General features: G+C 58.7%; 112 protein-coding genes and 1 tRNA gene (2 of these 113 running past the window's edge). 43 read left to right on the forward strand and 70 right to left on the reverse strand.

Annotation, left to right across the window (positions count from 1 at the left end; translation table 11 throughout):
- Positions 1–874, forward strand: partial view of a serine/threonine-protein kinase gene (locus tag VB780_RS17465; RefSeq protein WP_323352451.1) — the 3' end only. Its footprint begins 944 nt before the window's first position; 874 of the gene's 1,818 nt are visible here — the last part of the coding sequence; its start codon lies beyond the left edge, outside the window; the stop codon is at positions 872–874.
- A 94-nt stretch (positions 875–968) separates the two neighbouring features.
- On the opposite strand, the gene VB780_RS17470 is transcribed toward VB780_RS17465, so the two are convergent.
- Positions 969–1,832: a transglutaminase family protein gene (locus tag VB780_RS17470; RefSeq protein ID WP_323352452.1), complete on the reverse strand. Its 864-nt coding sequence runs from the start codon at positions 1,830–1,832 to the stop codon at positions 969–971.
- Positions 1,833–2,345: 513 nt separating this feature from the next.
- Between VB780_RS17470 and VB780_RS17475 the strand changes: the two genes are divergently transcribed.
- Complete coding sequence (locus VB780_RS17475; RefSeq protein WP_323352453.1) at positions 2,346–2,534, forward strand: replication restart DNA helicase PriA; 189 nt, start codon at positions 2,346–2,348, stop codon at positions 2,532–2,534.
- 196 nt (positions 2,535–2,730) lie between these two features.
- Complete coding sequence (gene codA / locus VB780_RS17480) at positions 2,731–3,963, forward strand: cytosine deaminase (RefSeq protein WP_323352454.1); 1,233 nt, start codon at positions 2,731–2,733, stop codon at positions 3,961–3,963.
- A 359-nt stretch (positions 3,964–4,322) separates the two neighbouring features.
- Here codA and VB780_RS17485 read toward each other — a convergent pair whose 3' ends face one another.
- A complete protein-coding gene (locus VB780_RS17485; RefSeq protein WP_323352455.1) occupies positions 4,323–5,087 on the reverse strand; it encodes an SDR family oxidoreductase in 765 nt (254 codons plus the stop codon).
- 182 nt (positions 5,088–5,269) lie between these two features.
- Here VB780_RS17485 and VB780_RS17490 point away from each other — a divergent pair, with 182 nt between their 5' ends.
- Together VB780_RS17490 and VB780_RS17495 are read left to right on the forward strand one after the other, a co-directional pair.
- Positions 5,270–5,482, forward strand: a complete 213-nt coding sequence (locus tag VB780_RS17490) for a chlorophyll a/b-binding protein (RefSeq protein WP_323352456.1) — start codon at positions 5,270–5,272, stop codon at positions 5,480–5,482.
- A 162-nt stretch (positions 5,483–5,644) separates the two neighbouring features.
- Positions 5,645–5,788: a chlorophyll a/b-binding protein gene (locus VB780_RS17495; RefSeq protein WP_323352457.1), complete on the forward strand. Its 144-nt coding sequence runs from the start codon at positions 5,645–5,647 to the stop codon at positions 5,786–5,788.
- Between the two features lie 132 nt (positions 5,789–5,920).
- Here VB780_RS17495 and VB780_RS17500 read toward each other — a convergent pair whose 3' ends face one another.
- Together VB780_RS17500 and VB780_RS17505 are read right to left on the reverse strand one after the other, a co-directional pair.
- Positions 5,921–6,250 carry a hypothetical protein gene (locus tag VB780_RS17500; protein ID WP_323352458.1) on the reverse strand — a complete coding sequence of 110 codons (330 nt, stop codon included), beginning with the start codon at positions 6,248–6,250 and terminating at the stop codon, positions 5,921–5,923.
- A 359-nt stretch (positions 6,251–6,609) separates the two neighbouring features.
- Complete coding sequence (locus VB780_RS17505) at positions 6,610–7,569, reverse strand: orange carotenoid-binding protein (RefSeq protein WP_323352459.1); 960 nt, start codon at positions 7,567–7,569, stop codon at positions 6,610–6,612.
- A gap of 269 nt (positions 7,570–7,838) precedes the next feature.
- Between VB780_RS17505 and VB780_RS17510 the strand changes: the two genes are divergently transcribed.
- A complete protein-coding gene (locus VB780_RS17510; protein ID WP_017299982.1) occupies positions 7,839–8,078 on the forward strand; it encodes a NifU family protein in 240 nt (79 codons plus the stop codon).
- A gap of 157 nt (positions 8,079–8,235) precedes the next feature.
- The gene (gene serS, locus VB780_RS17515; RefSeq protein WP_323352460.1) at positions 8,236–9,513 is read left to right on the forward strand and encodes a serine--tRNA ligase; all 1,278 of its coding nucleotides are present in this window, start codon (positions 8,236–8,238) and stop codon (positions 9,511–9,513) included.
- Positions 9,514–9,517: 4 nt separating this feature from the next.
- On the opposite strand, the gene VB780_RS17520 is transcribed toward serS, so the two are convergent.
- The 8 genes from VB780_RS17520 to VB780_RS17555 form a co-directional block, all read right to left on the reverse strand.
- Positions 9,518–9,937, reverse strand: coding sequence for a hypothetical protein (locus VB780_RS17520; RefSeq protein ID WP_323352461.1), 420 nt, complete (start codon positions 9,935–9,937; stop codon positions 9,518–9,520).
- A gap of 99 nt (positions 9,938–10,036) precedes the next feature.
- Positions 10,037–10,390: a hypothetical protein gene (locus VB780_RS17525; RefSeq protein WP_323352462.1), complete on the reverse strand. Its 354-nt coding sequence runs from the start codon at positions 10,388–10,390 to the stop codon at positions 10,037–10,039.
- 207 nt (positions 10,391–10,597) lie between these two features.
- Positions 10,598–10,978 (reverse strand): DUF2358 domain-containing protein, encoded by a 381-nt coding sequence (locus VB780_RS17530; RefSeq protein WP_323352463.1) that lies wholly within the window; start codon positions 10,976–10,978, stop codon positions 10,598–10,600.
- A complete protein-coding gene (locus VB780_RS17535; RefSeq protein ID WP_416349245.1) occupies positions 10,979–11,704 on the reverse strand; it encodes an amino acid ABC transporter ATP-binding protein in 726 nt (241 codons plus the stop codon).
- A 238-nt stretch (positions 11,705–11,942) separates the two neighbouring features.
- Complete coding sequence (locus VB780_RS17540; protein ID WP_323352465.1) at positions 11,943–13,160, reverse strand: amino acid ABC transporter permease; 1,218 nt, start codon at positions 13,158–13,160, stop codon at positions 11,943–11,945.
- Between the two features lie 3 nt (positions 13,161–13,163).
- The gene (locus tag VB780_RS17545) at positions 13,164–14,342 is read right to left on the reverse strand and encodes an ABC transporter permease subunit (protein WP_323352466.1); all 1,179 of its coding nucleotides are present in this window, start codon (positions 14,340–14,342) and stop codon (positions 13,164–13,166) included.
- Positions 14,343–14,547: 205 nt separating this feature from the next.
- Positions 14,548–15,603 (reverse strand): amino acid ABC transporter substrate-binding protein, encoded by a 1,056-nt coding sequence (locus tag VB780_RS17550; RefSeq protein ID WP_323352467.1) that lies wholly within the window; start codon positions 15,601–15,603, stop codon positions 14,548–14,550.
- 510 nt (positions 15,604–16,113) lie between these two features.
- Positions 16,114–16,893 (reverse strand): ComF family protein, encoded by a 780-nt coding sequence (locus VB780_RS17555; RefSeq protein WP_323352468.1) that lies wholly within the window; start codon positions 16,891–16,893, stop codon positions 16,114–16,116.
- 329 nt (positions 16,894–17,222) lie between these two features.
- Here VB780_RS17555 and VB780_RS17560 point away from each other — a divergent pair, with 329 nt between their 5' ends.
- Positions 17,223–19,628: a putative PEP-binding protein gene (locus VB780_RS17560; RefSeq protein WP_323352469.1), complete on the forward strand. Its 2,406-nt coding sequence runs from the start codon at positions 17,223–17,225 to the stop codon at positions 19,626–19,628.
- A 155-nt stretch (positions 19,629–19,783) separates the two neighbouring features.
- The gene (locus VB780_RS17565) at positions 19,784–20,248 is read left to right on the forward strand and encodes a glutathione peroxidase (RefSeq protein WP_323352470.1); all 465 of its coding nucleotides are present in this window, start codon (positions 19,784–19,786) and stop codon (positions 20,246–20,248) included.
- A gap of 3 nt (positions 20,249–20,251) precedes the next feature.
- Here the strand turns inward: VB780_RS17565 and csaB are convergent, their stop codons facing one another.
- Positions 20,252–21,310 carry a polysaccharide pyruvyl transferase CsaB gene (gene csaB, locus VB780_RS17570; protein WP_323352471.1) on the reverse strand — a complete coding sequence of 353 codons (1,059 nt, stop codon included), beginning with the start codon at positions 21,308–21,310 and terminating at the stop codon, positions 20,252–20,254.
- Positions 21,311–21,391: 81 nt separating this feature from the next.
- Here csaB and VB780_RS17575 point away from each other — a divergent pair, with 81 nt between their 5' ends.
- Entirely contained in the window at positions 21,392–21,706 is a 315-nt protein-coding gene (locus VB780_RS17575; protein WP_323352472.1) for a DUF2499 domain-containing protein, read from the forward strand.
- A 92-nt stretch (positions 21,707–21,798) separates the two neighbouring features.
- A complete protein-coding gene (locus VB780_RS17580; RefSeq protein ID WP_323352473.1) occupies positions 21,799–22,125 on the forward strand; it encodes a DUF3593 domain-containing protein in 327 nt (108 codons plus the stop codon).
- 66 nt (positions 22,126–22,191) lie between these two features.
- Here VB780_RS17580 and gorA read toward each other — a convergent pair whose 3' ends face one another.
- The 7 genes from gorA to VB780_RS17615 all read right to left on the reverse strand — a co-directional run bounded on the left by gorA (position 22,192) and on the right by VB780_RS17615 (position 30,012).
- The gene (gorA, locus tag VB780_RS17585; RefSeq protein ID WP_323352474.1) at positions 22,192–23,547 is read right to left on the reverse strand and encodes a glutathione-disulfide reductase; all 1,356 of its coding nucleotides are present in this window, start codon (positions 23,545–23,547) and stop codon (positions 22,192–22,194) included.
- Positions 23,548–23,675: 128 nt separating this feature from the next.
- Complete coding sequence (locus tag VB780_RS17590) at positions 23,676–24,311, reverse strand: TenA family transcriptional regulator (RefSeq protein ID WP_323352475.1); 636 nt, start codon at positions 24,309–24,311, stop codon at positions 23,676–23,678.
- 130 nt (positions 24,312–24,441) lie between these two features.
- Complete coding sequence (lptC, locus tag VB780_RS17595) at positions 24,442–25,593, reverse strand: LPS export ABC transporter periplasmic protein LptC (protein WP_323352476.1); 1,152 nt, start codon at positions 25,591–25,593, stop codon at positions 24,442–24,444.
- Positions 25,594–25,612: 19 nt separating this feature from the next.
- Positions 25,613–26,275, reverse strand: coding sequence for an NYN domain-containing protein (locus tag VB780_RS17600; protein ID WP_323352477.1), 663 nt, complete (start codon positions 26,273–26,275; stop codon positions 25,613–25,615).
- Positions 26,276–26,354: 79 nt separating this feature from the next.
- A complete protein-coding gene (gene metG, locus VB780_RS17605) occupies positions 26,355–27,971 on the reverse strand; it encodes a methionine--tRNA ligase (protein WP_323352478.1) in 1,617 nt (538 codons plus the stop codon).
- A gap of 257 nt (positions 27,972–28,228) precedes the next feature.
- Positions 28,229–28,810 (reverse strand): signal peptidase I, encoded by a 582-nt coding sequence (lepB, locus tag VB780_RS17610; protein WP_416349246.1) that lies wholly within the window; start codon positions 28,808–28,810, stop codon positions 28,229–28,231.
- A 206-nt stretch (positions 28,811–29,016) separates the two neighbouring features.
- Complete coding sequence (locus tag VB780_RS17615) at positions 29,017–30,012, reverse strand: cysteine synthase A (RefSeq protein WP_323352480.1); 996 nt, start codon at positions 30,010–30,012, stop codon at positions 29,017–29,019.
- A 289-nt stretch (positions 30,013–30,301) separates the two neighbouring features.
- On the opposite strand from VB780_RS17615, the gene VB780_RS17620 reads away from it, so the two are divergent.
- Both VB780_RS17620 and VB780_RS17625 read left to right on the forward strand, forming a co-directional pair.
- Positions 30,302–31,060, forward strand: coding sequence for an HAD family hydrolase (locus tag VB780_RS17620; RefSeq protein ID WP_323352481.1), 759 nt, complete (start codon positions 30,302–30,304; stop codon positions 31,058–31,060).
- 64 nt (positions 31,061–31,124) lie between these two features.
- Positions 31,125–31,766, forward strand: a complete 642-nt coding sequence (locus VB780_RS17625; RefSeq protein ID WP_323352482.1) for a TenA family protein — start codon at positions 31,125–31,127, stop codon at positions 31,764–31,766.
- Positions 31,767–31,771: 5 nt separating this feature from the next.
- On the opposite strand, the gene VB780_RS17630 is transcribed toward VB780_RS17625, so the two are convergent.
- Together VB780_RS17630 and VB780_RS17635 are read right to left on the reverse strand one after the other, a co-directional pair.
- Entirely contained in the window at positions 31,772–32,197 is a 426-nt protein-coding gene (locus VB780_RS17630) for a type II toxin-antitoxin system VapC family toxin (protein ID WP_323352483.1), read from the reverse strand.
- Entirely contained in the window at positions 32,190–32,444 is a 255-nt protein-coding gene (locus VB780_RS17635) for a YlcI/YnfO family protein (RefSeq protein WP_323352484.1), read from the reverse strand. Before VB780_RS17635 ends, VB780_RS17630 begins: the two co-directional genes overlap by 8 nt.
- A 118-nt stretch (positions 32,445–32,562) precedes the next feature.
- Between VB780_RS17635 and VB780_RS17640 the strand changes: the two genes are divergently transcribed.
- Positions 32,563–33,396 carry a Cof-type HAD-IIB family hydrolase gene (locus tag VB780_RS17640; RefSeq protein WP_323352485.1) on the forward strand — a complete coding sequence of 278 codons (834 nt, stop codon included), beginning with the start codon at positions 32,563–32,565 and terminating at the stop codon, positions 33,394–33,396.
- On the opposite strand, the gene VB780_RS17645 is transcribed toward VB780_RS17640, so the two are convergent.
- From VB780_RS17645 to VB780_RS17665, 5 genes are all read right to left on the reverse strand, one after another.
- Positions 33,317–34,135 carry a polysaccharide deacetylase family protein gene (locus tag VB780_RS17645; RefSeq protein WP_323352486.1) on the reverse strand — a complete coding sequence of 273 codons (819 nt, stop codon included), beginning with the start codon at positions 34,133–34,135 and terminating at the stop codon, positions 33,317–33,319. The genes VB780_RS17640 and VB780_RS17645 overlap by 80 nt on opposite strands.
- 4 nt (positions 34,136–34,139) lie before the next feature.
- Positions 34,140–35,051 (reverse strand): ABC transporter permease, encoded by a 912-nt coding sequence (locus tag VB780_RS17650; protein WP_323352487.1) that lies wholly within the window; start codon positions 35,049–35,051, stop codon positions 34,140–34,142.
- Positions 35,041–36,003, reverse strand: a complete 963-nt coding sequence (locus VB780_RS17655) for an ABC transporter permease (protein WP_323352488.1) — start codon at positions 36,001–36,003, stop codon at positions 35,041–35,043. The genes VB780_RS17650 and VB780_RS17655 overlap by 11 nt, the downstream gene beginning before the upstream one ends.
- A 119-nt stretch (positions 36,004–36,122) precedes the next feature.
- Positions 36,123–38,639 carry an HDIG domain-containing metalloprotein gene (locus tag VB780_RS17660; protein ID WP_323352489.1) on the reverse strand — a complete coding sequence of 839 codons (2,517 nt, stop codon included), beginning with the start codon at positions 38,637–38,639 and terminating at the stop codon, positions 36,123–36,125.
- A gap of 156 nt (positions 38,640–38,795) precedes the next feature.
- Positions 38,796–39,542, reverse strand: a complete 747-nt coding sequence (locus VB780_RS17665; protein ID WP_323352490.1) for a hypothetical protein — start codon at positions 39,540–39,542, stop codon at positions 38,796–38,798.
- Between the two features lie 222 nt (positions 39,543–39,764).
- Between VB780_RS17665 and VB780_RS17670 the strand changes: the two genes are divergently transcribed.
- Positions 39,765–40,436, forward strand: coding sequence for a peptidoglycan-binding protein (locus VB780_RS17670; RefSeq protein WP_323352491.1), 672 nt, complete (start codon positions 39,765–39,767; stop codon positions 40,434–40,436).
- Positions 40,437–40,764: 328 nt separating this feature from the next.
- Here VB780_RS17670 and VB780_RS17675 read toward each other — a convergent pair whose 3' ends face one another.
- Both VB780_RS17675 and hisF read right to left on the reverse strand, forming a co-directional pair.
- Complete coding sequence (locus VB780_RS17675; protein WP_323352492.1) at positions 40,765–41,064, reverse strand: hypothetical protein; 300 nt, start codon at positions 41,062–41,064, stop codon at positions 40,765–40,767.
- A gap of 146 nt (positions 41,065–41,210) precedes the next feature.
- The gene (hisF, locus tag VB780_RS17680) at positions 41,211–41,981 is read right to left on the reverse strand and encodes an imidazole glycerol phosphate synthase subunit HisF (protein WP_323352493.1); all 771 of its coding nucleotides are present in this window, start codon (positions 41,979–41,981) and stop codon (positions 41,211–41,213) included.
- Positions 41,982–42,268: 287 nt separating this feature from the next.
- Between hisF and VB780_RS17685 the strand changes: the two genes are divergently transcribed.
- The 5 genes from VB780_RS17685 to psb35 all read left to right on the forward strand — a co-directional run bounded on the left by VB780_RS17685 (position 42,269) and on the right by psb35 (position 47,895).
- On the forward strand, positions 42,269–42,469 hold the full coding sequence (locus tag VB780_RS17685) for a DUF2862 domain-containing protein (protein WP_323352494.1): 201 nt from the start codon (positions 42,269–42,271) through the stop codon (positions 42,467–42,469).
- A gap of 293 nt (positions 42,470–42,762) precedes the next feature.
- Complete coding sequence (locus VB780_RS17690; RefSeq protein ID WP_323352495.1) at positions 42,763–43,863, forward strand: ArsA family ATPase; 1,101 nt, start codon at positions 42,763–42,765, stop codon at positions 43,861–43,863.
- Positions 43,864–44,049: 186 nt separating this feature from the next.
- Positions 44,050–45,099, forward strand: coding sequence for a chlorophyll synthase ChlG (gene chlG / locus VB780_RS17695; RefSeq protein ID WP_323352496.1), 1,050 nt, complete (start codon positions 44,050–44,052; stop codon positions 45,097–45,099).
- 84 nt (positions 45,100–45,183) lie between these two features.
- A complete protein-coding gene (locus VB780_RS17700; RefSeq protein WP_323352497.1) occupies positions 45,184–47,568 on the forward strand; it encodes a PBP1A family penicillin-binding protein in 2,385 nt (794 codons plus the stop codon).
- Positions 47,569–47,697: 129 nt separating this feature from the next.
- Entirely contained in the window at positions 47,698–47,895 is a 198-nt protein-coding gene (psb35, locus tag VB780_RS17705) for a photosystem II assembly protein Psb35 (RefSeq protein WP_323352498.1), read from the forward strand.
- A 174-nt stretch (positions 47,896–48,069) separates the two neighbouring features.
- Here the strand turns inward: psb35 and VB780_RS17710 are convergent, their stop codons facing one another.
- The 5 genes from VB780_RS17710 to VB780_RS17730 form a co-directional block, all read right to left on the reverse strand.
- Positions 48,070–48,264: a hypothetical protein gene (locus VB780_RS17710; protein ID WP_323352499.1), complete on the reverse strand. Its 195-nt coding sequence runs from the start codon at positions 48,262–48,264 to the stop codon at positions 48,070–48,072.
- Positions 48,265–48,551: 287 nt separating this feature from the next.
- On the reverse strand, positions 48,552–49,346 hold the full coding sequence (locus tag VB780_RS17715) for an ABC transporter permease (protein WP_323352500.1): 795 nt from the start codon (positions 49,344–49,346) through the stop codon (positions 48,552–48,554).
- A 139-nt stretch (positions 49,347–49,485) separates the two neighbouring features.
- Complete coding sequence (locus tag VB780_RS17720; protein WP_323352501.1) at positions 49,486–50,388, reverse strand: ABC transporter permease; 903 nt, start codon at positions 50,386–50,388, stop codon at positions 49,486–49,488.
- Between the two features lie 73 nt (positions 50,389–50,461).
- Positions 50,462–51,592, reverse strand: a complete 1,131-nt coding sequence (locus tag VB780_RS17725; RefSeq protein WP_323352502.1) for a spermidine/putrescine ABC transporter substrate-binding protein — start codon at positions 51,590–51,592, stop codon at positions 50,462–50,464.
- A 153-nt stretch (positions 51,593–51,745) separates the two neighbouring features.
- On the reverse strand, positions 51,746–52,867 hold the full coding sequence (locus tag VB780_RS17730) for an ABC transporter ATP-binding protein (protein WP_323352503.1): 1,122 nt from the start codon (positions 52,865–52,867) through the stop codon (positions 51,746–51,748).
- 251 nt (positions 52,868–53,118) lie between these two features.
- Here VB780_RS17730 and VB780_RS17735 point away from each other — a divergent pair, with 251 nt between their 5' ends.
- Positions 53,119–53,673 (forward strand): hypothetical protein, encoded by a 555-nt coding sequence (locus tag VB780_RS17735; RefSeq protein WP_323352504.1) that lies wholly within the window; start codon positions 53,119–53,121, stop codon positions 53,671–53,673.
- A gap of 142 nt (positions 53,674–53,815) precedes the next feature.
- Here the strand turns inward: VB780_RS17735 and VB780_RS17740 are convergent, their stop codons facing one another.
- From VB780_RS17740 to pilM, 4 genes are all read right to left on the reverse strand, one after another.
- Positions 53,816–56,002: an AMIN domain-containing protein gene (locus VB780_RS17740; RefSeq protein ID WP_323352505.1), complete on the reverse strand. Its 2,187-nt coding sequence runs from the start codon at positions 56,000–56,002 to the stop codon at positions 53,816–53,818.
- A gap of 103 nt (positions 56,003–56,105) precedes the next feature.
- Complete coding sequence (locus VB780_RS17745; RefSeq protein WP_323352506.1) at positions 56,106–57,011, reverse strand: hypothetical protein; 906 nt, start codon at positions 57,009–57,011, stop codon at positions 56,106–56,108.
- Complete coding sequence (locus VB780_RS17750) at positions 57,008–57,784, reverse strand: PilN domain-containing protein (RefSeq protein ID WP_323352507.1); 777 nt, start codon at positions 57,782–57,784, stop codon at positions 57,008–57,010. The genes VB780_RS17745 and VB780_RS17750 overlap by 4 nt, the downstream gene beginning before the upstream one ends.
- A 2-nt stretch (positions 57,785–57,786) precedes the next feature.
- Positions 57,787–58,887 carry a type IV pilus assembly protein PilM gene (pilM, locus tag VB780_RS17755; protein WP_323352508.1) on the reverse strand — a complete coding sequence of 367 codons (1,101 nt, stop codon included), beginning with the start codon at positions 58,885–58,887 and terminating at the stop codon, positions 57,787–57,789.
- Between the two features lie 432 nt (positions 58,888–59,319).
- On the opposite strand from pilM, the gene purT reads away from it, so the two are divergent.
- Both purT and VB780_RS17765 read left to right on the forward strand, forming a co-directional pair.
- Positions 59,320–60,537 (forward strand): formate-dependent phosphoribosylglycinamide formyltransferase, encoded by a 1,218-nt coding sequence (gene purT / locus VB780_RS17760; RefSeq protein WP_323352509.1) that lies wholly within the window; start codon positions 59,320–59,322, stop codon positions 60,535–60,537.
- Between the two features lie 92 nt (positions 60,538–60,629).
- A complete protein-coding gene (locus VB780_RS17765; protein ID WP_323352510.1) occupies positions 60,630–61,913 on the forward strand; it encodes a sugar ABC transporter substrate-binding protein in 1,284 nt (427 codons plus the stop codon).
- A gap of 41 nt (positions 61,914–61,954) precedes the next feature.
- Here the strand turns inward: VB780_RS17765 and VB780_RS17770 are convergent, their stop codons facing one another.
- The 4 genes from VB780_RS17770 to VB780_RS17785 form a co-directional block, all read right to left on the reverse strand.
- Positions 61,955–62,923 carry an aminoglycoside phosphotransferase family protein gene (locus VB780_RS17770; RefSeq protein WP_323352511.1) on the reverse strand — a complete coding sequence of 323 codons (969 nt, stop codon included), beginning with the start codon at positions 62,921–62,923 and terminating at the stop codon, positions 61,955–61,957.
- A gap of 83 nt (positions 62,924–63,006) precedes the next feature.
- Positions 63,007–63,387 (reverse strand): hypothetical protein, encoded by a 381-nt coding sequence (locus VB780_RS17775; protein ID WP_323352512.1) that lies wholly within the window; start codon positions 63,385–63,387, stop codon positions 63,007–63,009.
- Between the two features lie 173 nt (positions 63,388–63,560).
- On the reverse strand, positions 63,561–65,246 hold the full coding sequence (hpsL, locus tag VB780_RS17780; protein ID WP_323352513.1) for a hormogonium polysaccharide biosynthesis protein HpsL: 1,686 nt from the start codon (positions 65,244–65,246) through the stop codon (positions 63,561–63,563).
- A 176-nt stretch (positions 65,247–65,422) separates the two neighbouring features.
- Positions 65,423–66,415: an MBL fold metallo-hydrolase gene (locus VB780_RS17785; RefSeq protein WP_323352514.1), complete on the reverse strand. Its 993-nt coding sequence runs from the start codon at positions 66,413–66,415 to the stop codon at positions 65,423–65,425.
- A 218-nt stretch (positions 66,416–66,633) separates the two neighbouring features.
- On the opposite strand from VB780_RS17785, the gene VB780_RS17790 reads away from it, so the two are divergent.
- The 4 genes from VB780_RS17790 (at position 66,634) to VB780_RS17805 (ending at position 72,167) form a co-directional block, all read left to right on the forward strand.
- Entirely contained in the window at positions 66,634–67,131 is a 498-nt protein-coding gene (locus VB780_RS17790; RefSeq protein WP_323352515.1) for a nucleotidyltransferase domain-containing protein, read from the forward strand.
- Complete coding sequence (locus VB780_RS17795; protein WP_323352658.1) at positions 67,061–68,398, forward strand: HAMP domain-containing sensor histidine kinase; 1,338 nt, start codon at positions 67,061–67,063, stop codon at positions 68,396–68,398. The genes VB780_RS17790 and VB780_RS17795 overlap by 71 nt, the downstream gene beginning before the upstream one ends.
- Before the next feature lie 418 nt (positions 68,399–68,816).
- Entirely contained in the window at positions 68,817–71,480 is a 2,664-nt protein-coding gene (locus tag VB780_RS17800; protein WP_323352516.1) for a DUF3536 domain-containing protein, read from the forward strand.
- 108 nt (positions 71,481–71,588) lie between these two features.
- Positions 71,589–72,167 carry a hypothetical protein gene (locus VB780_RS17805; RefSeq protein WP_323352517.1) on the forward strand — a complete coding sequence of 193 codons (579 nt, stop codon included), beginning with the start codon at positions 71,589–71,591 and terminating at the stop codon, positions 72,165–72,167.
- 5 nt (positions 72,168–72,172) lie between these two features.
- Here the strand turns inward: VB780_RS17805 and VB780_RS17810 are convergent, their stop codons facing one another.
- The 4 genes from VB780_RS17810 to ribBA all read right to left on the reverse strand — a co-directional run bounded on the left by VB780_RS17810 (position 72,173) and on the right by ribBA (position 75,499).
- A complete protein-coding gene (locus tag VB780_RS17810) occupies positions 72,173–72,472 on the reverse strand; it encodes a type II toxin-antitoxin system RelE/ParE family toxin (RefSeq protein ID WP_323352518.1) in 300 nt (99 codons plus the stop codon).
- A gap of 2 nt (positions 72,473–72,474) precedes the next feature.
- Positions 72,475–72,729 carry a ribbon-helix-helix domain-containing protein gene (locus tag VB780_RS17815; RefSeq protein WP_323352519.1) on the reverse strand — a complete coding sequence of 85 codons (255 nt, stop codon included), beginning with the start codon at positions 72,727–72,729 and terminating at the stop codon, positions 72,475–72,477.
- A gap of 248 nt (positions 72,730–72,977) precedes the next feature.
- On the reverse strand, positions 72,978–73,631 hold the full coding sequence (locus VB780_RS17820; RefSeq protein ID WP_323352520.1) for a hypothetical protein: 654 nt from the start codon (positions 73,629–73,631) through the stop codon (positions 72,978–72,980).
- Between the two features lie 122 nt (positions 73,632–73,753).
- Positions 73,754–75,499 carry a bifunctional 3,4-dihydroxy-2-butanone-4-phosphate synthase/GTP cyclohydrolase II gene (ribBA, locus tag VB780_RS17825; RefSeq protein ID WP_323352521.1) on the reverse strand — a complete coding sequence of 582 codons (1,746 nt, stop codon included), beginning with the start codon at positions 75,497–75,499 and terminating at the stop codon, positions 73,754–73,756.
- Between the two features lie 304 nt (positions 75,500–75,803).
- Between ribBA and argC the strand changes: the two genes are divergently transcribed.
- Positions 75,804–76,871 (forward strand): N-acetyl-gamma-glutamyl-phosphate reductase, encoded by a 1,068-nt coding sequence (gene argC / locus VB780_RS17830; protein WP_323352522.1) that lies wholly within the window; start codon positions 75,804–75,806, stop codon positions 76,869–76,871.
- 151 nt (positions 76,872–77,022) lie between these two features.
- Here the strand turns inward: argC and VB780_RS17835 are convergent, their stop codons facing one another.
- A complete protein-coding gene (locus VB780_RS17835) occupies positions 77,023–77,409 on the reverse strand; it encodes a hypothetical protein (protein WP_323352523.1) in 387 nt (128 codons plus the stop codon).
- Between the two features lie 218 nt (positions 77,410–77,627).
- Between VB780_RS17835 and VB780_RS17840 the strand changes: the two genes are divergently transcribed.
- The 3 genes from VB780_RS17840 to VB780_RS17850 are packed head-to-tail and all read left to right on the forward strand — an operon-like array spanning position 77,628 to position 79,048.
- Positions 77,628–78,389 carry a metallophosphoesterase family protein gene (locus tag VB780_RS17840; RefSeq protein WP_323352524.1) on the forward strand — a complete coding sequence of 254 codons (762 nt, stop codon included), beginning with the start codon at positions 77,628–77,630 and terminating at the stop codon, positions 78,387–78,389.
- A 42-nt stretch (positions 78,390–78,431) separates the two neighbouring features.
- Positions 78,432–78,662: a DUF433 domain-containing protein gene (locus tag VB780_RS17845; protein ID WP_323352525.1), complete on the forward strand. Its 231-nt coding sequence runs from the start codon at positions 78,432–78,434 to the stop codon at positions 78,660–78,662.
- Complete coding sequence (locus VB780_RS17850) at positions 78,659–79,048, forward strand: DUF5615 family PIN-like protein (RefSeq protein ID WP_323352526.1); 390 nt, start codon at positions 78,659–78,661, stop codon at positions 79,046–79,048. The genes VB780_RS17845 and VB780_RS17850 overlap by 4 nt, the downstream gene beginning before the upstream one ends.
- A gap of 13 nt (positions 79,049–79,061) precedes the next feature.
- On the opposite strand, the gene VB780_RS17855 is transcribed toward VB780_RS17850, so the two are convergent.
- From VB780_RS17855 to gap, 3 genes are all read right to left on the reverse strand, one after another.
- Positions 79,062–79,319, reverse strand: a complete 258-nt coding sequence (locus tag VB780_RS17855) for a type II toxin-antitoxin system HicB family antitoxin (RefSeq protein WP_323352527.1) — start codon at positions 79,317–79,319, stop codon at positions 79,062–79,064.
- A gap of 86 nt (positions 79,320–79,405) precedes the next feature.
- Positions 79,406–80,884, reverse strand: a complete 1,479-nt coding sequence (locus VB780_RS17860) for an SUMF1/EgtB/PvdO family nonheme iron enzyme (RefSeq protein WP_323352528.1) — start codon at positions 80,882–80,884, stop codon at positions 79,406–79,408.
- Between the two features lie 447 nt (positions 80,885–81,331).
- Positions 81,332–82,384 (reverse strand): type I glyceraldehyde-3-phosphate dehydrogenase, encoded by a 1,053-nt coding sequence (gap, locus tag VB780_RS17865; RefSeq protein ID WP_323352529.1) that lies wholly within the window; start codon positions 82,382–82,384, stop codon positions 81,332–81,334.
- A gap of 337 nt (positions 82,385–82,721) precedes the next feature.
- On the opposite strand from gap, the gene VB780_RS17870 reads away from it, so the two are divergent.
- A complete protein-coding gene (locus VB780_RS17870; RefSeq protein WP_323352530.1) occupies positions 82,722–82,880 on the forward strand; it encodes a hypothetical protein in 159 nt (52 codons plus the stop codon).
- 35 nt (positions 82,881–82,915) lie between these two features.
- Here VB780_RS17870 and VB780_RS17875 read toward each other — a convergent pair whose 3' ends face one another.
- Both VB780_RS17875 and VB780_RS17880 read right to left on the reverse strand, forming a co-directional pair.
- Positions 82,916–83,416 (reverse strand): alpha/beta hydrolase, encoded by a 501-nt coding sequence (locus VB780_RS17875; RefSeq protein WP_323352531.1) that lies wholly within the window; start codon positions 83,414–83,416, stop codon positions 82,916–82,918.
- Between the two features lie 166 nt (positions 83,417–83,582).
- Positions 83,583–84,305: a GntR family transcriptional regulator gene (locus VB780_RS17880; protein ID WP_323352532.1), complete on the reverse strand. Its 723-nt coding sequence runs from the start codon at positions 84,303–84,305 to the stop codon at positions 83,583–83,585.
- Positions 84,306–84,543: 238 nt separating this feature from the next.
- Between VB780_RS17880 and VB780_RS17885 the strand changes: the two genes are divergently transcribed.
- Together VB780_RS17885 and VB780_RS17890 are read left to right on the forward strand one after the other, a co-directional pair.
- Positions 84,544–85,479 (forward strand): fatty acid desaturase, encoded by a 936-nt coding sequence (locus tag VB780_RS17885; protein ID WP_323352533.1) that lies wholly within the window; start codon positions 84,544–84,546, stop codon positions 85,477–85,479.
- Entirely contained in the window at positions 85,479–86,489 is a 1,011-nt protein-coding gene (locus VB780_RS17890) for an alpha/beta fold hydrolase (protein WP_323352534.1), read from the forward strand. Before VB780_RS17885 ends, VB780_RS17890 begins: the two co-directional genes overlap by 1 nt.
- Positions 86,490–86,527: 38 nt before the next feature.
- Here VB780_RS17890 and VB780_RS17895 read toward each other — a convergent pair whose 3' ends face one another.
- The 8 genes from VB780_RS17895 to VB780_RS17930 all read right to left on the reverse strand — a co-directional run bounded on the left by VB780_RS17895 (position 86,528) and on the right by VB780_RS17930 (position 94,165).
- A complete protein-coding gene (locus tag VB780_RS17895; protein WP_323352535.1) occupies positions 86,528–87,007 on the reverse strand; it encodes an OsmC family protein in 480 nt (159 codons plus the stop codon).
- Complete coding sequence (locus tag VB780_RS17900) at positions 87,004–87,525, reverse strand: GrpB family protein (RefSeq protein WP_323352536.1); 522 nt, start codon at positions 87,523–87,525, stop codon at positions 87,004–87,006. Before VB780_RS17900 ends, VB780_RS17895 begins: the two co-directional genes overlap by 4 nt.
- Positions 87,526–87,541: 16 nt before the next feature.
- Complete coding sequence (locus VB780_RS17905; protein ID WP_323352537.1) at positions 87,542–87,991, reverse strand: GNAT family N-acetyltransferase; 450 nt, start codon at positions 87,989–87,991, stop codon at positions 87,542–87,544.
- A 156-nt stretch (positions 87,992–88,147) separates the two neighbouring features.
- The gene (gene petE / locus VB780_RS17910) at positions 88,148–88,564 is read right to left on the reverse strand and encodes a plastocyanin (RefSeq protein ID WP_323352538.1); all 417 of its coding nucleotides are present in this window, start codon (positions 88,562–88,564) and stop codon (positions 88,148–88,150) included.
- Positions 88,565–88,782: 218 nt separating this feature from the next.
- Positions 88,783–89,289 carry a photosystem II cytochrome c-550 gene (gene psbV, locus VB780_RS17915; RefSeq protein ID WP_323352539.1) on the reverse strand — a complete coding sequence of 169 codons (507 nt, stop codon included), beginning with the start codon at positions 89,287–89,289 and terminating at the stop codon, positions 88,783–88,785.
- A gap of 198 nt (positions 89,290–89,487) precedes the next feature.
- Positions 89,488–90,432 (reverse strand): acetyl-CoA carboxylase, carboxyltransferase subunit beta, encoded by a 945-nt coding sequence (accD, locus tag VB780_RS17920; RefSeq protein WP_323352540.1) that lies wholly within the window; start codon positions 90,430–90,432, stop codon positions 89,488–89,490.
- A 139-nt stretch (positions 90,433–90,571) separates the two neighbouring features.
- A complete protein-coding gene (locus VB780_RS17925; RefSeq protein ID WP_323352541.1) occupies positions 90,572–93,139 on the reverse strand; it encodes a GAF domain-containing protein in 2,568 nt (855 codons plus the stop codon).
- Positions 93,140–93,400: 261 nt separating this feature from the next.
- Positions 93,401–94,165 (reverse strand): dienelactone hydrolase family protein, encoded by a 765-nt coding sequence (locus VB780_RS17930; RefSeq protein WP_323352542.1) that lies wholly within the window; start codon positions 94,163–94,165, stop codon positions 93,401–93,403.
- A gap of 293 nt (positions 94,166–94,458) precedes the next feature.
- Between VB780_RS17930 and VB780_RS17935 the strand changes: the two genes are divergently transcribed.
- The 4 genes from VB780_RS17935 to VB780_RS17950 all read left to right on the forward strand — a co-directional run bounded on the left by VB780_RS17935 (position 94,459) and on the right by VB780_RS17950 (position 100,017).
- Positions 94,459–95,394: a serine hydrolase gene (locus tag VB780_RS17935; RefSeq protein WP_323352543.1), complete on the forward strand. Its 936-nt coding sequence runs from the start codon at positions 94,459–94,461 to the stop codon at positions 95,392–95,394.
- 293 nt (positions 95,395–95,687) lie between these two features.
- Positions 95,688–96,521, forward strand: coding sequence for a hypothetical protein (locus tag VB780_RS17940; protein WP_323352544.1), 834 nt, complete (start codon positions 95,688–95,690; stop codon positions 96,519–96,521).
- A gap of 166 nt (positions 96,522–96,687) precedes the next feature.
- Positions 96,688–98,157 carry an ATP-dependent DNA helicase RecQ gene (locus VB780_RS17945; protein ID WP_323352545.1) on the forward strand — a complete coding sequence of 490 codons (1,470 nt, stop codon included), beginning with the start codon at positions 96,688–96,690 and terminating at the stop codon, positions 98,155–98,157.
- A gap of 240 nt (positions 98,158–98,397) precedes the next feature.
- Complete coding sequence (locus VB780_RS17950; RefSeq protein WP_323352546.1) at positions 98,398–100,017, forward strand: B12-binding domain-containing radical SAM protein; 1,620 nt, start codon at positions 98,398–98,400, stop codon at positions 100,015–100,017.
- Between the two features lie 126 nt (positions 100,018–100,143).
- On the opposite strand, the gene VB780_RS17955 is transcribed toward VB780_RS17950, so the two are convergent.
- On the reverse strand, positions 100,144–100,293 hold the full coding sequence (locus tag VB780_RS17955) for a hypothetical protein (protein WP_323352547.1): 150 nt from the start codon (positions 100,291–100,293) through the stop codon (positions 100,144–100,146).
- Between the two features lie 336 nt (positions 100,294–100,629).
- Here VB780_RS17955 and nrdJ point away from each other — a divergent pair, with 336 nt between their 5' ends.
- Entirely contained in the window at positions 100,630–102,813 is a 2,184-nt protein-coding gene (gene nrdJ, locus VB780_RS17960; protein WP_323352548.1) for a ribonucleoside-triphosphate reductase, adenosylcobalamin-dependent, read from the forward strand.
- 222 nt (positions 102,814–103,035) lie between these two features.
- On the opposite strand, the gene VB780_RS17965 is transcribed toward nrdJ, so the two are convergent.
- The 5 genes from VB780_RS17965 to VB780_RS17985 are packed head-to-tail and all read right to left on the reverse strand — an operon-like array spanning position 103,036 to position 106,650.
- The gene (locus VB780_RS17965) at positions 103,036–103,833 is read right to left on the reverse strand and encodes an energy-coupling factor ABC transporter ATP-binding protein (protein WP_323352549.1); all 798 of its coding nucleotides are present in this window, start codon (positions 103,831–103,833) and stop codon (positions 103,036–103,038) included.
- Between the two features lie 11 nt (positions 103,834–103,844).
- Entirely contained in the window at positions 103,845–104,642 is a 798-nt protein-coding gene (cbiQ, locus tag VB780_RS17970) for a cobalt ECF transporter T component CbiQ (RefSeq protein WP_323352550.1), read from the reverse strand.
- Positions 104,643–104,648: 6 nt separating this feature from the next.
- Positions 104,649–105,293 carry a cobalt transporter CbiM gene (gene cbiM, locus VB780_RS17975; protein WP_323352551.1) on the reverse strand — a complete coding sequence of 215 codons (645 nt, stop codon included), beginning with the start codon at positions 105,291–105,293 and terminating at the stop codon, positions 104,649–104,651.
- Positions 105,293–105,781 carry a carboxypeptidase regulatory-like domain-containing protein gene (locus tag VB780_RS17980; protein WP_323352552.1) on the reverse strand — a complete coding sequence of 163 codons (489 nt, stop codon included), beginning with the start codon at positions 105,779–105,781 and terminating at the stop codon, positions 105,293–105,295. The genes cbiM and VB780_RS17980 overlap by 1 nt, the downstream gene beginning before the upstream one ends.
- Entirely contained in the window at positions 105,778–106,650 is an 873-nt protein-coding gene (locus VB780_RS17985) for a DUF4382 domain-containing protein (RefSeq protein WP_323352553.1), read from the reverse strand. Before VB780_RS17985 ends, VB780_RS17980 begins: the two co-directional genes overlap by 4 nt.
- Positions 106,651–106,867: 217 nt before the next feature.
- Here VB780_RS17985 and VB780_RS17990 point away from each other — a divergent pair, with 217 nt between their 5' ends.
- A complete protein-coding gene (locus VB780_RS17990; RefSeq protein WP_323352554.1) occupies positions 106,868–107,986 on the forward strand; it encodes a geranylgeranyl reductase family protein in 1,119 nt (372 codons plus the stop codon).
- Between the two features lie 53 nt (positions 107,987–108,039).
- Here VB780_RS17990 and VB780_RS17995 read toward each other — a convergent pair whose 3' ends face one another.
- Positions 108,040–108,900, reverse strand: coding sequence for a TIGR04283 family arsenosugar biosynthesis glycosyltransferase (locus VB780_RS17995; RefSeq protein ID WP_323352555.1), 861 nt, complete (start codon positions 108,898–108,900; stop codon positions 108,040–108,042).
- 98 nt (positions 108,901–108,998) lie between these two features.
- Positions 108,999–109,688, reverse strand: a complete 690-nt coding sequence (locus VB780_RS18000) for a glycerophosphodiester phosphodiesterase family protein (protein WP_323352556.1) — start codon at positions 109,686–109,688, stop codon at positions 108,999–109,001.
- A gap of 254 nt (positions 109,689–109,942) precedes the next feature.
- On the opposite strand from VB780_RS18000, the gene VB780_RS18005 reads away from it, so the two are divergent.
- From VB780_RS18005 to VB780_RS18015, 3 genes are all read left to right on the forward strand, one after another.
- Positions 109,943–110,653 (forward strand): TIGR02466 family protein, encoded by a 711-nt coding sequence (locus VB780_RS18005; RefSeq protein WP_323352557.1) that lies wholly within the window; start codon positions 109,943–109,945, stop codon positions 110,651–110,653.
- 187 nt (positions 110,654–110,840) lie between these two features.
- Entirely contained in the window at positions 110,841–111,302 is a 462-nt protein-coding gene (locus VB780_RS18010) for a GNAT family N-acetyltransferase (RefSeq protein ID WP_323352558.1), read from the forward strand.
- A 206-nt stretch (positions 111,303–111,508) separates the two neighbouring features.
- The gene (locus tag VB780_RS18015; protein ID WP_323352559.1) at positions 111,509–111,679 is read left to right on the forward strand and encodes a hypothetical protein; all 171 of its coding nucleotides are present in this window, start codon (positions 111,509–111,511) and stop codon (positions 111,677–111,679) included.
- 85 nt (positions 111,680–111,764) lie between these two features.
- Here VB780_RS18015 and VB780_RS18020 read toward each other — a convergent pair.
- Positions 111,765–111,837, reverse strand: a tRNA-Thr gene (locus tag VB780_RS18020).
- A 61-nt stretch (positions 111,838–111,898) separates the two neighbouring features.
- Positions 111,899–112,613, reverse strand: partial view of a cation:proton antiporter gene (locus VB780_RS18025; protein ID WP_323352560.1) — the 3' portion only. 737 nt of this gene lie beyond the right edge of the window; only the last 715 of its 1,452 coding nucleotides appear in the window; its start codon lies beyond the right edge, outside the window; it ends in the stop codon at positions 111,899–111,901.

The following is a 112,613-nucleotide window of genomic DNA, read 5'->3' on the forward strand; positions in this document are numbered from 1 at the left end:
GACCTCAGAGCCCACGGCTTTTGCCGACGATCAAGACTCTACATCTCTGTTTCCGGTCGATCTAGCCTACGGCAGCAATGGAGCGGTGCCGCTGGAATCCTCAGAGCCTGAGGGAGAGGAGTTCAAACCCGCCAGCCACCGTCGGTCGATGTTCGTAGGCGGTCTGTTGGGAGCGCTCAGCCTCTTAGTACTCTGGCGCAGCGGCATGACCATTGCCTTTGAGCCCAGTCCAGGGGCTGTCGTGCCGTTTCAGGCGGCGGCGATTCCGACCCTAACCACCGATTTTGGCCTGCTGCTGCCCCCTGAGGAAAAAGCCGCTTATATGACCCGCCAGGGCGATCGCCTGCGCCACCAGGGTCGCTACCCCGATGCCCTGGTCACCTACAACCAAGCCGTTGAGAGCCAGACGGATTACGCGCCTGCCTACCTGGGGCGCTGTCGCGCCCTGATTGCCCTCAAACGCCCCCTGGAGGCGATTGCGGCCTGCGACGACGCCCTCGCCTACAGCGCCTATTACCCCGAGGCCGTGCGCAGCAAGGGCAACGCCGAAGAACAGCAGGGAAAGCTGCTGGCCGCCCTGGCGCTATACGAGAGCACCAATCGCCTGATGCCAGCCATGTTTGAGGCCTGGCTAGACCGGGGCCGCGTGCTGCAAAAGCTGGGCCGCTCCGCCGAGGCGATCGCCGCCATTGACCAGGCGATCGCCCGCAACCGCGAATCAGCCGAAGCCTGGACCGTACGCGGCGAGGCCACCTGGGCTCTCCAGCGCTACGACCAGGCCATTATTGCCTGCGAAAAAGCCCTGCAAATTGACCCTGACTACGCCCCGGCGCAGGAACTGCGCCAGCGCGCCCGACAGAGTTTGGGGAGGTAAGGGTGATGAGGGTGATGAGGGTGATTAAGAGTTTTAGACTTTCGCCTTCCTCACTTTCCCCACCTACCTCACCCTCACCCACCTACCTCACCTCCTACTCCCCCAACACCTCCACGCGAAGCTCAGTCTCCAGCCTAGACCCCACCCGACTGCCCTCCTGGGTCGTGCCGCTCACCGGCAGGGTCTGCGCCGGGAATGGGCTGGCCACCAGAGCGATATGGCGATCGCTCACCGCTAGGCCGTGGGTGGGGTCAAAGGCGCGCCAGCCCCCGCCGGGCACATAGGCCTCAGCCCAGGCATGCAGGTCGCGTTCAAGGATCTTGGGATCGCCCTCTTCATAGCCGCTGACGAAGCGGGCCGCGATCCCCACCGACCGACAGGCTTCCACAAACAGCACTGCAAAATCGCGGCAGCTGCCCAGCTTTTTGCCCCAGGTAATGCCCCCGGGCCAGGGGTCACCCGTGGGGCGATTGACATACTCACAGGTTTCGTAAATGTGGCCGACTAGGGCAGTTAAGAATAGACCGACATTACCGTCTACCTGGTGGGCCAGCGTCTGGGCCAGATCCACCACCCCAGGCCCAATTGCGGAGGCATTGCCGGGAGCCAAATAGGGTGCCAGCACCGTCCTCAGGCTGGTGGGGTAATCGATGGGCAGCGTTGTAGCCCAGGGCTCCGCCAGATAGTCAAAGGGATTGGTGCGGTAGGTTTCGACCTCGGCGGTGGTGATAATCTCAAACTGTTCGACCGGGGTAGGGGCAAACCACAGACCCACGGTGCTGTTGCCATCGGTGTCGGCGATCGCGGTCTGCTGGGTCGGCGCTGGGGTGACCTCAAGGGCAAAATTCCGCAGCTGCTGGGCTCCGTCACTGCGGGGACGCAGCCGTAGGGTATGGGGCCGCAGGGTTATGGGCTGCTGATAGTGGTAGCGGGTTAAATGGCGAATTTGGTAGCGCATAGCCAATCGAGAATTGAACGGATTGAGAATTGAGCAGAAACCCTCACGGAGCACAGATGGACTATGGCGTCACATCAAGCATGGGAAACTTATTTTCTTTACTGCGAGCTTAACCACAATAGCCCTAGGAAAATCAGCGATCCCCAGAATTGGAGCAAAGAGGCGGGGATCCACACCTGTAGATTGTTAGATATCCACGCCAGACCACCACTATTCATCAACTTAGGGTTGTAAGCTTTGGCATCAATCTCAAGCCTGTCTGCTCTATCTAAAGACGGGGATCATTGCCCTGGGCTTGATCCCAAGATTAAGGATTTATAAAATAGAGTTGCGCCTCAAAAAAAACGAGGTGATAATAAGTATCAGGGAAGATGAGCTTTTAGCTTGTGGTTTTTGAGTATTGGCCAGGTAATTTTTGCAATGCATTTGCCCATTGTGAGAATTATTTTTAAAAAAACTAGCCTTCAAATAATATCCCTTACTTGTTCTGTAAAAAGCTGCCGGAGTCACAAAATGATTGGTCATTCTCAACAGGTACATTGCCCCAACTGCGGCCATTTAGCCGAAAGGCACCACATCACCCCCGACCAACTGGTGCGCACCCAGTGCGCCGCCTGCGACTATCTCATGATTACCTGTGCCCGCACCGGTAACGTAATTGAGGCCCACGCGCCGGGTTTATTTGCCGCTTCAGCTTGCTAGCTTAGGCTCAACCAATCGACCCGGCAACAGCCTGGGGTTCTTCCCCCCTAGGTCTCTAAAATCCACTATCCCCGACCTTGCCCCAGCGGCAGCGTCGGGGATTTTTGCTTGGGATCACTCATTGGGCCGTCTCTAGACAAGGCGGAGTTGGTATAGTCGCCATAGCAACAGGGCCAACGCAGCGAAGAGAGCAGCCATGGATATTATTTTGCGGGACGGCAAGCTGCCCAGTGGCGCACCGGTCGAGATTGGTCTCAAAGATGGACGCATTCAGGCCGTAGAGCCCCACCTGGCCCTTTCGGCTCCCCAGGAGGTTGCCCTCGGCGGCAAGCTGGTGAGCCCGCCCTTTGTGGAGTCACACATTCACCTCGATTCGGCTCTTACCGCCGGTCAGCCCCGCTGGAACCAGAGCGGCACCCTGTTTGAGGGCATTGAGATCTGGCGCGATCGCAAACAATCCCTCACCCTTGAAGATGTCAAAGCGCGGGCGATCGCCACCCTCAAGCTCCAGGCCCAGCAGGGGGTGCTCTACGTGCGCAGCCACGCCGACGTCAGCGAAACCAGCCTTACCGCCCTCAAAGCGCTACTTGAAGTCCGCGACGCTGTCAAAGACTGGATCACCGTGCAGGTCGTGGCCTTTCCCCAAGACGGCCTCTACGGCAGCCCCGGCAATCTTGAACTGATGGAAGAAGCCCTCAAACTGGGGGCCGACGGCGTCGGCGGCATTCCCCACTACGAGATGACCCGCGAAGACGGCGTGCAGTCTGTCCACCGCATTTTTGAGCTGGCCCAGCAGTACGATCGCCTGATCGACATCCACTGCGATGAAATTGACGACGACCAATCGCGCTTTCTGGAAGTCGTCGCCGCCTGTGCGGTGCGATCGGGCCTAGGGCCGCAAGTCACCGCCAGCCACACCACCGCCTTCGCTAGCTACAACAACGCCTACGCTTTCAAGCTCATGGGTCTACTGTCGCGATCCAACATCAACTTCATCGCCAACCCATTGATCAACATCACCCTCCAGGGCCGCACCGACACCTACCCCAAACGCCGCGGCGTCACCCGCGTCAAAGAACTCTGGCAGCAGGGCCTCAACGTCAGTCTCGGCCACGACTGCGTCCAAGACCCCTGGTATAACCTGGGCACCGGCAACATGCTCGACGTCGCCGCCATGGCCGTCCACATCTGCCAAATGACCGGTCAAGCCGAAATCGCCGCCTGCTACGCCATGATCACCATCAACGGTGCCAAAACCCTCGCCGTAGAAGACGCCTACGGCCTTGCAGTCGGCAAACCCGCCAACCTCATCGTCCTCGACGCCGACAGCCCCTACGACGCCATCTGCCGCCGCGCCACCGTGACCCATGTTTTCTCGCGTGGCAAGCTGCTGGTGCAGACGCAGCCCCCAGAGGTGAAGTGGGAGTAGGAAGTGGATGGATGGGTTAGTGGGTTGGCGAGGAAGGTGAGGAGATGAGAAAGGTGGGGGAGTAAGGGGTGAGGGGTGAATGTTGCCTCCAGGCCCATTTGCAAGATGGAGGTTTAAACCGATGATCGGTTAATCCTTTCCGTGAGGTCAAGGACGGCGGAACGTCCTTGTTGACGGGGTCTGGGGCCAGCAAAATGGCCCCAGCAGCAGATCTGGCTTTGCCCCCAAATTGTGCGCCGCAAGCTTAGATTTTTAGCTGAGAAAACCTAATCCTAGATGGTGGGCAGTGCCCACCCTACAACGGCCCTCTCCCCCAACCCCTCTCCCAGAGGGCGAGGGGAGCAACTCATTGCGTTTCTCTAATGAAAATAAGACGCCCCATTCACATCAAACGTCGCCCCCGTCGCATGGGGCGCTAACCCTGCCACCAAAAACGCCACCAAATTGGCGATATCCTGCGGCTCCGCCGGAGCCCCCATCGGGATATCCCGCGTCACATACTCCGCCCCCCGCTCCGCCATCACCTGCTCAATGCGATCGGTACGCACAAACCCAGGCGCGATCGCATAGGCCCGCACCCCATCCGCCGCAAACCCCTTCGCGATCGTGCGAGTCAGCCCAATCACCCCGCCCTTTGACGCCGCATAGGCCATAAATTCTGGCCCATCCCCCCGAAACGCCGCCCGACTCGCCAGATTCACCAACGTGCCGCCCCCCTGAACCTGAAAGTGGCGAATCGCCTCGCGACACAGATCGGCCATGGCCACGAGATTGACCTGAAGCGTATCTTGCCAGGCGATCGCCCACTGATCCCACTCAGCAGCGATGGCGGCGGCGGGCATCGTCGCAGCATTGTTGATCACCGCATTCACGCTGCCGCGCCAGGCTAAAGACTGCTCCCACAACGCTAAAGCCGCCCCCGGTACCGCCAAATCGGCCTGAACCAGGTGAGTGCGCCCGTGCCCCAGGTCAGCGGCAATCTGTTCAGCCTCGGCTTCCCCATGGCTGTAGTGAAGAATAACCGCCGCTCCAGCCCCGTGAAGCGTACGGGCGATCGCCGCCCCAATTCCCCGCGAGGCTCCCGTCACCAGCACCGAACTGCCCTGCAAATCAATTAAGGTCATAGCCATTGCCGTTAATAGTTCAGCGCCCAAAGTTTTGCCGCTGACTCACCCCCAAAACTGAGGAGCAGGGCAACCATAGCCAATGTACAGCGCAGCTCAACCACTCAAAAAAGTAAAGAAGCTTGCAATATTTATTTACATTGCGTTACAATAGCATTACAGATGCAACGGAGAATCCACCCATGACTACTAACGGTTACACCACCGAAGAGGGCGGTCGTCTGAACAACTTTGCCGTTGAACCCAAGGTTTACGTCGATGACAGCCAGCAGTTCGGCTTCAATGAGTATGCCGAAAAGCTCAACGGTCGCCTGGCGATGCTGGGGTTTGTGTCGGCGGTGCTGTTCGAAGCATCCACAGGCCACGGCATCGTGACCTGGTTGACCAGCCTATAGATCGAGTTTCTGCTGGGTTTGGGCGCAGACTGCGCCATTGAGCGATTAAATCGCCACCATCGAAAAAAGTCATCATTTCCACACCACGCTTCCAAAAATTCATGTTACGTTAAGTAACAGGATATTGATTTCGCACCTCTAATCATTTAGGAGATATCCACCATGGAAACCAACGAAACCAAGTTCGGCTTTGTAGACTTCGCAGAAACCTGGAACGGCCGTCTGGCTATGCTGGGCTTCGTCATTGGTGTTGCTACCGAGTATCTGACCGGGCAGGGCATCCTGTCTCAGATCGGCATCATGTAGGGTTCTTATAGCCCCACAGGTCAAAAAACTGAATACAAACCAAAAGGGGAGATGCTGGTTCTAGCACCTCCCCTTTTGGTTATGTCCGCCCATTGCAAAAACCGGTCAGCCGTTAAGGCTCTGAGCACCAAACTAAAACATGCGGGTGAGGGCAGTAATTTTGGATAGTTTGGCTGCATCTAGCCCTTCTAGCTCGTCTAGGCTCAGCCAGCCCTCTTTTACCAAACTCGAAAAGACAAACAGCAGCGCCGACTCGCGATCGTCATATTTGCCATCGAGTTCGTGGCGGCGGGCGCTGAGAAAGTCGTGGAGTTGCCAAAGGTCATCCATGCTGTTGAGACTGCTGGCGCGATCGCGCACAACCTGCACCAATCCGCTAATCTCGCGGCTGTAGGCCGTTGCGATCGCCTCCTGAGCAAGGGCTTGTTCTTCAGTTGACCACTGGAGTTCGCTGGTATGCATTACGACTTTAATAAAGAAGGAATCTCGGGAAAAGACCAGTGAAAACGCTGTAACCACCAATCGGCCCAGCCGTTACCCAGTCAATGATTTTGTTTAACGTTTCTCTATATTAGAGACATGTTGCAAAACTTTGCAATATCTCCTGGATTCTGAGCGAGCCTCGATCCCCTTCATACACTTACTCTAGCTAAGCCCAAAATAATTCCTGGCTGCTGGGTTCTTCCGTCTTGGGAAAGACCCAGCAGCCAGGAAAAGAGACATGGGTAGGCAGCGATGAATCCTAGCCTCAAAGGAAGCTAAGTCAAGTTGGATCCTCAGTCTAGCGATCGCTCAGCTATCCAACTCCTGCCATCGTTTGCCTAACGCACCAGGTTGAGCAGTTCCTTCGGTGAAGCCAGCAAATCAATAGCGACAAAGAAAATTTTGTCCTCGGGGTTGAGCAAAAATCGCCAGGCGATATTCATGCCGACCCCCGCACCAAACCAGGGAGTCTGCACTTTGCCCGTCACCTTAATTTGGGTAAAGCCATCTTCAGCCTGCTCGGTAACCCCGCGCTCAGGAATCAGCTTGAGGTTTTGGCAATCTTCCTGAAAAAACCGGAGAATGCCCTCTTTGCCGGTGATCGGACGCTGAAAGGGAGGCTGTAGCGCCCCGTCGGGAGTAAACAGCTCGATCAACGCCGTGAAGTCGTTGGCATTGAGGTTGTCCATGTAGGCCAGCACTGTGGGGTTAGTAACTCCCTCGATAGTGACCTGGCTGCGCTTGGCCATATCTTGGGGCGGCGCAACCGGCTCAGAGACGCGGGTGTAGCTGCCCATTTGCTTGGCATCAAACCCCATATCGACCACCGCATTGCGGAGCACCGTAATCTGCTGCCCAGACTCTAGGGTGCGAATCGACTGCAACACTGCGGCGGCATTGGCCGATAGCTTATAGCCTTCAGGGATAGGCGCAACCGAGCCTTCTTCCATCCACTGGCCCAGGCGATACCAAAAGCCGAGCTTAATGTTGGGCGACCAAGTCGAGTAGGTGCGACAAATGGGCGTATCGGCCCGGTTCGCCAGGTCGCACATCGTCTGAGACTGCTCCTGAAAGGACATCTTGCGAATTTGTTCCATGGTGGCTTCAGCAAACTGCATGCTGGCCGCACCAGGGGCCGCGATGGTAATACTGCTTCCCATTTCTAGGTAGGCGAACCAGATCAGAGCCAGCTGGTCTTCAGCGCTAAGCTGGGTAAAGCGGGCAATGGTTGCGGGTACAGAATCCGCCGTTAAAGTATTAGGGAAAATATTACGAGCTGAATCGATCGTAAAAGGCATATTGAGTTTCCTGAGGAAAGGCGGGGCGTCTGCCAGTGATTTCGAGCATTTTCATCAAAGCTTGACCCCTCAAGGCTCAGTCTACGCAACTACGAGACATGGCCCCATAAAGAAATGAGAACCGATGTTGCTTCCTATAGAGGTTGATCTAGAGAAGAGATAGCGTTTATCGATGGGAAATCGTCGATAGATCAGGCTGATGGCTCTGGTTTGGGGCCAAAATCCTTAGAATGGAGATGGCCTCTCAATACTTTTGGTAGCTATAGCCCATGGAAACGCTTGCCCTTACCCCGCCTAATGTGGAACAGGTTTTAGATGAACTGCGCCCCTACCTGCTGGCCGACGGCGGCAACGTAGAGCTCGTTGAAATCGACGGCCCGGTAGTCAAACTTCGCCTACAAGGGGCCTGCGGCTCTTGCCCCAGCTCGGCCATGACCCTGCGCATGGGCATCGAGCGTCGCCTGCGCGAATTTATTCCTGAGATCGCCGAGATCGAGCAGGTATTTTAGGCAAAGTGAGGGGGTAGGTGATACCCATACAAGCCTTCACCTACCCACCCACAGTTCACCTGAGCCCCCGTGCCTAAGGCTTTTCCGTTTGCTGATATCCTATTCTCTTGGTGTGGGTTTAACCCGTTGCCTAAGGGCCAAGTTGTAGGGGACTGCTGTGCTAGATCTAAAGCAAATACGAGAGAACCCCGAGCAGGTGCAGTCTGCTCTGGAAAAGCGAGGCAAGTACGATTTGACCCCGCTGCTAGAGCTAGACCAGCAGCAGCGCCAGCTAGAGACGGCGCGATCGCAGCTCCAAGCCCGCAGCAACGAGATCGGCAAACAGGTCGGCCAAACCATTAAAGCCGGAGCCGCCCCCAACGGCCCCGAAGTCACCGCACTCAAAGACGAAGGCAACCAGGTTAAAACCGAGCTGCAAACCCTGGAACCCCAGGAGCGCGAGATCAAGGCCCAGATCGAGGCTATTCTGCTCGGCCTGCCCAACCTGCCCAGCGACACCACCCCCATCGGCAAAGACGAAACCGAGAACGTCGAAGTGCGTCGCTGGGGCGACGAGTATTTGCCCAAAGCCTCCGCAAAACCCCACTGGGAAATTGGCGAAACCCTGGGCATTCTCGACTTTAAGCGCGCCGCCGAGAAAATTGCCCAGAGCCGCTTCGTCGTTCTAAAAGGCGCGGGTGCTGCCCTGGAGCGGGCGTTGATCTCCTTCATGCTCGATCGCCACACCAAAGCGGGCTATTACGAAGTCATTCCTCCCTACCTGGTCAACTCGGCGGCACTCACCGCTTCAGGCCAGCTGCCCAAGTTTGCCGAAGAAAGCTTTCAGTGTCGCAACGACGACCTCTGGCTGACCCCCACCGCCGAGGTGCCCCTCACTAACCTGCACCGCGACGACATTCTTGCGGCTGACCAGCTACCGATTCACTACTGCGCCTACACCCCCTGCTTTCGCCGTGAGGCTGGCAGCTACGGCAAAGACACGCGCGGGCTAATCCGCCTCCACCAGTTCAACAAGGTAGAGATGTACAAGTTTGTGCATCCCGAAACCTCCTTTGATGAGCTAGAGTCGCTGGTGGGCGATGCCGAAGACATTCTGCAACAGCTCAAGCTGCCCTACCGCGTGCTGGCGCTGTGCACTGGCGACCTGGGCTTCTCAAGCTGTAAAACCTACGACCTTGAAGTGTGGATGCCCTCGTCTGAGAGCTATCGCGAGATTTCCAGCTGTTCCAACTGCCTAGATTTTCAGGCCCGCCGCGCCAACATTCGCTTTAAATCAGCGGGTCAAAAAGGCACCCAGTACGTCCACACCCTAAATGGCTCGGGGCTAGCCATTGGCCGCACCATGGCCGCCATTCTAGAAAATTATCAAGAAGCTAACGGCTCGGTGCGAGTGCCTGAGGTGCTGCAACCCTACCTCAACCGCGAGTATCTCTAGGCGTTTACAGGGGAAAGCGATAGACAATTGCCCCGGTGTCTTTGACATCGAAGGAGGCGTTGAGCACCTGGGCTTTTTGATCGAGAAACGCCTTGGCCTGCTCGATCGGCACCTGCGCTGCCGCCGCAAACTGAATAATGGTGAGATCGCCCGCCTGGTTTTGAAGCAGCTGTAAAAACATCTGCTCTTGCTGGAGTGACAGTGATTGGGATATTTGCCGATTGCTGTGGCGCAGATTCCACGCTAGCCAGCCGCCTAAGGCAGTAGGAGCTAGGCCAAAGACGACCAGAGCAACCCCAGCTTCAGCGGAGTCTTCAAGTTCAAAATCATCGCCAGACCCAATTGCGTAGACAGCCGCCAGCAGCGGAATGGATAGCCCAAATAGCAAACAAGCTCCAGCCAACGCCTTTTGTACTGTTCGCATATCCGTATCCTCCTTCCCAAATCGATCTCGGTTTGTGACAGCAATACTAGCCATCTTCTTGCCGATTTGCCTAGCTCAACCACAAGTATCTGTAGACGCCTATAGGGGAAAGCGGTAGACTACGGCCCCGTTGTCTGAAACGTCGAACGAGGCATTGAGCTGCTGCGCTTTTTCGTCGAGGTAAACTTTGGACTCTTCTAGCGACATTTGGGTTGCGGTGGCAAACTGAAGCACGGTTAGGTCGCCCTTTTGGTCTTGAAGGAGCTGTAGAAACCGCTGCTCTTGCTGATCGGCGAGGTCTTCTAGCGATCGCTCATGTTGCTGACGCAGATTCCAGATCAACCAGCCCCCTAAGGCCGCTGGCGGCAGTCCAAAGAATGCTAGAGCGGCCATTAACCCCGATCGATCTTCAGGGGTGGTATTGGGATTGAGGCTCTCAACCGTTGCCATCATTATGATGGGCAGCCCAATGAGCAAGCAAACCCCAGCTGACACCTTTTGTAGCAGCCGCATAGGTATCCTCTACAGATCTAGATCGATTGTGGCAGTAATTTTGCCCATTAACGTCTCTAGCTTACCCACAGAGGCTCAGCCCGTTGAGGCGCTATCCGAGTTATTGACTTATGGTTCAGCAGCTTGGGTGGAGTTTAAGACTTAGGCTCACAAAGCAAACAACTGCTTGAGCACCGACAGGCGAGAGCAATCCCAATAGTCAATATGAGATATCACCTTGCCGTCTTCCCCTAGCCCAAGCTCACTGCGACCGGGGATACTCATACGCGGTTGCCAAGGTACCGGAGCTATCCAACTCAGCGTCCAGCGTGTGTCAATTTGGCTGGGGCTAGAGTACTCAATCCCGTGCAGTTGCAGATTGACATCCTTAAACCAGTGACTGATGAAACCAATCATGCGCCTGTAGCGATCGACGCCGCGAAACTGGTTCAGCGGATCTTTAAAGTGCACATCTTCAGCGTAGAGATGGTAGCTCTGATCGTCAGGAAACCGCTGGTAGTCGAGGCGAATCTGTTCGAGAATATCCACCTAAAGAATCTGGGAGAGAAACTTCTGGGTACGGTCTTCGCGGGGGTTGCTGAAGAACTCCTGGGGCGTGTTTTCTTCGACCAGGTAGCCGCCATCCATCAGCACCACGCGATCGGCCACCTCGCGGGCAAAGCCCACCTCGTGGGTAACGCACACCATGGTCATGCCCGAGTCGGCCAGACCGCGCATGACATCGAGCACCTCGCGCACCATCTCGGGGTCAAGGGCGGAGGTGGGTTCGTCAAACAGCATCACCTTGGGCTGCATGGCGAGGGAACGGGCGATCGCCACCCGCTGCTGTTGCCCCCCCGACAGCTGGCCCGGAAACTTGTGGGCCTGCTCTAAAATACCGACCCGCTCCAGCAGCTGCATGGCCACTTCTTGGGCTTTCGACTTAGGCCAGCGGCGCACCCAGATCGGAGCCAGGGTGACATTTTGCAGCACCGTCAGGTGGGGAAACAAGTTGAACTGCTGAAACACCATGCCCACCTCGCGGCGGATGGCCTCAATGTTTTTCAGGTCGTGGGAAATGGTGATGCCGTCTACCTCAATGCTGCCCTTTTGATAGGGTTCGAGGGCATTAAAGGTGCGAATAAACGTGGACTTACCCGACCCAGACGGCCCCATGACCACCAGTACCTCACCCTTGTAGACCGTCATGTTGACGCCCTTGAGCACGTGGAAGCCATTGTCGTACCACTTCTCCACGTCGCGGGCCACGATCACGGGTTCGCTGCTGATTTGGCGGGCAGAGGGTTGCTCCGTCTGAAACTGTGTCATGAAAGGTTTCCTCTTAATCGCGCCTCTAGGGCTGCTAACAACTCATTGAATCGAAGAAAACAGATAGCTAGCCCGAAAGAGCAGGCCTGCTAGCATAAGATAATGCTATTTTGCCTTAACCCTAGGGGGTTTCGAGATTTCAGACTGTTAACTGTTACACGTAGAGACACACAGTAGGCCATCCCTAGTGGTCAGTGTTGAGCTTTTCCTCAATTTTGCGGCTAGCTAACGACATGGCGTAGCAAAAGAACCAGAAAATGACCGCTAAAAATAAATAGACTTCGGCGTAGCGGCCTAGATAGGTCGGGTTGGCCAAGATCGATTTACCAATCCCTAGCAGCTCGGCCAGCCCCACAATCGACAGCAGCGTGGTGTCTTGAAACAGGCTAATAAACTGCCCCACGATCGCCGGAATGGCAATCTTTAAAGCCTGGGGCAGCACGATAAAGCCGAGGGTCATGGGGGTACTTAGCCCCAGGGAAGCCGCCGCCTCATTTTGGCCTCGGGGAACTGCTTGCAGACCGGCCCGCACGTTTTCAGCCAGGTAAGCGGCGCTAAATAGAGCCAGGGCAATAATCGCCCGCAGGATGCGATCGGGGCGCGACCCCAGGGGCAAAAACAGCGGAATCATCACCTGGCCCATGAATAACAGGGCCACCAGGGGCACTCCCCGCACTAGCTCAATGTAGGCGGTAGACAGCCACCGCACGATCGGCAGTGCGCTACGCCGCCCCAAGGCCAGCAGCAGACCCAGCGGAAAGCACAGGGCAATACCGCTAATCGCTGTGAAGAGGGTTAGCAGTAGGCCGCCCCATTCGTTGGTAGATACCCGAGTTAGGCCCAGGCCGCCACCAATTAGCCATAGGGCCACAAAGTACGACAAAAACCAGGCCAACGAGAGCAGTTTGCCAACCCCTGGAAACTTGCGCGCTACCTGCCGACCTGCCGCTGCTGCCACAGCAACTAAAGCGACTATGGGCAGCAGTTTGAGGGAGCTAGGTCGCGTGGGCGGAAACAGCACAATAAACGCACACACTACAGCTAGGCCAATTAGCACGCTGCGGCTAAATAGCGTTGAGACATTGCGCCCCAGCACCCCCCACGACAAACCGGCCAGGCCGCAAACAATCGCCAGCAGCGCCCAAATGCGCGGGTAAAGTGCTGAGGGAAAGGTGCCGGTCATAAACAGGCCAAAGTTGTTGGGAATTACCCCCCACTGGGCGGTGGTCAAGGCCCACGATACTAGGCGAAAGAGACCCCAACCAAAGACCGCCACAATCACTACGGTGAGCAGACTGTTAAACCAGTCGCTAAACAGGTTCTTTTTGGCCCAGGCCCTCGGCCCGAGGGCCACTACGTCGGGCGGTGCAGAGGAGAAAGAGTCGGGGGTAACGGAGGTCATGGCTTAGCGCTCCTTAAACTGCACGGTCTGGTTGAGCTGGTTCATCACCAGGGTGATGAGCAGGCAGAGAATCAGGTAGGTGGCCATCAGCACCACAAACACCTCCACCGGGCGACCGGTTTGGTTGTAGGTGGTGGTGGCAACTGAATACATTTCGGGAAATGCGATCGCAAAGGCCAGACTGGTGTTCTTGGTCAGGTTCATGTACTCGCTGTTCATCGGCGGAATAATCACCCGCATCGCCTGGGGAAACACCACCAGCCGCATGACCATGCCCGCATTGAGCCCCAGGGTGCGGGCCGCTTCCCACTGCCCCTTAGATACCGACTGAATACCCGCCCGCACAATCTCGGCCACAAAGGCGGAAGTGTAAAACACCAGCGCCGTCAGGGCGGCCACATACTCTCGCGACAGCCGCAGTCCGCCGGTAACGCCGCCGCCCTCCAGCCCCTCGGGAATAGTCCAGTTCATGCCTATGGTAATAATGGCTAGCCACGCCAGCCCCAACACCGCCAACCCCAGCGATTGAGCCCGGCCCCCCACGCCGGTTTCAATGCGAACTTTGGTGCGCCACTGCCACAGCCAGAGGGCTGCGATCGCAGCCCCCACAGTCGCCGCAATGCCCAGCACCGCCAAGATCGCACTGCTGGCCCAGGGAATGTAGACCCCCCGGTTGTTCAAAAACGCCAGCCCCAGCACACCAATCTGGCTTTCGGGGCGAGGCAGCGCGCCATAGATAGCGAAATACCAAAAAAACAGCTGGAGCAGCAGCGGAATGTTGCGCACCAGGCCCACGTACAGCCGACTGAGCTTATGCACCAGCCAGTTTTTCGAGAAACTGGCCACCCCCGCCACCACCCCCAGCAGCGTCGTCAGAGCAATGCCACCGGCCACCAGCGTCAGCGTATTGCCCAAACCCACCATCAGCGCCCGCCAGTAGGGATCGTTCGGACGGTACTGAATCAGGCTCTCGCCAATGCTAAACCCCGCCTGGCTGCGCAAAAAGCCAAAGCTAAAGGGACGCCCCAGCTGAGTCAGGTTGCGGTTCAGGTTGCCCAGAAAAAAGCTCAGCAGAGCCAGAACAACAACCAGCGTAATCACCTGAAAGGCAATCTTCCAGAAGCGTTCGTCCCGCAGCATCGCCTTTAGATCAAAGGACTTGCTGCCGCTGTCGTGGGCCATCTGTAGATACCTGCGTTAGATCAGTGCAAAAGCTGTAAGCAAAATAATCCAAGAGGGATGTCAAGAAAAGTTCAATTTGTTACAAGGATTTATGAAAAAGGCGCAGCCTAGCTGCGCCTTTTTCAACCCACTAGGCTGTTACGCAGGCGACGTTAGCAGGGCTCAACTGCTGCCAACGTCGCCTGTGTACGGCTAGGGATGGTTTCTAACGGAAGGGGGGCGCATACATCAGGCCACCCTCAGTCCACAGCGCGTTTTGGCCCCGCTCTAGACCAAACTGCGAACCAGCACCCACGTTGCGCTCGTAGATTTCGCCGTAGTTACCCACTTGAGTAATCACCTGAGTCATAAAGTCATTGGACAGGCCCATGTCAGACCCCAACGTGCCCTCTTCGCCCAAGAATCGAGCAATATCAGGATTCTCGCCACCTTCAAACGTGGCAATATTCTCCGAGGAAATGCCAAATTCCTCAGCCTGAATCAGACCGTAGGTGACCCACTTGACCACGTCAAACCAGGCGGAGTCGTTGTTGGTAGTCACAGGGCCCAGCGGCTCCTTTGACATGGTGACTTCGAGCAGGGTGTGCTCGTCGGGGTTGGGCAGGGTGCTGCGGCGGGCCACCAGCTGAGACTTGTCGGAGGTCATACCCTCGCAACGGCCCTCATCGTAGGCGGCGTAGGCGGCGTCGGCATCCTGAAATACCACAGGCTCAAAGTCTACACCCAGCTGGCGCATCTGGTCAGTCAGGTTGAGTTCGGTGGTGGTTCCGGTTTCCACACAGACGGCCTGACCGGCAAAGTCTTCTAGATCGGTGATGCCGCTGTCTGCACGCACCAGCATACCCTGACCATCAAAAAAGGTGGTGGGCGCAAACTCAAGACCCACGCTGGTATCGCGGCTAATGGTCCAGGTGGTGTTGCGGGAGAGCATGTCAACTTCACCCCCCGAGAGGGCCGTAAAGCGCTCGGTCGAGTCTAGGCGACGGTACTCTACGGCTTCGGCATCGCCCAGTACGGCAGCCGCGACGGCCTTACAGACATCGACATCAAGGCCGGTGTAGGCGCCGCTTTCGTCAACAAAGCTAAAGCCCGGAATACCACCGTCGACACCACAGACTAGCTGTCCGCGCTCTTTGACGACGTCAAGACGGCTCCCACCAGCGGGAGCGGCTTCCCCATCGGCGGTGGTAGTAGTAGTTCCGCCACCACAGGCGGCCAGCGTTAGCCCGAGGGCAGCTGCGAGTAAACCCCACTTGCGCATGAATCAATCCTCACTCACAAAAAAACACCGTAAAATTTACACTCAACCCATTGGAGTGTTGCACTTGGTTAACAGTCCAATGGTTTGAGTTTTCATTTTGTATCAAGGATAACAATATGCCGGAGGGAAATATAAACCCATCCGGATCCAAAAAATCTTAACCATTTTGAAAGAGCACTTTTGCTATTCCCAGGCAGACCTCACCCTTGAGTCTGGCAGTATCTCTTGCTAGCGCTCCTGGGCTAAATCTCGAATGAGGGGAATCTTAGCGCGAATATAGTGATGCAGCTGATCGGTTTCCGCCGGATCAATAGGCTGCTGCCTGACAAACTGGTCTAACAGCCAGCAAACCAAGCCGTTGTCATCTAAGGCAAGAAGATGACTGCTCTGGGACCGTTCTACCAAAGACCACAGGTGTCTTAGAAGCTGGGGGTTCATAGCAGCTATTAATAATTTCTTTAGATTTATACTAATGCACCCGTCATCTGGCGCAACAGAGCTTGGGTTTTATTAATTTTTTCTAAGGATGCGATCGCTGACATCTATCCCAGGGTCGAGGTTGCTGGGGGAATAGCTGTCGGAGTCAGCCCAAGCCACTGCGCGGGCAACGGTGCAGATACCCCCGACGGCAATGCCGTTGCGCCGTAGGGTTTGGGCCGCCGCCTGGGCCGTGGCCCCGGTGGTAAAGATGTCGTCGAGCAGCCATACCGTAGATTGCTTCAGGATCTTGACCTGGGACGGGTTGACGGTGAAGGCTTGGGCCAGGTTTTGCTGCCGGCTGAGGCGGCTGAGACTGTGCTGGGCCTGGGTCGCCTGCACCCGCAACAGGCCATTGCTGTGGAGGGGTAGCCGGGTGAGCCGACAAAACCACTGGGCTAGCAGCTCGGCCTGGTTAAAGCCCCGCTGCTGCAACCGGCTGGGGTGGAGGGGAATGGGCACGATCGCCACTGGTCGAGCCAGATCCTTCGGGCAAGGGCCGCGATCGAGCCAGGTTTGCCCCAGCTCGGTGCCCAAAAACTCGGCCAGGCGGGGGTGGTTACTGTATTTGAGGCTGCCAATAGCCTGGCGCAGACTGCCTTCGTAGCGGCCCCAGCTCACCACCGCCAGACCAGGAATGCTGCGATCGCAGGGGGTTTGCGCCTGGCACTGATGCACCTGACGGCTACAGCTGGGACAGAGCACCGCAGGCGTCGATCGCTGGCACAGGGGGCAGGGCTCGGCCAAAAACAGGCTGAGCACCTGGTGTTTACCCTGGCTGAGCCAGGTTTGAACTGAGGAACGGGTATGCATAGGGTCTGCCCTGAATGCCTGAACAGCTGATATGGCCCGAATCTATTGTCGAGGCCGCAGCGGGCAGGGACGAGGGTAGAAATAGGGATCTGCACCGGAAAACAACATTCCCCCTAGCCGGGTAGAGGGCGAAGACGATGGCCATCGCGTAAACTTATAGACATAAGATATTGACTTCAATACAGCGCTTCGTTGCGATCGCCCCTGGCACCACCGCCCTGGGGTTGGGGCAGGCTAAGCAGCGGCAGCAAGCGGTTCTAGCGCTATAAAACCAAATACCTTGGCCACCCCCCTTAAGCTATAGCTGAGGGCTAGCCCTGTATCTCAGCATGACCTGGCTTCGACAACTGCATACCCTAGACAGCGCTGATTTGCGAGCCGTTGGTCAGAAGGCCTATTATCTGGGCTGGCTCAAGCAGCAGGGGCTGCCCGTGGCCCAGGGCTGTGTGATCACGGCGGCAGCCTGGCACCACACCCTCGGGCAAATGGCCTGGCCCGAAGGCGTGGGCGATCGGCTAGCTCCGGTGTGCCAAGGTGGGTTTAAGACTCTCCAGCAGAGCAGTCGGCAATGGCAGCAGAATCTGCTGGACAGGGGGGCGATCGCCCCCCTGTCCAGCCATGGGTTCGAAGATTTAGTGCCCAATGACTTTGTTCCCGTCGCCTGGATGCTGCGCGCGTCGCTTTGGGTAGAGGGGCTGGATTCAGCATCCCAAGGACAGGCTCTCGGCTCGCTGGGCGCGGGTCTGCTACCCGCCCAAATCGAAGGGGATCTGGCAACCCTGCCTGGGGCACTGTCACAGTTTTGGAGCCAGGCGCTGACGGCTCGCTGCCTACCGGTCTGGGAACAGCACTGTCAGCGGTTGGGCGACCTGAGCCTGGCCACGCTGATTATGCCGCTGTACCCGGCCCTGGTGTCAGGCACGCTAATGCTCAGTCAGGGGCAAACTACTGTGGCAGTGGTCATGGGGCTAGGAATAGCCCTCACCCAGGGAGAAGCCATCCCGGCCCGCTGCTCGATCGCTCAGGGTAAGGTTGCTGAGGCCACCTGGCAGTCAGGGGTTCAGGAGCGCGTTTATCAGCTGAGACCCGCCACCAAAAACCACACCCAGTCGGCGATCGCCCCGCCCATTCAGGTTCTAGAGCGCGATCGCCCCGAGCTGGTTGCGCCCTTAGGTCTTGACCAAATCACCCAGCTAGTGCGAATCGCCGAACGGGCTCAACTCATTCTGGGTCAGACCGGAGTGCGCCTAGAGTGGCTGCTACACCCCAGTGCCGACCCCAAGCAACCTACCTTAGTCATTACTGAAGCCGCCCCCTGGCACGACCCGACGGAGGCCGCCCCTGCCCCAGGGCGACGGCGCAGCCTCCCCGCAGGAGAATCGCCCCCGCCTAGACCTCAGCCGCCCCTGCTCCCCCTAGCCAGCACAGTCGTTCGCGGTATCGGGGCCGCAGCGGGGCGCATTCAAGGGGTCGCCGTTGTGGCCCAGCGCCCCCAAGACCTGCCGCAGTCGCTGCCTCCGGGCTGTATTGTGGTGCTGCCCGACCTTCAGCCCGACGTGTTTTTTCAGCTGCCATCGGTAGGCGGCATTGTCACCGAGCGGGGCGGCGCTACCTGCCATGCGGCCATTTTGGCGCGGGAAGTGGGGATTCCGGCGGTAGTGGGTGCTCCCCATGCCACCCAGCTGATCGACAACGGCATGGTGCTCTGGCTCGACGGCGATCGCGGCGTGGTCTATGGCCTCACAGACGAGGCCGCCGCTTCGTTTCGGCCTCCGGCGGCCCCAGTGCCAGAACCGCTGCCCACCGATCAGCCGGGCCGCTACCAGCGGCTGCAAACCAAGGTCATGGTTAACCTGAGCCAGCGCCAGGGTCTAGCTAACCTGACCCTCGACCATGTGGCGGGCATTGGCCTACTGCGATCGGAATGGCTGCTGCTAGAAGCGCTGGAGGGCCGCCACCCGTGGGACTGGGTCAACCGCAGCCAGGAGGCAGAGCTGCAAAGTCGTCTGGTGCAGCAGCTAGAGCCGATTTTGCAGGCCCTGGGGCCCAGGCCCCTGCGCTACCGCAGTCTTGATCTGCGATCGCACGAATGGCAGGCCCTCCAGGGCAGTCCCCCGGTAGAACCCAACCCGATGCTGGGGCTGCGGGGTACTCTCAGCTACGACATTGACGATCGCCTGTTCCAAGTCGAGCTGGGGGCGCTAGCCACTCTGCAACGCGCTGGCTACAGCAATCTCCAGCTCATTTTGCCCTTTGTACGCAGCGTCGAAGAAGCCATCGCCTGCCGCCAGCGGGTCGAGCGCGCCGGTCTCACCGACGCCACCGGCTTTGCCCTGTGGATTATGGCCGAGGTGCCCTCGGTACTGTTTTTGCTGCCCGCCTACGCCCAGGCCGGCATTCAGGGCATTGCCATTGGCTCTAACGACCTTACCCAGCTGCTGCTGGCCATCGATCGCGACCAGCCCACCATGGCCTCCGCCTACGACGAGCGCCACCCGGTGGTGCGCCTAGCCATGGCCCATCTGGTGCAGGAAGCCCGCCGCTGCGGCCTGCTGTGCTCGATCTGCGGCCAGGCTCCGGTGCGCCACCCCGAACTGATCGCCGATCTAGTCGGCTGGGGAATTAACTCCATTTCGGTAGAAGCGGCGGCCCTGCCGTTTACGCTAGAGGCAATTTGGCAGGCAGAGAATGGTGGAGGGAGCGAGGAGGAGGGAGGGAGTGGGTTAGGGAGGTGAGGGGATTAGGGGATGAGGGAGGTGAGAATGGGGCTAGCGTAGCCTTCCTGAAGATCATCAGGAATAGGGAGTCTTCAAAATAGGGTTGGGGCAATCGCCCGACAACCGAGCGGGGATGACCGATAATAACAACGTTGTGCAGACCGTTACCCCCTATGTCTCTTCCTTCAAACCTCGCCACCCTAGACGGTGCCCCTTTGGCCCCTGAGGTGATAGCTAACAAGGTCATTCTCTTTGTGAACGTGGCCAGCAAGTGCGGCCTCACGCCCCAGTACAGCGGCCTGGTAGAGCTGGATAAAGCCTACGGCGATCGCGGCCTCGTGATCGTAGGCGTGCCCTGCAACCAGTTTGGCAAGCAAGAGCCCGGCAGCCCTGAGGAAATCAAAGACTTCACCAAAACCAAGTACGACGTTGACTTTACCCTGCTCGAAAAGCAAGATGTCAACGGCCCCGATCGCAGCCCCCTCTATCAGTTTCTCGTTGGCGACGGCCCCGACATTGGCTGGAACTTTGGCAAGTTTTTGGTCGGACGCGACGGTCAGGTGATCGAGCGGTTTGAACCCCAAACCCCTCCTAATGACCCGGCTCTCAAGGCGGCGATCGAGCAGGCTTTGGGCTAGAAACTACCCAGCCAGCACGTCCCGCAGCAGGTCTTGGTGCATGAGGGCGCGATCGACCCGTGACCCAATCTGTTCCGGCGACAGCGGGTCGCCGTTGGCATAGACCTCCAGCCAGGTTTGAGTGATCTGCTCGGGGGTATCTGGCCAGCGGTGGCTCACCGCCTGGGGGTTTAGGTCAAACCCCGGCAGATCGAGGTCAGCCATCAGGTGGCTGACCTTGGGGTCGTAGCTCAGCCCGAAGCAGCGACAGCCCTCAGCCGCCGCCATAATCAGCGCGTGCAGTCGCATACCCAAGGTCATCTCGACGCCGCGAAACAGCCCCTTGAGCTGGTGTGGGTCATCCAAAGCATAGATGCGGCTAGGCCCAGGCAGCCGGGGCTGAATATACTCGGCAAGGGGCAGGTCTTTGATCGGCTGAAAGGGCACCAGCAGCAAGCAAGTTTGAGTCGCCGTTTGAAACGAGGCCAGGGCCTGGGTGAACTGGTCTAGGCGACCTTCGGTGAGCCAGGGGTGGGGGCGCAGGGCCACGGCAACTCGGGGGGCAGGCAGATTCCACAGTCCGTCGACTGGCGCGGCGTCTAACGCCCACACCGGGTCTGGGGCCTGCATTCCCGGCACCTGCCAACGGGCCAGCCAGGCCGCCGAGCCGTTGTCTCTCACGCTGACGGCATTGCAGTGGCCTAGGGCGTAGCGGCCCAGCCCCTGGCTAAGGGGATGGCTGAGGGGGCCAATGCCCTGCCCCCAGGCAATGGTTTTGAGCCCCAGCCACTGGGCCAGCACCATTAACCCGCCGTAGTAAATAGGGTTTTGCAGACTGGTGGCATCTTGCAGCAGACTGCCGCCCCCCCAGATCAGCACATCGGCCCCCCGCAGCGCGCGAATGACTGGCCCCAGGGCTTTGCGGGGCACAGTTTCGACGCCGTAGCGCTGGGCGGTTTCGACGGGGTTGCCCGACAGCACCACGGGCGTCACCCCCGCAGGCAGCATTTGTAGCAGGGTGGCTAGCAGGGCCTCGTCACCGCCGTTGCCCATGCCGTAGTAGCCACACAAAACCGCTCGCATTCTCACCTACCCAACAATAAACCGCTATACGCTATCCACCGACCTCTCTACAATAGAGGCTGTTGTTGCGCCCTGAACCCCATGAATGCCCTCTCGCTGCCCACCTGGATGATCCACATTTCAAGTGTGCTGGAATGGATGGCGGCGATGTGGTTTATTTGGCAGTTTGCCACCGTGACCCAGCGACCCGTTTGGCGCTGGCTGGCGATCGCCATGTTTCCCGCCCTGGTCAGCGCCATGGCCGCCTGCACCTGGCACCTGTTTGACAATGCCCCCGGTTTGGCCTGGCTAGTCACCCTACAAGCCGCCCTGACCGTAATCGGCAACGGCACCCTATGCCTAGCGGCCTGGTGGATCTGGCGGCAAAGCAGCATTTCGGTCGCCAGCCCCAAATGAGTTTTGGATTTTAGACAGCAAACTTTGGCCCGAAGATCGTCTTCCCCACCCCCTCACCTTCCTCATCTCCTCACCTACTTCCAACCCCCACCATGCTCGACAAAAACACTCTCTTCGCCATGTCCCTCTTCCCCTACCTGGGGTTTCTTTGGTTTATGACCCGTACCCAAGAGACACCGAAGCTGGCGCTGACTGGCTTCTACGCGCTGCTTGTATTTGTAGCGGTAACCATTCCCGCAGGCATTTATGCCAAGGTGGGGCTCGGTGAGGAACTGGCCAACGTGGACTGGCTCCACGGGAGCGCAGAAGCGTTTTTAACGCTGTCGAATATTCTTGTGGTGTTGGGGTTTCGCCAGGCAGTGGTGCACCACCGGGCCGAGGCGCAGGTGGAGAGCAATCAGATGGGGAAGGAATCGTAACAGCTTGGGTGAGTAGGTGATGGGGATGAGCTTTATTCTCCTATCACCTCACCTTCCCCACTCGTCTTATCCCAGGCCAATAAACTCCTCGGCGGTAGTGGGATGAATCGCCAGGGTGGCATCAAAATCGGCTTTGGTAGCGCCCATAGTGACGGCGATCGCAACGCCCTGCACAATCTCGGCGGCGTGGTCGCCAACCATGTGGGCCCCCAAAACGCGATCGGTGGTTTTTTGCACCACAAGCTTAATCAGGCTTTGGGTCTCTCGGTCAGAGAGGCTGTGGTACAGGGGTTGAAAGCGTGAGCAGTAGGTTTGAATATCGTCTTTGCCAAAGGTTTTAGCGGCCTTGGCCTCAGTCAGGCCCACGGTGCTCATTTCAGGTGTCGTAAACACAGCGGTGGGAATGGCGTCGTAGTCGAGAATGTTGGTTTTCTGGCCAAACTCGGTATCGGCAAACAGGCGGGCCTCCCGAATGGCCACTGGGGTGAGGCTGACGCGGTTGATCACGTCCCCGATCGCAAAGATGTGGGGGACGCTGGTGCGGTATTGGGCATCGACGGCGATCGCCCCTTCCTCCACCGCTACGCCGACTTTCTCTAGCCCCATGCCCTCTACGTTGGGGCTGCGCCCGGTGGCCGCCAAACTGACCACACCGCTGAAAATAGTCTCCTGCCCCTGCTGGGTGGTTACGGTCACAGTTAGCCCTGACTCGGCGGGGGCGATCGCAATGGTTTCGCTCTGGGCCACAATTTTGATGCCCCGCCGCTGCATCGCCTGGTGAATTTCGCTGCGCAGCTCGTCGTCAAAGCCGCTTAAAACTTTGTCATCCTGAATAATCTGAATGACCTCGGTGCCGAGCCCGTTGAAAATGCTGGCAAACTCGCTGCCGATGTAGCCGCCGCCAATAATCACCAGGCGCTGAGGCTGCTGGGGCAGATGAAAAATATCATCGGAGGTGATGGCGTGCTCAATACCAGGAATGTTGTCGGGCCGGATGGGTTTGCCCCCCGTGGCCAGCAAAATTTTTGCGGCGGTGACGGTGGCATCCCCCACAGTTACCCTATGCCCATCGACAAACCGGGCGTAGTGGGGCAAAATCTCCACCCCAGATTTGTCGAGCAGGTCTTGATAGACGCCGTTAAGGCGCTGCACCTCTAGGTCAATGGCCGAGATCAGGGTAGGCCAGTTGAACTGACGCTCCCCGAGCCGCCAGCCGTAGTTTGCCGCGATCGCCAACTGGTCTGAAAACTGAGCGGCATAGACCATCAGCTTTTTGGGCACGCAGCCGCGATTGGTGCAGGTGCCGCCCAGCCGCCCGGCCTCGGCTAGCCCGACCCTGGCACCGTGGCCAGCAGCCCGCCGTGCCGCCGCGATACCGCCCGACCCACCGCCAATTACCAATAAATCAAAATCGCAGGCCACGGCATTCTCCAGGGTAGTATTTCCCTAGAATTGCCCGAGTCCAACCCTACAAACATCCCCAGTTGGGCACACTTCTAATGGTAGAGACACCGTGGGGATAGTCTAAGCATCGGTCTGTAGATCGGCCATTAGGGAGCCGGCTCAGCAGCGACAAAGGCCATTTGCCAAAAGGCCGCTTCTAGGTCAGCCACCCGCAAAAAGACGGCCTCGGCCTCGGCCTGAACCTCTGGACTGACGGTAGCTAGGGCCGCATCGGCCTGGGCCGCCAGCAGGTGCACATAGTCGGTAAAGCCGGGGTTCCCCCAGCGATCGGCAAACTCGGTGTAGGGCTCGGGCATGGGGCCGGGCAGCTGCCAGCCCTGGTTGTAGGCGTACTCAATCGCCCACAGAGCGGTGGCCTGCACCGCGTAGGGCTGGGCCGCCAAGCTGGCCATAAACTCACAGTAGCGCTGGCAGGTGGGCTGGGGTGAGGTAGATAGGTGGAGCGATCGCTCGGCAGCCTTGGCCTCAAACCACAGCAGTTCGTCTTTGAGTGCCCCCAACCCCGCCAGCAGCCCATCGATATGGTCATCGGGGGCGGCCCCTAGCACCCGCCCCACCATGCGGGTAAAGTCTTTCACAAACAAAAAATCCTGCACCAGCCAGGTGTTGAACTGAGCGGGGTGCAGAGTACCCCGCTGGCAGCCCGTCAGAAAGGGATGGGTGGTGGCGCTATGCCAGGGGGTGGGGTGGGCTTGTAGCAGAGATTCACAGGTCAGAGGCATAGAAATTTTCTCAGGGACAAGATGGCTGGAGAATCGCGTTTTGGGTGTCGGATTTACGATCCACGGCGGGCGATTTGCAGTGGGCGGCTTGGCCTTGTACCGCACGCCTGACACCGCACATCTGCCCCCCTTAGTTAGGCACGATCTCGGTCACAACGCGGCCCCCATCAACCACCACGGTCTGATCATCAATGCGCCCCACGGCGCGCGCCCCGTTGAGGTTGACGTTGGGGTTGACCTGACTATAGTTGACGCCACCCTCGGCAACTAGGGTTTGGGTATCGACGTTCCAGTTGAGGCGATCGCTGGTCATGCGGGCCTGGTTGGCTTCGCCCACGGCTACCACCTCCTGGGAGAGGAAAATTTGCTGCTCTGCCAAATCCATGCGGCCCTGGCGAGCGGTAACTCTGATTTTATTCTCGGGGTGAATTAGAGTGAGGGGCTGGTTGACGGTCACCTGCTCCTCGGCCACCTGCCAATCGAGGGCTTCGCTGGCCATATTGAGCGGAATATCCAGCATTTGCATGGCTACTTGCCCGCGCAGGGTCACTAGCTGCGTAGCCAGGTTTACCGTGCCGCGCTGGCCGACCACCACATCGGTAATTGCATTTTGTTTGAACTGTTCTACCCGCAGGGGCTGGGCGCTATCGATGCGTTCTTCCTGCCAAAACCAGGTCAGCTCCTGGGCCTGGAGCTTCAGCCAAGGCTCGGCCTGGGGGTCGGCGACCACCGTGTTGGCCACCACGTTGCCTTCTAGCTCCATCCGGTTTTCGCGGTTAAACACCCGCGCTTCATCGGCGACGGCCCGCAGCTGCGGATGGGTGCCGGTAATTTGATCCCGCATGATCAGCACATCGTCCTGGGGACGCCACTCCATTTCGTTGCCCCTCAAAATGGAGCCGTTCTGAACTCCGGTGGCGACGATGTTACCCCGCAGTAAAATCACGCTGCCGTTTTCGCGCACCTCACCGGTGTCGGCCACGACTTCGTAAATAATTTCACCGTCCTGAAACAGGTCGCCGTCGGGCCGAGTAATAAATGCCACCTGCTGATCGGAGCTGTAGGTCACCTCGTCGCCCCTGACGCGCCAGAGCAGCTGGCCCTGTTCGTTGGGCTGCTCTAGGGTGACATCCCGCAGAGTTAGGCCGGGGGGTGGGTCTCCAGCAGCCGAGTCATCGGCACCCGGCTCCGAACCAGGCTGCGGCCCGAGCAGGCTATACAGCCCTACAGATAGGGCTGCGATCGCAGCCCCACCAATCATCAACCTCCGCCATCGTGCCATGGTGCTACGCCTGTAAACGTTACTCGCTGACCGCGAGGCCGCCGTCCACCGGCTCGTCGGCAGTCAGGTTGGGGAGGGGACGATAGGTGTAGTTTTGGCTAGCAGAATTGCGGGGCAGTTTTCGGATGTCATCTTTGACCCCTTCGAGGTCGATGTAGCGATCGGCCACGTTGATCAGGCTATCGCTGGTCATCGATCGCAGGCTCACCACCTCAACCCGCGCTCCCCGATAGCTGGCGGCATCGGCGGCGTAGGCCAGATCGCCATCGCCGCTGACCAGCACCGCCGTGTCGTAGTAGTCCACCAGGGCCACCAGATCCACGGCAATTTCAACATCGAGATTGGCTTTTTTTGAGCCGTCGGGCAGCTGCACCAGGTCTTTGGCAATTACTCGGTAGCCGTTGCGCCGCATCCACAGCAAAAAGCCCTGCTGCTTTTCGTTGGTGCGATCGACACCCGTGTAGAAAAACGACCGAAACAGCCGCGAGCCAGCGGTGAGCTTGCACAGCAGCTTGGTGTAGTCGATCTCAATGCCCAGCTGCAACGCCGCATAGAACAGATTAGAGCCATCGATGAAAATGGCCACCCGGCCCCGGTTGTCGAGCACCTGCTCAGGGGTAAATATGGCGTCTTCGCCCAGTAAAGAGTGGTTGTTTAAGGAGTGGCTGTGAGTATCAAACATGGGTTTTTATGAAGGTGTTAAATCGATCTGGCAACAAACGGGCTGGAAACAAACGCGAACGAGCTAGAGCGGTTTTGGGCTAGGAGCTGGCTACGGCTTCGGGCAGCTCCAGGCGCTGAAATACGGGGGAGGCTTCTCCTAATAGCTGGCCGGGGGGTAGATGGCCCCAGGCGGCATGGTCGGCATAACTAGTCTGCTGACCAATGGCTTTGTCGTCAAAATCTATGGCAAAGCCTAGCTGGGCATAAATTTGATTGCTAATGCCAGGAATTACCGGCGACAGCAGATAAGCCGCCTGCCGCACCGACTCCAAGACGGCGTACAAAACCGCCTCGGTTTCGGCCTGTTTGCCCTGCTTATAGAGACTCCAGGGGGCTTGCTCATCGAGAAATTTGTTGCTGGCCTGCACCAGCGTCAAAATCGCCGTGCAGGCTTGGCTAAAGGCCAGGTGAGTGTAGGCCTCAAAGACGGTTTTAGGCAGCCCTGTGCCGATCGCCCGCAGGGAGTGGTCAGCCGCAATGCTCTGAGGATCAACGTCAGGCACATGGCCGTCGCAGTAGCGCCCGGCCATTTTCAGGGTGCGGTTGAGCAGGTTGCCCAGATCGTTGGCCAGGTCAGCATTGAGCACGTTGATAAAGCGGGTTTGGTTGAAATCGCCGTCTTTGCCAAACTCAATTTCGCGCAGAAAATAGTAGCGCACTGCATCGGGGCCGTAGGTTTCTACCAGCGCCACCGGATCGAGGGTGTTGCCCTGGCTCTTGCCCATTTTTTGGCCGTCTTTAGTCAAAAAGCCGTGGCCATAGACCCGTTGGGGCATTGGCAACCCCGCCGACATCAGCATGGCAGGCCAGTACACGGCGTGAAACCGCAGAATGTCTTTGCCAATTAGGTGAGTGTTGATGGGCCACCAGTGGGCGATCGCCTGTTCCAGACTGGGTGGGTCGCTCGGGTCTTGGAGAGCGGTGATATAGCCCAGCAGCGCGTCAAACCAGACGTAGAGCGTCTGGTCGGGGTCGGTGGGCACCGGAAAGCCCCAGTCTAGGTTGATGCGCGAAATCGAAAAATCTTGCAGCCCCCGTTTCACAAAGCTCAGCACCTCGTTGCGACGGGCCGCAGGCTGAATAAAGTCGGGCTGCTCAGCGTAGAGTTGCTCTAGCTGATCTTGATATTTCGACAGTTTGAAGAAGTAGTTTGACTCATCGCGCCACTCCACCGGCTTGTTGGTGTGAATGGCGCAGTGCTGATTGGGCAGCAGATCGCGCTCTTCTTTAAATTCTTCACAGGAAACGCAGTACCAGCCCTGCTGCTGGCCCTTATAGATATCTCCCCGATCCCACACCCGCTGAAAAAATTCGTTGACAATAGCGTTGTGGCGGGGGGATGTAGTGCGAATAAAGCGATCGCAGCTAATATTCAGCAGATCCCACAGGCGCTCAAACCCAGCCACAAACTCGTCGCAGTGGGCCTGGGGCGAAACGCCACGCTCTTCGGCGGTGCGCTGAATTTTTTGGCCATGCTCATCGGTGCCGGTAATCATCAGCACCGGATAATCCATAAGGCGATAAAACCGAGCCACTACGTCGGCGGCAATGGTGGTGTAAGCGCTGCCGATGTGGGGTAAGCCATTGACGTAATACAGCGGCGTAGTAATAGCAAACGGCGACTTATCTAATTTATCTACAGGGGTAAAAGTCATACAAAAACTGAAACATCAGCCTACGAAGAGGCCTATTCGACAACAGCAACGATCGGCGCACTAGCCTCTAGATATCAGGATCTAGAATCAAACCCGACAGACACTAAGGATAGCAGCGCCAGGAAAAAGCTAAAACGAGGCCATTTGCAGACCTGAATGGTCAGGCAAGTATCCTAGCCTGCGATGTTAGAGTTCCCTGAGTAAGCCCCAGAAGTTTTAAGATCTGGTTTGGCAATTTCGGTCTATGGATAGCTAGATCAGTCGTTGAGCAGACCCAGGCGATCGGGGGGCCAGAACCGCACCACTGCTTTACCGATGATATTTTCTTGGGGCACAAACCCCCAGGCGTGGCTGTCGTAGCTGCTGTTGCGGTTGTCGCCCAGCACTAAATACGAAGCCTCGGGCACTTCCTCTGGCCCCCACTGGTAGTCGGGCGCAGCTTTGATGTAAGGCTCAGTCAGCACCTCGCCATTGCGAATCACCTCGCCATCGCGCACCTCAACCACATCGCCCGGCAAACCAATGATGCGCTTAATAAACGCGTCCCGGCGCTTCCCTGGAGCCGTGAGGCTATCGGGCGGCCAAAATACCACAACATCCCCATGCTCGGGAGGGTTGAGGTAGTAGCTAATCTTTTCGATCACGAGGCGATCGTTAATTTGCAGCGTGGGCTCCATCGAGCCCGAGGGAATGTAGCGCGCCTCTGCCACAAAATGCCGAATGCCCAACGCCAACACCACACTTAGCCCGATGGTTTGCAGCCCCTCTACCCAAGGATTCGGCTGGGGTGCCTGCTGCTTTTGAATCGGGCCTGAATTTAGGGAAGACTCGGGCGGCAGCGAAGATTTGTCAGACTGATCAGTCACAGGTGTCTCCCCGAAAATACAGAGAAAGATTGGCCTCGGTAGCTCCCAGGGCAAAGTCGCCCCAAACGTCCCCGCTAGGTCTGTCCTAGTGTAGTCGATCTACTTTGTACCCATCCGCCTCCGGTGGACGGTTGGTTACAGAGATAACAGACAGCGGGATAGGTCATTCTCGCACGCGCTCATGGAACGGCCGGGGCCAGATCCTCAGACCATAGCCCCTTTTCTTCAAGCCAGGGCCGGCTGTAGATGCGCGACTGGTAGCGGGAGCCGCCATCGCACAGCACAGTGACAATTTTATGGCCGGGACCGAGCTGCTGGGCCAACTTTACCGCCGCTGCCACGTTGATGCCCACTGAACCGCCCATAAACAGTCCATCGTTATAGAGCAGCTGATAGATGGTGCGCAGTGCCTCTGGGTCTTCAATTTGGATGGCGTCGTCGATGGGCACCCCCTCCATATTGGCGGTGATGCGGCTGTTGCCGATGCCCTCGGTGATCGAGTTGCCTTCAATATGAACTTCGCCGGTTTTGATATAGCTGTAGAGGCCGCTGCCCATGGGGTCGGCCACCACGCAGCGAACGCTGGGGTTTTTCTCTTTGAGAAACATGGCTACGCCAGCGTAGGTGCCACCGGTACCCGTAGCCGTCACCCAGGCGTCAATGGTGCCCTCGGTCTGCGCCCAGATTTCGGGACCGGTGGTCTCGTAGTGAGCAAGGCGGTTGGCCAGATTGTCGAACTGGTTAGCCCAGACGGCGTTGTCAAGTTCTGCCGCCAAACGCCCTGAGAGCTTCACATAGTTGTTGGGATCGCGGTAGGGAACGGCGGGTACAGTGCGCACCTCGGCACCAAGGGTGCGCAGCAGGTCAATTTTTTCCTGGGACTGGGTGTCGGGGATGACGATGAGGCAGCGGTAGCCTTTGGCGTTGCAGATGTGGGCCAGGCCAATGCCAGTGTTGCCAGCGGTACCCTCAACAACGGTGCCGCCGGGCTTGAGCAGACCCTTTCTCTCAGCGTCTTCAACAATGTAGAGCGCGGCCCGATCTTTGACCGAGCCACCGGGGTTGAGAAACTCTGCTTTGCCCAGAATGTCGCAGCCGGTAGCCTCGCTAACGCTGTTGAGGCGAATGAGGGGAGTGTTGCCGACCGTGGCGACAAGATCTTGTTTGATATCCATGCCTTTCGTAACCGTTGACAACAGCCTGTTCGGGGCCAAGCGATCGCCCACCCTAGAGCCTGCCCAAGGCTATAACCCCGGCGCAGGTGCCTCTTCATCCTACGGTGAAACGGCTGGATTCTCGGCGAGAATCGGGCAGTTTTCTGGAGTTCTATCTTTAGTTCAGTCTAGTAACTGGGGCGTTCTAACCCGCAACATTCCACTTCTGGACTTGGCCCTTATGAACGTGGATTTAGTTTATCGTTGCAATCACTTGCTCTCCATCCTGACTCTTCTAACCTGTGCCACGATGAAAACCCTTGAGGCGCTAATTTTTGATGTCGATGGCACCCTGGCCGAAACCGAGCGCGACGGCCACCGTGTTGCCTTTAACCAGGCGTTTCAGGAGTTTGGTCTGCGCTGGCACTGGCCCGTTGGTCTCTACGGGCAGCTGCTGCGGGTTGCGGGGGGTAAAGAGCGAATTCGCCACTACATTCACCGCTACCAGCCCAAGTTTGAAACTGAGGATATCGACGCACTGGTAGTGGCTCTACACCAGGCTAAGGCCAGGCACTTTCAGGCTCTAGTTGAAAGCAATGTGATACCCCTGCGGCCAGGGGTGCGGCGACTGATCGAGGCGGCGCAGCGGCAGGGGGTGCGGCTGGCGATCGCCACCACCAGCGCCAAAGCCAGCGTCATTCCCCTGCTCGAACGCCTGCTGGGACCAGACTCGCCCAGCTGGTTTGAGGTGATCGCTGCCGGAGACATGGTGCCCGCCAAAAAACCCGCCCCCGACATCTACAATCTGGTGGTCAACACTATGCATCTCAACCCCGCCACCTGCCTGGTGATTGAAGATAGCCCTCAAGGATTAGAAGCGGCGGTTGCCGCCGGGCTCCCCACCGTGGTTACGGTCAACGACTACACCCGCAACTATGCTCTGCCCGGCGCTCGCCTGGTTATCAGTCATCTGGGCGAACCCAGCCTGCCGTTTGAAGTTCTTTGGGGCGAAGCCAACAACGCCTACTATTTCTCTCTAGATTTGGCCCAGGCGCTCCTACCCGCCTAGATGCCAGCATTCCTGAGGGCGCACGGTGTGCGCCCCTACCGTCCTTATCCCTTCATGCTCACCCATGCCTCTCTCCTACACCCTTTGGCAAGCCAATCAAGACCTTGCGATCGCCTGCCTGCAACACCCTTTCGTCCAGGGCATTGGCGACGGCACTCTGCCCGTGGAGAAATTCGCCTACTACGTGGGGCAAGACGCCTTTTTTCTCGAAGCCTTTGCCCGCGCTTATAGCATCGCCGCTGCCAAAGCAATCACCTGGCAAGACTTTCAAGTGTTCCACCAGCTGGCCGATGGAGTGCTGGCCGAGCTAAACCTGCACAGCGGCTACGCTCAGGAATGGGGCGTCGATCTGGCTACGGTAGCGCCCGGTGCTGCCACCCGCCGCTACACCGATTTTTTGCTCAGCACGGCCTGGGGGCAAGCGCCTGGAGCGACGGCGGTGGCGATGGCTCCATGCATGCGGCTCTACGCCTTTTTGGGTCAGTCCCTAGCGCAGCTCAACCCACCGACCCACCGCTACAGTCCATGGATTGACACCTACAGCAGCGATCAGTTTGAACCCCTGGCGGCCCAGCTCGAAGCGCTGATCGATGATCAGGCAGCAGATAACCCTAGTAACCAGACCGCCTACCGCTACGCCATGGAGTGCGAACTCGCCTTTTTTGAAGCCGCCTGGCAGATGGGTAGCCCACAGCCACATGGATGACATTCTTAAGGATGAGTCAAGAGACAAACGTAGGCAGGACAAGGGCTTAGTGTATTGATCAGCGACTGATCAGCTGTCCAAAACTCCGCCGACTCTAGCTCGGCAACAGCTAGAAAAGCAGCATCGTAGAGGGTGGCTAGGTTGAATGTCTCGGCCAATTGCCAGGTTTTTGCGTGCAGGCGATCGCTATCCAGATAGTTGATGGGCAGCTGACAAAAATCGTCATAGAAGCCTGCGGCCTGAGCTGCTGTAATCAGCCCTAGACGCACTTTTTTGCGCAGTACCGAGCCCACCTCAGCCCACGCAAACCCCGGAGCAACTAAGTATTCGCCCGATAGCAGCAGGAGAGTAATCAAGCTTCTTGCTTCGCTTTGTAGCGGCTCAGGTACGAGGTAAGGAATCCAGAGGCTGGTATCGATACACTTAACCACGTCGCCCCTCGCCGTCCCGCAGTTGGCGAATCAAATCAACAGAACTGGGCTGAAGGCCGGTTTGCCCTTCAACCTCGGCACTGCGAGCCAGAATGCGCTGATGGGCCGCGAGGGTTTTACGCCGCTGTACTTCGCGGGCGATCGCCTCAACTACCAGCTCATTCAGCGATTCACGACTTGCCTGAAATTGCTTTGCCTGCTCCAACAGGTCAGCGGGCAGACGAACCGTTACCGCCTGGCGTTCCATACTTCTACCTATGACATCAGATCATGATGTCATTTAGTGTAACCATTGCCCTGTCCACTAGTGGTGAAATCGCCTTCGCCAGAGATAATAGACGCGGAACCCTCTACTGGCTGACCCCATGACTGCCGACATTCGTCTACTCGTGCTCGATATCGATGGCACCCTGGCTGGCGTGTCTAACCAGATCAGCGAGCCGGTGCTGGAGGCGGTGCGCGAGGTGCAGCAGCGGGGGATTGCGGTGGCGATCGCCACTGGCCGCATGTATCAGTCGGCGCTGCGGTTTTACGAGGTGGTGGGCTCCACCCTGCCGCTGATGGCCTACCAGGGGGCATTCATCAAAGACCCTGCCACGCAAAAACTGCACCGCCACACGCCGCTGCCCCGGCGGCTGGCCCTCGAAATTCTCGCCTATCTGGCCCCGATGGAGGCCAACAACGACCTGTCGATTCACCTCTACATCGACGACCAGCTCCACGTGCGGGCGATTATTGAAGACACTAAGGCTTACGCGGTGCGATCGGGCGTGCAGCCGATCGCAGCAGGCGATCTATCCGCGCTCCTGACGGGCAACGTCGCCATCGAAACCACCAAGCTGCTGACCCTGAGCGAAAACATAGACTTACTGAGCAACATTCTCAACGACCTGGGGCAGCGCTACCCCCTGGATGACCTGTATCTGACGCGATCGGTGGAATATTTTGTCGAGGCCACCCATCCCAAGGCCAACAAGGGTGAGGCGGTGCGATTTTTGGCCGAAGACCTGCTGGGCCTCAAGCCCGACCAGGTAATGACCGTGGGCGACAACTACAACGACCTCGAAATGCTGCGCTACGCGGGCATTGGCGTGGCCATGGGCGATGCCCCAGAGCCGGTTAAACAGGGGGCTGACTGGGTGGCACCGGGGGTTGAGGCGGATGGGGTGGCGGCGGCGCTGCGGGAGTTTCTGCTGTAGGTTTGGCCGAGCTGTCGATTAGCAGGCTGTCGTAGAGTTCCGAAAGAGTGACGACCCAGTAGCCCTGGCGATCGATTAGCGCCAGCAGCGCGGGCAGCGCGTGGGCGGTCTGTACGCAGCGCTCCATTGAGCCACCGTGCATGACAAAAATTGCCCCCGGAAAAATAAACTGCGCCAGGTACCAGGTGTTGAGGTTGGGGGTGCTTAGCCGCCGCATGGTGTCGAAAGGAACCATGGAGGCCAGGGCCACCAGCGACTCGTAGCCGGGGGTGAGGCGAATGTGCTCGACCATGGCCCGGTTGTAGAGGCCGCGACCCGGGCGGTACCAGCGCAAGGGCTGCTGGATCAGGTCGGTGATGCGATCGTGGGCTTCCTGAAAGTGGCTAGCAAACTGGGCCGGCTGCAAAATTGCGGGGGTGGTGTCGGTGGTGCCGTGGTTGGCGATTTCGTGGCCGCTGTCAAGAATATCTTGCAGAATGGTGCTGCCGGGGTTGAGGTGGTCGGTAATGACGAAGAATGTGGCGTGTACCGGCTGTTTGGCGGTGCGGTTGTAGGTATCCAACGCGTCGAGAATCATCCGGGTAGAGGCATCGTCGCGATCGCCTGGCGTCGGCACATCATCGATGGTCAGCGCCACCAGGGGAGCTTTGGTAGGCGCGTAGAACAGCGCATCCGGGAAGATGCGAGCAACCTGGGTCAGCAGCTGGTGGTGGGGAGGAGCCATAGCATTAGCGGCCATAGCCTTAACGACTGGTGGGATCTAGACTATCGCGGAGGCGATCGCCCAGCGTGTTAATGCAAAGAACTGTGAGAAAAATTGCCACACCGGGGGCTAGCACCAGGTACGGAGCGCTCTCGATGTAGTTTTGGGCATCGTAAAGCATGCGCCCCCAGGTAGGCACATCGGGCGGAAACCCCACCCCGAGAAAGCTCAGGGTAGACTCCGCCAACAGGGCATTGCCCACCCCAATCGTCGCCGCCACAATCACCGGGCCAAGGATATTGGGCAGCAGATGGGTTTTGACAATGCCCCAGGGCCGCGCCCCCAGGGCCACCGCCGCCTGCACAAAGGTGCGCTGCTTGAGGCTCAAGAACCCGGCCCGCACCAGCCGCGCCACCGACATCCAGCTCAAGCCGCCAATCAACAGCACAATCAGCAGAAAAATACCCCGTTCTGGCCCCAGGGCGCGGCGCACCGGGTCGCCCAGCAAATATACCACCAGCAGCACTAGCGGCAGCTGCGGCAGCGCTAAAAATAGGTCGGTGACGCGCATTAAAACGACATCTACCCAGCCGCCGCAGAACCCGGCCAGGGCACCGATTGCCACCCCTACACTAATGCCCACCAGGGTCGCCGCCAGCCCCACCGCCAGCGAAATGCGGCCCCCGATTAGCAGGCGGGCCAGCTGATCTTGGCCCAGGTCATTGGTGCCCAGGGGCTGCCCCACTCCGGGCGGCAAAAAAGCGCGGGCAAAGTCAATAGTGCTGGGAGAGCCGGGGTAAAGGAGCGGGCCGAGGGCGATCGCCAGCATCAGCATCCCCAGCACCACCAGGGCCAGTTGGGCGGTGCGATCGCCCCACAGCCGCTCCCAAGCCCGATTTTTGCTTCCCTCAGGAGCCAAGGCTCCCGGCACCAGGTCGGTGTTAATGGCCATAGCGCACCCGAGGGTCAATAATGCCGTAGAGAATATCGGCCACCAGGTTAAACACCACCACCAGCACCGCGTAGATAAAGGCAATCCCCATCACCACGGGCGTATCGCTGCGGTAGATCGACTCGATCAACAGCGCCCCAATCCCTGGCACCCGAAACACCTGCTCGGTCACCAGCGCCCCCGTAAAAATCGTCGGAATATCCAGCGCCACCAGCGTCACCACCGGAATCAGCGCGTTGCGCAGCATGTGCAGCGCGACGATGCGCCAGCGCCCCAGCCCCTTCGCCCGCGCCGTTTTCACATAGTTCTGCGGAATTTCTTCGAGCATAGCGGCCCGCACAAACCGCAGCAGCACCGCCGTTTGAAACAGCACCAGGGTGGCGATCGGCATAATTGACTGCTTCAGCCACCGCCCCATGCTATCCAAATCGCTCACCACCAGCTGGTTGTCGTAGATAAAGGGCAGCCAGCCCAGCCGCACACTCAGCACAATGATCAGCACCAGCCCCGAAAAAAACGGCGGCGTAGAAAATCCCATAAACGCCAGCGTCGTAATCGCCCGATCGATCCAGGTGTTGTGCCGCAGCGCCGCCACAATCCCCAGGGGCAGGGCCAGGGTCACGCTCAGCAGGTAGGCCACCCCGATCACCCACAGGGTGACCGGCAACCGCTGGGCAATCAGCTCTACCACCGGCAGCCGACTGGTAAACGAATAGCCCAAATTGCCGCTAAACAGCGCCACCGTCCACTTCACGTAGCGAATGTGAATGGGCTGGTCGAGACCGAGCGATCGCACAATGTTCTCCCGCACCTCCGGCGTCACCGCCGGATTCGTCGCCAGATCGCCCAGGGGATTGCTCGGTGCCAGCGCCAGAATAAAGAAGATCACCGCACTAATGGCCAGCAGCGTGGGGATGGCGATCAGCAGACGTTTGAGCAGGTAGCCGAGCATTGGCAGGCGGATTATTGGATGGATGAGGAAAAGAAGTGTTGAGTTTTGAATTGTTTTGGCCAGAATTTAACTCAAAACTCAACATTTAACATTCATACCTCATTCACTTCCTCACTCTCCTACCCCACCTTCGGTGCCAACGCCGCCTTCGGGTAAGCAATTCGCTTGTGGTTGTACTGCTGCCACACCTGCACAAAAATCTCGGCAATTAGAGTCATGTGGTCGCGGGTGAGGCCCGATTCTACCAGCTGGTTGTCTTTCCAGCGGGCGCGGAGGATGCGGTTGACCATCGCCAGGGCTTCATCGGGGGTGGCATTGGTGAGCGATCGCAGGGCCGCCTCGCAGGAGTCGGCCAGCATGACAATGCCGGTCTCGGGCGACTGGGGAATGGGGCCATCGTAGCGGAAGTCAGATTCTTTCACCGCCAAGGCCGGTTCATCCTTAGCCAGCTCCTGGGCCTGGTGGTAGAAGTAACTGATCAGCATCGTGCCCTGGTGCTCAGGAATGAAAGATCGCACCGCCTTGGGCAGCCGACACTTGCGGGCCATCACAATGCCCTCAGTGACGTGCTTTTTAATGATTGTGGCGCTGAGCCAGGGGTCGTTGAGTTCGTCGTGCTTGTTGGGGCCGCCCATCTGGTTTTCTATAAAACCTTGGGGGTCATGCATTTTGCCGATGTCGTGGTAGAGCGTACCGGCCCGCACCAGCTCGACGTTACAGCCCAGGGCGCGGGCAGCGGCCTCGGCCAGGCTCGAGACAAACACAGTGTGCTGAAAGGTGCCCGGCGCTTCCGAGGCCAGTCGCTTCAGCATGGGGCGGTTGGGGCTCGACAGCTCGGCCAGACGAATCGGCGTGACCAGGTCAAACAGGTGCTCTAGGTAGGGGCTCAAGCCCTGGGCGGCAATGCTAGAAATCACCCCGTAGACGCCCTGAAGAGCGGCCCCAGTGAGCATAACCGACCAGGCAGAAATTAACGAAACCGGGCTTACCACCAGGGTCAGCAGCAGGTAAACCACCCCCTGGGTGAGGCCGACACCGCCGCCCAGCAGGGCCAACTCTTCACGCGATCGCATGCGGCTGGCCAGCAGGCTGCACACCAGCGCCCCCGCCGCCCCCGCCATAAACGAAATGCCCCCCACCGCCGAACCCACCGGCAGCAGCACCGCCACCAGCACCACCAGCGTGCCGCCCAGCACCGGGCCGTAGAAGCTGCCCGCCAACAGTCCAATGGCCGGTAGCCCGTAGGCCGCTACCCCAAAAATTTGCATTACCCCAGTGCTGATCACCATCGCCGACAGCAGCAGATAGTCTTTTTGGCGCAGCCGGTGGGGCACCCAGTGCTCAACCAGCAAAAACAGACCCACCCCACCCGCCACCAGCCCGCCAAACATGGCCAGCCCCCAGTAGTTAAAGCGGCGCTGGCTGAGGTTAAAGGTGTCGAGCAGCACAAACTGTTCCTGGCTGATGGGTTCTCCAGCCGACACAATCAGCTCGCCCTGCTGCACCTCCACAATCACCGGCTTCACGGCCTCTGCGGCCATGTCGGCCTGTTGACGGGTGCGATCGCTATCTTCGACCAGGTTGGGCTCTAGGGTCGAGAGCAAGAGCTGACGGGCCAGGGGCTCGATAGGACGGGGCAGATTGTCTTTGAGCTGAAGGTAGGCCGCCCGATCCAACATCTCGGGCGGCAGCCCAGCATGAATGCCCTGGGCCAGCATGCGCTCGGCGGCTTGGCGAATCTCGGCCTGGGCACTGACCCAGTCTTGCACAGGCAGATCAAACAGAGGTGGAGCCTCGGCAACGCCCTCGGACTGAGCAGCTAGCAGCGTTAAATTGGCCATCGCCTCTTGATAGCTCTGGCGAGACTTTTCTACCGCCGTCAGCAGTTTTGCCAGCTCTTGGCTGCTAGAACGCTGGCCGTAGGCCCACAGCTCGCCCAGGGCCGTCTGCTGGTCAGGGGTAATAGTTTGGTTGCGCAGCAGTGTTTCCAAGGGCACCTGCTCACCCCTGGCGCTGTCATCGGCCAGGGGGTCGATCAGGCTGCGCAGCTTCAGCCAGGTGGCATCGTCGGAGCGGCGCAGGTAGACCTGCACCTGGGTCGACAACGTGCTGGTGGCGACGAAGGGCACTCCCCCGGCCTGACGGCGAACATCGCCCACCTGGGCCATCAACGCGTTGAGCGATCGCAGCACCGAGTCATCGACAGCGGGGTCAACCCGCAGCACCCGCAGGGCACCGCTGCGGGCATCGCGGCGGCGCTCTTCGGTGGTTTCTTTATCTTCGACCCGCACCGTGCCTGGAGCCAGCACAGTATTGGGGGCAATGCTGCCCACCTGCAACCCCGGCTGATTGTAGAAACGCTGTCCCAATATGGCCGTTAATCCTAGGGCGGTGACGGCAAAGGCCAGGCGGGGGTGGCGAATATTTTTTTGCCGCCGCAGAGGGCGACAGGGCTGGGGCCGTCCTGGGAGGCGGCGCTGGGCCGAGGTTGCGATCGCCTTGGTATCTATCAGATCTAAATCTAGGGATAGCGATCGCGGCAACAGGGTAGGTCGCGGGGTGAGCGGCTTCGTCGCCTGCTGCTCTAAGACCCACCAGCGCTCGACCGCAGCCACAATGTCTTGAATTGCCTTCATAGATTGAGACAGTTAATGTGGGTGGGCAGAGGCCGGGGAACCCCAGACTGAAGATTGGAGAGCACCCACTTCCCCGCAGTGCGGCTTTGAACCCAACCGAGGCCTCTCTGAAGCTATTATAGGCGGCGGCTATGGTCAACGTTTGTGCCTGCCGGCTCAACCCCTCAGCCCCAGGGGCACAGCGGGGGATGCCGTCTGGGACGCTACCCCAGCCCAGCGCCCGTGCAGTGACTCCGCCAGGGCCGCCAGGGCCGAGGCTTCTAGCCCCTGCCACGGGTCAGACTGGGCCGGGCAATAGTCGAGCAGCCAACGCTGACGCAGTGCCGCGCCTAGGCCAGCGCGCCCCGCGGCTAGCCCCGTCAGTAACCCCACCAGGGCGATGGCCGCAGGCCCCCAGCCCCGCTGGCGAGCTGCGCCCTGGGCCACGGCAAACTGTCCCTGACTCTGAATCACCAGGTCTAAGGCCTGCCCCACAGAGCCAGGGCCATCCCTCCAGGGGCTGGGCACCACAAGGGCGGGAGTCCCTAGGCCAGGAACCATTTTCAGCTGCTGGCAGAGCGCGGCAAACAACTGTTCGCAGGCGAGAGAGGACTCAGCAGACAAATCCAGATCGGCTACCCAGCGATTCACAGCGGCCCGATGGTGCCCATGGGCATCGGCCATCACCCACAGGTAGGGGAAGGCGTTGATCGCGGCGGCGGGGCCGGTCAGCGCCTGAAAGTGAGGCCGCCAGCGCGTTGGCAGCAGCAGTGCTCCCCCGGCGCAGGCGGTGGCCGTTTGCAGTAGCCCCCCTTGCCACCCCAGGTCTGCGACAGTGCGCGGGTCAGGAAGGCTGCGATCGCCCATCACAATGGCTTCTAGGGCTGCCGTCAGGCGATCGTGCTGTGAACTGGCTTGACCCATGGCTTGCCTCGCTTTGCCAGCGCCCTCCGTAAAGACCCTGTTGAATTTTAAGGGGTGTAGTAGTCTATTTTTTGACAGCAATTCTATAATGCTTGCTGTCAAGCCCTTAGGGTTCTACCGATCTTTGTTACCCTGCCTGGAGCCAAGTCTATGTTCCGCGTCTCCCCTTTCATACAGCTCACGGCTCCAGGGGGGGCCAGCCAGCGCCTTTGGAAAACAGCCGTGGCGATTTCCCTCCGGGGAGGCTGCGCCATCGCCCTGGGCGTCGGCCTAGCGGCTCCCGTCGTCTTAGCTCAAACCCCACCCGAGGAGGCTCCCCCGGCGAGCCAACCCGCCACCGCCACCGTGAGCGGCGGGCGCATTGTGCGCCCTACCCTTCAGCTTGGCAGCCAGGGTGAGTCGGTGCGCGAGCTGCAATCGATGCTTATGCTGCTGGGCTACCACCCCGGCCCGGTGACCGGCCTCTACCAAGAGGACACCGCCGCCGCCACCCGTCGGTTTCAAACCGCAGCGGGCGTTACCGCCGACGGCATTGTTGGCCCCGCCACCTGGAGCCGCCTGTTCCCAACCCCACCGGGGGAAGCCAATCCCCCGACGGCCACAGCTCCTGCCGAAACTACCCCGCCGGCCACCAATCCCCCGTCCTCAACTGCGCCCACCAATCCCAACGACGGGTCTTCAGCCACTGTCGCTCTACCGGTGCTGCGCCCCGGCATGGAGGGAGACGTCGTGCGACAACTCCAGCAGCGCTTGCGCACCCAGGGATTTTACACGGGCACCGTCGATGGGGTATTTGGTAGCCAAACTGAGGCCGCCGTTCGGGCTGCCCAGGAGGCCAACAACCTCACTGTAGACGGCATCGTTGGCCCCGCCACCTGGCGAGCACTCAATTAAAAGAAGGATGCCTGGGTAGGCCAGCCGCTCCCAGCCGCGAAGGGAAGGGCGCGATCCCGGGCACGATGACAGCCATGATCGCCAACCAGGCGTCTTTCACCAGAGCAATACCGTGGCTTCATCGAGGTCACTAATCATACCGCCAGGGTCGTTACCCCTTCCAAGATAGCCATGCCACGGGCGGAAATGGCCACGGCATAGCACCCTACCGCAACGGCTGAGTCCTAGCAACATAATGCGGCGAACGGTCTTAAACATCGCCAAAAAGCCGCCAGAGAACTCAGGTTCTAGGCGGCTTTTTAGGGGTATGACCTGCTGTAGTGACAAACTAATCTAGCTGTACTAACCAATCGTTTACCATATTGGCCGACTCAGGCAGAGTGGCGCTAGCGTAGGTGGAATAGGGAATATCTAAAGCTTCCATGGTAGACATCTGCTGAGCGGCATGATCCATATAGAGCATGTAGTTACCCATCAGAAAATAGACACCCATCAGGGCGGCAGCAGACGATGCCACCAAAAAGCCCGCCAACATCAGAGAAAATTCCTGACCTTTGACAGCTTGCTCCATCAGGCGGAGCGCCCAAGCCACTAAGGCAATAACAATAGTCAGGATAAGCAGCAGCATGGAACAATGACTGTTGTAACGATATGGATAGTCAGATGAATGACTGAGTCTATATGTTACACATCGTAACAGGCATTCATAAAAGCAGCATGGCTTCCACAGAATGTCTTCAGATTTACTAGCTGAGGTCAACAACCAGGCAATAACTAGATCAGGCGTACGGGCACCTGGCGATCGCGCAAATGCTCCTTCACCTGCTGCACCGTTAGCTGCCCGTAGTGCAGCAGTGAGGCCAGCAGGGCCGCCTCGGCCTTCCCCTCGGTGAAGGCCTGGTGAATGTGGTCGCAGTTGCCGGCCCCGCCGGAGGCAATCACCGGCACCGGCACGCGATCGGCAATGGCGCGGGTGAGGTCGAGGTCGTAGCCCGCCTGGGTACCGTCGGCATCCATGCTGGTGACCAGCAGCTCGCCTGCCCCTTGGTTAACCACTTCCTCGGCCCAAGTAAGAGCGTCAAGCCCAGTATTCTCGCGACCCCCACGCACGTAGACATCCCAACCAGGATTGCCCGGATCGCTGCGGCGACGGGCGTCGATCGCCACCACAATACATTGGGCTCCAAAGCGATCGCTGGCCTCTCTAATCAGCTCTGGCCGCTTGACTGCCGCCGAGTTAATGCTGACCTTGTCGGCCCCGGCCCGTAACAATTTTTTAATGGTCTCTAAGGATTGCACCCCCCCGCCCACCGTGAGGGGAATAAACACCTGCTCCGCCGTGCGGTACACCACGTCATAGATAATGTCGCGGTCTTCGTGGGTAGCGGTGATGTCGAGAAACACCAGTTCATCTGCCCCGGCCTGGTTATAGGCCTGGGCTAGCTCTACCGGATCGCCCGCATCGCGCAGGTCGACAAAGTTAACTCCTTTTACCACCCGTCCAGCCTTCACATCTAGACAGGGCACAATCCGTTTCGCCAGCATTGCGTTCTCCTTAGTTTCCCGAGTGGAGCCGTGGGACGGTGGGTGGGTAGGAAGTCAACAGGTGCTGCTGTTGCGCGTTGGTCACATCAAACCATCCTTGGCCCGTCACCCTTTGGCCTCATCCTTCACCCATCTACCCTCACGCCCTAACCCCATTTTCCCCGATCGCAAATTAACCCCTTCCCCCGCTCCACAATAGAGGATTATGACGATCACCAGGGGCCAAGACGCTGATACACTGTCTCTTGGTTTTATCGTTGGACATGCAGTTGGAGCCCTTAGCAGACATGGCTTTAGAGATTGGCCAGAAGGTGAAAGTATCCCGACTACGCGATCGGGTTTCTAAGAATGTAGCGGCTTACCTCGGCAAGCGCGGCGTCGTGAGCCAGTTCAAAATGGTGGACGGCAGCGACGTTGGCGTCGTAGTGGAGTTTGAAGATCGCTACACCACCTGGTTCTTTGAAGATGAGCTGTCTGCAATTCAGTAGCAGACGGCCTCGCCGAGGCAATTTTTGCAGCTGCTAAGATTTGGAGTGCCTCTTTACTGCCCCCCCATTGAAATCAAGGGAAAAACCAAGGGCAGTCAATACGGTGGCAACAGCTTAAGAGCGGGGAATGCCCAGCCAATCTCCCCTTTTAGGCCGATTTCACCGCGACCCAGTCCCCGAGATGATCGGCATAGGTTCCTTAGGGTGCAGACGCGGGGCAAATTTGCTCTGGTGTATTCCTAGGAATGCTTTGAGCAGCGATGACCTGACCAACGCGTAGGCCCAGTTTTTCTATGGCATTAATTCTCACTTACTTGGGTAAGGGCGGCAGCGGCAGTACGACTGTGGCGATCGCCGCCGCCAAACAGCGGGCGCGGGCCGGGCAGCGGGTGCTGCTGGCCATTCAGGATGTAACGCCCGCACCCGCGCTACTGCTGGGCCAGGCTCTGAGCGTAGAACCCCAGGAGCTAGAGCCCAACCTTTGGGCTATGCAGTTTCAAACCGCAGCCCTGCTGGAGCAGAGCTGGGACGAAGTCAAAGCGCTGGAGTCGCAGTACCTGCGCACGCCTTTTCTCAAGGCGGTCTATGGTCAAGAGCTAGGGGTAATGCCGGGTATGGATAGCGCCCTGGCGCTAAACGCTCTGCGGCAGTTCGACAGCAGCGATCGCTACGACGTGATCATCTACGACGGCAGCGATCCGTTGGCCACCCTGCGGATGCTGGGCATGCCCGAAATTCTCGACTGGTACCTGCGCCGGTTTCGCGGCGTGTTTCAGCAGTCCGATGTGGGTCGGGTGATCTCGCCCTTTTTACAGCCCATGGCCTCGGCGGTGCTCGCCGTTGACTGGTCGGGGGATGTGCTCGATCAGCCCACTGGACAGGTGCGATCGCAGCTCGAAGAGGGTCGCCAGGCGGTGACCAACCCCAGCCGCATGGCCGCATTCTTAGTCACCACGCCCACGGCAGGATCGGTGGCGACGGCCCGCTACCTGTGGGGCAGCGCTCAGCAGATTGGGCTGACGGTGGGCGGCGTTTTGGTCAACCATGGCGTGCTCGATGCCGAGCAGATCCACGCCTTTGCGCCCCTGCCCCAGGTGCCCCTGCCCTCGGTCATCGACCAGGGATGGGATGCTGCGGTGGCAGCGCTGCCTGACCCCGCCCAGTGGGCGGCAGCGGCTCCGCGCCCCGTGACCGTGGATGCGGCAGCCAAGACCGTGCGTCTCTTCCTACCCAGCTTCGACAAAACCCAGGTCAAGCTCACCCAGTATGGCCCCGAGGTCACCATTGAGGCGGGCGATCAGCGGCGCAACCTGCTATTGCCCCCCGCACTCCAGGGCAAAGCCGTGGCCGGGGCCAAGTTTCAGGATCAGCACCTAGTGATTTCCTTTAGCTAAGGCGATCGCGTAGACCTTCATAAGGGAATTGCCCCGGCTCCAATGTCATTGATTCTCAGGAAAATCAACCCTCGATTCGGCCAGGGTTTGATTCTGAGTCGAGAAATGTGGCACCGTGGGTAGTGATCGCCTAAGTTTTGCCTAAGTTCTGATCGACGTTGTATCGACCCGTAGCATTCCCTCACCATGGCTGAACCACCGTCCTCAACTCCGGTCAACAACGCTCCAGACCAATCCCCTACTGCTGAAATCGCCCCTGAAGTCGCCTCTGAAATCGCTTCTGGAGCCCAGGGCAACGCCGCCCGCCAGATGTTGGGCATGAAGGGGGCCAAGGCTGGCGAAACCTCGATTTGGAAGATTCGTCTTCAGCTGATGAAGCCCATCACCTGGATTCCGCTGATCTGGGGGGTGGTGTGTGGGGCAGCCTCCTCTGGCCATTACCGCTGGAGCCTGGAGTACGTACTGATTGCAGCGGCCTGCATGCTGATGTCGGGGCCGCTGCTGACCGGCTATACCCAAACCATCAACGACTTCTACGATCGCGACATCGACGCCATCAACGAGCCCTACCGGCCCATCCCCTCGGGGGCGATCTCCATTCCCCAGGTGGTGGTGCAGATTCTGGTGCTGCTGGTGGGGGGCATCGCCGTGGCCTTTGCCCTCGACCGCTGGGCGGGCCACAGCTTTCCCACCATTACCGCCCTGGCCGTAGGCGGGTCGCTGGTGTCCTACATCTACTCGGCGCCGCCGCTGAAGCTCAAGCAAAACGGCTGGCTGGGCAACTACGCCCTGGGGGCCAGCTACATCGCGCTACCCTGGTGGGCGGGCCACGCCCTGTTTGGCACCCTGACCTGGAAGATTGTGGTGCTCACCCTGTTCTACAGCCTGGCAGGCCTGGGCATTGCGGTGGTCAACGACTTTAAGAGCGTGGAGGGCGATCGCCAAATGGGGCTCAAGTCGCTGCCGGTGATGTTTGGCGTCACCACCGCCGCCTGGATTTGCGTGCTGGCGATCGACATCTTTCAGGGGGGCGTCGCCGCCTACCTGATGGCCATTCACCAAAACCTCTACGCGGTGCTGCTGGTGCTGCTGATCATTCCCCAGATCACCTTTCAGGATATGTATTTTCTGCGCGACCCCCTGGGCAACGATGTCAAGTATCAGGCCAGCGCCCAGCCTTTTTTAGTGTTAGGTATGCTGGTAACAGGGCTGGCACTGGGGCACACCGCTCTTTAGGGATCCGCGTAATCACGGCTGTACCCTTGAAGAAATGGCCGAAACCCCATACAGTTCACAGAGGATGTGAAGGGCAACGCTGCTATGGCTCGATCTTGGTTTACCCGGCTGTCGTTTCCTTCGAGGAAATCGTCGCGGCCCTCAGGACGGAGCAGGTCTGGGGCCAGTGTGGCCAACGGTGCGCGGGTCTCTCCACCGCGAGTAGAATCCCAACCTGGCCCATCGGGCGAAAAGCCGGAGTTGCCGCGCCGCTACCGGCCTCTCTTTTTGCGTCCCCTATTTTGGCTGGTGCTGCTGGCTGGGGCAGGCATTGCCGGGGGCGGCACTCGCGCCTACCGCGTGTTCGAGACCACCAACGCTAACCTGCCCGACCCCGACCAGGCTCTCACCTATCAGCGCGACGGCACCGTCACCATGGTCTCGGCGGACGGGGTAATTTTGCAGAAGCTTGGCCCCGCCACCCGCGAAACCATTACCTATGAGGCCATGCCCGAGCACCTGGTGGAGGCATTTATTGCCTCCGAAGACCAGCGCTTTTATGAGCACGACGGCGTTGACTACCGCGGCATTGCCCGCGCCGCCTGGGCTAACGTGCAAAACCGCGAGCTGGTGGAAGGAGCCAGCACCATTACCCAGCAGCTGGCCCGCATCGTCTTTCTCGACCAGGAGCGCAGCTTTCAGCGCAAGATTAAAGAGGCCATGATGGCCACTAAGCTCGAAGACAGTCTGACCAAAGAGCAAATTGTTGAGCGCTACCTCAATCTGGTGTACCTGGGGTCTGGGGCCTACGGCGTGGCCGACGCCTCCTGGGTGTACTTTGGCAAAACTATCGATCAGCTCACCGTAGCCGAGTCGGCGATGATTGCCGGTATGGCCCCCGCCCCCAGCCTGTATTCCCCCACGGTCAATGCTGAGGCCGCCCGCAGTCAGCGCGATCGCGTCATTCGCCGCATGCTGTCCACCGATGTGATCAGCGGTGTCGAGGCAGAAGAAGCGATCACGACAGAGGTATCGGTCACCCCCAATCAACCCAAGTTTCTCTACAGCGAGTTTCCCTATTTCACCATCTATATTCAAAAGCAGCTGGAGGCGCTGCTGCCCCCCGACCAGCTAGAGGCAGGGGGGCTAACCGTCGAGACCACTCTCAATGTAGTTTGGCAGCGCCGGGCGGAAGAAACCGTTGAAGACGCCGTCGCCCGCTACAGCGGTTGGCAGAATGTGGGACAGGTATCGCTGGTGGCGGTGGATCCCCGCAATGGCGAAATTAAAGCCATGGTGGGGGGCACCGACTTCACCAGCGAAAACCAGTTCAACCGGGTGACCCAGGCCCAGCGACAGCCGGGCTCCACGTTTAAGACCTTTGTGTACGCGGCGGCGATCGCAGGCGGCATGTCGCCCTACAAAAACTACATGGATGCCCGCTACGTGGTTGATGGCTATGAGCCTAAGAACTACGGCAAAAACTACAGCGGCGGCATGGATTTACTCCAGGCCCTGCGCAACTCGGTCAACATTGTAGCGGTCAAGCTGCTGGTGGATGTAGGCTTTGACCCAGTAGTTGAGCTGGCGGGGCGTATGGGTATTGAGTCCCCCCTGCTGCCCGCCTATTCCCTGGCCCTGGGCACCTCTGAGGTCAACCTGCTAGAGCTCACTAGCGCCTACGGCACCCTGGCCAACAAAGGTATCCATCGCCCTGCCCACGGCATTCGTCGGGTGCTGAACAGCAGTGGCGAAGTGATCTACGAACGCCCCAATGAGTCAGAGCAGGCCATTGACGCCAACAGCGCCGCCATCATGACCTGGATGCTGCGCGGTGTTGTGGAGGGGGGCACCGGCAGCAATGCCTACCTGGGGCGGCCAGTGGCGGGCAAGACCGGCACTTCCGAATCCTATCGTGACCTGTGGTTTGTGGGCTACATTCCCCAGCTGGTGGCGGGCGTATGGATGGGCAACGACGACAACACCCCCACTAGCGGTGCCAGCAGCATGGCGGCATCGGTCTGGCGCAGCTTCATGGCCAAGCTCACCGACGATATTCCTGTAGAGCAGTTTCCGAGCGTGCCCCGGCTGGGCGGGCGCAAGGGCAGCATTACCCTCAGCCCGGTCAAACCCGGTCGCGTGATTGCTGAAAAAGGCCCTTCTCAAGCCTCAGAGTCGGCCTCTAGCTCTAGTGGGGGAGAAAGCCGCCGGGCGCGGCGGGAAGAGAGCAACTCTAGCAGCAGCGAATCGGCACCAGCACCGGCCTCAAGCGACAGCTCCAACAACAGCTCGCCAGCACCCGCCGAATCAGCCGCCCCCGTCATTACTGAAGATCCACCTGCCCCCGAGCCCCAGGCTCCCCCACCTCAGCCCGTCAATACGGCTCCGGTGGCCCCGGCCCCAGTGGCCCCGGCTCCCGCTCCGGCCCCGCCCCCCATTGTGTCGCCGCCACCGCCCCTGGAAGCTCCGCCGCCAGTCGGTGGGGAATAGACCTTGGGGTAGAGCCCTGGAGCTTGCCAATGCCTATGGCTCCTTCAAGGGTCAGACCTGGGAGTGATCCCTAGGGATGGCTTGGCATCGTAGGATGATACACAACTGATTTCGGAGTTTAATTTGGCTATGTCACTTTATTTTGCGATCGCAGGCGAAGCTGGTGCAGGTTCGTCGTTTGTGCTGGTGTATGTAGTGGGCTTTATCGCCGCCGTCAGCATTGGCTCCATCGCTTGGTACAACTCCAAGCGCCCTGCTGGCTGGGAAAACAAAGAAAAACCCGACTTCGTTCCCACCGTCAAGCCTGAGGAAGGCGAAGAGGGCTAGGTCATCCAAACCCGAAAACCGCTCCAGCCTCGGCCCCACCATAGGCCAGAGGCGGCTGGGGTATGTTCTAGCGATCGCGCTGCCGTCTGAGTCTAGCTTGGGCGGTGGTTGCTTTTAGCAGCTCTCCACCTAGCCTGGGTGTCTTTGCAAAGCCAAACGTCCATCAAACCATGCTCAATCGACCACCCGCAGTCGTCCCTGGCGAATCGCTTCGAACACTCGCTGGGCAGTGGCGTGGTCTTGGTTGCTGAGGGTGGGTTGGCTGAGCAAAATTTCCATTAGCTCTCGCTGCACCTGGCGACTGATGCGGCGATCGGCAAAGATTTGATCGACGAGGGCTTTAAGGGATTGGCTCGTGGTTTGAGGCATGGTGACGACCTGAGCTAATTGAGGCTATAACCAATATCGCCTGTAGGCATCAACTGCAAGGTGATATAACCTCCCCTGAGGCATGATCCTCAACGGGTCAAGGCGTGATTGATAGCAGCGCAACAGGTGGTTTAAATCACTAGATAAGCAGTTGCCGTGGAGTAAGGCTGGGCTGCTTTACGGATTGGCTGAGCCAAAGGAAACGACTGGCTAGGCTACCTGAACTCCTTAGATGCCAAGACGCGAGCGAATGTTCCTGGCCAAGTCGGATTGAGCCAGAACAGCTTCTAGGTGCTTTGCCGCTGGCGATCGCCCCAGTAGCGTACATATTCAGCTATCCCCGCCAGCAGGGCTGAGCCCAAAATTAGCATCACGCTGAGGGCGTTGATATCGGGCTTTACCCCCGTGCGCACCCGGCTAAAGATCTCAATGGGCAGCGGGTTGGCACCGCCCCCAGCGGTAAAGCTGGAGATCAGCAGGTCATCCATGCTGAGCACAAAGGCCAGTAGGCAACCGGCCAAAATCCCCGGTGCCAGTTGGGGCAGCAGCACTTTGAACATCGCCTGGGTGTGGGTTGCCCCCAAATCTAGAGCAGCCTCTTCGAGGTTGGGGTCAAGACGCTGGAGGCGGCTAGACACCACCACCGCAATGTAGGCCAGGCAAAACACCATATGCGCTGCAATGATGGTGCCCAGGCTGAGGGGCACCGCCACCGACGCCAAAAACACCAGGGTCGCCACTGCGATCGCAATGTCAGGAATAATCAGCGGCAGATACGACATGCCCCGATACAGTCCCTTGCCCGGAAATCGGTAGCGGGCTAGACCAATCGCCATCAGCGTGCCCAGCACCGCCGAAATCGCTACCGCTACGATCGCGATGATCAGACTATCTTGCAGGGCGGCCAGCAGGCGGCGATCGCTAAACAGCGCCCGATACCACCGCAAACTAAAGCCGCCCCAGCTGGCACTGTAGCGCGAGTCGCTAAAGCTGTACGCCCCCAGCACAATGATTGGGAAGTACATGAAAGCGTACATCAGCGCGGTGAAGAGGCTAGGCCAGGTGACGGGGCGGGAGGGCATGGGCGGGGGGTTAGTAGGTGGGGAAGGTGGAGGAGATGGGGGGCTACGAATTTTGGATTTGCGATTTTGGATTTTAGGTAGGTTAGGGACAGACATAGGTCTGTCCTGGCGCGGGGTGAATGGATAGGTGGATGGGGAATCAAGCTTCGGTGACGGTGTTGCGATCGCCGTAGCGGATCAGGAGGGCGATCGCCAGGCTGACCGCCAAAATCAGCACCATGCTCAGGGCAGAGCCAAACCCCCAGGCGCGGGTAGGGCCGAGAAACTGGTTATAAATTAGCCGAGAGATATTCATCGACGAGGCCCCACCGAGCAGCGTGGGCACGACAAAATCGCTCAGGGTGCTAATGAACACCAGCAGACTGGCCGCCGCAATGCCGGGCAGGGTTTGGGGTACAGTAATTTTCCAAAAGCTTTGGCGGGGGGTGGCCCCCAGGTCAGCGGCGGCCTCTAGCAGCCGAATGTCGAGCTTTTCGAGCGATGCATAGAGAATCAGCACCATGTAGGGCAAAAAGCTGTAGGTGAGGCCAATAAACACCGCCGTAGGCGTATTCAGCCAGTTTTGGGCGGGTAGCCCAATCGCAGTCAGCATCCCGTTGAGCACGCCGCTGGGGCGCAAAATGGTCGTCCAGGCGTAGGCCCGCAGCAGCGACGATGTCCACAGGGGCAGAATAAACGCCACCAGCAGCAGGTTGCGCCACCGCTGGGGCGACATCAGCGCCAGCCAGTAGGCCACCGGAAACCCCAGCACCAGGCACAGAGCCGTAGAGCCCACTGCAAACGCCAGCGATCGCCCAATCACCCGCAGGTACACCGGCTGCAAAATTTGTAGGTAGTTGCCCAGGCCGTAGCCGCCGCTGGGCTGCCCCAGCCGCAGCCCCGGCACGAGGCTGATTTCAAGAATGAGCAGGGTGGGCAGCACCAGCAGTACCAGCAGCCATACCCCCGCTGGCCCCAGCAGCGTCACCGGCCCCAACCAACGCCGGGGGGCGAGGCGATCGGCCCAGGCGGGTGAGGGGGTGGGTGAGGAGGCAGGGGTCATGGGGGAGGAGCCTGTAGAAATGCAAAATTCAAAATTCAAAGTTCAAAGTTTTGAATTTTGAACTTTGAATTTTCTAAGCGCTGGTCACTTCAGTCCAAAACTGGTCAAACAGATCGGTGCTAGCGGTATCGACGGCCACAATGCCTTCGCTCTTGGCCAGAACTTCCTCGGCGGGGTAGAGGTCTTCGTTGTTTTGAATGTCGGCGGGCAGCAGGTCAAAGGCGGCCTGGTTGGCGGTGGCAAAGAACAGACGCTCTACGGCGGCGCTGGCCACCTCTGGCTCCAGCAGAAAGTTGATCCACTGGTAGGCGGCATCGACATTGGGGGCGGTGGCGGGGATGGCCAGGGTGTCGGTCCACAGGGATGCCCCGCTGGCGGGGATAATGTACTGCATGCGGTCGTCTTCGAGGGTGAGAGCGATCGCATCGCTGGAGTAGGCCATCGACACGCTCAGGTCGCCGCTGAGCAGCTCATTCTCAAAGCCGGTGGTCTTAAAAGCGGCGATATGGGGTCTCAGCTCTAGCAGTCGGTTGTAGGCCGCTTCAATTTCGGCGGGATTGTTGGAGTTGTAGGAGTAGCCCAGCGACTTGAGGGTGGCCCCTAGGGTTTCACGCATGTCATCGAGCATGGTGATGCGGCGGGAGAGGTCGGCCTGGTTATCCCAAAGAAAGTCCCAGTCGGCGGGTTCGCCGGGGGAGGCATCGCGGTTGTAGAGCAGGCCCGTGGTACCCCAGCAGAAGGGAACGCTGTGGGCATTGTTGGGGTCGTAGGCGGGGTTGGCCCACTGGGCTTTGAGATTCTCTAGCCCGGTAATGCGGCTTTGATCGAGTTCGGTAAGCAGGCCTAGCTCCAGCATTTCCGACACCATATAGTCGGAGGGATAGATGATGCTGTAGGCATCGCCGCCCCCGGCCTGAAGGCGGGTGAGCATGACCTCGTTGGAGTCAAAAATATCCACCACGACCGGAATGCCCGTGCGCTCGGTAAAGGCTGCCGCCAGACCGTCATCGGTGTAGTTGGCCCAGGTGTAAATGTGCAGGGTGCCGTCGTTGGCGCCCCCACCCGCCGGTGGCCCCGCCAGGTTTTGGCGACAGTTGGCCGCAGTCAGACCGGCCACAACCGCTGCTGACCCTTGCAAAAACCGCCGCCGACTTACGGCAGCCCGGCGTGAGCAGGGGGGAGTGTGTAGTCGCGTTCCAGGCACAGGCATTCTCCGGAGGGAAGGGGGACAGCGGCGATCGCAGGGAAAGGGGGACGACCTATCTTTAGTTTCCCTATCTTTAGTTTCTAAGTATATGGCGATGCGCCTGGAGTAACGCTCAAAAGCGGCGATCGCAGCCCCAGAGCCACTTAACGCTCAGGCCGCGTCGAGCACCAGGCAGTCGTCGGCGGCCCAGTGGACATACACAGCGGTATCGACCCCGACTAACGACTCAGCCCGGTTGGGCTGGCGCACCATCAGAGTTTCGCCTGAACCCAGGCGCACCATGCAGTGCAGGTGAGTACCCAGGTACATGAGGTGGCTAATCTGCCCCTGATAGCAGTTATTGGCCGCCGCCGGCGCACTGAGGCTGAGGTTAATTTTTTCGGGGCGCACGCTCACGACCACGCTCTGGGCGGCGCTGCTGCTGGCTGTGCAGGCCAGCACTCGCAGACCGCTGTCGGTGGTGACCTGAACCTGGCGGGGGTGGGGCTGGTCGATCTGCCCCGGCAGCAGGTTGGTGTCGCCAATAAAGTCGGCTACAAAGGCGGTGCTGGGTCGGTCGTAGATGTCGCTGGGGGTGCCGATCTGCTCAATTCGGCCGTTGTTCATCACGGCGATGCGGTCAGAAAGCGCCAGCGCCTCCTCCTGATCGTGGGTCACCATAATAAAGGTAATGCCCAGCTGGCGGTGCAGATTGGTCAGCTCCACCTGCATCTGCTTGCGCAGCTTTTGATCTAGAGCCCCCAGGGGCTCGTCGAGCAGCATTACCGCTGGACGGTTGACCAGGGCGCGGGCCAGGGCAACCCGCTGCTGCTGTCCGCCCGACAGCTGAGCCGGGTAGCGGTTGGCCATGGCTTCTAGGCGCACCAGGCGCAGGGCTTCGGCAACGCGATCGCGCACCTGTGCCGTTCCCATACGGCGAATTTTGAGCCCAAAGGCAATGTTGTCTTTGACCGTCATATGGTCAAACAGGGCATAGCTTTGAAAGACGGTGTTGACCGGGCGGCGATGGGCGGGCACGGTGCTGACGTTGGCTCCCTGAATCATCACGTCGCCAGCGGTGGGGGTTTCAAAGCCGGCAATCAGGCGCAGGGTAGTGGTTTTGCCGCAGCCCGAAGGACCCAAAATACTGAAGAACTCGCCCTGACGCACCGCCAAGTCGAGATCGCGAACGGCCACCTCTGACCCAAAAGCCTTAACCACCTGCCGCAGCTCAACATCCGGCTGGGTGGCCGGGGTCGCCGTCGTCGCCGCAGAATGCACCATCTGAGCCATGGTCGTTTCTCCTGGGTTCACCCCAACTGTAGCGATCGCCCCCATGAGAGACAAGTCGCTGCCGTCACAACCACTGCCTAGGTTTCAGACCGATACCCGAGCAGTACTGCCTATACTTTACCCACCCTGGCGATCGCCGACGCATTCTGCCCCAAAAAAGCCGCTATTCCCCACCTTAGCCCCCAAAAAGACGGCATCGGGAAGCCAGCAAAACGTTACCATGGCACCAGATAGTGCTCGGGAGTACAAATATGCCCGCCAACCTTGCCCAGTCGCTGCTTCAGCGCCGTCGGCCCACCCTGGTGTGGGCCATGGCGATCGCCGCTGGGGTTGCGATCGCCGGGTGCCGCCCCAGCCCCCCTCCCCAGAGCGAAACCCTCAACCCCACGCCGCCACCTCCCGCCGACTCTGCCCCTGAGACTCCCGCCGCGCAGCCCACTGAATCCCCAACGCCAACCCCAGCGGCCCCATCGAACACCCCCACCGCCACCCTGCCCAATGCCCTAATTCGAGAATGGCAGCCCCTGAGCAATGTGCTGTTGGCCTTTGGTTCCATGACCCTGACGCCCGACCAGGTGCAGTGGAGCAGTGGACAGGTCAGCCCCTACACCCTGATTAGCACCGAGGGGGGCTACCTACTGGAGCTAGAGGCCAGCCCCAGCTTTTACGACACCCAAAACCGCTACATCAAGCTGATTCCCAAAGCCGACGCCACTGCCGAGTCCATTGAGGTGGCCTTTTATCCGGACGATACCCAGCTCCAAAACGACGAATACATTATGTATGGCGGCTACTTCGCCGAGTAGCCGTTTATTCCCTTTATTCGGCGCAAAAAATAGGGCAGATGCGCCCAATCTTCGCATCTGCCCCGTTAGTTAAGCGTCTTCTCGACTGAAGAACCGTGAACCTCTACCCACCAAAAGAATCGGGTTTTGGCAAGAAATTGGCCTACTCCTCCTGCCGACCTCGATTCTCCAGGATCTCCTGCACCGCCTCACTGGGGGTGTACTGATAGCCAAAGGTCGACTGATCCGAGTCATCCAAAATCTGCGGCGTCAGCAGCACAATTAGCTCTCGGCGCTGGTTGTCTGTAACCGTACTGCGGAACAGCGCCCCCAGGATGGGAATATCGCCCAGGATGGGAATCTTGTTGATGCTGTTACGCTCTGACTCTTGGATAATGCCGGAAAGCAGCAGAGTTTGACCATCACGAATCCGCACCTGGCCGGAGCTGATCTGGCGCTCTGACAGCAGGAAGAACGTGCCAGCATCACTGGTGAAACTGTCGGTCGGGGCCGAAATACTAGGAGCCACCGAGAGCGACACAAAGCCATTGTCATCGATGCGATCGACGTCAATTTGCAAAATCAAGCCCGCCGGCTCAGTCTCAATATCCAGGGTGGTTAAGGTTCCCGTCTCGGTCACCTCAATGGTTTGCGTCAGCTCAGTCACCACATCTTGGGTTAGCTGAACCGTAGCCGTCTGCCCCTCCTGCACAATTAGAGTGGGGTCAGTAATAATCTTACCGTTGCCGTTCTGCACCGTCCCCAGAAGCTGAGCCAAGAAATTACCGGAGGTGTTATTTTGACCAGGGCCACCTAGCGTACGCGGCAGGATTGGCGTGCCCGTGGGGGTTTGCTGGTCTAGCGGGCTAGGTGTACCGCCGTCACCAATATTGAGAATACCGAGACCGCCAGCGCTGAGCACCCCAAACAGCCCGTTTTGGAAAGAGAAGCTGGTGCCAAAGGCATCGAGAGCATTGAGATCGATATCAATAACTCTGACGTTGACTGCCACCTGTCGCCGACGTAGGTCAATGCGAGTGAGTTGCTCGGTGGCAATGGCGACTAGGTCGGCCCGGCCAACGAGGGTAACTGAATTGGTGCGCTCATCGGCGACCACCTGCAACCCGCGCAGAATGCCTTGGCTATCTTCGTAGTCAACCCGGCTAACCTCAATTTGATCGACCGTTGAGGTCTCTGTTTGGGTAATTGGGGGAGTACCCTCGGCGACGGTTACAGCATTGACGTTGGTGACCAAGCGCTCTCGGCTGACAGCGCTCTCCGCCCCCAGAGCGACTAGAAAGTTAGTGGCTACGGCAGCATCAACTTGATTCAGCCGCAGGGTTCTAGCGGTGACGTTCTGAGCTGAAACCGGCAGAGTCGGCCCCACATAAACGCTGCGGCCCACCCGGTTAGCCTGCAAGCCAGTCACCCGCAAGACATGGTTAAACACGTCTTGCACAGACTCATTTTCAATATCTAGGCTGACAGGCGGGCCATCAGCACTGGCGGCAGTGGCATCTCCAGTCGTCGTTGTTCCCCCGGCGGGAGTAAAGACCAGGTTGAGGCCTGCCGCCCGTGCTAGCAGCGACAAAACCTCGCGGGCCGGGGCATCCCGCAGCAGCAGCTTGGGAATCCGCTCGTTGCTGCCCAGGTTGATGCTGTTAAAGGAGGGTACCCCTTCCGCTACAGAAATGTCGCCAATCGGAGGTGCCACGGCGCGGGGTAAAAACGGCGGCACTTGCTGCACCTGGGGGCGTGGTACCGGAGCCCCATCAATGATGACTTCGGGGTTGGGCACTAGCACGTCGGGGCTAGCCGGGGTGGGCACCTCTGGAGCCGCTTCGGGGGCTGGCTCTGGGGCCGCTTGGGCCACGGTGGGAGGAGCAGCCGGAGCAGGCACAGTCTCTAGCTCAGCGGGCACTGGGGTAGGGACCTGGGCGGTCTCACCGTCATTGCGAATTGACAGCACCACCTGGTTGTCGCTGGACTCCACTGCGCCCACAGGGGGCTGGCTGGTACCACTGACGGTAATGCGAACGCTATTGGCATCGAGGGGCACCACAGACACCTGACTGATGCCGGGAGCGGGGTTAGCCTGGGTAAAGCTGCCGCCATCGGGCAGGTTGAGCTGGGCGCGAGTAATATCGGCCTGTAGGGTATTGCCCTGACTGACAGTAAAGACGCTGCTGTTGTCGCCGCCCTCAGTCTCAAACACCAGATCTAGCCCGGTGGCGGTGGGGTTGAGGCGGACATTGGTAATGCTGGTCACTGAGGCCAGGCTAGGCTGGGCGGCTAGGGCAACCAGTGCGCTGCCAAGCAAGATTGGGTGCAGGTTCATTAGACGGTTCACGGTTCACTCCTCCATCACAGATGCGGCGGGGCCGCGCGGGGTTTGACTGGGCTAGGTGGGTAGATCGGGCGGTGGCAGTAGCAGCGGGGCTCCAAAGATTGGGCTAGCCACCCTCGGGCGGCGGCGCACCTTCGACGGGGGCTTCACCCTCGGCGGGCGGCGGGGCGGGCGGCTCGGGCGGCACGCTGGGGTCACCAATGGGCACGAGCACTTCGAGGGTGTAGTCGGTGAGCAGCAGGCGGCTGATGCCCAGCAGATCCTCTTCGGTAGCATCGGACGGCGGCGGCGCAATACTCTGCTGCATATCTTTAATAATGATCAGCGGCTCTAGACGCTCAATGTTGCGCATAATGCTGAGCGTTTGGGGAAACAGCGCCTGCATTGACACATCGACGGTGACGCGCTCTAGCTTGCCGTTGAGTTCTGGGCCAAGGTCAGTGACCGGCTCTGGCGGGCTGGGGTTAAACCGCAGCAGCTCAGAAGAAAAGAGCTGCTTTTGCACCTGGGGAGTAGCGGCAAATTGGGTTCTGACCCGCTGGATCTGCTCTCGGGTGAGCCCTAGGGCAGCCAACTGGGCATTGTCCAGACGAGCTGGGTCTGCCCGCAGCACATCTGCGATCGCAGCGTTGCTATTCTGAATTTGCTGATTGATGTCGAGCAGCAGGGTATCGAGGGTCTGGGAACCGCCGAGCAGGCTGTAGACCCCTACCCGCTGCTCAAGGGCCGAATTAAGCTCGGCCTGCAGGGCGGCGCGATCTTGGAGACTGGCCCGCTGCTGGTCAACCTGAGCCTGCTTTTGGGTAACTTCGGCCTCCAGAGCGGTTTTTTGCTCCACTACGGGCTTGACCACAAAGTTGTATAGGGCAAAGGAGCCAATCAGCCCCAGCACCGCCAGGGCAATGCCCTGCGCCTTGGGGGTAAGCTCAATACCAAAGACCGTAGGATAGGTAGGGCCGACTTCTAAGGCCTGATTCTCGTCGGCGGGAAGGAAATCACCAGCTGCGGTCATTCGATCACTCCTTTTTCTCTCAGGGCCTGAAGACGGGTCACTAGACCGACGGTACCCTGGCGCTCAAGCTCATCCACCAGCTGGGAGGCTGGGGTATCGGTGATGTTGGCACCGATGGTGTAGTCGATCAAAAAGTCAGGGTCGCCCACCGCAGTGCCCGGGCAGCGGCCCTGGGTTTGGGGGTCGAGCAGGGTGGGCTGCTGCTGAGCTTGACTGATGGCTACGGTATCTGACTGCAACAGGGGCGATCGCTGGAGCACCAGGGCAAAATCGTTAATTTCGTCGTAGGAGCAGGCCACACCATTGATAGACAGCCCATCAACCGACTCTACTTCAACGGCAGGGTCAGTTTGCTCGGGGGTAGTCGTCGTCTGGTTGAGACTGACGATTTGGACTCGGGCCGGGGTGCGGGTGCGAATATCTTGCAGCAGCGCCGACCAAGGCAAAATATCGTTAAAGACTGCCACAAAAGCGTTAATTTCGGCGCGAACCAGGTCGATTTGCCCCTGAATACCGCTAATTTCCTGAAGCTGGCTCTGGAGCTGCGCCGTTTCGGCATCTAGTTCAGCACTGCGGGTTCGAAGCTGATTTACCTGGCTGCGAGTCACCACCCAGTAGCCGCCCACCAGCGCCAAAGGCACCAGCGCCGCCGCCAACCCTAAAAACAGCGGCCTGCGATCGCCCGGGGCCACCCCGCCACCCCGAGCCCGGGGCTTGGCCTCAAAGACGCGAACTTCGCGATCCTTGAGAAAATTAATATCGAGACCGTACATCGCTACACCTCCCGCATGCCGAGACCGATTACTGTTGCTAACCCTGCCCGCTGACTCTCGGGAATGTCTTCTGCCACTTCCAGCGACAGCGCCGAAATCGGGTCGATCTGGCTAGCGGGCAGACTGAGCCGCTGGGCCAGAAATTCGTCGAGTTGGCCAATGGAAGCCCCTGGCCCAGCCAGCAGCAACTGAGCCACCTCCATGTCTTCCCCCTGGTTGAGGTAGAAGTCAATAGAGCGGCGCAGTTCGTCAGATAGCTCGCCCAGCACCCGCAGCATCGCGGTGGTGCCAGGATTAGTGTTGCCCATCTGGGGCGCACCCACGGTATCCATGGTTTGAATGGGCACCGTCATGCCCTGGAGCAGCTCGGTATTGCGGGAGGGAGGCAAATTCATGGCCCGGCTGAGGGCGCTCTGAATCTGAAAGGTGCCAATGGGTACGGTGCGCGAGAAGTGGGGCACCCCATCGACCACAATGGAAATTTCGGTGTTTTCGAACTCGATATCGACCACGGCGGCGGCCTCCTGGGGCGTAAACTGCCGCAGCTGCTCGCGAATCGTGCGAATCAGGGCAAAGCTAGAGGTTTCGAGCACGTTGAGCGCTAGCCCCGCCTGCTGAAACACCTCAATGTAGGGATCGGTGAGGTCTTTGCGCACCGCCACCAGCAGCACCTGCACCTTCTCGATGCCGTCTTCATCGACAAAATAGCCGAGCTTTTGGTAGTCAACATCGGCCTCTTCGCGGGGGAAGGGCAGGTAGAGACTGGCCTCCTGGTTGAGCACCATTTCGCGCAGTTCGTTGTCGTCGAGCTCGGCGGGCACCGGAATGACGCGGGTAATGGCCCGGCCCGGAATAGCGGTGGTGGCCTGCTTGACCTTGAGCTTGCTCTCAGTGAGCACCGTTTGAATGGCATCGGCCATGGCGGCGGTGTCTAAGATTTGGCCTTCCTCGTAGATGCCCTCGGCCAATTCTACCGAGGCCAGGGATTCTAACTTAAGCGAGGCTCCCTGCTTTTTTAGGCGGGCCAAATTAACTCTCTCGGGGGTGAGCTCGATACCAACTCCCCGAGGCTTGCGACTAAAAATGGCTTTGAAACTATCCACGGTAGTATCCGAAAAACAGGTGGGTAACCAGAAAACCTGCCTGGTTTAAATGACAACCAAGCAGACCCAAACGAGCCCGTTTCTTTCCTTCGAAAAGCCATTCTCAGGCACTCAAGAAGAGATCCAGCGGCCCAGCAATCGTCCCTGGGGGAAAAGTGCTAACGAATGGTACACAATTTAATTCAGATTTTCCACTTTTCTTGTTCAAGCACTAGTTTCTGAGTCGGAAGATAGATAAACCTATCTCTCCTGCCCCTACACCCAATGGTTTTGCCGTTGCTCCTGAGGTAATGCCGAGCCAGCGAAGGCCCGGTATCATCCGCGATGTTACACACAATTTCGAAAAGTGAGCACTTAATATTGAGAAACTATGGCCCTGTCGCTGTATTTCTTTACGCGCTGTCTTGATCTTTACGCCTGGAGTAACTTGTTATGACCACCCCGCTGTCGCCCCTAGCACCCCTAGGCACCCCCCTGAACGAAGAGGCCCAGCGCCTGCTGCTGCTGGGGTCGGGGGAGCTAGGTCGAGAGGTGGCCCTAGAGGCGGTGCGCCTGGGGCTGGAGGTGGTAGCCGTCGATCGCTATGACCATGCCCCGGCCATGGCTGTAGCTCACCGTAGCCACGTCATCGACATGCTAGATGGCAACCGGCTGCGGCAGGTAGTAGAAACCGAGCGGCCCAGTCTGATTGTGCCGGAGGTGGAGGCGATCGCCACCGATACTCTAGTCGCCCTAGAGGCCGAAGGCTGGCGAGTCATCCCCACCGCCCGCGCCACCCAGCTCACGATGAACCGCGAGGGCATTCGGCGGCTGGCGGCAGAAGAACTGGGGTTAAAGACCTCACCCTTTCGCTTTGCCGGGACTGAGGCGGAATATTTAGAGGCTATCCAGGCCATTGGCCTGCCCTGCGTGGTGAAGCCGATCATGAGTTCGTCGGGCAAGGGCCAGAGCACCGTGCGCCAGGAGTCTGAGGTGCTGTCGGCGTGGAACTATGCGGGGGAAGCGGGTCGGGGCAAGAGCGATCGCGTCATCGTCGAAGGCTTCGTACCCTTTGATACCGAGATCACGCTGTTGACCGTGCGGGCGATCGACGGCACCCACTTTTGCCCCCCCATCGGCCACCGCCAGGAGGCCGGCGACTACCGCGAGTCGTGGCAGCCCTGTGCCCTGCACCCCGACACCCTAGCCGCCTGCCAGAACATGGCGAAGGCGGTTACCGACGCCCTGGGGGGGTGGGGGCTATTCGGGGTGGAGCTATTCATTGCAGGGGAATCCCATCAGCCTCAGACCGTGTACTTCAGTGAAGTCAGCCCCCGACCCCACGATACCGGCATGGTGACGATGGTGAGCCAGCACCAGTCAGAGTTTGAGCTGCACGTGCGAGCGATTTTGGGCCTGCCCATTGGCGAGATTACCCTGGTGCAGCCAGGGGCCTCGGCGGTGATTTTGGCATCTGGCAAGAGCGACCATCCCCAATATTCTGGCCTGGACAGAGCACTGCAAGTGCCCACCAGCAAGGTGCGGTTGTTTGGCAAGCCCACTGCCCACCCCAACCGCCGCATGGGGGTGGCCCTGGCACTGGGGGATACGGTGGAAGAGGCCAAGGAGCGGGCGATCGCCTGTGCAAATGCCGTACAGGTGATTCTATAAACCCCCCACCACAACCGCCCAAATTAAGCGAAAATGAACAACCGTGATGGCTGTACCCTGACCGCTGCGTTCTTCCTAATTCTTTTTTCGCCATGAGACTCCGCCCCTACGCCCGCTTTGGTCTGTTTGCCCTGCTCGGCCTGATGATGAGCTGGCTTGTGGCCTGCGGGGGTGGACAGCCTAGCGCCACCGCCCCTACCGAGGGCGGCAGTCAAGAGGTCGAGTTTTGGACGATGCAGCTCCAGCCCGACTTTACCGACTACTTCAACGGGCTGATTGCCGACTACGAAGCGCAAAACCCCGACGTCACCGTGCGCTGGGTCGATGTGCCCTGGGCCGACATGCAGAGCAAGATTCTCACCGCCGTCACCGCTGGCACCGCCCCCGACGTGGTCAACCTCAACCCCGACTTTGCCGCCCAGTTAGCCAGCCGCAACGCCTGGATGCCGCTGGATGACAAAGTGCCCGCTGACGCCAAGCAGGTCTATCTGCCCAATATCTGGGAGGCCAACACCCTCAACGGCCAGAGCTTTGGCATTCCCTGGTATCTGACTACCAACGTCACCCTGCACAACCAGGAATTGCTGGAGTCCGCTGGGGTCGAGCCACCCACCACCTACGCTGAGCTGGCCGAGGTGGCCCGCCAGGTAAAAGAAAAAACCGGCAAGTACGCCTACTTCACTACCTTTGTGCCCGAAGATTCTGCCGACGTGCTGCAATCCTTTGTGCAGATGGGGGTCGAGCTGGTGGATGACCAGGGCCAAGCTGCCTTCGACACCGACGCGGGCCGCGCCGTCTTCCAGTATTGGACTGACCTCTACCAGCAGGAGCTGCTACCCCAGGAGGTGCTGACCCAGGGCCATCGCCGGGCGATCGAGCTGTTCCAGGCTGGGGAAGTGGCGCTGCTATCTACCGGGGCAGAATTTTTCCCCACGATTGAGGCTAACGCCCCCGACATTGCCGCCGTCACAGGCAGCGGCCCCCAGATCACCGGCGACACCGGCAAGACCAATGTCGCGGTGATGAATGTTGTGATTCCCGCCGGTACCAACGTGCCCGATGCGGCGATCGATTTTGCGCTGTATGTCACCAACGATGCCAACCAACTCAGCTTTGCCAAGGCCGCTAACGTGCTGCCTTCCACCGCTGGTGCTCTAGAGGACGCCTACTTTGCTGCCGAGGGCACTAAGGGGGTGGAGAAGGCGCGATCGGTTAGCGCCGAGCAGATGAACCAGGCCGAGGTGCTAATTCCGGCGATGGATGGAGTTAAAGAACTGCAAGCGATCATCTACGACAACCTACAAGCCGCCATGCTGGGCCAAAAAACCGTGGATCAGGCCGTCAGCGGTGCCGCCACCGCGTGGAACGCTCGGTAGTGATAGTTCTGATCGGGAAAGCTCCGTTTGCCAAAGCTCAGCTAAATTCCACTGTCTCCAGCTTCGGCAATTCGTAGCAGCGTTTTCTCACCGATCGCAGCATGCCTAGGGTGATCGACTAACCCTGTATCCAGCAGCACCACGCCAAAGAAAATGGCCCATCCCAAAGCTCGCCGCAGGGTAGCCTCAGACAGGAAGCCGTAGGCAGCGATCGCATCCAGTCGAGCATTTCTATCGTCAAATAGCATCCACACTGCGGCCAGATCGGTGGCGCGATCGCCCGATGTCATATCGCCCCAGTCGATGATGCCGGTCAGCAAGCCATCTTTGACCAGAATGTTGCGAGGGTGAAGATCGCCGTGGAGCCATATTGCCGGAGTGTCGATCGGTGCATTCAAGGCTGCCTGCCACAAGGTTTTGAGGGTGGGTGTGATCAGGTCGGTTTTGGTTTCTAGACGCGCCAAACGCTCAGCAATCGCCGCCGCCCGGTCTTGCAGCGGCACGCCGCGAAAGGGATTCTTGGGCGCATCGGTCGGCGCGGGGGTATGTAGAGCCCGAAGAAATTCCCCAAAGCGGCTAGCCTGCCCTGGATGGGGCGGTTCTAGATCGGCGGGGCTGCCGTTGAGCCAGGGCAAGACACTCCACCGCCAGGGATAGCCGAGGGCCGGGACGCCCACGCGATAGGGAACAGGAACAGCGATCGGCAGTTGAGCGGCAAGGCGCGGTAGCCAGGTTTGCTCATGGTCGATTAGGGCAGCGGCGATCTGGCAACGGGGAAGCCGCACTGAGAGGCGATTCGCACAGCGTTCGGGAACCGACTCGAAACGAGTATCCGTCCCGGAATCGCTTAGGCAAAACATGGCATTATCCCAACCCGCATCGACTGGCACAATGTCCAGGTGTGCCAAATCGGGGTGCTGGTTTTGCAGCAACCGTTGAACGAGGATGTTGTCAATGGCGACTTCGGCGTCTGGGGTTTTAGCTAAACGCTCAAAATCTTTTGGCAGCATTAGCTAGTTTCCGGGTGCACGACGGCGGAGCATTTGAATGGCTAGCCACCTAACCGCAAGTGGCCAAAGACACCCTACGAAAACTATGACTTGAGCAGCTGATCTAGAATCGCTCGGGCCGGTTGAGCACGCTCTAGTGCCCCTTGGTAATCGCTGTAGAGTTTTAGGAGCTTAGAAAGGCCGCTAATACCGCCGCGCAATTCCTCCAGATCATCTCCTGATATCAGTTCGCCATCGAGCAGCCGCACAATCAGAGGTTTAATATCGCCAACATCCTGCCGGGCTTTTTGCAGCTTTTCAACGGTGTTCAATAGAGTTTTGAGGTCTTTGAACAGGTCGTCGATTTGGTCAGCACCGACCGCGTCAATGACGGTGTCTTCGCCATCGTCATTGACTGAGTCTGCGCGGTCTAAATCGAGAGAGGCGGTGTCTGCCACTGCGCCGTTACCTTTTACCTGTGCCATTGGGGCCGTCTCCGTAGGAAGCGTTGATGGGAAAAACTATAGTCTAGCTTGGTTCAAGCGTACTATAAATCAACTCGTTGCTTTCCCTGAGTTTTACCACGCTCGTCAATTGGGAGCGCATTAAGTTGCGCGAACCGTCTGCCGGGGCAAAACTGGCCCAAGGCGAGGTGTTGTTACTCAAACACAATCGTTTCTTGCTTTTGAAGCTGCTTTTTCTCGCGGGGGGTGAGCTTACGGCGACGGCTGGCTTCCTCTAGGCGCTGCTGCAACCGCTCTTTTTGGTCGATTTCGGGCAGTTTGAGCACAATGCCCGCCGCTAGCCAGTAATACACATTCACTGGATCCACATCTAGCGGGTAGTAGTAGGGAAAGATGCTGATAAACAGCACAAACACCCACATGGATGCGCCGTAGCCCCGCAGGTTGGGATCTTTGATCGAGCGGTAGGCTTTGAAGGTGGCGATAGTGAGGGTGAGATACACCGCTAGGGTGGCCAGCAGCCCCAGGGGGCCAATTTCGTACATGAGTTTGGGGTGGTAGGTTTCGACCAGCTCGGTTTTGCCAAAGATGCGGGCGGCGTTGGTGGCGCGGCCCACCCCCCGGCCCAAAATGCCCTCCTGTTGTTTCTGCGCCCACTGAAACTGCTGCACAATAAATTCGTGGGGCGGCGAGGCACTCCAGCGGCTTTCGAAGCTGGCCCACCGTTCGTTGACCACCTCTGGGTTTTGGGCCATAAACACAGTGAGAATGAGCGCCAGACCAATGCCAATGGGGAGAAAGCGCTTGAGGTTGGCCACCTGCCCCGTGAGCACTAGCAGGCCCACAATAGTCGCGGGCACCAGGGCCAGGGCAATGCGCTGGCCAGAAACCACCGCCATCACCCCCACCGCCGCCAGTGACCCTAGCCCCACAATGCGCCACAGGGGGCTGCGATCGCTAAACGCCGTGCCAAAGGCAAAAAATCCGCTCGAAATCAAAAACCAGCCCCACTGCCAGGGGGCGTTGAAAGTGCCCGGCAGACGGATCTGGCCCTGGGAGGGGGCATACAGCAGCGACCCACCGACAAGACAGCGCGACTCTAGGGATGCCTTAAACAGGTCTTCGCCCTCGCCGATGGTGCCCTGGCAAATGCCCAGCCGCAGCATCATGTATTGCATGAAGCCCAGGCCGCAGCAGACCAAAATCAGCACCACTTGCAGGCGCAGCAAAAAGTAGACATCTTCGCGATCGCGCAGCAGATAGTAAATGCACGGAATAATCAGCACGTAGCCGATCAGCACCTTGAGCCCCAGCACTCCAATCAAAATAGGTACCTCGCCCCCGGCTGCATCGAGCTGCTGCCCGCCATTCACCACCAGCAGCGTCAGCCCGCTTAACCCCAGCAGCACCAGCAGCGGAATTTTGATTAGCGGTGGAATGATCAGCGGCTGCCGGGTGCGGCGGCAAAACTGAATCACCCCAATCAGTGCTGGAATGTAGATTGCGTCTTTGGCCAGCTGCAAAATGCCGCTGCCCCCCAGGGCATAGACCACTGTGCCGCCAAAGGGCACGTAGATAATCAATCCATAGATGGCCTGGCGGGGATATTTGAAGGAAAGGGCCAGACAGGCGATCGCCACGATCGCCGCCGCCGCCAGTTTGGGTTCTCCCAACAGCGCCAGCAAGACCCCAATCAGCCCCGCCACAAACAGCGTTGCCGACAGGTATTGAATCAGTTCTTTCCGCGCTTTTTGGGCCTGGCGCTTCTTAGCCCGCTCTGCTTTACGGCTGAGGGGCGGAGCTTGATCCGCCGGATCCTTCTTGCCTTTGCGCCGCCTGGGCCGAGACGCTTTTGCCTGAGTCTGGGGAGTATCTACCACGGCACGATCGCATGGGACTTGCACTGTCAGGGTAGCCTCTAGCCCAACGCTTTGAGCAGCGATCGTCCCATCGCCACACATTCCATAACAACAAGCGGAACCCAGATTCTCAATCCGGGTTCCGCTTGCTACTTTTCTTGGGTTTTAACTGTCTAATCGAGTTCCAAACCTAGAATCTACGACTCAAAGCCAAAATCCCAGACGATCGGCTCCCAGCCGTAGGCGTCGCCCTGGGCGCGCACGTGGCCGAGGCCGGGGAAGGGCATATGGGGCACCAGCAGTTTGCGGCGATCGCCCGTCACCGTTTCCAGCAGTTGCTTACGCGTGGCTACGCCCTCGGTGGGGTCGGTGTCAAAGGCCACTTCCCAGTCGGGGTTCTCCAGGTTGAGGGGGTCGCTAAAGAATACGTCTCCGGTAGCTAGCAGGCTGTCGTCGCCGGAGGTGATGAGATAGGAGGACTGTCCAGGGGTGTGGCCCACCGACGCCACCGAGACAACGCCGGGGATAATCTCATCGCCCAGGGCAAAGCGGGTGGTGCGGCTGGCGATCGCCCCCAGCCATTCCTGCGCTACTGCCACCGTCATCGCCTGGGTATCTGCATCCACCAGCGTGTTGGGCATTTCCACCGTCGGTGCCGTCCAAAAGTCCCACTCGGTTGCAGAGATGTAGTAGCTGGCGTTGGCAAACACCGGGTTGCCGCTGTCGTCGAGAATGCCGCCGATGTGGTCGGCGTGGGCGTGGGTCAAAATGATGGTGTCAATGGTGTCGGGTGCAATACCCGCCGCTTCGAGATTGTTCGCCAGATAGCCAACAGTGGGGCCAAAGGTGTTGCCCGCTCCGGCATCGATCAGCACACGGTGCTCGTCGGTCTCCAGATACAGCACATTGAGATGGGCTAAGACATTGTCAGTCGGCAAAAAGTTGTCGGTCAGAGCGGCGGCGGCGGCATCAGGGTCGGCGTTGGGCACAAAGAAGCCCACCGGAAAGGTCAGAATACCGTCGCTCACCACCATAGCTTTGTAGTCGCCAACGGTGAAGCGGTAGGTCGTGGCATTGGTGGGGGTGGCCCGTTCTACAGCGGGTTCGTCTTGGGCCAGGGCCGTCGATGGCAGGTTCAGCTCGCCCAGCCAAAGGGAAACGCCGAGGGTCGCCGTGGCAATGAGGGTCATGATTCCCAATCGCTTGAGGCCCCAACGGGTTGAACGCTTTGCAGCAGCTAAAAAATTGGGCACGTATCGTCTCCTCAGGGCAATGACAGGCTTTTATCGGGGAATTTCCCCGTATATTTTCACCATAGTAAAGCAGGAGGTTTGTCGCCGCAGGTTGCTGGATTAGGATGGAAGCAGCGATCGCCACTCGCCACCCACCTCACCAGGAGAGGGAGCCAATGCCACCGCTCACCCCGGACCTGCTCGATCACATCACCCAGCGTTTGGTGACTGCCCTTCAGCCAGAGCAGATCATTTTGTTTGGCTCCTATGCCTACGGCGAACCCACCGCAGACAGCGACATCGACCTGCTCGTGATTGTTTCACAGTCCGACGAACCCCGATATCGGCGGGCACGGGTCGCCTATAAGGCGCTGCGCGGCATCGGCATGCCGACCGATGTCTTGGTTATGACACGGGAAGAGGTACAGCGAAAGCTCAATGTCCGAAGTTCTTTTATCCGGCGTGCTGTGAACGAAGGCAAGCTGCTATATGAAGGATATGGCCGCATCAGTTCTCGATTTTGTCACGCAAAAATTGCCCTAGAGGTCTATGTTTCAGGCGACTCGGCGGCGACTGGCACTTTGGTATACGGCGGTGACGGCGGTGCTGCTGCTGCTGTTTGCCAGCGGCTTTTACCTCTACGTGCGCACCACCTTGGTCGAGCGGGTGGATGACACCCTGAACCATGTAGTGGAAATTGTGGAGCGATCGCTCGTCATAGAACCCGATGCCGCCGGGGATCACATCTTCGCCACCGTCGATGCCAATAGCCCGCCGCTGCGGGTCAACGTAGAAGCCAGCTTTCGCGACAATGCCCGCGCCGTCGAAGACGACCACATCGACCTGGAGTGGTTTGGCCCCGGTGGACAACTGCTGTGGTCAACCTTTTCAGAGGTGAACCCCGTGCCTCTGCATGTGAATCCGGCGGGCGAAACGGTGCGAGTGGGGCAAGAAACCTTCTTTCGCCAGATTACCGAGCGGGTGCAAGACCAGGGGCAAGTGCTGGGCTACCTGCGGGTCAGCCACCCGTGGTTTGAGGTGACGAAACCCAGCCGTCGGCTGATCGTGGATCTGGCCCTGGGCACCAGTCTGATGGTGGCGGCGGTGGCGGCGATCGGCTGGCTGCTCTCGGGGATCGCTATGGCCCCCGTGCGCGACTCGTACCAGCAGCTGAAGCAGTTCACTGCCGATGCCTCCCACGAGCTGCGCAACCCGATCGCGGTGATCCAGACCAATGCTCAGGTGGCGCTGTCCGACCCCAACCCCGATGTAGAGATTCAGCAGAAACAGTTTCAGGTGATCGAGCGGCTCACCCGGCGGCTGGGAAGGCTGGTGGATGACCTGCTGTTTCTCGCCCGCCAGGAGAGCGGGCTGATTGCCTTCACCCCCGCTTCGCTCAGCCTGGAGGGGCTGCTGGAGGATGTGCTGGAGGAGCAGCAGGTGATGGCGACCGAGCGCCAGATCGTGCTGCGAGTGGCGGTAGCAGAAGACAGTTTGGATAAAAGTTCTGGTAAACAGCGGGCTAAAAATGCAGCGCTGCTGGCGGCTCCCCCCACGGCTAGCTCCACGATTTTGGGAGATCCCGGCCAGCTCACTCGGCTATTCACCAACTTGATCAGCAATGCGGTGCAGTACACCCCCAATGGCGGCACCGTGATGGTGAAGGTCAAGCCGACCAAACACCAGGGCCAGCCAGGGGTGCAGGTGACGGTGCAGGATACGGGCATTGGCATGGATAGCGAGGCGATCGCCCACGCCTTCGATCGGTTCTACCGGGCCGACCCGTCGCGGTTGCGTAGTGGGGAGCAGGGCACGGGGCTGGGATTGGCGATCGCCAAGGTAATCGTCGATACCCACCGGGGCCACATTCACCTCGACAGCCAGCCTAAGGTGGGCACCACAGTCACCGTTGTGCTGCCCCAGGGGGGCGTGGGCGCATAGCAGTTGCGGCCCCTACAGCCTTTCTTCTCTCCCAAGATGGATGAGCCGCTTACCCAGTTGCCGTAGTTTGGATCCTAAGATATTTTTCTGAACCCATTTGAAAAACATCAACGGAGGTTAAGGCAACCGACTGTTTTTCAAAAGCGGGTTAAGATCAGCAGAGCTAAGATCATTGGGTAGTAGCCTAGCGATCGCGTCAGTCGCCCCCCGGCCCCCAGTGCTGTTCTACACTGATCCCCATGTGATCCCCACAGCATTTATTTTGGCTTTTTAGCGTTTACCCAATCTCTCGAAACGCCTCCAGAGCCATGATCCCCGGCTCCAAGCTTTTTCTAAAACCCAATCTCTGGTAGCAGCGCAGCTAAGTTTAAGCTGGCTGCTGCGCTCATTGTTTCCTTCACTCGTTTTTTCTCCTCCTATGGCTGATTCACTCCAGCATTCGGTATTGCAGACTATTCCTGCGGCTCAAAATTCCTATGATGGCCCCCACGATGGCTTGATCCCCGCCGTTAGCACCGGGGTTTTTGTTTGCGTCCACGGCCACTTTTACCAGCCGCCCCGCGAGAACCCGTACCTGGATGCGATCGAGAAGCAGCCCAGCGCCGCCCCTTTCCACAACTGGAACGAGCGCATTCACCACGAGTGCTACCGGCCCAACGCCTACGCCCGCATTCTCAACGATCGCGGCGAAGTCGTCCGCATCGTCAACACCTTTGAATACATCAGCTTTAACATCGGCCCCACCTTGATGAGCTGGATGGAGCGGCACGACCTGGAGACCTACCAGCGCATCATCGACGCCGATCGCAACAGCTGCGCCCGGCTGAGCGGCCATGGCAATGCGATCGCCCAGGTCTACAACCACATCATTTTGCCCCTGGCTAACCCGCGCGATAAAGAGACCCAGGTGCGCTGGGGGATCGAAGACTTTCGCCGCCGCTTTGGTCGCCAGCCCGAGGGTATTTGGCTGGCCGAAACCGCGATCGACTACCCGACGTTGGACGTGCTCCACGCTGAGGGGATCAAGTTCACCATCTTGGCCCCCTCCCAGGTGCAGCGCTGTCGCCCGCTGGTCAGCTACAACGGCGAGCGCGACACGTGGCAAGAAGTCGGCGGCGGCCAGATTGACCCCAGCCGCCCATACCGCTGCTTTCTCAAGCATGCCGACGGCAGCCCCGACCCCAGCCGCTACATCGACATTTTCTTCTACGACGGCCCGATCTCCCGCGATATGGGCTTTAACGACGTGCTGAGTTCCTCCCAGCATTTCGTCGGGCGCATCGGCCAGGCCATCCACGGGGATCACCGACCCTTCCAGCTGATCTCGGTGGCCACCGACGGCGAAACCTTTGGCCACCACCGGGGCGGGGCCGAAAAAGCCCTCGCCTATGCCCTCACCGACGAGTTTCCCCGCCAGGGCTGGACGGTGACCAACTACGCCCACTACCTGGCCACCCACCCGCCCACCTGGGAAGCCGAACTCAAGCCCGTTACCGCCTGGAGCTGCTCCCACGGCGTTGATCGCTGGCAAGACGACTGCGGCTGTGCCAGCGGCGGCGGGTGGCATCAGCAGTGGCGACGGCCCCTGCGCGACACCCTCGACTGGCTGCGCGATCAGCTCGTTGCCGTCTACGAAGAGCATGGTGCTGACCTGCTGCGCGACCCCTGGGCGGCGCGCAATGCCTATGCGGCGGTGATGGGCGATCGCAGTCCTGAAAACCTCGACGCTTTCTTTGCCACCCACCAAACCCATAAGCTGTCGGCGATCGAGCGGGTCACCGCCCTGCAACTGCTCGAAATGCAGCGTCACGCCCTGTTTATGTACACCAGCTGCGGCTGGTTCTTTGAGGAAATCTCTCGCCCCGAGGGCACCCAGATTCTGCGCTACGCCGCCCGCGCTATGGAGCTAGCGGGCGAAGTTTCGGGGATCGCTCTGGAAGAGGAGTTTGTCAAGCGCCTGGGCCACGCCCCCAGCAACGTAGAAGAATTCGTCACCGGCACCGGGGTCTACGAGTCTCTAGTTAGACCCTCCCGCATTTCCATAGAACAGGTGGTGGCCCACTACGCCATGGGGTCACTGTTTAGCGACTACCACCGCGAGCAGACCGTCTATTGCTACACCGTCGAGCAGCACGACTACCGCCGCCAGCGCCTGGGGCCGATTTCCCTCGCCGTGGGTCTGGTCGAAATCACCTCCACCATCACCCGCGAAAGTATTAGCCTTGCCTTTGCCGTGGTGCACTTGGGCGGCTGGGATTTCCACTGTGGCATCAAGGGGGTGCGATCGCGCCTCGACTACACCCAGGCCAAAGCAGCGGTATTCGAAAGCCTCAGCCAGGCCAGCGCCGCTCAGGTCATTCTCGCCATCAACAGCGCCTTTGGCCCCCACACCTACGGCCTGCAAGACCTGTTTGCCGAAGAGCGCCATCGCATGATGGGCCTGCTCTCCCAAGACACCCTGCTGCGCCTCGACCAGCTCTACGCCCAGGTCTACCGCGACAACTACGGCGTGCTGCGCGCCTTCCACCGCGACGGCCTGCCCGTGCCCAAGGAACTGCAAGTGGCGGCGGATATCGCCCTCAGCCACCGGGCGATGGAGGTGCTGCAAGCCCTGGAGCGCGAGACCAGCGACCCCACCGCCAGCCCCCTGCGCCAGGGGGAAGACTACCTGAATGAACTGGAGGCGATCGCCACCGAAGCCAGCACCTGCAATGCCTCCCTGTCTCTAGCGGCGGCCAAGCCCATGCTGGAGCGGCTGATTGGGCGATCGGTCTGGCAAATTCTCAACCAGGCACCGACAGAATCCCTTGCCGCCGATGTGGACTGGCTGGGGCGGCTGGTGAATCTGGGCCAGCAGCTCAACCTGGGCCTTTCCCTAGAACGCCCCCAGGAGCTGTATTACCAGCACCTCAACCGCCAGGTGTTTGCCCTGCTCAAGCAGGCAGCGGTATCTAGAAAACCTCTCGGCTCCGACAGCCGCGCCCAGGTCAACGACATCCTCCGTCTCGGCGAATACCTGTCAATGGACGTGGGAGCCGTGCTGAAGGCATTGGATCACCTTGATCCCGGTCGGCCTGCCTAGGGAAGCAATCTCAATACAGCCCTTTCCCAGTTGGGAGAAGGGCTGCTTTAGGCACTTCTTGGCCATAACGCATAATGGAAAGGAACGCCCAAAGGCAGGAGTCAGACCGTGGCTGAACCCGTCACTATTGACGATATTTACGCCCTGTTTCAAGCCTCCCAGGCAGAGGCCGATCGCCGCTTTGCAGAATCCGAGCGTCAGCTGGAGGAGCTAAAGCAGATTTCGGCTAATACCAGTCGCATCGCAGCTAACACAAGCCGAGAGGTGGCTGGGCTTACGACCCGGTGGGGCCAATTTGTCGAGAACCTGGTTGAGCCTGCGGTGGTGCGCCTGTTTCAGGAGCGGGGCATTCAGGTGCAAGAGACGGCCCGTCGTATGCGATCGCAGCGACCTGGTGCGGAGATGGAGATCGACATTTTTGCCGTGAATGGGGATGTGGCGGTCGCAATTGAAGTCAAGTCGCGGCTCTCTCGCCAGGATGTGGACGATTTTTTGGCCCGACTAGATCGCTTTCGGCAGGCGTTTCCCCACTACGGCGACTACCGCATCTATGGAGCGGTGGCGGGTATTGAGGTGGATGAAGGAGTAGATCGCTATGCCTACCAGCGAGGGCTGTTTGTAATCAAACAAACCGGCGATATGGTTTTGATTGCCAACGACACCACTTTTCAACCGACAGCCTGGTAAGCAAATTAGACAGATTCTTCAAAAAGAGAAGGGAAATCGCGCCGTCCATTCACAACCCTCAAGATTTCAATGCCATCATCTAAAATCCTGTAAAAGATGATGTAACCTTCTAGGGATAATCCTCGAAGTCCAGAGTGAATGGCAGTGTAGCTTTTGCCGCTGTTGGGGAAGGCGACGAGCTGCTGGCACTTTCGGTTGAAAGCCTGAAAAAACCGTTCGCCTGCTTCAACGCTGGTTTCGGCAAAATGATCGGCAATTTCATTGAGATCTTGGCTGGCGAGAACGTTAATGACATAGCGACTCATGGCTAGTTCGCCTGTCGAAAGCGCTCTAGAATGCCGTCTACAAAGGTTTCGCCATCGACTGGGGCTGTGTGGGCAGAGGCTTCAATTGCTGCGCCAATTTTTTCCTGCACGTCTTCGACCCACTCGGCTTCAGAGCGATCGTACTCGTCTAGCAATCGCAGGGCAATTTCTAAAACCTCTTCAGTAGAGCGATATTTACCAGATTGGAGCTTGGTTGCAACGAAACGCTCTTGGTCAGGGGTGAGACTGATACTCATAAAAAACCTCTTAACTATAAAAAACCTCTTAACTAAATCATGTGGTGGCAGGCCTGAATTTAATGATCGCCTGATCAGCCCTAAAAATCATAAGCGTTTCACCCGCCTCTACTTGACAAAGATATTTGAGTGGATCACGCTGAATCTCATCAATTGTTATATTTAACATTTAATTTTCTCCAAATATATTGATAAGTAAATAAAGATAAGAAGCCATAATATTCTGCCAATTCACAATTAACCAAATATTAATTCGACCTCCATCCGTCAGCAAATCCCCAGCTCAGCCACGAGATATATTGATCAACCAAAACGCTAGCAGTATTTATTATTTCACTAGCTTCATAAGAACTAATCACCATCCCATGAACGGCAGCATTAGACAACTGCAATATTTTCTGAATTAGCTTTTCCTGCTGTAAAGTTATAGCTCCAGAGTCCTGCAATTTCCTGACTAAACGACTTCTAGAATCTGTCGGAGTAATTGCCACATTGAAGCCTTGAGCAAGATTTTTTAACAAAACATCAACTTCTAAACGCAGCCCTGCAAGCGCAAGATTAGGATCAGTTTCCGCAATGTCACGATAATAATTTACATTAAGTCCACTTGGCGATGGTCGTAATCCTAGCTGAATCATTCTTAAGTTAGCTTCTGTAAGAGGCAATCTTTCTACACCTCTTGCTTTTGGGGGTGGCGACTCTGCAATCACCTTGTCAGACAACTTTTTTGCCTCAAAAATTTCCTCTCGCAGACTTAGTGATATTTCTCCAGGTAGATCAACTTTTTCCAAACGCTTAATAAGGCTCTCTATCTGTCTACGAAAAATAAAGATGACGATCAAAATGACGAATGGCCACGCCAGCACCTTTATATATTCAAGAATCAGCTTTGCAATCTCCATGTACTGAATCCAATTAAAAAGCTTCTAAACTTTCATTGCCTTGATATCAAAATCCAAAAAGAAAAACACCATTCTCCGCTGTTGTTAAGCTGTAAAATATGCGTAACGAAGAAGCATACTCATTAATCTGTTGGGATATGGCTGGAGAAAACGTAGATGCGCTGGCTCTCTAGGCTGCCGCAAAGGTCAGAGGGCTTGACGGTTTCCGGGGTGGGCACCGCATCGTGGTGAAACACCTGGCGATCGAGCCCCACCTGCAAGCCGCTGAAGGGGTCGCTGCCGCTAGAGATCAAAAACGCGAGTTGGTCGATTTCGGGCCAGACGGCGAGTTTGTCGAGCAGCGTGGCTACAGTCTTCATCTGCGGCTGTTCGCAGTCGCGGTACCAGGCTTCTGCCCCCGGCACTGGCAACGTATCTAGCCCCAGATTGACAATTAGATCGGGCTGGCTAAACAGTGCCGCCGCCACCGGGCGGGCTTCTTCTTGCAGCATGAGGCCCTGGCTGTGGGCTAGCTCGCGCAGGTGCTCTAGCTTTTGGTAGCGCTCCTGCACCGGCAAATCGCCCTTGCGCCAGTGGATCGCCACCGTTGCTAAATAGGTCTGCACCAGCAGGTGGCCCAGCTTTTGGGCCTTGGTGGCCAGATAGCCCGAGTTGTAGTCGGTGGCTTCAATAATTAGCGGCACCCGGCTCACCATTTCTAGGCCATAGCCCTTGATGCCCGCGATTTTGCGGGGATTGTTGGTGATCAGGCAAAACTTCTGCACGCCGATGTCGTTGAGAATCTGCGCACCGATGCCATAGTTGCGCTGGTCGACGGGCAGGCCCAGCTTCTCGTTGGCCTCCACCGTGTCGAGGCCCATGTCTTGAAGCGAATAGGCCTTGAGCTTGTTGACCAAGCCAATGCCGCGCCCCTCCTGGCGCAGGTAAACCACCACGCCACGCCCCGCCGCATCAATCATCTTGAGCGCCGCCTGGAGCTGCATGCGGCAGTCGCAGCGCAGGGAGCCGAAGGCATCGCCCGTTAGGCACTCAGAGTGGACGCGCACCATCACTGACTGGTCGGCAAAGGTGGCGGGGTCGCCCTTGACCATGGCCACATGCTCAGAGCCGTCGAGCAGGTTGCGGTAGGCGTAGATGGCGAAGTCGCCAAACTGGGTGGGCATCTTGGCCACCGCCTCGCGCTGTACAAAGCGCTCGTGCTGTAGTCGATAGTGAATCAGGTCGGCAATGCTGATCAGCTTAAGGCCAAAGGTTTTGGCGTAGTTGACCAGCTCAGGCAGCCGCGCCATGGAGCCGTCGGGGTTTTGAATTTCGCAGATCACCCCAGCGGGGTAGAGGCCCGCCAGCCGCGCCAGATCGACCCCGGCTTCGGTGTGGCCGGCCCGTTTGAGCACGCCGCCTTCCTTGGCCCGCAGCGGGAAAATGTGGCCGGGGCGGCGCAGGTCTTGGGGGCGAGCGTTGGGGTTGATGGCAACTTGAATGGTGCGGGCGCGATCGTCGGCGGAGATGCCCGTAGTCACTCCCCAGCTGAGGGCAGCGTCGATGCTGACGGTGAAGGCGGTCTGCTCGTTCTCGTCTTCAAAGGCGCTGGGGCTAACCATCAGGGGCAGGTCAAGCTCGTCGAGGCGATCGCCCGTCATGGCCAGACAGATCAGCCCCCGCGCTTCCACCGCCATAAAGTTGATGTTGTCCGGGGTGGCAAACTGGGCGGCACAGATCACGTCGCCTTCGTTCTCGCGGTTTTCGTCATCGACCACCACAATCGACTTGCCCGCCGCCAGGTCGTGGAGCGCCGACTCAATGGAGTCGAACTGAAAACCGGACGGCAGTTCAAGCTCGGCGGGGGAGGTTTTGGGGGCTTGAGACATCTCCGCTTCTGGGTTGAGCACGGTGGGGCGAACCTGTAGAAAGTACGATTGCTTCTAAAATTCTAGCTTTATGGCCTGCCCTTCATCGGCAGAGCGATCGCATTCTCGTCCGAGACCCAGCTTTGGCGAAGTCTGCGCCAGGAGATAGTTCAGCGACAGCATCCCAAGCCACCATGTTGAATTGAGATTACTGGTTTACTATTACAGTGCTGAACGAAGGGGAAGGTGCTAACTGGGTTAGCGATCGCCCCCCAAGCGCGGCTCTCGGCCCTGTCTATTCTTCTAATCAGCTAGCCCCAGAACCATGAGCGAGTCGTCACCCGTCGGAAAAATTAAGGTCGGCATTGTGGGGGCATCGGGCTACGGAGGGGTGCAGCTGGTGCGCCTGCTCACCCAGCATCCCGAAGCCGAGCTGGTATACCTCGGGGGCGACAGCAGCGCCGGGCAGCCCTATACCGATATCTATCCCCACCTGTCCGACTCGGTGAATTTGACGGTGGAAGCTGTGGATTTGGGCGAAATCGCCCAGCGCTGCCAGGCCGTCTTCCTTTCTCTGCCCAACGGTCTGGCCTGCACCATGGCCCCCACCCTGCTAGAGCGGGGCTGTCGGGTGCTCGATCTGTCTGCCGACTACCGCTTTGAAAATTTGAACACCTACCAGTCGTGGTACGGGGGCGATCGCACCGATCAGGGCATTGCGGGTGAAGCCGTGTACGGGCTGCCTGAGCTGTTCCGCGATCGCATCCGCAACGCCCGCCTGGTGGGTTGCCCCGGCTGCTACCCCACCGCCAGCCTGCTCGGCATTGCCCCCCTGCTCAAGCAGGGTCTGGCCCAGCCCGAAACCCTAATTATTGACGCCAAATCGGGCACCTCCGGCGGCGGGCGGGTGGCTAAAACCGGCATGTTGCTAGCTGAGGCCAGCAATTCTCTCGGAGCCTACGGCGTTACCCGCCACCGCCACACCCCCGAAATTGAGCAGATCTGCACCCATCTGGCCAGCCAAGAAGTCACCGTGCAGTTTACCCCGCACCTAATCCCCATGGTGCGGGGCATTTTGGCCACCATCTACGCCACCCTGCGCGACCCCGGCCTGGTGCGCGACGACCTACTCACCATCTACAGCGCCTTTTACCGCTCATCCCCCTGGGTGACGGTTCTGCCCAACGGTGTCTACCCCCAAACCAAGTGGGCCTGGGGCACCAACCGCTGCTTCATTGGCCTCGAAACCGATGCCCGTACCGGACGCGTGATCGTCATGTCAGCCATTGACAATCTGATGAAAGGCCAGGCATCCCAGGCGGTGCAGTGCTTTAACCTGATGATGGGCCTTGAAGAGGGGCTTGGGTTGCCGACGACGACGTTCTATCCCTAGGAGAGGGGTGGAGGGTGGATGATTGAGTGGGTGAGTGTGTAAGTGAGTAGGTGAATGGAGGTGGCGCGACCGATCAAGTAGCTCCCATGAGTCAGAGAAGTCTACACACTACCCACCTACCCATCACCTACACATCCACTCCCCGACTTCCCTAATCCGTCCAAACCACCTGCCGTTCTGACTTGGTGCGATAGCCCGTTTGCTCTTGAATCACCCGTCCCGCTTGGGTTGGGTCAAAGTAGCGGTCAAAATCTGCCCTTAGACGGGTATTGGTCACCTCAGCTTGATCTAACTCGCGACGCACTACCTCTAGCTGCTGCGCTTGAGCCTGGAGGTGAGGCACCAACCGCCCCAGCGAGACCGCCGCCACCAGCGCTAGAAAGCAGTTCACCCCCAGCCGAGCACTGAGCTCAAACATGGGGGTATGGCGAGCCAAGCGCCGCCACGGGTCGGCTCGTCGCCGTACTCGTCGCCGCTGAACAGGCATTCTATGGGCAGAAGACGCAGGCAGCGGGCTACCAGATTGGGAACGGCGCATGGGGTAGGTGCTTTGAGCTGGCTTTTATTATGCCTGAGAATAATGAGAATAAACGCCATCTGCCCCTAGAAGTAAACGTTTTGCCCCTAAACAATCACAAATCTCTAACCTCAGTCAGAAACTCCGCCTCAAATTGCCTTTAAACACCTAAGCATTACGAAAAACCAGGGGTTGAGTTGGGGGTTGAGGCATAATGAAGCTAACGGATTTCCTGCCCCATGCCCCGAAGAATATTTATTGGCGACATTCACGGTCACTTCGACGGCCTTCAGCGGCTGTGGGATGCGATCGCCCCCGAACCCGACGACAAAATCTACTGTGTCGGTGACCTGATCGATCGCGGCCCCAAGAGCGCCGACGTGGTCGATTTTGTGCGTCGCAACGCCGCTGGCTGCGTGCGGGGCAACCACGAGCAGCTTATTCTCGACACCTTTGTTGACGGCAAAATCAACCCCCCCACCCTCCAAGGCTGGATCTTTAGCGGTGGCCAGGCCACCCTCACCAGCTACCACGGGGCCGCCTCCACCCTCGAAGACCACCTCGACTGGCTGCGCCAGCTGCCCCTCTACATTGACCTGGGCGATCTGTGGCTGGTGCACGCTGGGGTCAACCCCATGCTGCCCATCGCCGAGCAGAGCAGCTACGAAATGTGCTGGATTCGCGAAACCTTCCACAGCAGCCTGACGCCGTTTTTCTCCGACAAGCTGATCATCACCGGCCACACCATTACCTTTACTTTCCCTGGCGTAGACCCCGGCCAAATTGTCGCCGGGCGCGGCTGGATTGATATCGACACCGGCGTCTACCACCCCCGCAGCGGCTGGCTCACCGCCCTCGACTGGGACAACCAGATCGTCTACCAGGTAAATGTATTTGAGCCGATTGAACGGGTGCGATCGTGCGCCGAGGCGATCACCTACCTCGACCCCACGCTGATCAAAAAGCGCCCCCGCGACATGGCCACCCGCGCCGCGTTTTAGAATGTAGTGGCAGAGGTCTTCTAAGCTCGCGTAGTAACTGCCATGTTTGAGCGCATTACCTTTAGTTCCGATGTCATGGGCGGTCGAGCCTGCGTTCGCGGCATGCGTATCACAGTGTCTTTGGTGCTGAGCCTGCTGGCAAACCGTATGACAGTAGCGGAAATTCTAGAGGCTTACCCTTACCTAGAATCTGAGGATATTTTGGCTTGCCTGGAGTACGCCGCCTATTTGGCTAGCGAAGAAGTTTACTCCTTGGCAGAGACCGCTGCGTGAGATTTTTAGCCGATGTAGGTGTTTCACCGCTGACAGTACAGGCGCTGCGGCAGGCCGGATATGATGCAATTCACTTAGTCGAGCAAAGATTAGAGCGTTTGCCCGACTCAGCAATTCTGGAGAAAGCTCGGTTAGAAGACCGTATCGTGCTGACCTTTGACCTGGATTTTGGGGATTTGTTAGCCTCCGGAGCAAATCCATTGCCTAGCGTGATCATCTTTAGAGTCAAAAGAACGGTTCCTAGCTTTGTAACCTCACGGCTATTCGCAGTGATCGAAGAATGCGCTGAGACCCTGCAAGATGGAGCGCTACTAACGGTAGAGGACGGTCGATATCGGCTGAGGCGATTACCTATTCAGATTCCAGATAAAGGCACACCAGACTAGAAGATGATCACAACTACCAGAGCACGCTATCGAGAATCGGCAGCCCGTGTTCTAGTCGTAAACCAAGGATGATCCACTCTTCTAAGGAGTCTTGCAGCGCTTCACGGCAGGCTTTGAGGCTGTCGGCATTGCTCCAAACTCCTTTGTGCGGGGGGATTTCACCATAGAAGGTGCCGTCTTCTAGCAGCTCGTAGGTGGCCTGGCGCATGGCAGCGTGAATGTAGCGAGCCAGCATGGGTGAATATTGCAGGGTCTTGTCGCAATCATACATTGCCGAAATTTTTAAGGTGCTGCGTGCTGGGGGAGCAAGCACTAGGGAATTGGGAAAGGGCAAGAGGGCAAAAAGGTAAAGGGCAACTAAATCCTGGGGTCCGTAGCTTGATTCCGCGAAGCAGTAAACACCGCTCGAAAACCGGAGTGATGGTCGACGTCGCCGGGCTCACCGTAGATGCGGAGCGCGGAGCGGCAGTCCTCCGGACGGTAGCACCAAGAGCCGCCGCGTAGAACTCTTCTCGCAGAGTCATCATCAGACAACCATGCCGAACCGTCTGTTGGTGCTCCATTGTAGTTGTTGTGCGAGTGATCGGCACACCATTCCGAAACATTGCCGTGCGTGTCGTACAGGCTAAAGGCGTTAGGCACAAAGAGGCCTACCTTGGTAGTTGTTTTTCGATCCACACCCTTTGGTCCGCTGCCATAGGTGAAGTAGCCATTGTAGTTGGCTAAATCAGTTGTAATGGTTAGCCCATAGTAAAACGGCGTCGTAGTGCCCGCCCGGCAAGCATATTCCCACTCGGCTTCGCTGGGCAGGCGATAGGTGCGCCACGTCTGCTGCGACAGCGCTTGGCAAAAGGCAACGGCATCGTACCAAGAAACCATTTCTACCGGGCGATTCGCGCCGCTCTGCGAGAACTGGCTAGGGTTTTCACCCATTACCGCCTGGTACTGGGCCTGGGTGATGGGGTATTTGCTCAGCCAAAACTCTGGCACCGTTACCGAGTGCTGCGGGCTTTCGTTATCAGAGCGACCTTTTTCGTTGGCGGGTGACCCCATCAAAAACTGGCCAGCGGGGATTTTGACCATCTCCAACGAAACTCCTTTAGCAAGGGTTTCAACAAAGTATTCAGCTTTGGCCAGACGGCGGCTGGTCGTTACCCTGGGTTGTCCTAGCCCTAGCAAACCTCTCTCAATACCTGTGATTGTCACCACCTCAAACTCGAAGGCGAGATTGGCAGGTTCAGGGATGGTGAGAGGTGCTCGTCCTACGGCTTCTTGACGATAAGTTTTGGGTACTGAGGGAGGTTTGCGAGCAGTGGTGTTTGGTTCAACGGCTGGTATCGAAACAGGAGTTAGTGTCGCATTGAGCCTGTCAAAGTATCGTTCTAGCTGCCTAATCAGCCGACTGACATCGCCATGAAAGTCCGGGTCGGGGCGGGCCTGGGCAGCATTTCGGTAAGCCAGATCCACTAGGGCAGATGGCATTTTATCAGGGGTGGGCAGAGTAGCGCGGCTCACCAGCAGCGGGATTACGATCACCTGGCCTTTGCGTTTGAGGGCTTCTTCGAGTTCTAAGCGCACCCAGTCGGCGGGGTTGTCGAGACGGCGATCGCCCTTCTCATCTGTCACCGTCAGCCAGGTTTTGCCGATTACCGCTAGCACCACCTGGCACTGGTCGAGGCTGGCGTTGATATAGTCGCGCAGGTCTTCGCCAAAGGGGATGGCGTCTACATCAAAGAAAATAGAGTCTTTGCCAAAGTGGGCCGCTAGGCGATCGTAGATGCGTCCGGCGATGTCTTCGCTATCGCTGCGACGGTAGGAGATAAAAATCTTGGGCATAGCTCTCGGCGCGGGCTGCCCCCATTAAAGCCTGAATCGCCAGCGGCAGGTAGGGTTAGCGTTGCTCAAGGGCGTTGCTTGATTCTGCTTTGGCGTCGGGGTATTGCGCGATCGCATCGTCGTATTGCTCAATTGCAGCGCAGTATTACTCATTTGCAGTGGGCTGTCATGCGATCGCGCCACGGTGCTATTCGATCACACCAGGTGGTTTCTCAATTGCATCGCAGTATTACTCAATTGCAGTGGGCTGTCATGCGATCGCGTCAGGATGCTATTCGATCGCACCGGGTGGTTTCTCAATTGCATCGCAGTATTGCTCGATTGCAGCGGGATGTTATGCGATCGCATTGTCCCGTTCCTCAATTGCGGCGTCTTATTCCAAAAGAAGATCGCGAAAAAAAACCCGGCTTTTTGGAAAAACCGGGTTCCTGAATTCAACAAGGCTATTTACACCGTGGCGGGGATTTTGATGCCTGAGAGAATGCCTTCTTTTTGGGCCATATAGAGCATCAGATCGATCACCCGCATCGAGTAGCCCCACTCATTGTCGTACCAGGCGACCACCTTAAAGAAATGCTCATTTAGGCCAATGCCCGCCCCAGCGTCAAAGGTGCTGGAGTGAGGGTCGGTGATGAAATCGCTAGACACCACATCGTCTTCGGTATAGCCCAAAATGCCCTGCATCGGCCCGTCAGCGGCGGCTTTGACGGCAGCGCAGATGGCCTCGTAGCTGGTGGGCTGCTCGGTTCTAAAGGTAAGGTCAACCACCGACACATTGGGCGTCGGCACCCGAAAGGCCATGCCGGTGAGCTTGCCCTTGAGTTCTGGCAGCACCAGGGTCACGGCCTTGGCCGCGCCAGTGGAGGCGGGGATGATGTTTTGACCCGCGCCGCGACCGCCGCGAAAGTCTTTTTTAGAGGGGCCATCGACGGTAGGCTGGGTGGCGGTGGCGGCGTGCACGGTGGTCATTAACCCTTCAGACAGCCCAAAGGTGTCGTTGATGACTTTGGCAACCGGGGCCAAGCAGTTAGTAGTGCAGCTGGCGTTCGACACAATGATGTCGCTAGCGGGGTTAAACGTTTCATGGTTAACGCCGACGACCAGGGTGTGTACCCGGTCAGGATCCTTCGTCGGGGCCGAGAGAATCACTCGCTTGGCCCCGGCGGCAATGTGCTGGTGGGCGGTGTCGAAGGTGGTAAACAAGCCCGTAGACTCAACCACATAGTCGGCACCGAGGTCGCCCCAGGGCAGTTCGGAGGGGTTGCGCAGAGCCATACAGGGAATTTTTTTGCCGTCTACAACAATGCCATCGGCCACAGCTTCGACGGGCCCGTCAAAGCGCCCGTGGGTGGAGTCGTACTTGAGCAGGTAGGCCAGATTTTCGGGAGGTACCAGGTCGTTGATGCCGACAAATTCAATATTGGGGTTTTTGATGCCGCCGCGCAGTACCAGGCGACCGATGCGACCAAACCCATTGATGCCAACTTTTAGGGTCGTCATGGCTAGAGTATCCTTTGCGTAGGTGTGCTGCGGGGTTTGCGGTTCGCGGAGGGGCTGCAACCCGGCCTAAACTGGGGCGCGTTGATGAGCAACGAACCCCATGGCCCCTTGACAAATATTCACTACTCCCAAGGGGAAATGCTTCGGTCAAAATTTCTGCCGAGGCGAGATCTAAGCTTTTATTTCAGAGTTCTATTTTTGGCCAGGAAGACTAAAATATTCAGTTAAGTCGGTAACTAAACGAAAAGGTGATGACCACGCCTGGGCTGGCGCTCAGGGTCACTTTTTAAGGCTACCGTTGGGGGTGAGGTTCCAGTCGGCCGTAGGAGAAAGCGCTGTGTTTACTGGCCTAGATCTGGTGGTGATATTGATAGTCTTTATGGCGTTTTTTTACGCCACCGGCTCTAGCAAAGAGTCGGAGTTTAAGCTAGAGCCGCTGACGCTACTGGTGGTCACAATTGTGGTGGGGATGGTGGCGGTGTCGCTTTTGCGCTGAGCTTCCCGAGCCCTCCCGAACCGGAATTATTAGACCTAGAGAAAGATCGACAGAGGGCGCAGGAAGCTGGCCAGGCTGTTGTAGGCGTCTTGGATGCGATCGCCCTCCAGCACCACCTCCTCAGTGGGGTAGTTTTGCAGCACCTCTAGCAGGGTGACCTGGTTATCGTCGCTGGCCGACAGTACCAGGGCCGATCGCAGCGCCTGGCGATCGGCCTCGCCCGCACCAGTGTGAATCGAGTCGCCAAGCTGGTCAAGCGCCCACTCGCCGGGGCTGCTGTTGAGGGCGCGATCGAGCACTACTGGGCTGGTAGCCAGCGGACGGGTGAGCAGCGATCGCAGCTCTGCCGGGTTTTGCCCCGCCTGATTGAGCAGTCCACCAAGCGACCCCGACGATTCTCCGGTTTCGGCCAGAGCGGTCAACAGCGCCACGGGCACAGAGCGGCTAAACCCCCGATAGTTGAGGCGCACCGTCTCAGCCGCCCCCGCAGGAGCCACCAGGGCACCCAGACCCAGGCTGGCCAGAGCTGCGGCCATTATGGCTTGATGGGTTCGATGAAGCATCGCGACCTCCTACCGATCTATTGCATGACGCCAAGGCATGCCATCAGGTGGCATCCCCGGCCTGTGTGATCAGTATAACGAGGTGGATGGGGTTGCCCGAACGAGACTGTGACGGAGCGGCAAATTGGCGGCCAGACCGTCAGACCTCATCGCCAATCTGCGTGCTGAGGGAATAGCCAAAGCGATCGGCGCGGGAGATTGTGGCCCCGTGCATCACCGGCTGCTGGTCGCGGCTGTAGGCCGTATAGCGGTAGACCATCAGGGCGTGGCCCAGGGGCACTTCCAGGTAGGTGCTGAGATCGTAGTCGGCGTGGGTGCACTCAATGGTGGCGTCTAGCCGCTCTAAGAAAATGCCGTTTTGGGCCAGGGTCGGAAAGGTCATTTGAGATTCGAGCTGGGGGGCAAACCGCTGGCCCAGCTCAGCGACCAGATAGGAAATATCCACAGCGCCCGCCGCCCCATCCATGCGCAGGAGCTTTTTTTGCAGGTAGACCTCAGATTTCTGCAAAATGCCCATTTCAGCCGACACCTCGGCAGGGGCTGGCACCACCTCAAAGATGAGGTTTTCAAAGGAAAAGGCCACCCCCTGGCGGGTCATGTCTTCCTCTAAAAAGACCAGCGGGCTGGTGAGAGAATAGGTGACTTTTTTTTGCGGGGTGACGAAGACCCCCTTGCCCCGGTAGGCGATCGCCAGCCCCTGACTGACTAAATTCGCCACCGCCTGGCGGGCCGTAATGCGGCTGACGCCAAAGGTTTCCATCAGCTGATGCTCGCTGGGCAGGCGATCGCCAGACTGATACTCCCCCACCGCAATCTGACGGCGCAGTTTTTCCGAAATGGTGATGTGCAAAGGCGTAGACATGGGCAGAAGCGGTCAACCGCCAATTACAGACATCATCAACGGCATCTTTGTCACCTCAGGACAAATATGCTAAGCTCACTTGTCATAACAAGTGAGTAGTGGTCGTTGGCTGACGGCTCAGTCAGCGGGTCGTTCTGGGAAACGCAATCGAGGGGCCTGGGCTAGTCTCGGGCAGATTGTTTCCCCAAGATTTTTAATTATCGGACGTTATCAAACCATTTGCTACAGAACGTTACCCATGCTAACGAATACAGAATCCCTTGCTGACCCCAGCGCCTTGCCCCCCCAGCCTCGCCAAATTTTATCGGCCCAGGCGCTCGCCACCCTCAACCAGCGATCGAACTGGGTGGGGGCAACACAGTTTGCTGGCCATCTCGCGCTGATTGCCCTGAGTGGCTACCTATGGGCCACCGCCCCTCTGGGCATTGCCCTGCCCGCCCTGGCCATCTGCGGAGCCAGCCTGGCGCTGATGTTTTGCGCCATGCACGAGTGCTGCCATCGTACCGCCTTTGCCAACCCTCGACTCAACGACGGGGCCGCCTGGCTGGCGGGGCTGCTGTCGTTTTATAACAGCACCTTTTACCGCCGCTACCACAAGTGGCACCACCGCTATACCCAAATTCCCGGCAAAGACCCGGAGCTAGACGACCCCAAACCCGTGAGCCTGGGCGACTACCTCTGGCAGCTGAGCGGCATTCCATGGTGGATCGGCAAGGTGCGTTGCCACAGCCAAGTCGCCCTGGGTCAGCTAGACGGGATGTATTATCTATCCGAAAGCTCCCACGGCGAGGTGGTGCGATCGCTGCGCCTGCAACTGCTGACCTATGGAGGGGCGATCGCGGTTTCAACGCTGCTGGGCCATCCCGAATTTCTGTTCCTCTACTGGGTGCTGCCCCTGGCCGTGGGTCAGCCGCTACTGCGCTTTGTGCTGCTGGCCGAGCACACCGGCTGCCCCAACGACGACAACCCGTTGCTTAACACCCGCACTACCCTTACCCTATGGCCCCTGCGCTGGCTAATGTGGAACATGCCCTACCACGCCGAGCATCACCTGTACCCCTCAATTCCGTTTCAGGCGCTGCCGTCGGCCCATGGGCAGCTCAAGCCCTACTTTGAGCGGGTGGATGAGGGCTATGTGCGGGTCAATCGCAGCATTGTGGCAGATTTTAGCTAATGGGTATGGCAACGCCGGGACGGTTTGCGCTCCAAGAGTTTCCCCTCCAGTGCGGGGTGGTGCTGCCCGAGGCCGGGGTGGTGTACCAGGTGTATGGCGAGTTGAATCGCAATCGCACTAACGCCATTCTCTACCCCACCTCCTACGGGGCGCAGCACACCGATGTCAATTGGCTGGTGCGCCCCGGCGGCATTCTCGACCCCAGCCGCTGGGGCGTGGTGATGGTGAATATGTTCGGCAACGGCCTCTCCACCTCCCCCAGCAACGCCTGCACCGTAGGCCAGCCCGGCGTTTACTTCACCCACTACGACAACGTGCGCGCCCAGTTTGCCCTCATGCAGCACCTGGGCATTGACCAGTGGGCCCTGGTCTACGGCTGGTCGATGGGGGCGCAGCAGGCCTACCACTGGGGAGCGCTCTACCCCGATCGCGTCCAGCGCATCGCCGCCCTCTGCGGCACCGCCAAAACCACCGACCACAACAAACTCTTTCTCTACAGCCTGCGGGCCGCCCTCACCAGCGACCCCGCCTGGAACGGCGAACGGTTTGAGGGCACCCCCGATCGCGGCTTTCACACCTTTGCTCAGATCTACGCTAGCTGGGCGGCCTCCCAGGCCTACTACCGAGCCAAGCCCTACCTGGCCTGGGGCTACGACTCCCTCGAAGACTACATTTTGCGCGGCTGGGAGGCGGGCTACCGCAAGCGCGACCCCCACAATCTGCTAGCGATGATCGACACCTGGCTCCACTGCGACGTGGGCGACAATCCTATTTACCAAGGCGATTATGTCAAAGCGATGGGATCGATTACGGCCAAAACCCTGATTATGCCCGCCACCACCGATCTGTACTTTACCCCGGAAGATTGCGAGGCCGAGGCGGCGCTGATCCCCAAGGCCGAGTATCGGCCCATCCCCTCAATTTGGGGCCATCGGGCGGGCAACCCTTACCAAAATCCTGAGGATGAGGCGTTTATTCGAGGGGCGATCGCAACTCTGGTGAGCCAGTAATCCCTTTGGCTCTAGGATGCGGCAATCAGGAATTTGCCTTAGGGCTCCAGCTGAATTGACGGCTCGCACTGCACTGGAAAGTTCACCGAGTTGGCAATGAAGCACTTCTCATGAGCCTGGTCGTGCAGCTTCGCCGCCAACACCGCATCGCTCTGGGGCATAACCGTGACGATCGGCCTCAGCAAAACCTTAGAAAACTGCCCGCCGCCGTCCGCCGCTGCCATCATCGTACCGATTGGATAATCGACATAGCGGGTGACGACTACCTGGGCCTCGGCGCACAAATGCAGGTACCACAGCATGTGACAGCTCGATAGCGAGGCGACCAGCAGTTCTTCGGGGTTGTATTTAGTTTTGTCGCCGCGAAAGATGGGGTCGGCAGAGGCGGCGATCGCCGGTTTGTCGGCAGCGGTAATGGTGTGGGCGCGATCGTAGGCACTGTAGCTCTGGGTGCCCGTACCGGTGTTGCCCGTCCAGGTCACTTCCACTCGGTAGAGATGGGGTTTGGCCTTAGTCATATTAGTCCTCGCCAGTGCAGGGCTCGTTGTTCCATCGTTTTGACAAACTCGTCTTTGCCATCCATATACCCTTCGATGTCGTTGGGGTGCTGCGCCGCTAGGGCGCGCTTGAGTTCACTGTACTGCCGGGCGCAGTCGGGGTGAGCAATCATAAAGTCACGAAAGGCCAGGTGCCGCACGACTTCAGGTGAACCGACCCCAAAGACGTGAACGTGGTGGGTTCTAATGCCCTCGGCGTTATCTTTGCGAAAGTATCGCCGCTTGGGGATGCCGTATTCTCCCATAGCGGTGTAGCCCAAAGCGGCCATAGCGCGATCGCAACCATCAACCTGGCCGATGTCGTTGACCTCTACCAGCAGGTCAATCACCGGCTTGGCGTAGATGTTTGGAATTGAGGTGCTGCCAATGTGGTGAATGTGAACCACGTTGTTGCCCAGAGCCAGGACGATCTGGGCAGCCTCTGCGTCAAAATCCCTGATCCACTGGGGATTGGGGGGATGAACCTGAACCTGTCTCATAGCTGTTCCTACCAGCCTACAGATCGAGGGAGAGCAGGACGCGATCGCGGCACCAAATGCCATTTTCAAAAATCGGCTCTGGGTAGGTGCGGATGAAGTAGTCGCGATCGATCGCCTCTAGGCGAAAGCCCATTTTTTGATAGAACGCCAGTTGGCCAATGCCGGCATTGCCGGTGCCGACGAGCATGCGCCTGATGCCCCGCTGGCGCGATCGCTCAATTGCCGCCGCCAGCAGCAATTTCCCCAACTTTTTGCCCTGGTAGCTCGGGGCAACCGCCATATTCATCACCTCAACCCCCTGCGGTTCGCGCTCCATCAGCACCACTACCGCAATTGCAGTATCCCCATCCACCAGCCCCATCACCGTAGACTGATGAATATAGGCATCAATCAGCTCGCGGGACGGATCGGCATCCAGCAGTAGGGGCCAGGGCCATTCTGCTGGGGATAGGTCTTTTACCTGCATAGCCTGCTTTACAAGCACCTGTCGGCTAGTGTACCGAGCCAACGTGAAGAACGAAAACCCCTAGGATGTCCCCTCAGCAAAAAAGGGCGTCCCACGGGACGCCCTTTTTCACAACTACTATTGCTCCTCAGGCTCTAATCACCTCAGGGCAGAAAACTAGTTCTCTAGAATGACCTTGGCTACCATACCAGCGCCACGGTGGGGCGCGCAGTAGTAGGTGTAGGTACCAGCGGGCATATCGCTAGTGAATGTGGTGGCGTAGTTTTCGCCAGGGGCAAAGGTCAGCTGAGTGTGGGAGATGCTGTCGGCCAGGGCTTTGTCACCGGGCACGTTAGCGGCATCAAACACGACGTTGTGGGGGGCCATTTTATTGTTCACCCAGGTCACGGTGTCGCCAGGCTTAACGGTGACAGTGCTGGGTTCAAACACCAGCAGACCCGCGTCAGAGCCCATTTTCACATCGTAGTTGGTAGCCGCAGCAGGGGCCGAGGCCAGAGTGAGCGTACCCACCATTAACAAAACAGACAGAATAACCAAACCCAAACGCTGGGCGGCGCGAAATACACGTTGCATAACTACCTCTAAAGCTCGTATCTCCAGTTCAATCAATCAGGGGGTGTAAAACAACCCTCCTATGGCATATTACCTGCTCTACACGGTAACTTGGGGCTCCGTCCTGGAGTAATTGCCGCCTTCAGACAGCTACGAAATACTGTGGGCAGAAATCGTAGCAGCAAACTCCAGAATTTAACCATCCAGGATGGGAAAGCCCCTGAGCAACCTAACCATCCCTAGACTTGAGGAGCAGAGAAGCGGGTTTTACCAGCTCCCCACATGTCGCCAATGACCTTGGGCTGAAGCAGAATATGGCCCGAAATCGCCACCAGGTCTTCCTCAGTCAGACTACGCATTTTGGGGTAAATATCGGCACTTTTTTTGCTGGGGTGCACCTGAGAAATATCGGTCAGACCGTCGTAGGTCATCGGTTCTTTCAGGTAGGCCACCAGGGCGTCAATGTTGTCCCGAGGGGGTAAAGAACCGGCTAGGGTTTCCGGATCAAGGCCAACCGTGGGGTTGGTCTTGGTAATCCCCCCCACGTGGCAGGTGCCACAGGCGTAGTTAAACTGACGTCGGCCACGGGTTACCTGCTCTAGGGACAGCACAACGGTATCCCCGGCGGGGTTGAGCTGTACGGTACGGGTGGCTTCATCTAGCTCAGCCGCGACAGCGTCTCCCATGACCAGGTGGCTGACAAAGAAGAGTGCGACCGCAACTAGCCAAATGCATCTCTTCAACATGGTTCTCCTCGAATGTATAGGGCTTGGGTATGAAATCAACACAGCTATGTTAAATCCAGCTCAGAAACCGTAGTTTCCCATCAGGCAAAACTCCATGTCTGGGCTTGGACTAGATTTAATTTGATGGAGCTACCCCCATCAAATCATTCACGTAATGTCTATAATGCCACCGAAGGGGGCCATTCCCAATGTTTACCGTTATAAATCGACGCCAATGGGGGTTGGCCCTGCGGCACTGAGGCCGTTAGTCCAGGGGTTATGGCTATCGCCAGCGGCCGGGGCAGCGACCGGCTGGTGCAGGCGAATCAGCTGGGCCAGGGTCTGCTTGAGCTGAGTGCGCGGCACAATCGAGTCGACAAAGCCGTGTTCGCGCAAATACTCGGCGGTTTGAAAATTGTCGGGCAGTTTCTCGCGCAGGGTTTGTTCGACAACGCGGCGACCGGCAAAGCCGATGGTGGCCTTAGGCTCGGCCAGAATAATGTCGCCCAGCATGGCAAAGCTAGCGGTGACACCGCCCGTGGTGGGGTGGGTGAGCACCGGCATGTAGAGCAGCTTAGCCGCCTGGTGCTGCTGCAGCGCCCCCGAAATTTTGGCCATCTGCATCAGGCTGAGCATGCCCTCCTGCATGCGGGCACCGCCGGAGGCACAGACAATAATCACTGGGCGGCCGGTGGCGGTGCCGCGCTCGATCATGCGGGTGAGTTTTTCGCCCACCACCGAGCCCATACTGCCGCCCATGAAGCGAAAGTCCATCACGCCGAGGGCAACAGGCAGGCCGTCGAGGTCGCCCAGCCCAGTTTGCACGGCGTCCGTGAGTTTGGTCTTGGCCTGGGTATCGCGCAGGCGATCGCCGTAGCCCTTGCGATCTTTGAATTTGAGCGGATCCTGGGGCTGAATGTGGGCGTCGAGGGGCTGCCAGGTGTTAGCGTCGATTAGCTGGCGAATGCGCTCATCGCTAAAGATGCGGTGGTGATGACCACAGTCGCCACACACCCACTGATTCGTGCGCAAATCCTTGGTGTAGGTGAGGACGTCGCAGTGCTCACACTTCGTCCACAGACCGTCGGCAATTTCCCGCTCCTGGCGGTCTTCGCTAATGGGGCCTGACTTACGGCGATTGGCAAACCAGTCAAACAGAGACATGCGCGGGCTCAACGGCGACAGAATGACCTAAATGTGTCCTTTTGAACACATCCTCCATCCTACCGGGTTTGCGACCGCTGCGATAGGTGGGCAGAGCGGGGCAGCCCCGCTCTGCCCGTCGGGGCCAGGGGGACTGGCACTACTTTGTGGTCATGATATAGACCCCATCCCAATCTTCGGGGGGCGGCTGCACCAGGTATTGCCGGGCGCGGCTCAGGTGCACGGTCACGGCTTTGTCCTCAGGCCGCATCTGCTGGGCCTGCTCAAAGAGGCCGAGGGCCTGCTGAAACTGCATCGCGGTGTAGGCGCTGCGGGCCTGGGCGTAGAGATCGAGAAAGGCTTCGGTGTCGGCGGTGAGGGGGGTGTCGCGCTGGTCGATGAGTTCGTAGATGCCCACGGCCCGCTGTTTGCCTTTGACCTGGGTACGGTCTAGTTCCCTGGCCCAGATGCGATCGGCGCAGAGGGCGTAGGTGTACTCGCTGATCACAATGTCACAGCCGTACTCTTTGGTCACCCCCTCCAGGCGGGAGCTGAGGTTGACCCCGTCGCCAATCACGGTGTACTCCATCTTGCGCTGGGAGCCGATATTGCCCGAGACTACTTCGCCAGAGCTGACACCAATGCCGATCCGAATTTTGGGCTGTCCTAAAACATCGCGTTCATCGTTAAACTTGGCCAGTCGTCGCCGCATGTCGAGGGCACTCTGCACGGCGGCCCAGGCGTGGTTGGTGAGGGGTAGGGGCGCACCAAATACCGCCATCAGCGCGTCGCCAATGAACTTGTCGAGGGTGCCCTCGAAGTGAAACACCGACTCCACCATGGTTTCGAAGTAGGCGTTGAGCATCTCAACGACCTTATCGGCTTCCAGGTCTTCGGTCAGGGTGGTGTAGCCGCGAATATCTGAGAAGAGCACGGTGACATCTTTGCGCTCGCCCTTCATCAGCAGATCGTCGCCCAGGGCCATCACCCGCTCGGCCACGCCGGGGGTCATGTAGCGGTAGAGGGTGCTCTTCATCCGCTTTTCTTGGCTGATGTCTTCGAGCACCAGTAGGCCGCCCAGCACGCCGCCCTCGGGGTTAGTCAGAGGGTTGACGGTGAGATTGATGCTGCGCTCAATGCCTTGCACTACCTCTTTAGGCACCGGAGTTGCGGTCGGATCGCCCCAGGGGCGGTAGAGATCGGGGTTGTCGCTGTCGGGCAGGGCCAGCTCAGAGACGGGGTCTAGCTCGGTGCCGGGGCCAGGGGCGATCGCCACCCGCAGACTCTGCTCCGGCACGTAGTGGCGCGCCCCTTTGCCGAGGCTATCTTCGAGGCGAAACCGCAGGCTCTCGATGGGGATCGCCTCCCACACCGGGCGGTGGAGCAGAGCGGTGCCCCAGCGATCGCGAATCGTGCGGCTGTGGTCGGTGTCTTCCGGGCAGCCGATTAGCTCCAGGGCCGCATCGTTGATGGTGACAATGCGCCCCTCCATATCGGTGGAGATCACCGCATCGGAGAGGCTTTGCAGAATGTCTTTTTGGTACTGTTTTTCGACCAGCACGCTCTCAAACAGTTTGGCATTTTCGAGGGCGACCCCGGCCTGAATGTTGAAGGCCCGCATGAAGGCTTCGTCGGAGGTGGTGAAGGTACCCTGGGCTTTGTTAATTAGCTGGGTGACGGCTATTAGCTTGCCGCCCGAGTCAAACACCGGCATGCAGAGAATATTGCGGGTGCGGTAGCCGGTGCGCTTGTCGGCGTCGGGGTTGAAGCGGGGATCTTGGTAGGCATCGGGGATGTTTAAGACCTCGCCTGTGGTAGCCACATGGCCCACAATGCCCGTGTCGCTAGGAATCCGCAGCTCTACCAGCGATTTGCCGTCTCCAGATTTGACCTTCGACCACAGTTCGCCACTCTCTTCGTCGATCAGCCAGAGGGTGCTGCGATCGGCCTGCATCAGCTGGCGGGCCTCGCCCATCACCGATTGCAGAGTTTTCTCTAGATCTAAGCTCTGCTCTAAAGACGAAATCGCCTTGAGCAGGGCAGCTACCCCTTTTTGGTTGCGGGCCGCAATATAAAACGAGTTGCAGCTTTCGAGAATGACCCCTAGAGACTCGGCAAACTCTTTGAAGTGGCGCTCGTCTTGCTCGTCGAAGGGGGTGTGGTTGAGCTTGTTGAGCAGCTGCACCACCGCCACAATATTGTCGGTTTTTTTGCTCAGCACCGGCATGCAGAGAATGCTGCGAGTGCGGTAGCCATGCTTTTGGTCGTAGGTGCTGTCAAAGCGATCGTCGGCGTAGGCGTCGGGGATATTCAGTGGCGTGACGTTGGTGGCCACGTAGCCCGAGATGCCCTTGCCCATGGGCACGCGAATTTCGAGCGATCGCTCCCCATCCCCCTGGGCAATCTTCGACCACAGCTCCTGCTTCTCCTGATCCACCATGAAGATAGTGGTGCGCTCAGCCTGAAGAATCTGGCCAATTTTGAGGGTAAACGCCTCTAAAATTTGCTCCAGCATGACCTCCAACGACTCGTTGTTGATCATGTCGATGGCGCGCAGAAAATGCTCGAACTCCGCCGTAATTTGGTCGAGCAGGCTAATAAACTGCGGCGTGGGCAGATCGCGCACCCGGTTGGTCAGAGAACTGCTTTGGTTGGCCAGGGACAGCGCAGTGATCATACTGCGTTGGTTGAAGACCGGCCCGGAGAGGCCATCGATTTGAGGTGCCATAGGAACCCTACTCAAGCGTGGCAGATGAAACGGCAGTGGGCGCAGTCAGCCGCCTGGGTAAGTTGAGGAGTAATGCAGGGCTTAGTCTACCAAGAGCGGCCGGTCGAGGAACCGCTCCCCGCAACACCCTCTCGCCGAGGCGTTAGCGAACCTACTAAACACCTCATTACTCTAACCGCATACCTCAGGTCATAGAACAGAACGTTGCGATTTGCACAGAATGCCTGCCCCCAGCCATGACCTAACATACCCAGCCCACCGTCAAGAATTTGAGCCCGGCGGTACGGCGGTGCCAAAACTCCTGGCTAAGAAGCGTATCACCTCAGCCCAGGCCGCGTCGGTAGCGGCGGGGTCATAGCGATAGCCATCGTCGCGCATGAAGGTGTGGTTGGCGGGGTAAATCAGGGGTTTGTGCTCAACTTTGGCGACGGCTAGAGCACTGAGAATCGTATCGCGTCCCTCGGCGGGCACATGGGGATCTTGATCCCCAAAAATCAGCAGCAGACGGGCCTTGAGATCGCCCAGGCGCTCCAGGGTGTTGGCCTGGTCTTTGCCCAGCTTACCGCTGTGGATCCCCGTCGGATAGCAGCACACCGCCGCCTTGACCCCAGGGTTCAGCGCCGCCCGGCAGGCCAGATGACCGCCAATGCAAAAGCCCAGCGTCCCTAGCTGGCCAGGGGCGACGGCGTCTGAGCCCTGAAGCCAGTCCAGCGCCGCCGTCGCATCGGCATCGTAGTGGGCAACTTCTGTGCGGCCGGCGGCATCGTTGCCCCGCAGGCGACCCAGATCATTCGGTTCAATCACGGTGCCGAGGGGCTCTAGCCGATGAAAGATCTCTGGAGCCGCCACCACGTAGCCGTACCCGGCCAAGCGATCGGCCAGCCGCAGAATCGGCCCCCCCAGCTGGTAAATATCTGAATAGAACAGAATGCCGGGATACGGCCCAGGCTGGTTGGGCTCCACTACATAAAGCCGCATCAGGCTGTCGTCTACGGTCAACCCCACCTCGCGGCGTTTAATCTGCATCAGCTTTCCCCTCAGAAAGAATTGGTCATGGTCAAGCGAAACTCAACAGGCGCAAGGGTTACGAAGGGTAGGGAACAGATCACTGGCCTTTTAGAAATCCAATTACGCCCGGTCTGAGCCCCAGATTTCCCTTCACGGAGACCGAGTATCAGGCGCTCATTTTGCGATCGCGACCACAACATCCGTCCCAGATCACCCGGAAAAGCTCAGAGCATCACTCCCTCAGCCCCATCCCCGCTATGGTGAAGGATGATTTGACCCCCAAGCGGTTACCCAGAACACAAGCCCCGGCCATGACGACATTTTTTGCCCCCGCCCCTGACCTGCAAATGGCCCTAGAGCAGATGCTAGAGCAGGTGCGCGCCGAGTTTTCGCTGACGCCGACTCAAATTGCCGTGACCTGGGTAGTGTATGACCCGCCCTACATCGTCAATACCGGCGGAGCCTTAAGTGCCGACGATTTTTGGCAGCACCGCCCTCGGGGGGCCAGCTACCGGGGAGTTGAGCTGATTTACCCGGCCAGCGTGGTGAAGCTATTTTATTTGGTGGCCGCCCACGAGTGGGTTGAGCAGGGGATGATCCCCCCCTCGGCAGAGCTTGATCGGGCGCTGAAGGACATGATTGTGGACTCTAGCAATGACGCCACGGCCCTAGTGGTCGATATGCTCAGCGGCACCACCAGCGGCCCGGAGCTGCCCCCTGGCCCCTTTGAAACCTGGTGCTACCAGCGCAATATTGTTAACCGCTTTTTTCAGTCGCTCCAGTGGCCCGAGCTAGTGGGAGTGAATGTAAACCAGAAGCCCTGGGGCGATGGCCCCTACGGTCGCGAGCGAGCATTTGTGGGCGAGCACTACGAGAACCGCAATTACCTGACTACCAACGCCGTGGCCCGACTGATTCATAGCATTGCGGGTGGCGTGGCGGTATCGGCGGCGCGATCGCAGACCATGCTCTCTCTGATGGCCCGTCCCCGTCCCACTGCCTTACCAGAACCCGGCGAAGAAGATCAGTTCAGAGGTTTTCTGGGGGAAGGCTTCCTCCCTGGCACTCGGCTCTATTCAAAGGCGGGGTATACCAGCAAAGTGCGCCACGATAGCGCCTACTTTGAACTACCCAGCGGCGATCCCGGCCTGCTGGTAGCCTTCACCGAAGGCCCTGAGCACAGCAAAAATCGGCAGATTTTACCTCGGTTGGCCAGTCTCATCGTTCAGCAGATGGTCAGCCCGTAGAGTTAGGGCCAATGTTCCAAAATGCTGATCGTCCTTCTGATTGATCTGCCTTAATGTAGAGTCGCATCTATCGTAGGTAGGTGCAAAATGTTGTCAACATAGCCTCGTCTTTAGGGTGAAGGTGGTACAATTCAGCCAATTTCAGAGGCACATGTGGTGTGTGAATCTGTAGCAACGGGAATAGTTTTAACTTTCCTGAATCTGACTACGGCATTGCGATTTCAAGAGCGATCAATCGTTGGCTTTGGGCCAATGAGTCTTGACTATTAAAAATCTGAGGAGTGAACGAAATCATGGCGTATCTCAAGCAAGTTTCCCTGGCTCTGGGCCTGGCGGCTGTAGCCGGTATGGCTGCCCCTGCCCTAGCCGACACCCCCCTGGCCGAGCTGGAGCTGGCCCCAAATCCTGTTGTTGAGGCAGTAGACGGTACGGTCGAAGCCACCGCCGAGCCTGTGATCACCGACGTAGCGGTCACTGCTGAAGCGCCCGCTACGGCTGAAGTGCCCGCTACGGCTGAAATGCCCACCGCAGAGGCGATCGCCCCAGCCCCATCTGACGCCAGCCTGCTGGCCCTGCCCGAGGCCGAGCCCCTAACCGCTGACAACGGCCTGTTCGCCACCGCCGACATTGAGTCGGCTCTGATGGCCGCCACCGTTGAGACCGCTCCCGCCGCCAGCGATTCTATCGACCTGGCCCAGAGCACCCGCCCCGCCTACGAAATCACTCCCGCTTACCTGGGCGTGGGGGGCAATATTGGCATCGGCAATCGCGGTAATAGCGCGCTGTCTAGCTTTGGCTTCAACATCATCAGCAAAATTTCCCTCGGGCCTCGCTTCTCGGTGCGGGCTGGGGCCACCGCCACCAACGATCGCTGGGGCTTCACAATTCCGGTGACCTACAACTTCAACACCGTTAGCTACGGCGGTTTCCGGGCTCAGCCCTACGTGGGTGCTGGGGTTGAAATTCCCACCAGTGGCGATATCGGCCTGCTGGTGAATGCGGGCGCTGATGTCCCCATCTCCCGTGACTTTACCCTAAATGGGGTGGCCAATTTCCGTCTGACCAGCGGCTTTGCCCTGGGTATCGGCCTAGGCGTAGGCTACAACTTCCCCTTCATCTTTGAATAGAGACTTGGGGTAAACCGTGGTCTGCGAAGGCTCCCCTAGAGCAGACGTAGACCGGCCATAAGATCGGGGATCGGGCTAAGCTCGATCCCCGACATTGCGTTTGGGCTGTATCAATTAATTACGACGCTGACCTGGGCATTCTGAAGGCACGATTCAGGATGTGGCTATGGCAGAACAGTCCGTAGCCTGGGCCGAAGTGCTCCAGGCGTTTCAGCAGATTTGGGGCTACAGCGACTTTCGCCCGCCCCAGGATGCGATTATTCGGGCCTTGCTCAACCATCGCGATGTTTTGGTGGTGCTGCCGACCGGCGGCGGGAAATCTATTTGTTTTCAGCTACCGGCACTGCTTCAGTCGGGCCTGACGCTGGTGGTATCGCCCCTAGTGGCCCTGATGGAAAATCAGGTGCAAGATCTGCGCGATAAAGCTCTGCTCGCCGCCACTCTCCACAGCCAGTTGCCAGCGCCCCAGCGCCACCGCACCCTCAGGGCTCTAGAGCGTCAAGAACTGCGGCTGCTCTACGTCTCCCCCGAAACTCTACTCAGCCCGCCTGTGTGGGAACGGCTGTGCCAGCCCCGGCTCCAGATCAACGGGTTAATTTTGGATGAGGCCCACTGCCTCGTTCAGTGGGGAGAAACCTTTCGCCCCGCCTATCGCCGCCTGGGGGCGGTGCGAAAAGCGCTGCTAGACTGCCGCCCACCCGGCAGCACCCTGCCCATTGCCGCCTTCACCGCCACCGCCGACCCCACCGCCCAGACTGTTCTGCGCGAGGTGCTCCAGCTCCAGTCGCCCCAGGTGGTGCGGCTCACCCCCCACCGGCCTAACTTAAATCTGCGGGTGAAGGCTGTGGTCAGCGAGGGCCAGCGCAAGGGTGCACTGAAGCGCTACCTAGAGCAGCACCTCAACCAGGCGGGGTTAGTCTACGTGCGCACTCGCAAAGATAGCGAGGCACTGGCCCAGCAGTTGAGCGATCGCTATCGAGTAGCGCCGTACCATGCCGGGTTGAGCAGCCGCGATCGCCGCCAGGTCGAAGCCGACTGGATGGCCGACAAACTCCAGTTTGTGGTCTGCACCTCGGCCTTTGGCATGGGGATCAGCAAGTCCAACACCCGCTGGGTTGTCCACTACCAGGCTCCCTGCACCATTACCGAGTACGTGCAGGAGGTGGGGCGAGCGGGGCGCGACGGTAAAACGGCTGAGGCCCTGACCCTGGTGAGCGAGCCGACGGGCTGGCTGGAACCGGGCGATCGCCAGCGGGCCAAATTCTTCGAGGCCCAAACCCAGGTGCTACAGCAAAAGGCCCAGCGCCTGGTGGCCCAAATTCCGCCCGAGGGAGACGTGGGCGACATTAGCCAGCGGTTTGAGCACGGGGCGATTTCGCTGTCATGGCTGCATAGCGTCGGCCAGCTAGAGTGGGTGAACCCGTTTCAGTACCGGCTCGTCAACCGACCGGGGCAACCGATGCGATCGCAGGCGTCAGCCAGCCAGCAGATGCACCAGTTTCTCCACAGCCGTCACTGTCGCTGGCAGGCGCTGCTGGTGGCCTTCGGCTTTCGCAGCGAAGCGCAGCGATTGGGCAGTTGTGGGCATTGTGATAACTGCAATGGCAAACCAGCGGCGGCCCAGGCTCGTCGGTAGCCCGTGAACTAACTACCGTTTCCCTACGTCTTTGATCTATGGAATGGGTGCACCAACTTGAGGACTGAGGCGTGACCGCAGCATCTGGCCGGGAGCAAGCCGAGACTTAACCCGCGATCGCCTGACAGCTAACGCCCCAGATTTTTCTATCGTTTTTGTTGCCTTATCGCATTCTCAAGTTTTGCGTTTGATTATTTCAGATAACTCCCGTAGCATGGCGAGAATACCCATACAGTCTCTATGAACATTCTTCTGGTTTATCCCCGCTTTCCCCAAAGCTTTTGGTCATTTGATAAAACCCTGGAGCTGGTTGGGTTGAAGGCGCAGCTGCCCCCCTTAGGGCTAGTGACCGTAGCGGCGATTTTGCCCCAAACCTGGGATTACAAGCTGGTAGACCGCAACGTCCGCGAGGTGCGCGACGACGAATGGCGCTGGGCCGACATTGTCATCATCTCGGCGATGATCGTCCACCGCGTAGACTTTTTAGACGCCGTGCAGACCGCTAAGCGCTACGGCAAACTGGTAGCGGTCGGTGGCCCTTACCCCACCGCCATTCCCCACGAATCTGAAGCCGCTGGGGCCGACTTTTTGATTCTAGACGAAGGGGAAATCACCCTGCCCATGTTTGTAGAAGCGGTGGAACGGGGCGACCTGCGCGGCACCTTCCGCTCCGGCGGCGAAAAGCCTGATGTCACCGGCACCCCCGTGCCCCGCTACGACCTGCTGGAGATGGACGCCTACGCCGAGATGTCGGTGCAATTTTCTCGCGGCTGCCCCTTTCAGTGCGAGTTTTGCGACATCATTGTGCTCTACGGCCGCAAACCCCGCACCAAAGACCCCGAGCAGCTGCTGGCCGAACTGCAATGCCTCTACGACCTGGGCTGGCGGCGCAGCATTTTCATGGTCGATGACAACTTCATCGGCAACAAACGCAACGTCAAACTGCTGCTCAAGGCTATGAAACCCTGGATGGAGGAGCACGGCTATCCCTTCTCCTTTGCCACCGAGGCCTCGGTAGATTTGGCTCAGGATCCAGAACTGATGCAGATGATGGTTGACTGCAACTTCGGCACCGTCTTTTTGGGGATTGAAACCCCCGACGACGACAGCCTCAATATGACCAAAAAGTTTCAAAACATGCGTGACCCCCTTTCGGAGTCGGTGATTTCCATCGCCCAGGCGGGGCTGCGGGTGATGGCAGGGCTGATCGTCGGCTTCGACGGCGAAAAGTCTGGGGCCGGTCGGCGCATTTACGAATTCGTTGAGCAGACCGCCATCCCTACCGCGCTGGTGAGCATGCTGCAAGCCCTGCCCGACACCGCCCTGTCTCACCGTTTAGAGAAAGAAGGCCGCCTGCTGAGCAAGAGCGCCGACATCAACCAGACCACTCTGATGAACTTTGTGCCCACCCGGCCCATTGAAGAGATCACCGAAGAATACATCCAGGTGTTTTGGGATCTCTACGACCCCCTGACGGTGCTCAACCGCACCTTCCGCCACTTTTTGATGCTGGGCGAGGCTCAAAAGCGCAACTACAAAAACCGCGCCACGTCTGCCGGTACCCCCGATCTCAACTGGGTCACCATTCGCGCCTTTTTGATCGTGGTGTGGCGTCAGGGCGTGCTACGCAAAACCCGCCTGCGGTTTTGGATTAACCTGGCAATTATGCTGTGGCGCTACCCGGCAGTGGCCGCCAACTACATATCGGTATGTGCCCAGGCCGAGCACTTCATCGACTTCCGCCAGATTGTGCGGCAGAACATTGAGGAACAGCTAGCCGCCTACTTAGAAGCCAAGCGACTCACCGATCAAACAGCGGCAGCTGCCGAAACTGAAGCTGTGGCGGTACCCATCAGCTAGATTTAGCCCTAGCGCCACACAAGGAAAATCATTGCAAAATGGGTCGAGGGACTTTAAGTTTCTCGGCCATTTTTTTGGCATGACTTAGGGATAGTCAAGACCTCTATCTAAAAACGGAAGTAGACGTTAGAGATGGTCTGATCCTAGAGCCGCCGCATCGGTTAAGCACGATCGCCGCCACTGTTGGTAGGCCCGCTGGTAGTCGGCCCAGGCTTTAAGCTGGCCATCGGGGCCTTCGTAGCGGTGCTTAAACTGCTCCCAGCATACTTTTTCCATGGGGCCTCTCATTGTTTAGAAACGGCTTATATAGAAAGTTTTGGATCCTAATTTAATAATGACAAAAACCCTGGGGATCAGGGTTGGCCTTGCAACACAACTTGAGATCCAAGTTGTGAATTAAACTTTATGCAGCTGGGGCTTCTAGATTTAGCGCTTTACCTGGAGAAAGTTAACTATCGGACACTACATCTGAAAATAATCAGTTATGATGGTCGACCATGGGGCGCTTTACTCGGCCCAGGCGAGAATCTGCCGATGCATGCGGGTTTCTACCTCTGGGTTTGGGGCAATGCGCCGATCTACGTACTCTCTTGCTAGCAAAAGGCTGATCCCATGGTTCAAGAACTTCCCCGTACCCGGTCGCAGGGGCCATTCCCTGAGGCGGCTCCAGCGGCGTTTCCTGTGTTTTATCGCACCTACAGCCGTCGGGGCGAGGTGGTTGAGGGGCAGCGCGAAACCTGGGATCAGGTGTGCGATCGCACTCTCTCTGGCCTCATCGAACTGGGCAACCTCACCACCGACGAAGCTGACTTGCTGAGCCGCATGCAGCGCCAGGTCAAGGCGCTACCCTCGGGGCGCTGGCTGTGGGTGGGCGGCACCACCTGGAGCAAGCAGCCCGAAAACTTCTCGGGGGCCTACAACTGCACCAGCACCGACGTGGTTGACTGGCGCGCCTTCGGCCTGATGATGGATCTGGCCATGATGGGCTGCGGCACCGGGGCAATTCTCGAACCCAAGTACATCAGCCAAATTCCAACCATTCGCAACCGCATCACTGTCACTATGGCGGGCGACATCGGCGAAACTCCTGTGGGCGATCGCCACGAAGTTACCGATGTGGCGATCGAGGGCAACCAGGTCACCATTCGCGTGGGCGACAGCCGCCAGGGCTGGGTCAAGTCCTACGAAACCCTGCTGGAGCTATCCACCGACGATCGCTTCACCGGAGAGGTCAACGTCACCATCGACCTGCGCGACGTGCGCCCCGCTGGCGAAAAGCTCAAGGGCTTTGGCGGCGTGGCTAACCCCGTGCGGCTATCGCTGCTCTACGATCGCTGTGCCACCATTCTCAACAAAGCTCTGGGTCGCCAGCTCAACTCGGTCGAGTGCTGTCTGCTAATCGACGAAGCCGCCGCCTGCGTGGTGGCAGGCAACATCCGACGCAGTGCGGGCATGCGCCAGTTCGACAGCAACGACGAGCTGGCCGCCAGCGCCAAAGACAACCTCTGGCAGCAGGATGCCGAGGGCAACTGGCGCATCGACCCCGAGCGCGACGTGCTGCGCATGGCCAACCACACCCGCGTCTTTCACACCAAGCCCAGCCTGCAAGACTGCGTTGACTCGGTGCGCAAGCAGTTTTATTCGGGCGAAGGGGCGATCCAGTGGGCCGGGGAAGCGAAAAAGCGGGCCGGAGCCGACGATCGCTACGGCCTCAACCCCTGCGGCGAAATCCTGGGGGCCAACTTCCACTGCAACCTAGCGGAAGTCCACCTCAATCAGCTTGATCCCAAGAACTTAAAGGATCAAGAGGACGCCTTCACCGCCGCCGCCCTGTCCGTGGCGGTGCTTCTAAATCACCAGTTCCAGGAACCCCGCTACCAGAAGTCGCGCCTGGAAGACCCGATCGTCGGCGTCTCCTTCACCGGGCTGTTTGATTTCTTTGTGATTGCCTTTGGGGTCGAGTGGCTGCGCTGGTGGGAGGCCGGACGCCCCGACACCATGCAGGGGCTGGACTTCAAAGCCAGGGAGGAAGAATTTTTGACTCGGTGGAAGGATATTGTGCACCGGGTGGTGGGGGAATATTGCGATCGCCACAACCTGGTGCGCCCTAACCGCTGCACCACGGTACAGCCCGCGGGCACCAAATCGCTGCTCACGGGCGCTAGCCCCGGCTGGCACCCCCCTAAGGCCCAGCGCTTCATTCGCCGCATCACCTTCCGCAAAAATGATCCCGTAGCGATGGCCTGCATCGACTACGGCTACTCCATCGTGCCCTCCCAGTCGGACAAGGACGAGAACGGCGGTTTGCTCAACGATCCCTTTGATCCCCGCTGTACTGAGTGGCTGGTCGAAATTCCGGTCGAGGTGCTCTGGGCCAACCTGCCCGGTGCCGACGAAATCGCCATTGAGAAATTCTCGGCGGCGGCCCAGTTCGACTTCTATATGCAGGTGCAGAAGCACTACACCACCCACAACACCTCGGCCACCATCGAGTTCCGCGAACCGGAGCTGGAGTCGCTGGCCGAGCGCATCTACCAAACCATTCAAAACGACGAAGGCTACATTTCCGCCGCCCTGCTGGCCCGGTTCGACGACCTGCAAACCTTCCCCCGCCTGCCCTTCGAGCCCATCGACAAGGCCACATTCGAGGCCCTCAAGCAGCAGGTAGAAGCCCGGCGCGGCACCGAAAACTTCCACGCCGCCCTGTCGCGCTATGACGCCGGCGAGCTGATCGAGGCTGGCCCCGCTGGCTGCGACTCCGACAAGTGCATGATGCCGGAGAAAAAGCCCGATTAGAGCCAGCCTGTTAGCCAGTTGAGACTAGAGAGATAGCGAAAGGGGTTCCTGCCTTGTGCAAGAACCCCTTTTTTCTTGATTGCGGGCAATGTTGCAGCAGTTGATTTAGTTAGGACAATTTGTCAGGTGGAATCCTCTGGTGGGGGCATTGCAGTGCAATGCCCCTACGTCGAATACATGCAAAGCCGACCTCAGAGACCTCAATTCAAAGACTGCACTCCCCTACCCCCCGTGGTGGGGATCAACATGGGGAATCAGCGAGTGGGGTTTCTCCAGCCCGTGGGCTTCCATCAGCGCCCGATCGCCCATGATCTGGCGGGGGCAGCCGTCGGCGATAATGCGGCCCTCGTCGATTAGAATGACGCGATCGCACACCTCCAGCACAAACTCCAGATCGTGGGAGGAGATCAGCACAGTCTCGCTGGAGTTTTGCAAAAAGCGAATCAGGCGGCGGCGGGTGCGCAGGTCTAGGCTGGCGGTAGGTTCGTCGTAGAGAATGATCTGGGGAGTCATGGCCAGGAGGCCGGCGATCGCCACCATCTGCTTTTCGCCGCCTGATAGGTGGTGGGGCAGGCGATCGAGCAGGTGGGTGATGCCCGCCATATCGGCGGCCTGGGCAACCCGCGCTGCCACCTCAGCCGGGTCAAGACCCATGTTTTGGGGGCCAAAGGCGAGGTCGTCGCGCACCGAGGCCGAGAACAGCTGATCGTCCGGATCTTGAAACAGTAGCCCTACCTCGGGGCGAAACTGGCCGGGCTTGAGGGGTTCGCCAAACAGGTGAATGACCCCAGCGGCGGGGGTAAGCACGCCGCACAGCAGCATAAACAGAGTGGTCTTGCCGCAGCCGTTGTGGCCGATAATGCCGACGCGATCGCCCTCGCCAATGGTCAGCGAAATATTCCCCAGAACCTCGGGCTGGTCGGGGTAGCCAAAGCAGAGGTCGTGAGCCACGATCGCCTCCTGGTGAGGCTTTTGAGCCAGAGCTAAGGGGTCAAGCCCAGTCGAAATTGAATCCACCATTGGCATATCCATCACAGGCGCAAAAGTCCTTCAGCGATTACTAAGCTCACCGCCGCCGCCAGCACCCCTGCTGCCAGCCCCCAGCTCAGGGCGCAGGGCTGAGTCGCGGCGCTCTGCCCCACCACCACCTTGCCCCCATAGCCGTAGCCCCGCAGTCGCATCGCCTTGTACACCCGCTCTGACTGTTCGTAGCTGCGAATCAGTAAGTTGCCGGCCAGCATCGCCAGCTGCTGCATGGTTTGGCCGTTCACCCGCAGCCAGCGCTGCCGCCGCTGGCCAAACCCCCGCAGCCGCATGGCCTGCTGCATGGTGGCCAGCATGGCGGCAATTTCAAACAGGTAGCGGTACGAGAGCAGTGTCATATCCGCCAAGATGGTGGGCAGCCCGAGCGATCGCATCGCGTTTAGCAGGGTCAAAAACGGCGTCGTCCCCAGCAAAATAAACCCCAAGGTCAAAATCGACAAAAATCGCCCCACAATTAGCAGCGTCGCCATCAGCCCCTCCTGGCGAAGGGTCAACCAACCCCACTGCCCCAGCACCGTATCGCCCACCGTCAGCGGCAGCAGCACCACCAGCGACAGAATAAATAGCCCCGGATAGCTCAACCGCTGCCGCAAAAACGACATCGGCAGTCCCGAAAGCCCGTAGAGCAATGCCGCCAGCCCCAGCATCCAGGGCACCAGGGCCAGCTGCCGCACGGCAGCAAAGGCAAACATCAGCGCCACCAGGCTGACCAGCTTCAGCCGGGGCGACCAGCGGTGAATCATCGACTCGCGGTGCACGTAGGTATCGAGACTAGCGGCTCCCATAGTGGCCTAACCCTCCAGCAGCTCGGGCTTCACCCGGCGCAAAAACAGCACCAGCATGGTCGTAAAAATGCCTTCAATAATGGCCAGGGGAACGTGACCCACCGACAGCGTCAACACCGCCGCCCGCTCCGCCCCCTCGTTAAGCTCGGCGGGAATGTTGAAAATAATCAGCGCCAGAAAGATCAGGGCCGCAACCCCCAAACCCAGGGCACCGCCCAAAAAAGAAAACACACCCGTGCGGGTCGGCTCCTTGAGCATCTTACCTACAGTGTTACGGCTTTGAAAGATGTGATAAGCCAACAACGCCGGAAGGCCCATCATCGCCGCGTTAACCCCCAGGGTTGTAATTCCCCCATGGCCGATCACCAGCGCTTGAAAAAACAGGCCAATTAGAATCGCCGGAAAGGCAAAATAGCCCAGCACCACCCCCAGCAGCCCGTTCAAAATCAGGTGCACGCTGGCGGGCGGCACCGGAATATAGATGGATGACGCCACAAAAAACGCCGCCGTCAACAGCGACGCCTTCGGGATCTCGGCAGTCGGGTCAGGCTTCTGGTTAATCTGCCGCAGGGAATACCAGGTGGCTAACCCGGTAATCGCATACCCCGCCGCGCAAACCTGAGCGGGTAAGATTCCGTCGGGAATATGCACTAGCGCTTGCCTCTGGCAAAAAATAAAGCGGTGCCGATAAAGCCCCAGATTACAGAGCCAATCGTAATACCCTGCTGCACCGGAGATAGGCCAGTACTAGAAGAGACTAAAGAATTGGACTCTGCTTCCGCCTCTGTCCCAGGGCTAGAAGCAGAGTTTTCAAGAGAGGGATCTGCCACCGGAATGGTGGTCAGCACCCCATGGCCCGCCTGGCGCACCATGACCTCCCAGCTGCCGGGCTGGGCTACGTCTGGGGCAAAGTTAAACCGTCCCTGGTCATCGGTATTGCCCTGCTGCCAGGGCTCGGTAGGGTTACCGGGAGCGTACACCAACACCTGGGCATTGGCCATCGGTTCACCGGTTTCAAACCGAGCCTCGATCTCAACCGCACTAACCTGGCGATGCTCTACCGTCACGCCATGGGCGATCGCCGGCAACGCCCAGCCCGCCAATCCTAGGGTCAATCCCACCGTCAGGTTTAGTCTCATAGGGTCGTCAGCTTAACTTCTGCACAGTGGCCTTCGCCCACGTGGCCCAGGCTCGGCAGTATACCTAAGAATGTAGTGTACTCGGCCTCAGAAAGTCCTGCCTGAAGGGCAGCGCTATCAACATCGACCACGCCGTTTTCGGCCAGGGCCGCCAGGGGCTCAAAGCCCAGGGCACCGGTATTAATGCCATCGTCAGCCGGGGCACCGCCGTCGCCAAACAGGTGGTCGAAGTGGAAGGTGGCCTCTAGGTCAGCCTCTTCCCCAGCGGTGAGAATGCCCTTGCGATCGTCGCCGACAAAATCGCCACAGGTAAAGGACAGCTCTTCATTTACCTTGACGGTAAACGGGATCGCTTCGCCATCTTTGGTGGCATTGCCCTGCATCCAAACGGTATAACCTTCAGACGGGCCGCTTTCAGCGGGCACCATGCGCCAGGCCAGGGCATTGAAACGCCCCGCCGGAGCCTCAACCTCGCTGACCAGAACCGGGTCAGCACTCTCATCGCCCTCGGCCAGATCAACCACCTGGGTGCCCTCGACCTTGACCTCGGCTTTGGCCTCTAGGGTGCCGCCTGCCTCAGGGTCAAAGGGCGGGTCGGTCTGGGCAGCGGTGATATCGGCCAGAGACACGTAGACATTGTCAAATTCAACCTCCCACCCGTCTTTGGTGGTAAACCCTTCGCGCACAAAATCTTCGCCATTGGCGCGAATCACCAGGGTGCCGGTTTCGCCCTCGGCGCTGGCGGTTTCGGTGGGTTCTGCCTCAGAGGTTGTGGCGGTGGGGCTTTCGCCACCGCAGCTAGCCAGCACGCCCAAGGCCAAACAGCCCAACGCACTAACTTTGAGAGCTTTAGAGAAATTGCGTTGCATAGTACCTAAAAACATAAACGGCTCAGCGCCAGGGGGCAAACGTCGTCGGGAGCTAGGCTCTATCTCACCGCGTCCCAACCTGATTACTTAACCCTGAGCCTCCTAGAATGCGCAATGCCCAGGGGGGGCACCTGTTTTCGGCGCTGGGTTTCTCAACCCGCTAAAACGGTAGGATGAGGGCAACCCCCTGGGCCCCATCTACCGACTTGAGAACCCGATGTACGACGTTATTGTTGTAGGGGCTGGCCCCGCCGGAGCATCGACCGCCTACCACCTGGCCAAGCAGGGGCACTCGGTGCTGATGGTGGAAAAAGATGTCCTGCCTCGCTACAAGCCTTGCAGCGGCGCAGTGTCGCCCAGCGTGGCAGAGTTCTTTGATTTTGACTTTACCTCGGCGATCGATCGCCCCATGCGCCGGGTGCGCTACACCTACAAGCTGGGTGACCCCGTTGAGGCCGAACTCACCACCGCCGACCCGATCTGGATGGTGAAACGCGAGGTGTTTGATCACTTTTTGGTACAGCAGGCACAAAAGCTGGGGGCACAATTCAAGGATGGTACAGCCGTCACCAGCATTGAGAATAGGGGTGACTACTGGCAGGTCTCCACTACAGATGGAACGCTGGAAGCGGCCTACCTAGTCGCCGCCGATGGGGCAAACGGACCTATGGCTAATTGGCTAGGCTTTCCCGATTTAACGCTGCGCACCGCCAGCGTGCTAGAAGTGCCTGCCGCTGTGGAAAATGACTGCGCCATCAATTTTGAATTTGGCCTCATCAAGCAGGGCTGCGCCTGGAACTTCCCCAAATCCGACGGCTACTCGATTGGGGCAGCAACCTTCTTGGGGCAGGCCCCAGCAGACTATAGAAAAGCTTTAGAAAAATACAGCCAGTCCTTTGGGGTCAGCCTTGACCAGGGCACGGTCTACAGCCACCCGCTGAAGCTGTGGGATGGCAACCATCCGCTGCACACCCACCGAGCGGTGCTGGTGGGCGAAGCGGGTGCGATCGTCGATCCGCTCAGTGCCGAGGGCATTCGCCCCGGTATGATCAGCGGCGTGCGGGCCGCCGAGGCAATCCACACGGCTCTGGGTGGCGACCTCCAAGCTCTGGCTAACTACACCACCACCATGCACGCCACCTGGGGCGAAGATATGCCCTGGGCCAAACGCATCGCTGGTTTGTTCTTTCGCGTGCCGGGGATCGGCTACCGGGTGGGCATTAAGCGACCCACAGCCACCCAGCGGCTAGGGCAAATTTTGGCTGGCGAGGTGCGCTACGCCGATATCGCCGGTCGGGTGATGAAGCGGCTGAGTGGGGGGTTGCTGTCAGGGTAGATGGGTGAGCCATCTTCCACTGTTCAAAATCGGCAATTCAAAATCCAAAATTGCTATTTGCAGGGTTTCCCCAAGTGGCGGTACCAGCGGGCAAGTTTGTGTAGATCAACACTGAGAAAATAGCCAGCGATCATGGCCTGATTTGCCAGGGTGGTGCGGAGGATGCCGAGGGTGCGCCAGCGACGATCGCTCGTCACCACCGCACTGGGCGCGATCGCCACCCTCCCCACTTTGCGCAGTCGCCGCACCAGCTCGAAGTCTTCCATCATCGGCAGGTCGGGGAAGCCGCCCATTTTGTCAAAGACCTCGGCCTTTAGAAATAACCCCTGGTCGCCGTAGGGCATTTGCAGCAGGCGCGATCGCAGATTCACCCCCCACTCTACCCAGCGCAGGCCTCGGCCAGGGCCATTGATGGCGAGGCGAAAGGCCCCGGCCACCACCCCCGGCTGGGCGAGGGTATGGCGAATAACCTGGTCAAACCCCTGGGGCAGCCGAGTATCGGCATGGAGAAACAAGAGAATAGATCCTGTAGCCGCAGCGGCCCCACCGTTGAGCTGGCGCGATCGCCCCGGAGTTGCTTTGACCACCCTGGCCCCCTGGGCCTCAGCCACGTCAGCAGTACCATCGGCGCTGCCGCCATCCACCACAATCACCTCCACCGGGCTAGCAGGGCGGATCGTGTCTAGCACCGCTGGCAACTGTTTCGCCTCATTTAGGGCGGGGATAACGACGGAAATGGCGGGCTGCGATAGAGTTTCATCGATGCTTAGGGCCACGGCAGTTTGGGTAGAATGCTTCGCCAGGTTCCACGATGGGGGCACCGGAGCGACAGCTTGACGAGCGCTGAATAACCATAGCGCCAACCGCGCCTGACGCTTGGCTACAACCCATAAACCTTCGATCGAGAGAGACATTCTGCAATACCAGTGAGCGTTTTGACAATTTACTCAACCTGCCTCCAGTGGGGATGAGGCGCACGTTAATGTTGACTGAGAACACTGCCAAAACCGGGTTAAAACTGGTCAAAAATGTAGTTGTCGGCGTACTGAATGGCGCGATCGCAGTCGGCCTGGCAGCGCACCGTCCAGGCCAGCAGCGGCAGGTTAAAGTAGCGACGAGCCAGGGTAGTGGGCAGCGTCGGCAAGGCTTTGACGTTGTAGGAAATAAACTGAGGCGCACTGGCCCAGGTGAGCAACAGGTTGCTGCGCAAAAACTGCTGCGGTTTGCTAGCCAACTGGCCACGCATGATGTCGGGGGCATGGCGCTTAAACCACTGGAGCGATCGCGGGTTAAACGACTGCACCGCAAACTCGCCCCGGTAGCCGTCTAGGGTTTTGACCAGGGCTTGCTCCGGCGGGCCAACTTTCTTTTTGTTTTTAATTTCAATCAGCAGCGGCACCCGCCCCTCAACACAAGCCAAAACCTCTGTCAGGGAAGGAATGGTTTGGTCGGTGTCGTGGAGGCGATAGCGCTTGAGCGTACCCAACGTTTGCTCAGCAATACGAACTTTTTGACCCGTCAGCCGCTTTAAGTCGCGATCGTGGAACACCGCCAGGTGGCCATCAGCGAGCAATTGCACATCGAGTTCGATAGGATGGTCGGCGGCGATCGCCGCCTCAAACGCCGCCAGAGAATTCTCTGGCACCGCCATACCCTGGTGCAGGCCCCGGTGGGCAATGGGTCGGGTCGTAATCCACTCCATCGCTGGCCTCTCCTAGCCTGATAAGCTGAGCAATGTCCTAAACTGGTCGGTCGAGCCATATCAAGATTCAACAGTACGATCTGGCAGATACCCGCGCCAACCCCATTCCCCCCGATTAACCCAGCCCTTCGCCCCAAAGAATGCCGCCTGGGGTCAAGCCCATCAGAATAGCCCCTTCCCCCTCGTTGTTCTCTCTTCGTTCCTTCTCTCTTCGTTCTTCTCTTTTCGTTCTTCTCTCTTCATTCCCCTGCGCTATGCCCGTCGATACCTGGTTTCCCCTCGCCGTCTACTATGCCGATTTGCCCGATGCCCCCCAGCACAACCCAGCCCTAGCCGAAGCCATTCTTGACCTCGAAGCCAGGGGCAGCGAACCCCGCAACTTTCCCGAAATGGCCTGGACGGGCGATCTCCACGGCGTCGAAAAAGTCCACACCGACCCCCGCTTTAACTGGGTGGTGGCCCAGGTCGAAACCCACGTGGTAGCCTATCTCCAAGAACTCGGCCTCGACCTCAGCCAGGTCGACCTCTACATTCAGCGGGCCTGGCCTGTGGTGTCGCGCCCCCAGCAAGAAGTCGGTGCCCACTGCCACAACACCGCCCACGTCAGCGCCGTATACTACGTCACCGTGCCCGAGTCAGGCACCGATGCGGCAGGCTGCCTCACCTTTTTAGACGATGCCCGCCCCAACGAGGTCAGCCCCGGCCTGGGCAGCGAGAATACCGACATTGTCGCAACGTGGAACTACCTAAATCAAGATCAGGCGCTGTACCTGCCCACGGAAGGGCGATTGATCATCTTCCCCGCCAAGCAGCGCCATGGGGTGACGCCAAACCACACCGACGATCTGCGCCTGTCGCTGTCGTTTGATATTGTGCTCACCGCCGCCCCCGGTCAGGCGGCAGGAGCCTACGAGTTTCTCATGCCGCCCCCCACCCAATGGCAACGGTTTGGGCAAAAGCAATAACCACGAAACTCAATAGGGTGAGTTATCTTGCTGATGGGATCAGATCCCCCAGTTTCTTGCTATCACAATTAGCTCCTATGCCCCCTTTTTATAGACGCTTGCGGCTTCCCGCAGGGTAGGGGGCAGGGGGATCCTGTGAAGGAATTTGTCAGAAAAAATTGCCTGAGGATTGGAGCAAATAATTGCCATGGAAATCCGCGAAGACGATTTGACCGGGCCGCAGATTATTGCCCTGCTGCGCGAGCATCTAGAAAATATGCACGAGATTACACCCCCCGGCAGCGTTCACGCGCTGGATTTAGAGCGACTGAGGGCACCAAACATTACCTTTTGGACGGCCTGGCACGGTGATGACCTGCTGGGCTGCGGCGCACTGAAGCAACTCGACCTCACCAGCGGCGAAGTTAAGTCGATGCGGACACCCGCAGTCCACCGTCGCCAGGGCATCGCCTCTGGCATTTTGGAGCACATTATTGATATCGCTAGACAGCGGGGCTACAGCCACCTATATCTAGAAACCGGCGCTTTTCCTGCTTTTGCCCCGGCCCGCGCCCTGTACGAGCGCTATGGCTTCGAGTATCGAGGACCTTTTAGCGACTACACCAACGACCCCAACAGCTCATTTATGGAGAAAACACTGCTGAGTTAGGGCTTCTAATCACCCTCAAACAAGATGCTTGCTGGCACTACCAAGCCTTGATTTATACAGAAAAAGACTTGGTCAATACTGATGTAGTCTTTACAACACGCTTCTGTTATTGAGGTCTTGTCATCCCAAAACACTGTGCAACTGGGTAGAGGCAAAAAGCTAGAACCCCTGAATTAGAAGTCTTTCGGACTCTGGACATACCTTTTATGACCACCGGAGCCGGTGTCGAGTTGATTGGCCACTGGTTTGGCACCGGCACAAATCGCCGCATCGCCCTGTTATTTACGCTGACCGGTCTGGTGGGTCTAGTAGTGACGGTGATGACGATGCGATCGCATGCCGACCGAAACCTGTCGGCAACCTATCAAAAGCGCTGACCTATCCCTTCTGCGCCGATTACCCCGTTCGCCCTCAAAAGCTTGCCCCTTTGCAATCTAGAAGATTGCAGGGGAGTTGAAGGAAAGCTGGTGACAAGACTCGAACTTGCGACCGGCTGATTACAAATCAGCTGCTCTACCAACTGAGCTACACCAGCAAAAGCATACTCAGTATAGCAACGTTACCGGGCAGCTTTATAACCCAAACAACACCTGTGGCTAAGAGCTAACCTCGTCAGCAGTTTCTAGCTCGGGGGCAGACCCAGCAGCAGAAACTGCGCCGTCATCTTCTTTAAAGACGACCCGCAGTAGGGGTGGGGCCAAGAACGTGGTGAAAATAACCATCACAATAATAGCTGCGTCAAGTGACTCGGTGAGCACTCCGCTGGCAGCCCCCACCCCTGCGAATACAAGGCCGACCTCACCCCGAGGAATCATCCCAACGCCAACGGCCAGGCGGTTAATGCCCGGTTGCCCAAAGATGGCAAATCCCGCAATGACTTTACCAATGACGGCGACTACCACCAAAAATGATGCGATCACCAGCCCGGCTCGGTTAGCGGGTTCTAGCGGGTTGAGCACGCTCAGATCGGTGCGAGCTCCCACAACAATGAAGAAAATCGGCACCAGCATATCGGCGATGGGGCTGATCTGCTCTTCGATTTCCTTGTGCTTTGAGGTTTCAGCCAAGATGAGGCCAGCGGCAAAGGCACCCAAGATCGCCTCTAGCTGAATAGCGGCAGCAATGTAGGCGAGCACAAAGGCGAAGATCAGTGAGCTGATAATCACCTGCCCTCGGGTGCGCATCTGATTCACCACCATGACGAAGTAGGGGCTGAGCAGGCGACCAATGAAGATAGACCCCACCAAAAACGTGGCGGCTCCAGCAATTAAGAAAGCCACGTTGAGGATTTCAATCTCCCCGGTTTTGGCC

Origin of the sequence: Leptolyngbya sp. CCNP1308 (assembly GCF_034932455.1) — a bacterium.
Taxonomy (GTDB): domain Bacteria; phylum Cyanobacteriota; class Cyanobacteriia; order Phormidesmidales; family Phormidesmidaceae; genus Nodosilinea.

Bases quoted from the DNA above. Each gene is read 5' to 3' on its own strand.
- VB780_RS17470 (WP_323352452.1), bottom strand. From the start codon at position 1,832: ATGCGCTACCAAATTCGCCATTTAACCCGCTACCACTATCAGCAGCCC.
- VB780_RS17475 (WP_323352453.1), top strand. From the start codon at position 2,346: ATGATTGGTCATTCTCAACAGGTACATTGCCCCAACTGCGGCCATTTA.
- codA (WP_323352454.1), top strand. From the start codon at position 2,731: ATGGATATTATTTTGCGGGACGGCAAGCTGCCCAGTGGCGCACCGGTC.
- VB780_RS17485 (WP_323352455.1), bottom strand. From the start codon at position 5,087: ATGACCTTAATTGATTTGCAGGGCAGTTCGGTGCTGGTGACGGGAGCC.
- VB780_RS17490 (WP_323352456.1), top strand. From the start codon at position 5,270: ATGACTACTAACGGTTACACCACCGAAGAGGGCGGTCGTCTGAACAAC.
- VB780_RS17495 (WP_323352457.1), top strand. From the start codon at position 5,645: ATGGAAACCAACGAAACCAAGTTCGGCTTTGTAGACTTCGCAGAAACC.
- VB780_RS17500 (WP_323352458.1), bottom strand. From the start codon at position 6,250: ATGCATACCAGCGAACTCCAGTGGTCAACTGAAGAACAAGCCCTTGCT.
- VB780_RS17505 (WP_323352459.1), bottom strand. From the start codon at position 7,569: ATGCCTTTTACGATCGATTCAGCTCGTAATATTTTCCCTAATACTTTA.
- VB780_RS17510 (WP_017299982.1), top strand. From the start codon at position 7,839: ATGGAAACGCTTGCCCTTACCCCGCCTAATGTGGAACAGGTTTTAGAT.
- VB780_RS17520 (WP_323352461.1), bottom strand. From the start codon at position 9,937: ATGCGAACAGTACAAAAGGCGTTGGCTGGAGCTTGTTTGCTATTTGGG.
- VB780_RS17525 (WP_323352462.1), bottom strand. From the start codon at position 10,390: ATGATGGCAACGGTTGAGAGCCTCAATCCCAATACCACCCCTGAAGAT.
- VB780_RS17540 (WP_323352465.1), bottom strand. From the start codon at position 13,160: ATGACCTCCGTTACCCCCGACTCTTTCTCCTCTGCACCGCCCGACGTA.
- VB780_RS17545 (WP_323352466.1), bottom strand. From the start codon at position 14,342: ATGGCCCACGACAGCGGCAGCAAGTCCTTTGATCTAAAGGCGATGCTG.
- VB780_RS17550 (WP_323352467.1), bottom strand. From the start codon at position 15,603: ATGCGCAAGTGGGGTTTACTCGCAGCTGCCCTCGGGCTAACGCTGGCC.
- VB780_RS17555 (WP_323352468.1), bottom strand. From the start codon at position 16,893: ATGCATACCCGTTCCTCAGTTCAAACCTGGCTCAGCCAGGGTAAACAC.
- VB780_RS17560 (WP_323352469.1), top strand. From the start codon at position 17,223: ATGACCTGGCTTCGACAACTGCATACCCTAGACAGCGCTGATTTGCGA.
- VB780_RS17565 (WP_323352470.1), top strand. From the start codon at position 19,784: ATGTCTCTTCCTTCAAACCTCGCCACCCTAGACGGTGCCCCTTTGGCC.
- csaB (WP_323352471.1), bottom strand. From the start codon at position 21,310: ATGCGAGCGGTTTTGTGTGGCTACTACGGCATGGGCAACGGCGGTGAC.
- VB780_RS17575 (WP_323352472.1), top strand. From the start codon at position 21,392: ATGAATGCCCTCTCGCTGCCCACCTGGATGATCCACATTTCAAGTGTG.
- VB780_RS17580 (WP_323352473.1), top strand. From the start codon at position 21,799: ATGCTCGACAAAAACACTCTCTTCGCCATGTCCCTCTTCCCCTACCTG.
- VB780_RS17590 (WP_323352475.1), bottom strand. From the start codon at position 24,311: ATGCCTCTGACCTGTGAATCTCTGCTACAAGCCCACCCCACCCCCTGG.
- lptC (WP_323352476.1), bottom strand. From the start codon at position 25,593: ATGGCACGATGGCGGAGGTTGATGATTGGTGGGGCTGCGATCGCAGCC.
- VB780_RS17600 (WP_323352477.1), bottom strand. From the start codon at position 26,275: ATGTTTGATACTCACAGCCACTCCTTAAACAACCACTCTTTACTGGGC.
- metG (WP_323352478.1), bottom strand. From the start codon at position 27,971: ATGACTTTTACCCCTGTAGATAAATTAGATAAGTCGCCGTTTGCTATT.
- VB780_RS17615 (WP_323352480.1), bottom strand. From the start codon at position 30,012: ATGGATATCAAACAAGATCTTGTCGCCACGGTCGGCAACACTCCCCTC.
- VB780_RS17620 (WP_323352481.1), top strand. From the start codon at position 30,302: ATGAAAACCCTTGAGGCGCTAATTTTTGATGTCGATGGCACCCTGGCC.
- VB780_RS17625 (WP_323352482.1), top strand. From the start codon at position 31,125: ATGCCTCTCTCCTACACCCTTTGGCAAGCCAATCAAGACCTTGCGATC.
- VB780_RS17635 (WP_323352484.1), bottom strand. From the start codon at position 32,444: ATGGAACGCCAGGCGGTAACGGTTCGTCTGCCCGCTGACCTGTTGGAG.
- VB780_RS17640 (WP_323352485.1), top strand. From the start codon at position 32,563: ATGACTGCCGACATTCGTCTACTCGTGCTCGATATCGATGGCACCCTG.
- VB780_RS17645 (WP_323352486.1), bottom strand. From the start codon at position 34,135: ATGGCCGCTAATGCTATGGCTCCTCCCCACCACCAGCTGCTGACCCAG.
- VB780_RS17650 (WP_323352487.1), bottom strand. From the start codon at position 35,051: ATGGCCATTAACACCGACCTGGTGCCGGGAGCCTTGGCTCCTGAGGGA.
- VB780_RS17655 (WP_323352488.1), bottom strand. From the start codon at position 36,003: ATGCTCGGCTACCTGCTCAAACGTCTGCTGATCGCCATCCCCACGCTG.
- VB780_RS17660 (WP_323352489.1), bottom strand. From the start codon at position 38,639: ATGAAGGCAATTCAAGACATTGTGGCTGCGGTCGAGCGCTGGTGGGTC.
- VB780_RS17665 (WP_323352490.1), bottom strand. From the start codon at position 39,542: ATGGGTCAAGCCAGTTCACAGCACGATCGCCTGACGGCAGCCCTAGAA.
- VB780_RS17675 (WP_323352492.1), bottom strand. From the start codon at position 41,064: ATGCTGCTGCTTATCCTGACTATTGTTATTGCCTTAGTGGCTTGGGCG.
- hisF (WP_323352493.1), bottom strand. From the start codon at position 41,981: ATGCTGGCGAAACGGATTGTGCCCTGTCTAGATGTGAAGGCTGGACGG.
- VB780_RS17685 (WP_323352494.1), top strand. From the start codon at position 42,269: ATGGCTTTAGAGATTGGCCAGAAGGTGAAAGTATCCCGACTACGCGAT.
- VB780_RS17690 (WP_323352495.1), top strand. From the start codon at position 42,763: ATGGCATTAATTCTCACTTACTTGGGTAAGGGCGGCAGCGGCAGTACG.
- chlG (WP_323352496.1), top strand. From the start codon at position 44,050: ATGGCTGAACCACCGTCCTCAACTCCGGTCAACAACGCTCCAGACCAA.
- VB780_RS17700 (WP_323352497.1), top strand. From the start codon at position 45,184: ATGGCTCGATCTTGGTTTACCCGGCTGTCGTTTCCTTCGAGGAAATCG.
- psb35 (WP_323352498.1), top strand. From the start codon at position 47,698: ATGTCACTTTATTTTGCGATCGCAGGCGAAGCTGGTGCAGGTTCGTCG.
- VB780_RS17710 (WP_323352499.1), bottom strand. From the start codon at position 48,264: ATGCCTCAAACCACGAGCCAATCCCTTAAAGCCCTCGTCGATCAAATC.
- VB780_RS17715 (WP_323352500.1), bottom strand. From the start codon at position 49,346: ATGCCCTCCCGCCCCGTCACCTGGCCTAGCCTCTTCACCGCGCTGATG.
- VB780_RS17720 (WP_323352501.1), bottom strand. From the start codon at position 50,388: ATGACCCCTGCCTCCTCACCCACCCCCTCACCCGCCTGGGCCGATCGC.
- VB780_RS17730 (WP_323352503.1), bottom strand. From the start codon at position 52,867: ATGGCTCAGATGGTGCATTCTGCGGCGACGACGGCGACCCCGGCCACC.
- VB780_RS17735 (WP_323352504.1), top strand. From the start codon at position 53,119: ATGCCCGCCAACCTTGCCCAGTCGCTGCTTCAGCGCCGTCGGCCCACC.
- VB780_RS17745 (WP_323352506.1), bottom strand. From the start codon at position 57,011: ATGACCGCAGCTGGTGATTTCCTTCCCGCCGACGAGAATCAGGCCTTA.
- VB780_RS17750 (WP_323352507.1), bottom strand. From the start codon at position 57,784: ATGTACGGTCTCGATATTAATTTTCTCAAGGATCGCGAAGTTCGCGTC.
- purT (WP_323352509.1), top strand. From the start codon at position 59,320: ATGACCACCCCGCTGTCGCCCCTAGCACCCCTAGGCACCCCCCTGAAC.
- VB780_RS17765 (WP_323352510.1), top strand. From the start codon at position 60,630: ATGAGACTCCGCCCCTACGCCCGCTTTGGTCTGTTTGCCCTGCTCGGC.
- VB780_RS17770 (WP_323352511.1), bottom strand. From the start codon at position 62,923: ATGCTGCCAAAAGATTTTGAGCGTTTAGCTAAAACCCCAGACGCCGAA.
- VB780_RS17775 (WP_323352512.1), bottom strand. From the start codon at position 63,387: ATGGCACAGGTAAAAGGTAACGGCGCAGTGGCAGACACCGCCTCTCTC.
- VB780_RS17785 (WP_323352514.1), bottom strand. From the start codon at position 66,415: ATGACCCTCATTGCCACGGCGACCCTCGGCGTTTCCCTTTGGCTGGGC.
- VB780_RS17790 (WP_323352515.1), top strand. From the start codon at position 66,634: ATGCCACCGCTCACCCCGGACCTGCTCGATCACATCACCCAGCGTTTG.
- VB780_RS17800 (WP_323352516.1), top strand. From the start codon at position 68,817: ATGGCTGATTCACTCCAGCATTCGGTATTGCAGACTATTCCTGCGGCT.
- VB780_RS17810 (WP_323352518.1), bottom strand. From the start codon at position 72,472: ATGAGTCGCTATGTCATTAACGTTCTCGCCAGCCAAGATCTCAATGAA.
- VB780_RS17815 (WP_323352519.1), bottom strand. From the start codon at position 72,729: ATGAGTATCAGTCTCACCCCTGACCAAGAGCGTTTCGTTGCAACCAAG.
- VB780_RS17820 (WP_323352520.1), bottom strand. From the start codon at position 73,631: ATGGAGATTGCAAAGCTGATTCTTGAATATATAAAGGTGCTGGCGTGG.
- ribBA (WP_323352521.1), bottom strand. From the start codon at position 75,499: ATGTCTCAAGCCCCCAAAACCTCCCCCGCCGAGCTTGAACTGCCGTCC.
- argC (WP_323352522.1), top strand. From the start codon at position 75,804: ATGAGCGAGTCGTCACCCGTCGGAAAAATTAAGGTCGGCATTGTGGGG.
- VB780_RS17835 (WP_323352523.1), bottom strand. From the start codon at position 77,409: ATGCGCCGTTCCCAATCTGGTAGCCCGCTGCCTGCGTCTTCTGCCCAT.
- VB780_RS17840 (WP_323352524.1), top strand. From the start codon at position 77,628: ATGCCCCGAAGAATATTTATTGGCGACATTCACGGTCACTTCGACGGC.
- VB780_RS17845 (WP_323352525.1), top strand. From the start codon at position 78,432: ATGTTTGAGCGCATTACCTTTAGTTCCGATGTCATGGGCGGTCGAGCC.
- VB780_RS17855 (WP_323352527.1), bottom strand. From the start codon at position 79,319: ATGTATGATTGCGACAAGACCCTGCAATATTCACCCATGCTGGCTCGC.
- VB780_RS17860 (WP_323352528.1), bottom strand. From the start codon at position 80,884: ATGCCCAAGATTTTTATCTCCTACCGTCGCAGCGATAGCGAAGACATC.
- gap (WP_323352529.1), bottom strand. From the start codon at position 82,384: ATGACGACCCTAAAAGTTGGCATCAATGGGTTTGGTCGCATCGGTCGC.
- VB780_RS17875 (WP_323352531.1), bottom strand. From the start codon at position 83,416: ATGGCCGCAGCTCTGGCCAGCCTGGGTCTGGGTGCCCTGGTGGCTCCT.
- VB780_RS17880 (WP_323352532.1), bottom strand. From the start codon at position 84,305: ATGTCTACGCCTTTGCACATCACCATTTCGGAAAAACTGCGCCGTCAG.
- VB780_RS17885 (WP_323352533.1), top strand. From the start codon at position 84,544: ATGCTAACGAATACAGAATCCCTTGCTGACCCCAGCGCCTTGCCCCCC.
- VB780_RS17890 (WP_323352534.1), top strand. From the start codon at position 85,479: ATGGGTATGGCAACGCCGGGACGGTTTGCGCTCCAAGAGTTTCCCCTC.
- VB780_RS17895 (WP_323352535.1), bottom strand. From the start codon at position 87,007: ATGACTAAGGCCAAACCCCATCTCTACCGAGTGGAAGTGACCTGGACG.
- VB780_RS17900 (WP_323352536.1), bottom strand. From the start codon at position 87,525: ATGAGACAGGTTCAGGTTCATCCCCCCAATCCCCAGTGGATCAGGGAT.
- VB780_RS17905 (WP_323352537.1), bottom strand. From the start codon at position 87,991: ATGCAGGTAAAAGACCTATCCCCAGCAGAATGGCCCTGGCCCCTACTG.
- petE (WP_323352538.1), bottom strand. From the start codon at position 88,564: ATGCAACGTGTATTTCGCGCCGCCCAGCGTTTGGGTTTGGTTATTCTG.
- psbV (WP_323352539.1), bottom strand. From the start codon at position 89,289: ATGTTGAAGAGATGCATTTGGCTAGTTGCGGTCGCACTCTTCTTTGTC.
- accD (WP_323352540.1), bottom strand. From the start codon at position 90,432: ATGTCTCTGTTTGACTGGTTTGCCAATCGCCGTAAGTCAGGCCCCATT.
- VB780_RS17925 (WP_323352541.1), bottom strand. From the start codon at position 93,139: ATGGCACCTCAAATCGATGGCCTCTCCGGGCCGGTCTTCAACCAACGC.
- VB780_RS17930 (WP_323352542.1), bottom strand. From the start codon at position 94,165: ATGCAGATTAAACGCCGCGAGGTGGGGTTGACCGTAGACGACAGCCTG.
- VB780_RS17935 (WP_323352543.1), top strand. From the start codon at position 94,459: ATGACGACATTTTTTGCCCCCGCCCCTGACCTGCAAATGGCCCTAGAG.
- VB780_RS17940 (WP_323352544.1), top strand. From the start codon at position 95,688: ATGGCGTATCTCAAGCAAGTTTCCCTGGCTCTGGGCCTGGCGGCTGTA.
- VB780_RS17945 (WP_323352545.1), top strand. From the start codon at position 96,688: ATGGCAGAACAGTCCGTAGCCTGGGCCGAAGTGCTCCAGGCGTTTCAG.
- VB780_RS17950 (WP_323352546.1), top strand. From the start codon at position 98,398: ATGAACATTCTTCTGGTTTATCCCCGCTTTCCCCAAAGCTTTTGGTCA.
- VB780_RS17955 (WP_323352547.1), bottom strand. From the start codon at position 100,293: ATGGAAAAAGTATGCTGGGAGCAGTTTAAGCACCGCTACGAAGGCCCC.
- nrdJ (WP_323352548.1), top strand. From the start codon at position 100,630: ATGGTTCAAGAACTTCCCCGTACCCGGTCGCAGGGGCCATTCCCTGAG.
- VB780_RS17965 (WP_323352549.1), bottom strand. From the start codon at position 103,833: ATGGTGGATTCAATTTCGACTGGGCTTGACCCCTTAGCTCTGGCTCAA.
- cbiQ (WP_323352550.1), bottom strand. From the start codon at position 104,642: ATGGGAGCCGCTAGTCTCGATACCTACGTGCACCGCGAGTCGATGATT.
- VB780_RS17980 (WP_323352552.1), bottom strand. From the start codon at position 105,781: ATGAGACTAAACCTGACGGTGGGATTGACCCTAGGATTGGCGGGCTGG.
- VB780_RS17985 (WP_323352553.1), bottom strand. From the start codon at position 106,650: ATGCAACGCAATTTCTCTAAAGCTCTCAAAGTTAGTGCGTTGGGCTGT.
- VB780_RS17990 (WP_323352554.1), top strand. From the start codon at position 106,868: ATGTACGACGTTATTGTTGTAGGGGCTGGCCCCGCCGGAGCATCGACC.
- VB780_RS17995 (WP_323352555.1), bottom strand. From the start codon at position 108,900: ATGTCTCTCTCGATCGAAGGTTTATGGGTTGTAGCCAAGCGTCAGGCG.
- VB780_RS18000 (WP_323352556.1), bottom strand. From the start codon at position 109,688: ATGGAGTGGATTACGACCCGACCCATTGCCCACCGGGGCCTGCACCAG.
- VB780_RS18005 (WP_323352557.1), top strand. From the start codon at position 109,943: ATGCCCGTCGATACCTGGTTTCCCCTCGCCGTCTACTATGCCGATTTG.
- VB780_RS18010 (WP_323352558.1), top strand. From the start codon at position 110,841: ATGGAAATCCGCGAAGACGATTTGACCGGGCCGCAGATTATTGCCCTG.
- VB780_RS18015 (WP_323352559.1), top strand. From the start codon at position 111,509: ATGACCACCGGAGCCGGTGTCGAGTTGATTGGCCACTGGTTTGGCACC.